This is a genomic window from Lactobacillus sp. ESL0700 (assembly GCF_029392095.1).
Lineage (GTDB): Bacteria > Bacillota > Bacilli > Lactobacillales > Lactobacillaceae > Lactobacillus.
In genome coordinates, this window is sequence record NZ_CP113930.1 from 114,145 (window position 1) to 229,487 (window position 115,343).

Consider the following 115,343-nt stretch of genomic DNA (forward strand, 5'->3'; position numbering starts at 1 on the left):
GCCTGACCATTCCGGCGCTAAGTTAGCTCGGAATTTTGGCCAGATCTTTAATGCGCCAATTGCAATCGTTGACCAGCGCCGTGCTCGTTATGATGCAGATGTTCATAACATGATTGGCGATGTTAAAGACAAAAAGTGTATTGTCGTTGATGATTTGATTGATACTGGTTCACGGATTTCTTCGTCAACTAAATCAGTAATGGCTGCAGGTGCTAAAAAGGTCTATGTTGCGGCTACTCACGCATTATTATCTCAAGATGCGACAGAAGTTTTGAATGAGTTACCTATTGAGCAAATTGTTGTTACTGACACGATTAGACACAAGCATTATCCAGACAGAATGGTGCGGATTTCGGTTGATTTGCTTTTAGCGCGAGGAATAAATTGTGTTTATAATGACCGTTCAATGCACTTAATTAGTGAAAGTAATTTGAAGTAACTAGTATATAATAGCCCTGTGTTTTGAATATGCTAAAATTCTACTCTGGCAAAGGATGAATATAGCTTTAATATGTGACTTTTAGTTAAGTTCAATACCTTTTTGTTTATTTATTCCACATCATTGTTATAATAAAAACAAGATGTATAGGAAAACGGAGAGAGAAAATTATGGCAAGACGAAAGAATTATAAAAGAAGAAGAATCATTTTAAGTAACACATTTCACTTAATCAAAGAAAATGGAATGGATAAAGTTTCTTTTCAAATGATTGCGGAGAGATCTGGAATTTCTAAATCATTGCTGCAATCGTATTATTCACATAAGGCTAAATTGACCGATGATGTCGTTCGCAATCTGCTCGACACCTTGGACAGACAAGTTGAAAAATTTAATAAAACTAAAAACAGTGATATTTGTGCTCGGACTGATGCTTTTATTTATACAATTGCAAAATTGGGGATTTCTGATCGCGGCCTTGACCGGATCATTTCCGAAGCTTTTGAAAGTAATGAAACACTGGACAATTGGAGCAGAATGCTGACAGGCTGGATTACACAGAACCGGCTGTTTGCTGAAGACAAATACAATTTTGATGATGTACAAACAGGTATTGCCTTTGTTGTTACCGGTGTTGGTCGACTATATCGCGACCGTGATTTACATGGTCTGTCAGCTGAGCAGATGGCAGACTATGCAACTAGTGCATTGATGTACACTTTCTTGCATTGTTCAACTAAGCAAATCAAAAAGGCACTCAGTGATGGTCATAAGATTATTGCTTCAATCAATATCAAGAAGGTTCATCATGCAATTGATACTATGTTTGATGAAGGCAAAGAAATTGTGTGTTAGAAGGGAATAATATGACAAATGGCGCGCCAACTGGTTTGCGCAGAGTAAATCAAGAGCAGAACACCCAGTACAAAAAGGTGCTGTCCTTTATTATCTTCCTAATTGTGACGCTGATTATGGTTACTGGAACCTTTTTAAATCCTATGTTTATGAAAGGTCAAATTAGAACTAGTAACAATGATGCCGTTGTGGTTAGGCAAGTTAATCGTCATTTTGATACGCTGGCAGAAATGATTGGCGCTAATCAAGATGGTAGCTCGAATTTGTTAACCAGCAAGCAAACCCAGCCGATTGCTGATCACATTATTGATTACACGCTTGGCATTCACTTGTTTAAGTTTGATAATCTTAAGTTAGCCGAGCAAATTCTGCATGATATTAATTTAAATATCGATCAGGGCTCGTCTAGTGATGCGCAATTGGTACAGGAAAAATTAAAGAAGCAAGGAGATAATGCACCGTACGATGTTGTCGATGCTTTTAGCTTAAATACGATTAAAGTTGGTGCGAATATTGCACTGCTGCTACTCATTGTAAATATTATTATCATTGTGGTAACTCTTATTAGTCTGAAGTCGTTAATTGAAGAAATGATGACGATGATGCCTACTAAGATGCTCATTCATGATGTTACGGCTGCGGGAATGTGGGCTGGCTTTTGGCTGATTTTGTTTGCAGGGCTATTTGCCCTAATTCCAGTAGTATTCAATGTAGCGAACTTTGCAGTTTTAGGTTATTTGCTTGAGATAAGTAGCAGTATCTTTTTAGACTTTGTAATTGCTGGCGTCATTGTTTATATTTTAAGTACTATCCCTTGGGAAATTACTTCACCGAATAATTAATAAAAGATCCTGTTTACTTAAAAGCAGGACCTTTTTACGTGTTTACATTTTTTGTGCTGGATTAGGAGGAATAATGGCAGTTGAGTTTACGTTAGCGAGGCAAGCAGATTTACCCGCAATAGTTGCAATTTATAATCAAAATATAGCTAGTAAAAGTGTAACGGCGGATTTAGAACCTGTTAGTGTCAGTCAGCGGCAAGAATGGTTTAATGAGCATAATGAACGTCGGCCCTTGTGGGTGATTAAGGTTGATGGCCAGCTTGCAGGGTGGCTAAGTTTAGAATCCTTTTATGGTCGAGCAGCTTATCATGCAACAGTTGAAATTAGTATATACATTGATGCTAAGTTTCAACATCAAGGCTTAGGTACCAAGGCGCTCGCATATGCAGCTAAGCAGACTAAGCTCTTGGGCATTAATACTATCTTGGCTTATGTGTTTGGTACTAATAAGGCAAGTCAAGCATTATTTAAGGCTGCTGGTTATCAAGTTTATGGTCACTTGCCTAAGGTTGCAGATATGGCCGGTCGACTAATTGACCTCGATATTTTGGGTAAAAAGTTCAATTAATATTAAATTATTACTGGTAAAATTAATTTAACGATAACAGGTAGCTATTATTTTTGCTATAATCATTGTTGAACAATGTAATAAAAGTTTTAAAGGGCGGTGGCTGTTTAATTCCAAGGAGATGATTGTCTATGGAAACATGGAACAAATTATTGAAAGGGTTAGCAGTTAATGAGCACGTTCGATGTGATTTCTTTGATTTTGCAATCAAATTTAGTGTTGTTGGCACTGTTGTCTTATATCAGCAGCAACCATCATGATAAATGATTGTAATAAAAAAGACCGTCCCACTTATAACTTCAGAGGTTATGGGATAGTCTAAAAAACTATAACTAGCCACCGCTCTTAAAAGCGGAGTTGCTTGTTCAAAGAAGTCCTACGCTAACAGGGCTTCTTTTTGATTACACTTGTATTGTAACAGGTAGCATAATAATATGCAATTGTTATAAAAGTGTTTTGGTAGGTTACTGTTGTCTTATATCAGCAGCAACCATCATGATAAATGATTGTAATAAAAAAGACCGTCCCACTCAATAACTTTGGCTAGTTATGGGATAGTCTAAACCTATAATTTAAGCCACCGCTCTTAAAAGCGGTGCTGTTTAAAGAAGTTCTACTCTAATAGGACTTCTTTTTAATTATATCAATATTTTAACAAACTGGCGAGGTAAGATATTATTCTTGTTTAAACAATTTGAACTTATACTGGCAAATGCCCTGAACTTTAACCTCATATTCATGCCCTGCAATTAATGGCGTTGCCCCCGGCAGATAGCTGATAATTGTTTGAAAATTGCCGTAACCAGCATCTTGATAATTGGTTACGTTAGTTGCCTGATAAGTTTGGGCAGTAGTGTTGTCGGTAATCGTAATGTCTGGTGTGGTTGTAATTGCTTGATCAGAAAAATAGAGTGACCACGCAATTTGCGGATCGTTGACTAGTTCTAAAGGAAAAAGTCCCTTGCTAGGATAAGTTACCAGCTCTTGACTGGCTGAACGAAATACATCACTAGCATTGAGAATCTTTTGAACAGAATAACGATAACCATTGGTGCCATAGGCTGCACCAGTACCCACAGAAGACAGGCGCGTTGATAATAGCCATGCTCGGTGCCCAGTATCTAAGCCGGATAAATTATAGCGGTCAGTTAATAGGTCAGTAATGACATCACCAGCTGATTGGTTACCAGCATTAAAGTTTAGGTTGGCAGTTCTGGAAGTGGACTTAGCAATTTTCCAAGTAGCCCGCGTAATATCCTTTGGTCGCTTTTCGTAAGGCAATCCATGTTGGTTAATCAGCGGATTAGCATTTAATGTGGCTAAGACGGCGGCTGTCTTTTGCGATTTAAGATTAGCAGTCGAGTTATCACTTACCGGGTTTAAGTCAAAAAGGCTGCGATAATAATTAATGTAATTGAGTTGAGTGCTCAAGTAGTTAGGCACCAGCACGCCTTCCTTAAAGTGCCGACAAAATTCGGGCTTAGTTACATAAAGATTACTTAGGCTGAACGGCATCTTATCTAGTGCGGCATACTGCTTTTGAAATTGCTCAACTTTGGCAGTTTCGCTGGGAGTAAAAGTAGCCGCAGCAATTGTTGTGCTGCTAGTAGAAAGGATCAGCAATACAGTAGCAAATATAATTAATGATTTGTGGAATGTTTTCAAGTTTATTTTTTTAATCATGCAATTATTATAGCCCATATTTTATAATTTTTAATTAATTAAAAGTAAAATAATAAAAAAACGATCCTGAAAGGATCGTCTTCAAATATTATGAACAATTAAATATGTTTGATATTGTACTGTATCTTAAATTTTATTTGGATAACTGTTTAAAAAGTCATCTAGATAATGTAGAAACAAATCAACAAATACACTGCAGCTCCGATTATAGTGTTTGCTAAAGCTACAATTGCTTTTAATTTGTTTTGAGAGAATCTTACCGTTGTATGATTAGCCAAATATTCATGTAAAAATGAAATCAGCATTACAAAGATAAAGAAGAAACTTCCTACTAGCTTAGTTTTATTAGAGGTCAAAAAAATTGGGTTTAGGCTTGTAACTAATGCGATTAAAGCAAAGGTCATGGTTATTTGATAATTTGAAATTGTTTTTTTCATAATAATATCCTTCCCTTTCTTATGAAAATCAATTGACTACCTAATCTTCATCATTGTTAACATAAAACAATGGCATTCTCAGCAAATGAAGTAATTTGATTAAACTAATCATTTTATTCTCCTTTCTCAATCAAGTTCTATAGTCAATATATCAAAAAAGCGATTACATAATTATGAACTGACGTATTTGCTATTTTATTTGCTTTCTTTCAAAAATTTCTTTAATTCTTCACTATATTCAGCCATTCCAGATCCAGCAACATTCTTTATTATGAATTTACAGATATTCAAAAATTTTTGATCATTAGAAAAATGATACATAACAAAGTTTTTAAAGAAATCTAGCATATTTTTGTAAAAATATGTTTCTGGTATTGTTATTATTTCTTGACCACTTTGTAGAAAAAATTCAATTTCTTCATAATGATTACTTTTAATACATAAAATTATCATATTTAAAATTATAGCCAAAATGTTCTTTTGAATTATTATGTTTCTTTCATTACGACATTGTTTAATTATTCTTTTTGAAATTATTAAATTACTTTCAAAATCGTATATTCCCATGCAATTGTTATATAGATTTATATTATTTTTATCAAACTTTTCTGCACTAAAAATTTTATCTTTTAGTTCTTGTTGTATATTTTTACTTAAATTATTGAAATTACCATTTAATGAAGCTAAACAAACGTCAATTATCATTAATTTATCTTTTTTATTTTTTAACTCACTTTCAATAATTATGTTTTTAATTTGTTGCAGCTCTGTTTTAGAAGTTTTGTAATATGCTTCATTAATTAATCTGCGTATCTCATGTTCTTCTTGGCCAATCCTATAATCATTTTGAATTAACTTACTAAAGAATGCTAAGACAGACACATAATTTTGTTGCAGCAATTTAATTAGGTCTTCTGCAGAGATCCTGTTTGCACCTTTTTCTACGCGAGCATAAAAGGATGGACTAATTACATTACCTGCCCATTCTTTTTTAGTTTTTGATTGGCTAACACGATATTCTTTTAACAACTCTCCTATTTTCATTGTGTTTTCCTCTACTCAAACTAGCATATATGTCATTTATCATCTTTTATTATGAAATTACTTTATGCTGTTATGCAAGAGGAATGTTAAAGGAGAAACTAGATATGAAGCATAAATTAATTAAACTTATTGCCGCAATTCAACTTACGTTATCATTGTTTGTCTTGCCAATGAATAATGTATCTTCAAGTACGACTAATGATAATCCGACTTCGCAAACTAATAATAACAATCTGCTGAAATACCAAGAGCAAATTTATACCAATGCAATTAAGCATTTTAAGAAAATCTCTGTTCAAAAATTAAATAAACTAGTTGGTAAAAAGAAAATTACTGTTTTCTGGGGTAAGAAAAGTTGTCCATTCTGTCGAGCTTTTGTACCTAAACTGGCTAAAATCGGTCATCAACGGCATATTAAAATTTATTATATTGATACAACAAAGACTGACAGCAATTCCGCTTTAAAAAAGGCGCGTAAAAGGTTCAAAGTAACAGGTGTGCCGACACTAATGAAAATTAAAAATAATAAAAAATTTGTAATTATGGATCGTACACGTACTGATCTTACCCATTTTTTAACTAAAAAGTATTCTAATTAAAATTTTTACAACTGAAGAGAATTTGTTTACAACCTTTTTTCAACGCCATCATGTTACTTTTCTTGTCAGTCTATTGCTAGGAAACCTATTGTCCCTAGTAATTTGCATTATCTTATTAGTTTATGTTATTTGGGCTTCGGGCAATATGATACAAGACTGATAGTTATCATAGTTAGATTGATATATTTGCCATAAGGTAGCAGGTATATCAATTTTTTTGTAGAATTATTTTGATAATAAATATGATTTAAAGAGGTAAAAATGAAGCAGGTTCTTTTCGACAAATATCTAAATAAAAATGTTTTGTTACAAGTTTATTCAAAAAGTAGAAATGCAGAAGACTTTTTGTTGGGATATTTAATATCTGAGACTGCTAATTACTGTGTGTTTGAAGCCATTGATGAGTATGGTGCACTTGACGCCTATGTTTTATATCAAAAATCTGACATCGAAGATGTAGTCACAAAGTCTAAATATATTGATATTTTTAATTCATATATTGCTTTGCAAAAGCAACAGGGCTTGTTTGATCCCTTTAGCTTGCAAGCAAAATATTTAAAAGTGCCACAAGACAACATCAATGACTTACTTAATTATCATTGTAACAATGGCAATGTCGTTAGCTTGAATATCGGGGGGTACGATTTATCAAATACCGGCAAAGTAATTGCTGTTAGTGAGGATTATGTGATACTTGATCAAGCTAGCTATTATCGAGATTGGGATTCAGACAGTAATATTAGTAATCAGGCGCTAGAAATTTCAAGGATAACTACGATAGATATTGTTAGCAAAGATAATTTTTTGTATGAAAATTATTGCAAATTGCGAAAATAAAAAACAGCGAATAATTATTTTCGCTGTCTTTAGAACAAGTTATTTTTTACGGCTATCGCGATAGTTCAAAATTTCTAAAATTAAGTTTGCGATAAGCAGGACGAACGTTATGATTTGATAAATATTCATCTTTGTTTTCTCCTTTGTAAAAGTAATTTGGCTGAATAATATCATTATATCAATTATTGCGTATTAACTTAATCACGTTAAACTAATTTTTTAATTTAATTTGGAATTTTATCTGTTATAATAATTATGTACCGCTTAAAAGACGGTGGCAAAATTATATTAGACTAAAAGAGTCGTCATAACTCGCCAAAAGTATCGGACGGCTTTTTTAGTACACTTATTTAACGTTTTATTTTCAAGTATGAATATGCTAAAATACTTGTATAAAGAAAAAGAACCAAGTTACAGCTTGGTTCTTAAAAGATGTTCCCGCTTAAAAGGCGGTAGCATAGTTATGTTGACTAAAAAGTCGTCACAAACTCGCTAAAGTATCGGACGGCTTTTTTAGTACACTTATTTTTTGTGGTTGTTGTCGATATAAGACAACAATGCCAGAATAAACATACCGAATGTAAACATCAGCATTAACGCTTCGTAAACATTCACTAGCTGCTATACCTTTCAATAATTTGCTCCATGTCTCCATAAGCAATCATCTCCTTGGAATTAAACAGCCACCGCCCTTTAGCTTTATTCATCTTTGAAGTAATTATACAAATATAATTGTTTATTATCAATATATAATTTAATAACAAAATATTGCGGACAGGTTAGATATTGAAATCAAAGGCAAATTAGGAAAAACTAGTTTGCCTTTTTTAATCCATAAAAATATTTCTAAAATTACTCTAATTTAAGTTATTTCTACTAGCTAATGCCGTATAATTAACAGTTGATAACGATAATTAAGAGGTAAAAATAATGACTAAGAAAACACAAGTTGGTTTAATTTTTGGCGGTAATTCATCGGAGTATGAAGTTTCAATCGTATCAGGCCATAACATTTACAAGGCAATTGATAAGGAAAAGTTTGAAGTACATCCAATTTGGATTACTAACGATGGATTTATTGCAAGCGAAGAGGACTCATTTAAGGTCCTTGATGACCCTAAATATACGGTAGCCAATCCACACAAGGTAGCCAATCTGTCTAACTTGAGTGAATTAGCTAACTTACCGGAAATTGATGTTTTCTTCCCGATTGTCCATGGTAATTTGGGCGAAGATGGCAGTTTGCAAGGTTTGTTCCGGATTTTGGATAAGCCGTTTGTTGGTGATGACGTTTTAGCTGCTGCAGTCACAATGGATAAGGAATTTACCAAGATTTTAGCACAACGTGCTGGTGTACCAGTGGCTGATTGGATTGCTATTAAACGGTTTGAATATGACGATGCGGCTAATCCTAAACGTGATTATGCCAAGGTTAGTGCTAAACTTGGCGGCGATTTATTTGTTAAGCCATCTAACCAAGGTTCATCTGTTGGTGTACACCATGTAACTAATGAAGCTGAATTCAATGATGCCTTAGCTGATGCCTTTAAGTATGATGACAAGGTCTTAATTGAAGAAACGATTCATGGTACCGAAGTTGAAACCGCAGTTTTGGGCAATGACCATCCAATTGTGTCTGGTGTTGGTCAGATTATCAACGCTGCCGGGACTTTTTACAGTTACGATAACAAGTATGATGATAATTCAACTTCAAAATTACAAATTCCGGCTGACTTGCCTGAGGAGATTGTTGCCAAAGTGCGTGATAATGCCATCAAGGTTTACCAAGCAACCGAATGTAGTGGTATGGCTCGGGTTGACTCTACCTTACGTGCCAGTGACAACAAGATAATTTTGACTGAAATTAATGCCTTACCGGGCTTTACCAACATTAGTATGTATCCTAAGCTATTTGAAGAAGCTGGTATTCCTTACACCGAGCTGATTACACGTTTGATTGATAAAGGAATTGAACGTTACAACCATAAGAAGACTTTATTGCATAAAATTGGTTAATCACTTAGTGCTAGGGAGAACACAAGATGACAAGTGATAAGCATAACTTTGAAGAACTAACGGCGCCAGCTGCTACGGCGCGTCAGCTGCATATTAGTGTGGCAACTTTACGCAAGTATTCGCTGATTGTTGAGCGGATTACGGGCAAGCCTGATTATTATGCCAGAACTAAGCAAAAAGCGCGGCTTTACAGTAAGCAAGACGTGCAGGACTTGGATGATTTTCATAAATTAGCGCAAAATAATGGCTTGACTCTGCAGGAAGCAGCTAGACAAATTTACTCCGTTAGTGATAAGGATGATGAGGAAATCGATACTACCTCTGCTAAAAAGGAAGTAATGACGACACCGCAAGCAGTCAAACTGCTAAACGCGCTGCAACAGACAATTAGTCAGCAGAACACGGCGATTAAGGATTTACAAGAGCAACTTAATCGGATTGAACAGCAGAATAAGGAATTGTTAGCTAAGCAAGACCAGATGAAGCAGCCAGCTGCTAAAGATGAGCAAGATTTTAGTGCTCTGCCGGATATTTCTGGAATTGTAACAGATGACGACGACATGCAGGAGCCAATTTCGCCGATAGCGCAAGAAGAGAAGCCACTGACAGCCGCGGAAAAACGGGCACAAGTTGAACGTGATGAAGCAAAGTCTAGTCAGCAGCTTCACGAAGAAATTTTGTCTAAAGCTAAGGAAAATGCGCAAAAGCATGCCGATTCTAACAGTCATCGGACATTGCAGGATATGCAGGTAGAACCAGAAAAAGCACACTGGTGGCAACGATTTATTAATATGTAACACAAAAAACGGCTTTTAGTTAAAAGTCGTTTTTTCTTGTTAAATTTAACTAAAATCTACGCCGTAAGTACCAACTTTGCGTTACAGTAGACGAATAGATAGGATGATTAAGTTGAAAAAAATCAAGCGACGCTACTGGATGGCGTTAATTATAGCAATTATTGGGTTAGTCTTAACAGCTTGCACCTATTTTGCAACTACAATTTATAGTAAAGATGATGTGGCGGTGATTACGGATCGCACAATCAAGGATACCTTAGTGCAGAAAAATCGCGACGTGTACAACAATCACGATGAGACCAGAAAACAAATTTTGCACCTCAAGATTTTATCTGGCAAATATCGCGGTCGCACGTTTACAACACCTAATATTTATTATCCGTCACAGATGGTGACACAAAAATACCGCGCGGGACAGCGAGTTTTGGTCAGTATTAGGAGCGGCGATCCCGCAATCAAGAACCCCAAGCGTGATTGGGTCTTGGTCTTGGCACTAACGGTAACAGTTGTCTTGATGGTCATCGTTGCAGGGAAGGAATCACTGGGCTTAGTTGTTTCCATGGCCTTGAGCTGGGTGCTTTTTTACCTTGTGATTATCTGTGATGTGAAGCTAAATGGTTCCTATATTATTCTGCTGTTTGGCTTAGCAGATGTTGTCTTTTCCTTTTTCAGCTTGTTAATCGTTCAAGGACTTAATCGTAAAATGCTGGCAACATGGCTGGCGACTTTACTTGGGGTGTTTGTTTCCTTTGCACTCTGCTATTTAATTATGCACGTGACGGGAGAGTCAGAAATCAAGTACGAAACTGGCGACTACGCAACGCAAGATCCGCGCGGGATTTTCTTAGCGCAAACCTTACTCGGCATCTTGGGTGCGGTCATGGATGAAGCAACGGACATCATTTCTAGTTTGTACGAGTTGGTTCAGACTAAGAAGGATTTAACGGCTAAGCAAATGATAATGAGTGGTCGAACAATGGGCCAGGAAATCATGGGTCCACTAATTAATGTTTTGGTATTGATTTTTATGTCAGAGGCGCTGCCCATGACAATTATCTATTTGCGTGACAATAACAGTCTAAACTCGGCTTTTGGCTTTACCTTGTCGTTAGGGGTAACACAAAGCGTCATTTCCGCAATTGGAATTGTATTAACGGTCGTCTTTGCGACCGGCTGCAGCCTACTGTTTTTAGAAGATAAAAAATGGAAGGCGGGGACTGACAAATGAGTACATTAATGGCACTGATTATCGTGTTGGCAGTCTTAATGACGCTAATTGGTGGTGAAACTGGTATTCGCAGCTTCTTTAGTGTATTAATTAATACACTGCTGCTGATTTTGCTAGCGATTTTTATTTCGTGGGGGATCAGTATTCCTGTCTTGATTTTGATATTTATTCCGTTAAAATTAGTAACAATTATCTATTTAGGCACTCATGATTATCAAGTTGCTAAAAATTCATTTTATTCAGCGTTAATTGTTTGTCTAATTGATAGTTGTCTGATTTTAGGCTTTGAATGGTTGGCGCAAGCTGCAGGACTAGGGCCTGAAGCTGGTGAGGTCCTAGTTGGGCTATCACAAATGCCGGGGTTGAGTTACCCGTTGATTGCAGTTGCAGTGGCAATCTTTTCGACATTAGGTGCGGTCGCGGAAGCCGCGGTGGCAATGAGTTCAGGTCTATTAGAAATCAAAAAGCACAATCCTGATATTAGTCAACACGAGTTATTAACTAGCGGCGGTAAAATCGGCAGAGATGTATTGGGGACGGCAATGAACACCATTTTGTTTGGGATGTTCGGCAGTTTCCTTTCATTATTCTTATGGTATTTCCGCTTGCATTACACGCTGGGTGAAGTGCTAAATGAAAAATTATTCGTCAATGAAGCGTTAATTATTATGTATTCGCTAATTGGTGTCTTATTAACCGTTCCGCTGTCAACTGCCTTTTTGGCACGAGGAATGGCAAAACGTGAGGTGAAAAAATGAAGATAGAAGATAAAACGTTAACTAACTTTAATGGCCGTGAATTTAAAATTCATACTTATACTCTGGGAGATATTGGTGAGTTAGTCACAGCGAAGCGACCACTAGCCGTAGTAATTCCTGGTGGTAGTTTTGACCATTTGTCTAAACGTGAAGGTGAGCCAGTTGCTTTGGCCTTCAATAACCGCGGCTTCAATAGTGTTGTCATGGATTATAACTTGGTCCAAGATGATGGCGATATTTATCCCGACGCTGGGCTAGATGTCTTAGCGACGATTAAATATTATCGCGAGCATGCGGCGGAATATCAGATTGATCCAGAAAAAATAGTCACAATTGGCTTTTCTGCTGGTGGTCACGTTGCCAGCATTGCCAATGACTTTGCGACTTCAAGTAAGTATCAAGCAAAGTACAACTTTGCTTGTCAGGACGTTGTTCCTAACAAAACAATCTTGGGTTATCCGTTGATTGACGTTAATAAAATTGGCTTTGATGTCCCTGATGATGAGGAAAGTATGGTGCCAGAGGATAAATATCTTCAGGATAGTGCGTTGAGTGTTACACGTGAAACGCCAGCAACTTTTATTTTTCATGCGTGGGATGATCCCGTTGTATTAGTCACCAATACCTTGGAATATGCGGCAGCACTGCATGCTCAAGGTGTGCCATGTGAAGTTCATCTTTTCAATCGGGGTGGGCACGGCTTTTCACTGGCACGAGGCGACATGGTAACCAAGGGTCGTGAATGGCAGGAAAATCCGCACGCGGGACATTGGTTTAACTTAGCGCAAGAGTGGCTGACAAGTGAATGGTAATCAAGATCTTGGTAATGGACTTGAGCGTAAAATCCTTAAAGAAGCAGGGCTAAATAAGCCCTAATTTTTACGCAAAGTTGATAATTAATCACTTTGCGTTTTTTGAAAGGAGAAGGCTTTATGAGTGAAAAAACTAAGTTATTTTTAGTTTATCCTGCAATTTTTACACCAGAAGATAACGGTGGTTACTTAATTGAATTTCCTGACATTCAAGGTGCTTTTACTGGAATCAATACGGATAATATTTCTTATGGAATTGAGATGGCTGAGGAAGCTCTAGGATTAACTTTAGCTGACTATATTGAAAGTGGTGATCCGATTAACTCTCCTTCAAAAATAGAGGAGCTTAAAGTCCCTGATGGTTCTTTTGCGACTTTAATTAGGACAAATGTGTCAATGTACTTAAACAATGATAAGTTAGTAAAAAAGACGTTGACTATTCCCCAGTGGGCTGATCGTAAAGCTAAAAAATTAAAATTAAATTTTTCATCATTATTGACTAACGCCATTTTGCAAGAAAAATAATATTCATGTCAATTTAATAGTAATAAGTATAATTACACTAAAGTAGTGAGCAATTAGCCCACTATTTTTTGTTTTAAGCAAAATCGAAAATTGCAATATTAAGTTGAACACATGTATTAATTAATTTGATGGATGCAATCTTGATGTTCAAATAATTCATCTGGTGTGTGATAAGCCAAGATCTTTTGCAATAAGTTAATACACCATTTTTCAATCGTATAAATTTACGTGTCATCTGTATTCCAGCTGAAAGTGAAATCAAAGTAATCATAATATATTTTCTGGAATTATTTAAGCTAAGGACTTGCAATTTTTGCCAGAGGGTATATAATGCAAATATTTATATCGAAAGAAAGGACATGATTTTTTGAAGTTATTAAAGATAAAACTATTGACAGCAATTAATGGCTTACTGACAGTGAGCAGTTTAATCATGTTGTTCTTTGGGTTATGCAATCAAGTTAATGAGTCAAGCAACTTTTTAGCAGACGAGCAAACAATCGCTAATAATGCTAACTTAATCATCTGTATGGCAGTAATCGCCATGATGATTTTCGGGTTTGCCTTCTTCGCAAGTTGGATTAAAACGAGAAAAGTTGAGGCTCATTTATTACGGCACAGGACGCACAGAGCGTAAAATGATTAAGCAAAAAAGCTGCATTTCCAAGTAGGGAAGTGCAGTTTTTTGTTTCGTAAAAATAATCAAATATGAATACTTAGTTATAAAAAAAGCAACCTAGTTAATTGCTAAGTTGCTTTTTATTGAGGGAATTAATAAAAATTCTATTTAATACCAACTGTGAGCTAACCAAAATCTTTTAGCGTTAACCCATGAACCATAGCGACTGTAAACATAGTTGTCGGCAGTTTTATCTTGGTTCTTTTTCGAATAATTGCCGTGTAAGTAGCTGATGTTTAATTGATACTTACCGTAACAAGAACCATTTCTTGCGGAATAGTTACCACCGGACTCTTGCATCGCAATCCAATTTTTAGCTGCTTTTTCAGTTTTGGATAATTTGCGAGCAGCTTGAACAGTTTGCGAAGTGTTGCCAGTTGTTGTTTGGATAACGGCAGTAAAGCTGCATGCCAGCGCTAAAGCCGCGATTAATTTGTAGATAAAAGTTTTTGTTTTTTCCATTATAGTTATTCATTCCCCGTAATTCGTTAGTCTTTTTACTATTAGCTATAGTACACTAGCAATATTTCATTGCTGTTACAGAAATGACACATGGCCCTTACAATCAAGTTTTAATGTTATTTTTGTACATTTTTGGTAGAATTTATAATAATGATTAATTCAGGAGGCAATTATGTCAGTAAAACATTTTTACGAAACTTTTCACCCAGAACATTACGATTTATTCATTGATGTTGACCGTGAAAAAAAGACAATAACTGGTACTTCAACCATTACTGGTGAGGCACTTGAAGATACAATTTTAGTCAACCAAAAGTACATGAAGATTGCGTCAGTTAAAGAAGACGGCAAGGACGTGCCATTTACTGTTGATGACGATAAAGAAGCAATTAAGATTGACTTAGGCAAGACAGGAACTGTTACAGTTGCGATTGCTTATAGTGCACCATTAACTGATACTATGATGGGAATTTATCCGTCATATTACATGCTTGATGGCGTTAAAAAGCAGATTATTGGTACTCAGTTTGAAACAACTGCCGCAAGACAGGCATTCCCATGTGTCGATGAGCCGGAAGCAAAAGCCACATTTAGCTTAGCAATTAAGTATGATGAACATGAAGGCGAAACAACGATTGCCAACATGCCAGAAATCAAAGTTGAAAATGGCGTGCACTACTTTGAAAAGTCAGTGAGAATGTCCAGTTACTTGGTTGCCTTTGCCTTTGGTGAATTGCAATCCAAATTAACGGAAACTAAAGATGGCGTTAAGGTTGGGGTATTTGCTACTAAGGCCCACAAGGCTAAGGAATTAGACTTTGCCTTGGATATTGCTAAACGTGCAATTGAATTTTACGAAGAATTTTACCAAACCAAATATCCGTTGGCACATTCATGGCAGTTGGCTTTGCCTGACTTTTCTGCAGGTGCAATGGAAAACTGGGGCTTAGTTACTTATCGTGAAGCCGCAATTTTACTTGATCCAGACAATGCCACAGTTGAACAAAAGGGTTATGTTGCCAGTGTCATCACGCACGAGTTAGCTCACCAATGGTTCGGAGACCTCGTAACGATGAAATGGTGGGACGATCTATGGTTAAACGAAAGTTTTGCCAACATGATGATGTACTTATCAGTTGATGCAATGGAGCCTAGTTGGGATGTTTGGAACAACATGTACCAGACTGGTGAAGTTCCGTTAGCTTTGAACCGGGATGCAACCGATGGTGTCCAATCAGTTCACGTTAATGTAGAACATCCAGCAGATATTGACTCATTGTTTGATGGGGCAATTGTGTATGCCAAGGGTTCAAGAATGCTGGTTATGGTGCGTAAGTTATTGGGTGACGATGCTTTGCGTAAGGGCCTCAAGTACTACTTTGATAACCATAAATTCGGCAATGCCACAGGTGATGATTTGTGGAACGCCTTGTCAACAGTAACCGATCTTGATATTGGTAAGATTATGCATACTTGGCTTGATCAGCCGGGTTACCCAGTTGTTAGCGCCCGCGTTGCTGATAACGGTCACTTATTGTTGAGCCAAAAGCAATTCTTTGTTGGTGAGGGTAAGGAAGTTGGCCGTACTTGGGCAATTCCACTAAATGCTAACTTTAAGGCTCCACAAATTATGACAGAGCAAGAAGTTGATTTGGGTGACTACAAGGCATTGCGCGCTGAAGCTGGTCATGCTTTACGTTTGAATGTTGGCAACAGTTCACACTTTATCGTTAACTACGATGAAACTCTGATGGCCGACATTATGAATGATTTGAGCAGCCTTAAGCCAGTTGATGAATTACAATTGTTGCAAGACTTAGGGTTATTGGCAGAAGGTAAGCAAATTTCTTACGCTGAAATTGTGCCATTATTACCAAAATTTGCAGGTTCTAAGTCAAATATCGTCATTAACTCGTTGTTTAGCTCTGCTAGACAGTTGCGCAAGTTTGTTACACCAAATTCAGCTGAAGAAAAGAACTTGAAGTCCTTCTTCAATCAATTGTCAGCTAAGCAAGTTGAGCGTTTGGGCTGGGAAGTTAAGGCAGACGATAGTAGTGCTGACTTGCAAATGCGGCCAATTGAACTTTCTGCTGCTTTGTATGCAGATAATGAAAATGCAATTGCCACAGGACATGAGATTTTTGAAGCACATCAAGATGATCTGTCAGCTATTGAAGCATCTGTGCGGCCATACGTTTTGATTAATGAAGTCAAGAATTACAATGAGGCCGGCTTAGTTGCCCGCTTAATTAAGGAATACCAAACAGTAGTTGATCCTTATTACAAGGCTGACTTGCTTTCAGCAGTTACCAGCACCAAGAATGCTGACGAAATCAAGCAAATTGTTACTGACTTTGAAGATGCTGATGTAATCAAGCCACAAGATTTGCGGACATGGTACTACAATATCTTGGGTAACCCATTGGGTGAACAAGCTGCTTGGGACTGGCTTCGTGATGAGTGGTCATGGCTGGAGAAGACAGTTGGCGGCGATATGGAATTTACCACTTACATCACCGTTACCTCGAGAGTATTCCATACACCAGAACGACTTGCCGAGTTTAAAGCCTTCTTTGAGCCTAAGGTTGACCAACCGGGCTTGGGCCGTGAAATCAACATGGACACTAGAGTAATTGCCACTAAGGCAGACTTAGTTGAAGCAGAAAAAGATGCTGTCAATCAGGCAATTAAAGAAGCATAGGTTTTGATTAAAATTAAAGAGCATTACTTTTTTAAGGAGTAATGCTCTTTTTTTGCTCATTGTGAGTATAAGATTTAATTTTTATTAACATTAGCTGTATAATTGTAAGGTACAGCTTAAATTAAAGGGGTTTAATTTTCATTAATGAAGGAAAAAAATATCGATACAGCGTTCTTTGGCCAACCTAAAGGGTTGTCAACGCTTTTTTTCACTGAAATGTGGGAAAGATTTAGTTATTATGGCATGAGAGCAATTTTATTGTTCTACATGTATTATGCAGTAAGCCAGGGCGGTTTGGGCATGAACCAAACCACCGCTGCTTCGGTGATGTCCATTTACGGATCGTTAGTTTACCTGTCCAATATTGTCGGCGGTTGGTTATCCGACCGGGTCTGGGGTCCGCGTAAGACTGTCTTTATTGGCGGCGTTTTAATTATGCTTGGGCACATCGTGTTGTCCTTGCCGATGGGACTAGTTGCACTTTATAGTTCAATTGCCTTGATTGTGGCAGGAACGGGATTATTGAAGCCTAATGTTTCTGACATGGTTGGTGGTCTTTACTCTGAAAGCGACCGTCGCCGTGATGCCGGCTTTAGCATGTTTGTCTTTGGAATTAACTTAGGTTCTGCGATTTCACCAATTTTGGTGCCGTGGGCTGCTAACGGCTTTGGTATGCACCTATTTGGCAATGAGATGAACTTCCATGCCGGCTTTTCATTAGCCGCAATTGGGATGTTCTTTGGCTTAATGCAGTATTATTTTGGCGGGAAAAAATATCTGTCAAACGATAGCTTATTGCCAACTGACCCAATCGATCATGCCAGCTTAGTTAAAATCTTGCAAAAGTCAGCGCTGGCTGTTGTTGCTGTTGTCGCACTATTAGGCATCATGGCAGCTTGCGGTCAATTAAATATTGCCAACATTATCTTATTGATTACAATTGTGGCAATTTTACTACCGATTTATCTGTTTGCAGTGATGCTCCGTAGTAAAAAGGTAACCAAAGTTGAACATTCACGTGTTCTGGCATACATTCCGCTCTTTATTGCCGCCGCAGTATTCTGGGGGATTGAGGAGTCCGGTTCAGTTGTCTTGGCCTTGTTTGCGCAAGAGCGGACAGTTCTTCACATTGGCAGCTGGCATTTTGCGGCTGCTAACTTCCAAACACTTAATCCACTATTTATCATGATTCTGACGCCATTCTTTGTTTGGCTTTGGAGCAAGTGGAAGAAGCAACCGAGTGCTGCTGGTAAATTTTCATGGGGCTTGATTTTTGCTGGTTTATCTTATATTGTAATGGCGTTTCCAGGGATGCTCTATGGTACCGCTGGCCGCGTTAGTCCGTTTTGGCTTGTAGGCTCATGGTTTATCGTTGAAATTGGGGAAATGCTGATTTCACCAATCGGTCTATCAGTTACAACCAAGTTGGCGCCAGCTGCTTACAGCTCACAAATGATGAGTATGTGGTTCTTAGCCGATGCCGCAGGACAGGCAATTAACTCGCAAATAGTTAAGTACTTCTCTGCTGGTACAGAAATTCAATATTTCTTGATTGTTGGTGGTGTAAGTATCCTGTTAGGTTTGTTGATGTTCTTTTTAGTTAAGAAAATCGACAGCTTAATGGCCGGTGTTCACTAGAATTAATCACAAATAAATACCCGTTAGTTCAAATAGCTAACGGGTATTTTTTTAATTATAAACAATCACGGCTTCATGTTTAATCACGTTGTTTGATCGCACTTGGTTTAATATTGACAAAGCCATGTGAGCAGCCACGTAAATATGCCTAATCTTTGCTTTTGTACTTAATATTAAAGGCAACACGATGAATATTGTTTAATTTGTCTTCAATCGCGTGGATTAGGGACAGCTTTTGAGTAATTATTTCTTGCTTAGCATCCAAGAATAATTGCTGCTTAGACGTAGCCTGTTCGGCGTATAAATCCGCCAATTCTTGATGTAAATTAGACAACTCTTGAGCATACGTATTAACATCCTGATAATAACGATTAATAAACACTGAGGTAATGTAATTACGATCAAAGTCATCAAGTTGATAGCTTGCCTTTAACACCGCGGTTTCCAGGCTATCATACTCTTTAGCATAACGATTATAAGTTAGCGGATAGCATGTAACGCAAGTTCTCTTTTCTTGATCATAAATAATGATTACAGCGCCACATGTTATCAGCAAATTATTCTTATCATTATCACTCACGGCAAAATCATCGTAATTTTTCAACAAATCGGTTACCCATGACATTACATAAGCATAATTGCGTGCTGCATCATGAAAATTTTTCACACCAAAACGTTCTTGGGCTCGATCAATAAAATGATCAGTAATCTTCATATCCTTAGTAAAATCTTCAGCAACTGTCTTAATAGCTTGTTCTTGCTTGGCCATTCTTTCTTTGTCTTGATCAAGTAGACGTTGCATTTTTTCAATATTTAAACTTTTAACCATGAATTAATTCAGCCCTTTCTTTTTGGATTTTATTATACCAATTTTACCAATTAAGCAATCCAAATAAATAAAAAGGTTTGCTATAATTATTGATCTTTCAAGGTTTAGTTATAAACAATAACGGCTTCGTGTTTAACAACGTTGTGCCAAACTTGTTTGATCTCACTTGGTTTAATATTGACGCAGCCATGTGAGCCGCCGCGCAAATATGCCTTCTTGCTCCAGTCTGTGCGCCAGCTGGCGTCATGCAAGCCGCAGCCACTTAAAGTAAATGGCATCCAGTACCTAACTTTGGAGGCATACTTAGAGCCATCATCATTGCGGCCGCGCAGTGTTGCCGGCGACTGCTTATACTGAATGTACCAGACGCCCTGCGGTGTTCTGTTGCCTTTGCCACCGTCTTTAGTTCCCGTAACAACGTCATTCAGATGGACGGCTAGCTTACCTTTGCGAACAATCCAGACTTCCTGATTTTTAAGAGAAACAACAATATAATTGTCACCAATACCGGAATTCTTCTTGCCATAACCAAGGCCGTAAGTGCTGTAACCAAGGCCATAAATGTAATTCTGACCAGCAACTGTCTTAGTCTGATTGAGGTAAGCTTGCTCAACTGCTGCTTGGGCCTTTTTAACGTAAACACCCCAGCCGTAGCTTTGGTTTTTGACCGTAATCTTGGTGTGGTTAAGTTTATTCTTACTTGGTACGGCGAACTTGTAGCTCTTGTGAAGAGTGGAAACTTTACTGTCAATTTGGTTAAGTTTGGCCGTTAAATTCTCAACATTAGTAAAGGAATACTTATTATTCTTGAAAGATAACTGGTTAATCATCTTTTTAGCCGGTAATTTGTAATTTTTGCCAGCGACTTGATAAGTAATGGTTGTCTTACTAATTGCCTTGAACTTTTTGGCGGCAGCTGATAACTGCTTGAAGTCATAAGTGCGAGTTTGCTTGTCGGGCATTTCTGTATGTTGCTTCTTGAAGTAATCACTTACTGTGTCCGCGTCAATTGTGCTGATGCTAGGGTCGCGTTCAATAGTTACCTTGCCGTTTTCAAGTAGCACCATGTTCTTGGCACGAGCATTAATCTTCGTGGTTGCCTTATTGACGGTTAAATTGCCAACCTTTACGCCATAAATAGTAACGTTAGGATTAAAGTGGTTGACGGCAAACTCCCGCGCCCGCTTTTGCGAGGCAACATGGTTGTTATATAAAACGACACCAAAAATAACACCCAAAATCAAAATAATGCCGACAATAACTAGGTAGAGATTATTGCGGTGATTGTATCTTTTTAAGTTTTTTCGTGATTGCATAAATTTACCTACTATAAATAAAATACTTGTAAGAAGATTGCTGTTACAGTTTATCATCTATTACAAGCATAGTAAAATTCATCAAAAAAGCGAGTTATCTGCGGTAATAATTCGATGTTTTTTTAATTAATTATAGAATAATTTTTGTTAGTTGGGGAAGATTAACTTATAATACATAACATTAGGCCGTAAATTATGATTAGAGGAGGAAGAAAATGGAAAATGAACCGTTGGTTTTTGAATTAGGAGTTGCCAAGGGTAAGCCTCATTCATACCGCAAAACACCGCGTAAGCCGGTTTGTCCATTTTGTGCTGTTGACCAATTAACCGATATTTACGAAAAGCAGGGAGAAATGATCTGGCTGCATAATAAATTTCCGACTTTACGCGATACGGTCCAGACAGTTTTGATTGAGTCGAGCGACCATAATGGCGATATTGCTAACTATGCCCCAGATGATAACCGCAGGCTCATGCGCTTTGCTCTTGCATGTTTTAAGCAAATGAATGATAGCGGCGAGTATCAATCTGTCTTGTGGTATAAAAATTACGGCCCGCGCTCCGGCGGTTCTCTTGAGCATCCGCACATGCAGCTAGTTGGATTAAAGCATCTGGATGGATACAAGTATATTCATCCAGATAATTTTGCTGGGATTTCTGTATTCAATAATCAAGAAGTTGAGGTCAATATTGCCACACATCCTGTCCAAGGCTATGACGAGTTAAACATTAACTTACTTAGCTCGTCGGGGCTTGACCTGTGGGCAGATTGGATCCAGAGCGGGGTTAAGTACATGCTCAACGTGATGTTTAACGGCCGCTGTACGTCGTACAACTTATTCTTTTATCCGCGTGAAGATGGCGGTATTTGTGCCAAATTGATTTCGCGCTTTGAAGCACCGGCGTATTTTGTTGGCTATAAATTATCTCAAGTTGATGATGAGCAGACGCTGCAGCAGGAGGCTAAGCAATTCCGCCGCTTTTTTGATAATGGTTCAAACACAAATTATGAAAAATAAAATAATCAAAATAGTTGGTTCAAGTATAGTTTTAAAGGAAGCAACGCGGTTAGTTTATGGTCGCAGCCTAAGTAGCTTATTAGTAGAACAGGCATTGCAACTCGTAAAGCCATTTCCTGAAGTAACTGCCGAGAGCTATCAAGTTGCGATGAAGACAGGCAATCTGCCGTACGAAATACCAGCTTATGCTGTCAAAATGGGTTTTAGGCCCTGGCTGAAGCGTGAGGATGTTGTTAGCCTAACTAAAGATGCGCGTGCACATGATAGGGTTATTTTCTACTTGCACGGTGGCGGTTTTTGGCAGCAGCCAACCCTCTTTCATTATCATTTTTTGGCAAAACTTGCCTGTAAATTGCAAGCAGAAATTGTCATGCCAATTTATCCCAAAATTCCGGTGTTTACAGCGCAAGACATTAATCAAATGGTCTTAGATGTATACCGACTGTTGTGTCAAAAGTATCCTAAAGATACGCAAATTATTCTGATGGGTGATTCAGCAGGTGGCGGCTTGGCTTTGGCGATGCTTGAGCAACTGACAAAATTGAAATTGCCGCAACCACAACAAGCATTTTTATTTTCGCCTTGGCTCGATGTCCGTACTGATGATCCCCAGATGAAATTAATTCAGCCTAATGATCATCTTTTGAAAATAGCTGACTTGCAGTTGCGCGGGCGGTTATATGCCAGAAAGCTTAGTAATAGTGTGTTGGCTAGACCACTTTTAGGGGATTTAAGTAATTTGCCCCCGATTGTGGCTTTTACCGGGACACATGATATTTTAAATGTTGATGCGCAAAAACTACAAAAAAGGGCTACGGAAACAAATTCAAATATTGCAGTTATTACATATGCACAAATGGATCATGATTTTATTTTGTTCCCAATACCAGAAGCGCGTCAGGCAACAGCTAAAGTCGTCGATTTGGTTAAAAAACCAATTTGTGTTAATAAATAATTATTTTATAATATGCTTTAAACTGTTTATTAAGGAGAAACATATGCACAGAAAAGAAACTCGTAATTTAGCGATTACCGCCGTATTTGTTGCAATTTTTTTATTACAAACCTTCGTTCCTAATATTGGTTATATCCGGATTTTGCCAACATTACCGGCAATCACAACTGTTCCACTGACGGTGGCCGTTTATTCCTTATTAATGGGACCTAAGGCGGGGACACTCTTTGGCCTTTTCTGGGGATTATTGCGATTATTTCAGGCATACACACAGCCGGGAGATATTGTCAGCTTGATGTTGTTTCAGAATGTCTTTATTTCTCTAGTGCCAAGCATTCTAGCAGGACTATTTCCGGGATTAGTTGGCCGCTTATTTGAACATAAGTCGGGTAAGGCGCGCGAACTAGGATACATTTTAGCTGGGGCAGTCACGTCTTTGACCAACACTGTCGTGGTAATCTTACTGACAAGTATTATTTTTATGGGTAATGGTAAATTGGCAGCAAGCATGGGTCACTTTGCGCCGGGGACACCATTAATTATGATTTTAATTTTGGCATTAGGGATGAATGGCTTAATTGAAGCCATCTTCACCGCAGTTGTCACGCCGATTATTGTTACCCCAATGAAGACAGTCATGAAAAAGTTGCGGTAACAAAGGTGCAATCTTGCAAGATGACGATGATGATTAAATAATTACTAAAAAAGATAAGTCTTTCTAAAGAAATTGAAGGATTTGTCTTTTTTTTGATTATTATTTGACATTTTGTTGGTCGACATACTATTGTATTAGTCAGATAGTACAGACAAATTTTTAAAGAGGATGAATTATGACTGAAATTTTACGGGTAGATCAAGCTACTAAAACCTACGGTAAACGTGGTGAAAAGCAATATCAAGCACTAAAGGGGATTAACTTTGGTGTTGATGCCGGTGAGTTTGTTGCAATCATGGGTGCGTCAGGTTCTGGTAAGACGACGCTGCTGAATATTTTGTCGACCTTGGACAAGCCAACCACGGGTCATGTGTTTATTAACCACGAAGATATCAGCACCTTAAATGCAAATCAGATGGCAGACTTTAGAAGTAAGCAGATTGGGTTTATTTTTCAAGATTTTAACTTATTGGAGAACTTGACTAACCGCGAAAATATTGCATTGCCGTTAACTTTACAAGGGATGTCAGCACGTAAAATCGACCCGCTAGTTGATAAGATTGCTGCAAGATTGGGTATTAAAGAAATTTTAGCCAAATATCCAGCGCAATTATCTGGTGGTCAAAAGCAGAGAGTTGCTTCAGCGCGGGCCTTAGTCCATGAACCAGCAATCTTACTAGCTGATGAACCAACTGGGGCCCTGGATTCAAGTAGCGCGCGTGAATTGCTCGACACGATGGCCGATTTGAACCAAAAAGACGGTGTAACCACGTTGATGGTAACTCACGACCCGTTTTCTGCTAGTTTTGCTAACCGGATTTTATTTATTAAAGACGGTAAAATCGGCGAGCAAATCTTGAAGGGTGAGATGTCACGGCAGGACTTTTATCATATGTTAATTGATCATTTGGGCACCGAAGAATAGGGAGCAAAACATGATTTGGAAATTATCTTTAACGGGGATTAAGAGCCGGTTTAAAGACTATCTTGTTTTGTTTTCGGGATTAGTTGTTGCCAGCATGATCTTTTACATGTTCTTGACTTTAGCAATTAATCCTGCTTTTTTAAAAAATAATGCTGGGATATTAGAAGACAATTTACTTACTTATATTTTTGGCTTTGGCATTGTTCTGCTCTTGATTATTACTGTTGTGTATCTAGTTTATGCAAACATGTTTTTGCTTAGTATGCGTAAGCATGATTACGGCATGTTTCTGACTTTAGGAGCTAAAAGTTCCCGCATTGGTCTGCTCATTTTTTGTGAAACGATTATTACGGGAATGCTAGCAGCCGCACTAGGTATAATACTTGGCTTTGGCTTAACCGCAATAGTTGGGCACTTATTAATTGGCAAGATGGGCTTAGTAATTACACATTTTCAAGTAGTTTTACCAAGTGCAATTTTGTGGACGCTAGTTTTCTTTGTCATTGTTTTCCTTTTAGGAGCATTGCGAAACGTATTTAAGCTGACACATACGAAAGTAATTGACTTGCTGCATGAGGATCAAGAACCGGTAAAGTTTAGTCATCGTCCAGTTTTGCATTTAATTGAGGCAGTTTTAGGGTTACTGCTTCTGGCAATTGGCTACTGGATTATGCAAAAACATGGTGTAGATCCGTTTAATGTAATTCCTATTGCCTTAGTGACGATTGTTGCGGGATCATATTTTGTTTTAAATTCTTTGTTTACGGCAATTATTAGTTCGCTGATTAAGCGGCACAGTTTTTCTTATCATGGCTTGCGCATGTTCACTCTGGGACAGCTTAAGTTTCGCTTGCATGATTATACTAAAATTCTAACGGTAATTTCGCTGCTGTTTGCTTTAGCCCTAGGTGCAATTACTGTCGGGCTGAACTTTAATTCGGAAAAAGAAATGGCTAAGTCGATTGCTTACTACGACGTCACTGTAAGCAGTAAATCTTCAGCTGTTCAGAAAGAGTTAGCCAAGGTATCAATCAAGTCTGAGCAAACTTATCATTATACAGAAACTAAACATGATCTGTATTTTAACCAAGCAGAATTTGAAAATAAGCAAATTAAAACTGTCGAGCCGAAAGAGCAGAGTGATAATATCGCTTGGACTGAAAAGACACTGCCAACAAGTCAGCTTGATCGACCAGGTACTGAGGCCAACAATAAATTTGGTAATTTAGTTCCTAATGGTGTTGAAAAAAAGATCCGTTTGGTGTCGCAAGCTACTTTAGCTAAAGTTAAGGGCCAACAAAAGTTTGTGTCTTTAATTAAGGTCAAAGATTTTGACAAAGATTTTCCGATTTTACTTAAAATTGAGCAGCTGGAAAAGAAAGAAACACCTGCATATAGCATGATTTCTAATAATAGTAAGTCGCATTACTATCAAGGAATACTAGGAATGGTCAGCGGCTTTGAGTTCATGGGCTTTTTCTTAGGCTTAGCGTTCTTAACGATGCTTGCTTCAACCTTGATGTTTAAGGTTTTGAGCAGTGCTGCTAGTGACAAATTGCGATATCAGATGCTCTTTAAGATAGGTGCACGTCGGCGAATTTTAAAGCGGTCGGTTGCTGAAGAAATTGGCACGCTGTTCTTGATACCTGGTGTTCTAGGCGTTATTGATGTTCTGTTTGGATTACAGTTATTTAGAACAATTTTATACCACCCGTATGCCGGAATTTGGCTGCCATTCACTATTTTTATTGTTTTGTATTTCTTCTATTATGTTTTGACAGTTCACCTTTATGAAAAAATCGTGCTGGCAAAAAATTAGGGAGAGGATAAAGGTTTTATGATTTGGAAATTATCTTTAACGGGAATTAAGAGCCGCTTTAAAGACTATCTTGTCTTGTTTTCTGGATTAGTTGTTGCCAGCATGATCTTTTACATGTTCTTGACGATTGCGATTAATCCATCTTTTATGACTCATGATGTAAACGCGCCATACCAGTACCTGAGCTTCATTTTTGGTTTAGGGATTGTGCTATTAGCAATCATCACATTAGTGTATTTAATGTATGCTAATTCGTTCTTGCTTAATATGCGCCAGCATGATTACGGGATGTTCATGATGCTTGGGGCAAGAAGTTCACGTGTGGGTCTGCTGATTTTTTGTGAAACCCTAATTACGGGAACGTTAGCTGCAGTTGTCGGAATTGTGATTGGCTTTGGTCTGACGGCGTTAGTTTCACAACTGCTTATTCATAATTTGGGATTAAGTATTACGCACTTTCAGGTTGTTTTGCCTAATGCCATTTTATGGACGTTAGTTTTCTTCGTTGTCTTGTTCTTTATTGGTGCGCTGCACAATGTACGTAAGCTCACTCGCAGCAAGGTAATCGACCTGTTGCATGAGCAGCAGGAGCCAGCAAGATTGGGTCATCATTCAGTCTGGCATGCAATCGAAGCTGTTTTAGGGCTTGTATTATTAGCTGCCGGCTATTACGTATTGAGTTTGCCACCGACAGCGATTTTTACGACAATGCCCGTAGCACTAGTAACAATTGTTGCTGGGTCATATTGCATCTTTAACGCCCTGCTCACGACCGTTATTAACATGTTGTTAAAGAAAAAGAGCTTCTCCTATCGTGGGTTGCGGCTATTTACCTTAGGTCAATTGAAGTTTCGCCTGCATGATTACACCAAGATTTTAACGGTGATTTCGTTATTGTTTGCTTTAGCTTTAGGAGCAATTACCGTTGGCTTAAACTTCAATACTTTAAAAGATCAGGTGCAAATGAGCACTTATTATGACGGCACAATTGTCAGCGATTCACCGCAGGTTAGGCGTGAAACGGCCAAGCTAGATGTGAAGTCTGAGCAAACTTATCATTATAAGGAAACTGCTAAGTATTTATACTTTAACCAAGCAGAATTTAAGCATCATCCGGTTAAAACGATGCATTTTGAGCAAAAAAACGGTCAGGCAACGTATCATTTACAACAATTGCCGACAAACAAATTGTCGAAGCCGGGAACAGATGCCAATGAGATTTTTGGTGGGATGGTGCCTAATGGTACACCTAAAATTATTCAGTTAGTTTCACCAAAACAGTGGCAGACTTTAGCTGGAAAGCAAAAGTTTGTTCAATTCATTCGGGTAAAAGACTTTGACAAGGATTATCCGATTTTACTCAAGATTGGTGAAGAGCAGGTTAAAGAAAATAAGAGCTTCAGTGATGTTAACAATATTAGCAAGGCCTCAGCCTACAAAATGATGTTAGGCATGGCCAGCGGATTTGAATTCATGGGCTTTTTCTTGGGGATTGCCTTTTTGACAATGCTAGCTTCAACATTAATGTTCAAGGTGTTAAGTGGCGCAGCTAGTGACAAGATTCGTTACAAGATGCTCTTCAAGATTGGGGCACGTGAGCGAGTCTTGCGGCGCTCGATTAGCAGCGAGATAGGAATTCTGTTTCTTGTACCGGGGATTTTGGGCGTGATTGATGTATTATTCGGCCTGAAATTATTTAAGGCATTATTACCTAATCCATATGCCAATATCTGGTTGCCATTCTTGATTTTTATCGTTTTGTACTTCTTGTATTACGAATTAACAGTTAAACTTTACGAGCGGATCGTATTGACAAAAGAATTATAGATAAAAGACTGCGAGTGATTGCAGTCTTTTTTAATTTTTTTATTAGATTGATGGTTGATTGGTATCTAACCTAAATAATTATGGTAATATGGAATGCAAGTTGTATATTTGTTTTTGATTAAATATATAATTTAGTTTTAATTTTGGGAGCGAAGTTTATGCACAAAAGATTGCAAAAAAGCTTTTTTGGGATGTTAATCCTAGGAATAATGCTGACGTGCTTTAGCATTTTTGCGACAAAAGCAGATGCTAAAACCTATGAAATTGGGACGGATGTGACTTATCCGCCATTTGAATTTGCTAATGATAATAACAAATATGTTGGTATTGATATTGACATTATTAATGCCGTGGCTAAAGAAGAGGGCTTCAAAGTTGAAACTAAACAAGTTGGTTTCAATGGGGCAGTACAATCTGTGCAGTCTGGTCAGCTGGACGGAATTATTGCCGGAATGACGATTACTAAGGAGCGGCAAGCTAAGTTTGACTTTGGGACGCCGTACTTTAAGACCGGTGTCGTCATGGCCGTTGGTAAAAACAGTAAGATTAAGGGTTTTGCCGATTTAAAGGGTAAGCGGGTTGCCATTAAGACTGGTACCGCAGCTGCACAATATGCAACTAGCTTGAAGAAGAAGTACGGCTTTAAGACAGTTACCTTTGATGATTCTGATAATATGTATCAGGATGTTTTGACTGGTAATTCAGTTGCCTGTTTTGAAGATCAGCCGGTAATGCAGTATGCCATTAATCAAGGCATGAAGTTGAAGATTGTTACTAAGGCAGCTAATACTGGCTGGTATGGTTTTGCCGTTAAAAAGGGTACACACCAAGAATTAATTAAGATGTTTAATGCTGGTTTTGCCAAGATTAAGGCTAACGGCACTTACAACAAGATTGTTGGCAAGTACCTTGGTAGTAAATTGAATCCAGCACTGAAGGGTAAAACTTTCACGATTGGGACCGATGTAACTTTCCCACCGTTTGAATTTGCTAACGCGAATAATCAGTACATCGGCATTGATATTGACATTTTGAAGAATATTGCGCAAGAGCAGGGCTTCAAGGTTAATATCAAGCCGATGGGCTTTAATGGTTCGCTGCAGGCACTGGAATCCGGTCAGATTGACGGGATGATTGCAGGGATGTCTATTACTCCGGCACGTGAAAAGAAAATTGACTTCTCTGATCCGTACTTTATGTCGGGAGTTGTCATGGCAACGTCTGCTAAGGGCAAGATTACTAAATTATCGCAATTGCGTGGTAAAAAGGTTGCCATTAAGACGGGAACAGCTGGCGCGCAATACGCTAATAGTATTAAGAAAAAATATGGTTTTAAGACCACAACATTTGATGATTCTAACAACATGTATCAAGATGTACTGACTGGTAACTCTGCCGCTTGTTTTGAGGACCAACCAGTAATGCAATATGCGATCAAAAAGGGTACAAAATTACAAATTGTGACTAAGCCGGCTGTTAGAGCACCGTATGCTTTTGCCGTTAAAAAGGGCCAAAATGCCGCTTTATTGGCAGCCTTTAATGCTGGACTAAAAGACTTGAAGGCCAGTGGTACTTACGATGATATTACTGCTAAGTATTTGGGCACTGAGAATAAAAAGGTTGCTGATAATGGTAAGGACACTGAAGACCGCAGCTTTATTGGTCTGCTCAAGCAGAATAAGGATGCATTAGTATCCGGATTTGCGGAAACGATGTGGCTAACAGTTGTTGCTATCATCTTTGCAACAATTTTTGGTGTTTTGGTTGGCCTGCTCGGTGTTGTGCCTAACAAGTTCTGCAACGGTCTTTCTAGCACTTTGATTTATATTTTCCGGGGCATGCCACTACTAGTTTTGGCTTTGTTCATTTACACTGGAATTCCAAGTTTAACTGGACAAAAGATTCCTGCCTTTGTTGCTGGGGTCTTAACGTTGACCTTAAACGAAGGAGCTTATATTGCTGCCTTTGTTAAAGGTGGAATTGAGGCCGTTGATTCCGGTCAAATGGAAGCCGCGCGTTCGCTAGGGTTACCGTTTGGTAAAGCAATGCGGAAAGTTATCTTGCCGCAAGGAATTAAGATAATGGTGCCGTCATTTATCAACCAATTTATTATCACTCTGAAGGATACGTCGATTTTATCCATTATCGGTATTTTGGAATTGACGCAAACAGGTAAAATTATTATCGCACGGAACCTAGAGGGCTTTAAGGTCTGGACAATTATTGCGGTGATCTACCTAATTATTATTACATTGCTGACTTGGTTATCGAATTGGGTACAAAAGAGGACAAATGTATGAGTGCGAAAATAGAAGTAAAGAATTTAGTTAAAAACTTTGGCAGTAACAAGGTTTTAAAAAATATTGACTTAACTGTTGACGATAATGAGGTTGTCGTTATTATCGGGCCGTCTGGTTCGGGTAAGAGTACCCTGTTGCGGACACTTAACAAGCTTGAGGAGCCAACTTCGGGTACGGTCATTGTTGACGGGATTAATATTGCTGATCCGAAAACGGACATGAACAAGGTGCGCGAGAATATCGGCATGGTGTTCCAGCACTTTAACCTGTTTAATAATTTGTCGGTTGGCGCCAATATTATGCTAGCTCCTGTTGAATTAAAAAAGTTAGATAAGGACGCTGCTGATAAGCAGGCTAAAAAGTTGCTCGAAACCGTTGGTTTAGCAGATAAATTTGACGCCACAGTCCAATCGTTGTCTGGTGGTCAGCAGCAACGGGTGGCAATTGCTCGGGCACTGGCAATGAATCCTGACGTAATGCTTTTTGACGAGCCGACGTCGGCACTTGATCCAGAAATGGTTGGCGATGTTTTAGCCGTAATGAAGAAGCTGGCTAAACAGGGGATGACAATGGTTGTTGTTACTCACGAAATGGGCTTTGCCAAGGAAGTTGCTGATCGTGTCGTCTTTGTCGCTGATGGGAAAATTTTGGAGCAAGGTACGCCAGAAGCAATGTTTGACCATCCGCAAAATCCGCGGTTGCAGGACTTCTTAGATAAGGTACTGAACGTTTAATTAATTTAATAAATATAAAAGGCAAATCTCGTATAGAGGTTTGCCTTTTTGTAATGCTTATAATCTAGATAAAAATAGGATACTCAAACGCTCATTAAGAGTGTAAAAAAAAGCATTATCAAGCTCCACCTTGATAATGCTTTTTGAGTTGTGAGTACAATGGATACTCACTATTATAATACTTATAAAGCCAGTATATCATAATTTTCTCAAGGTGAAACTAATTATTACTATTTTTGTGTCTTTAGTTTATTTAATTAAATTAGCCTTGACACCTGCTACTATGTTTCATATAATACTAATTATTAAATATAAATGAATTTTAAGGAGGTATTTTTAATGAAAATCGAAAACTTTATTAAGCAAAACATTAAGATAAATGCCGCTCAAAATTTGTTTGCCTTGTTGTTGCGCGGGAGGACTCAACTTAAGTAATTACTTTCTCAGTAATTTTATAAGTTAAGCCCTAGTTTGCGTCTTAATGAATGGGGCTTAACTAATCAGGATAAACCTCATTCATTAAGTTGAATGAGGTTTTTAAGTTGGTAATTTTAGAAAAAGGAGCGAGAAAAATGAAACGAGTTACTAAACGAATAATGGGCGCCATATCAGCGGGCGCAATTGCCTTAATGATGGCTGGTTGTGGTGCTGCTAAGAATACAAGCAAGGGCACACACCAAGACAATAAAACGGTCAAGATTGGGGTTAACATGGAATTGTCTGGGACAGCAGCTGGTTATGGTAATGCCCAAAAGCAAGGGATTCAGCTGGCAGCCGAGCAGATTAATGGTGCTGGTGGTATTAATGTCAATGGTCATAAGAAAAAGATTAAGCTAATTATTCGTGATAATAAGACAACAATCGCAACGTCGGCCTCGGTAGCGGCACAATTGACCACTAAGGATAAGGTGGCCGCAATTGTGGGGCCGGCTACAACTAATGCTGGGACAGCGGAAATTCCTAATTTGACTAAAGCGAGCGTACCGAGTGTTAGTCCGTCAGCGACCGATCCGGGTTATACGCTGCAGAAGAATGGCAAGGTGCAACCGTTTGTGTTCCGGGCATGTTTTCAGAATAATTTCCAAGGACGCAGTGCCGCTCGCTTTGCAGAAAATAAGTTAAAGGCGCAACGTGTGGCGGTATATGCCGATAACTCAAGTGATTATGGTACAGGACTAGCTAAGGCATTCAAGCAAACTTTCAAAGGCAAGATTGTCGATAGTCAGACTTATTCCGAAGGTGATAAAGACTTTAATGCAGTGTTGACTTCATTTAAAGGAAAGAAAATTGACGCGATTTATGTTCCAGGCTATTACACCGAAGTTGGTTTAATTGTTAAGCAAGCACGGCAAATGGGCATTAAGGTACCAATTATCGGTAGTGATGGTATGGCTGACCCGAAGCTCGCACAAATTGCCGGTGCCAAGAACGCAACTAACGTTTACTACACCACACCATTTTCAGTTCATGTTGCAGCTAAAAACCCAACAGCCGTTAAATTTATGAATGCTTACAAGGCACGTTACCACACAACAGCGCCAACGTTCTCGGCTTTAGCTTATGATTCGGTTTATATGGTTAAGAAGGCAATTGAGGACGAAAAGTCCGATGATTCTGTCAAAATTGCAGCTGGTCTTGCTAAGATCAAAGACTTTGATGGGGTTACCGGTAAAATCACCGTTAACAAGACTCATGATCCAGAGATGCCAATTGCAATTGAACAAATGACCGATGGCAAAGTAAGCAATTCATTTAGTATCGAATAATTTATTATCTTTAGAAAGGGCGATCCAATTTGCAAACAGTCTTACAGCAGATTATCAATGCCTTATCACTCGGGTCGATTTATGCTCTATTAGCGCTCGGCTACAGTATGGTTTACGGTATTATCAAGTTAATCAATTTCGCTCACGGTGACATATACATGCTTGGCGCTTTTGCGGCCTACTATGTAATCAGTCTTTGGCATTTTAATTTTATTACGGCGCTGCTCACGGCAATGATTGTTGGTGCGCTATCTGGTGTTGTGATTGAATACTTTGCTTATCGGCCATTACGCAAGTCGCCGCGGATTGCGGTTTTAATTACGGCAATTGGGGTGTCGTTTTTGTTAGAAAACGGCATGTCCTACTTGGTAGGGTCAAATGCACGTAGCTTTCCCCAAGTGATTGAGCAGGTCAACTACAATTTGGGCGGGGTATTAATTTCAAATATTCAGATATTGATTTTGGTAACAGCCCTGATTTTGATGGTTTTACTGCAATTAATTATTAAGAAAACCAAAATGGGTCGCGCTATGCGGGCAGTCTCGGTTGATCCAGAAGCAGCCGAATTAGTTGGTGTTAATGTTAATCACACGATTTCGTTTACCTTTGCTTTGGGTTCGGCTCTAGCGGGTGCTGCCGGAATTTTAATTGGCATGTATTACAACCAGATTGACCCGTTAATGGGGATGACACCGGGCATTAAGGCCTTTGTTGCCGCTGTTTTAGGTGGTATTGGGTCAGTTCCAGGAGCAAGTCTAGGGGGCTTCTTGATTGGTATTTTGGAAACCTTCTTCCAGTCAATTGGCCTGTCAGCTTACAAAGATGCGGTTGTTTACCTTGTCTTGATTGTAATTTTACTCTTCTTACCAGCTGGTATTTTTGGTAAAAATACTGAAGAAAAGGTTTAGGTGGCAGTATGAAAGCTAATTTAAAATATATCTTATCGTGGCTGGCTGTGATGGTCTTGGGCTTTGCCCTAATTGATGTCCTGATTTTAGGCGGCGTGATTGATACCTTTATTGAAAACATGTTGGTTACAATCGGCATTAACATTATTTTGGCAACAGGTCTGAATCTGATTATAGGCTTTAGTGGGCAATTTTCATTAGGGCATGCCGGCTTTATGGCAATTGGCGCGTATGCCACCGCAATTATTACACAATATTGGAGTACAGAAATGGGCTTCATTATTTCCTTGTTTGTTGGGATAGCTTTAGCTGCGATTATTGCCGCAATTATTGGGACAGCAACGTTTATCAGGCTAAAGGGCGACTACTTGGCAATTGCAACTTTAGGCGCTGCCGAGATCATTCGCAATGTCATTAACAATTTAAAAATCACGGGTGGTTCTAGTGGGATGTTTAATATCCCCCAGCTGTGTTCATGGCCAACAGTATACGTTTTGGTCTGCATCACGACCGTTATTTTACTGAACTTTATTCGCTCACGTGATGGCCGAGCCATTAAGGCAGTGCGTGAGGATGAAATTGCGGCCTCCGCAATGGGAATTAATACAACTAAGTGGAAGCTAGCTGCCTTTGTCTTAGGTGGTGCGACGGCCGCAATTGCTGGCAGTCTGCACGCTTCTTATTTACAAACTATTGCACCAAGTGACTTTGGCATTATGGAATCAATCTCGATTTTAGTAATTGTTGTTTTGGGTGGTGTTGGCAGTATGACAGGCACCTTCTTGGCAGCGACTGTTTTAGGTGTTTTAGACACAGTCTTACAGAATTTTGGTTCGTTAAGAATGGTTATTTATGCGATTGCTCTGATTTTAATTATGATTTTTAAACCGTCGGGGCTGCTGGGCAACTGGGAATTTTCCTTTAAAAACTTGTTTGCTCGGTTTACGAAAAAGAAAGAGGCAAGATCATGATGCACTTATTACAAGTAGACCATGTTGTCCGCAAGTTTGGCGGTTTGACGGCGGTTAACGATGTTTCGCTGCATCTTGATGATCAAGAGTTAGTGGCCTTGATCGGACCAAATGGTGCTGGTAAAACGACACTGTTTAATCTTTTAACGGGGATGATTCCGGTAACTAGTGGAAAAATCGCACTGAATAAAAGCTCGCAGAACTATGATTTAACCAAGGCAAGTGCCACGAAGATTGCAGACTTGGGTTTGTCGCGAACTTTTCAAAATATTCGCCTGTTTAAAGATTTAACGGTAATGGATAACGTCTTAACGGCGATGACCAATAAGTATCATGAAGGCTTTATGACAGCTATTCTGCGACTGCCCAATTTTTATCAAACAGAGCGCGAAATGCGAGTAGCAGCAGAAAAGCTGCTGGCAATCTTTGACTTAACAGAAAATGCTAATACGCTGGCTAAAAATTTGCCGTATGGAACTCAAAGACGGCTGGAAATTGTGCGGGCATTAGCTACTAGACCACAAATTTTATTCTTAGATGAGCCGGCTGCGGGGATGAACCCAGAAGAAACGGCGGATTTAACCCAATTAATTAAGCATATCCAAACAGAATTTAAAATTACGGTTTTGCTAATTGAACATGATATGTCGCTAGTGATGAATTTGGCGCAGCGAATTTATGTTTTGGACCAAGGGCAGATTTTGGCAACTGGGACACCAGAAGAAATTAAGGCTAATCCAAAGGTAATCGAGGCCTACTTGGGAGAAGGTGACGAGTAATGGCAATGCTAGAAGTGAAAAATTTAGTGGTTAATTACGGCGTCATTCAAGCGGTCAAAGGCGTCAGCTTTAAAATTGAAAAGGGTGAAATTGTAACCTTAATTGGTGCCAATGGTGCTGGTAAATCAACCATTGTTAAAACAATTTCTGGTCTGTTAAAACCCAAGGATGGTGAAATTATTTACCAAGGTGCGGCGATTGAACACCAGAAGGCACCACAAATTGTGGCCGCTGGAATTTCACAGGTTGCCGAAGGTCGACATATTTTTGCAGGAATGACAGTCATGGAAAATTTGCAAATGGGTGCTTTTTTAGCCCGTGACAGGTCGCAAACAAAGCAGAGTTACGATGAGGTGTTTGCTCGTTTTCCTATTTTAAAGAAACGAAAAAATCAAGATGCGGCTACCCTTTCCGGTGGTGAGCAGCAAATGCTGGCAATGGGGCGAGCATTGATGGCAAGGCCCAAATTACTCTTGCTAGATGAGCCGTCAATGGGTTTATCACCGCTGTTTATCCAAGAGATTTTTACAATTATTAAGGAATTAAACCAAAGAGGAACGACAATTTTATTGATTGAACAAAATGCCAAGCAGGCACTAGCCATTGCTAATCGCGGATATGTATTGGCAACTGGCAATGTCCAATTATCTGGTACAGGTGCAGAATTATTGGCTAATCCTGATGTTCAACGAGTTTACTTTGGCGGTTAAGTTAGCAGATGAAAATAGGCATTCAACCGTAATGGTGAATGCCTATTTGTATGCAATGTAACACTATATTTTAATATATTTGTTAATTTTAAGCAGGATTATGGTAAAATTATCAAGCCGAATAAACTTGAATTTATTAACTGCAATGATAGTAAATATAATAATGGAGAATTATATGGCTGATAAATATAATAAAAAGAAACTGGCACAGAGTGCGGCCATTGCCAGACTTTATTATGAAGAAGATTTAGGCCAATCCGAGATCGCACACCAGGTTGGGCTTTCAAGGCCGACAGTTTCACGACTATTGAAATTGGCCCGTGAAACAGGCATCGTCGAGATTAAAATTTCTAATCCATTAATTAATAGTAATCGTTTAAGTGAACAATTATCGAAAAAGTTTAATTGTAAAATTTCAGTTGTTCCCAGCAATTTTAATGGTGAACTAACGGCGCTCAAAGGTGTGGGGGTATATACTGCGCAATATTTGCAGCAGCTAATTAAACCACATGATATTGTTTGCTTGGACTGGGGCAGGACAATTCATATGGTAACAAGTAGCTTGGAAAAGCAAGTTGTTCCCGACGTGCAGGTTGTCCAACTCCAGGGCGGCGTAAATATCAATAACGAGGAGACGTATGCAGATGAGAGTGTGTCTGAGTTTGCTGCTGCTCTTGGTGCAACTGCCCACTTCTTGCCGCTGCCGCCGTTTTTTGATAATAAAACTACTAAGGAAATCGTGGAAAAAGATCACTTTATTAATCAGGCATTGCAGTTAGGCCGCGCTGCTAATATTGCCGTTTATAGTGTCGGCGCGGTGCGCAAGGACTTATTGCTGTTTCAGCTAGGGTATTTTAATAAATCACAGAAAAAGCAGCTGCAAGAAAAGGCAGTGGGCGAAGTCATCTCGCACTTTATTGATTCTAATGGCGACATTGTTAGCCGCGAGCTTGATGAACGGACTGTCGGCATAGGATTAAAGGACTTAAAATCAAAGGACCACTCGATTTTAGTTGCCAGTGGAATTTTAAAGACGCCAGTCGTTTACGCCGCGATTAAGGCTGGCTATCCCAACGAACTTATTTTAGACCAGGCAATTGGGCAGGAATTACTTACCTATCAATGATCAGGCGTTAAATAGTGGGTCAATAACTTATTTTTATAGCCCAAAAACGACAGTTCTGTTAAAGAACTGCCGTTTTAATTTATTTGAAAAATAGTTGCTGGATTTTTTGAAATTGCTTTACCTTGATTAATTTTAATAAAACAATGCTGGCAACAATTGAGCCGATAATGGCAGCGCCAATAAAGCGCGGCGTGTAAACAAACCAGTAAAGATTGTTAGTGCTGCCGGTAAACAAGACCATCACCGGATAAGAAAGGAGCGACCCGATGATTCCAGTACCGATGATTTCACCGAGGCAAGCTGCCCAGACTTTGCCGGTTATTTTGTAAAAAATTCCAGCTAATACTGCACCGAAGATGGCACCAGTTAAAGCCAGCGGCGGAATGCCCATGATTAACATTCTGATAATCCCGCACAAAGTGGCCATGATGGTTACATAAACTGGCCCTAGCATCGTGGCACCAATCACGTTGATTACGCTAGACATCGGTGCCATCCCTTCCACGCGAAAGATTGGGGACAATACCACATCCAGCGCAATCATAATTGCCAAAATAGTAAGTTTTTCCGTTTGTTTCCCTTTGTTAGTCATTTTAACTCCCAACTAGCCATACAAAAAATCCCATTCGCACCATAGCGAACGGGATTTAGCTTAATTAGCCTATTCCTTGCGCTGGTATTGTCCAGATCAGGTTCATGGGTTTAATCTCAGCTCAAACGCACCCCATAGACTTTATTAATAAATATTAATCTTGATTATACGCTTTCAACAATATAAAAGAAAGCGGTAAATTATAGTTTCATTTTATTGTATGAAGTAACTTTTCTTTGCTTGTCACTCATGGTCATGATGGTAATTGACGCGTTACGTGGCCCCTCACTAACATCAAAATCACCAAAACGGTCAGCGATACTACGAATGGTAAAGCCGTGCGTTACTAGCAGAATATTTTCGGCCCCATCAAGCTGGCTGATTAAGTCGAAGCCCTGGTCAACGCGGTGCCAATATTCCTTGGCGTTTTCGGCATCGTGAAACGGATCGGCTTCCTTAATCCAATCGGTTGCCGTATCGATTGATTCATTCTTGAATAAGTCATAGTGGTTCTTATAACCGTGAGGCCCGCCAATCATTTGCCAAGCCATGTCACTGTCCATTCCTTCGAAGTAGCCGTAAAAGTGTTCGCGAAACAGCGGCGTTGCAATATGTTGGATTTCATCACGGTTAACATTGTGCTTGATGATAATGTCGCAGGTGTCGCTTGCCCGTTTCAAATCACTGGATAAGGCGATGTCAAACGGCACATTTTTCAGTGCTTCTCCTGCCTTATCAGCACCGGCAATTCCGTCCTCAGTTAAAGGGGTGTCACACCAGCCCTGCATCTTGTTGTACCGGTTAATATAAGTTTGTCCGTGACGGACGATATAAATTCGCTTCATTACTTTTTACTCCTTCAATTTAATTATCTATGATGATAAATTTGCTTAACTTTAGCGACATCTTGCGGCTCAATTGGGTAAATGGAGCCGGCAGGATACATAACGGACTTGCCCTTATTGTGGTTAAGACCAATCGCGTGGCCTAACTCGTGTTCGACAGTGTTGATAATCCGCTGATAAGTATAATCATACATAGGATTTAATAGATAATAAACATTTAATTTTATTTTAGCCTTGTAAAGCTGCTTAGTCTTGGGATTGTAAGTAATACCTGTCAAGCCTGTAGCTTTAGTGTCTGGGTCAAACGATGGCCCAATTGTAATTTGCGCCTGTTTCTTTTTACTAGTTTGGGTAAAAGTGAAACTACCGGTATCGTTCCAAGCACTAATGGCATCTTGAGTAGCCTGCGTTAATTCGGGATTATTGCCTAAGTTAATGTATACTTTGGCAGTCCTTTTTGGCCAATGGCAGTTTTTGCCCGAGTTTTTGGCGGTTTTTCGAGTTGGATGTTTAGCTAACACCACTTGACTTGGCGTGTTAACAGGACTAATAGCCGATACATAAAGGCTGCCTAGGGAAATAACAACCACTAATGCACAAGATAATTTACGTAAAAAATGTAAAAACTTTTCCATGATAAAATCATCCCCAATACAGATGATTATAGAAGTAAATTCATCATTTTTCACCACTTTTTAATAATCTTAGTAAATGAGCCCCAAGAATTATATATTAAGTTCATTTCGTGTTAAAATAGTATGCAAGTTTTGAAGAATAGGTGACTTTATGGTAAAAGCGATGGATGAAAAACAGTTTGAACAGAAGCATCTCGATGTCATCTTGAAGATGATTAAAGAGCGGCGGGCAGAATTAACTGCGGCGATTAAGTCGGCTGAAGGTGAAGCGCGTAACTTAAACTCGCATTTCTTCGATGATGTTCGGTTAGATTATGATGGTTATTCGACCTCAATGGAAACGGCCCTTTCTATTCACCAGCAGCAGCAACTGCTTGATGAACGTGAGAATGCTTGGCAACATTCTGCTAAGCAGCTCAGTACTGTTCAGCGACTGGAAAAAAAGCCTTACTTTGCCCGGGTAGATTTTAAAGAAGGCAATGAAAAGCCGGAAACGATTTATATTGGCTTAGGTTCGTTTGCGGATAAGGATAATCACTTTTTAATTTATGATTGGCGGGCGCCGATTTCTTCCATTTATTATGATGGCAAATTGGGGCAAGTTTCGTATCTGTCACCAGATGGTGAGATTACCGTTGATATGACAAAGAAGCGCCAGTTTATGATTGAAGATGGTCAGATTGTAAACATGTTTGATACCAATGAGTCAATCGGCGATCAGATGCTCTTAGAGGTGCTGGGAGAAAAGTCCAGCACGCAAATGAAGTCAATTGTGACGACAATTCAGCGTGAGCAAAATAAGATCATTAGAAATACTAGTGCTGATTTGTTGTTTGTCCAAGGGGCTGCTGGGTCAGGTAAGACTTCCGCAATTTTACAGCGGATTGCGTATTTGCTCTATCGCTATCGTGGAAATTTGACCAGTAGCGATGTAATTATGTTTAGTCCTAACCAATTATTTAATGACTATATTAAAAATGTCCTTCCAGAAATGGGTGAACAAAATATGGTCCAAATGACTTATTGGCAGTTTGTGGCTCGGCGGTTGCCGGGAATGAACGTGGAAAACCTATTTGATCAATTTGAGGATCAAAATGCGGATACGGCAATCGGTAAGTTTAAGGATTCGACGGCTTTCTTTAAATTGGTAACGCGTTATGCCAAGCACTTGAATAAGCGCGGCGTTGTCTTTAAGGACATCTTTTTCCGGAACAAGAAGCGGCCGTTTTTTGCTAAAGATAAAATAAATGAGATTTACTATTCATACAATTCTAACTATAATTTAAGTAATCGAATTGACGCAACGCGTGAAGAACTGATTAAGACGCTTAACCGCAAGATTAATGCGGAAACTAAAAAGGCCTGGGTGTCAGAAACAATTGAAAGCTTGAGTAAGGAGCAGTTGAATGCTCTTTATGACCGCCCAGACCAAGAATTTGATTCCGAAGAAAAAGAAGAAAAATTCTTGGGCCGCAAGATTGTAATTAAGGCCTTAGGCAAGGTTTACCAGCAAATTCGACACAATAATTTTATCAATATGCGTGCACAATACCTGAGCTTTTTGCGGGCAGTTCCAAAGATGACCGACCTTAATAAGTGGCAGATTAGTGCCACTGATTGGGCGAAGCACGTAGAAGACGTGAAGGCCAGCTTTATGAAGCATTACATTCACATGAATGATGTTTCGGCATATTTATATCTGTATGATTTAATTACCGGCCGCCACGTTAATTATGAGATGCGTTACACCTTTATTGATGAAATTCAGGATTATACGCCATTTCAATTGTGTTATTTGAAGTATAACTTCCCGCGGGCAAAATTCACGATGCTCGGCGATTTGAACCAGGCGATTTTTACTAAAGATGAAAGTCGCAGTCTGTTAAAGCAGATAAGTGGCTTGTTTGACCCAGAAAAGACGGCGGTGGTGCAACTAACCAAGTCATACCGGTCAACTAAGCAGTTAACCGACTTTACCAAGCAGATTTTACGGCAAGGCGAAAAGATTGAATCATTCAACCGTCAGGGACCAAAGCCGGCATTGTGGGGCCGCAAGGATGATACTGAAGCAATTGCGGTTTTAGAGCAAGTTCTGGAAGCTAATACTGCTGGCAAAATGACAACAGCAGTTATCACTAAGGATTTGGCAAGTGCCAAGTTTGTCAGTCAAAAGCTGAAAGAAGATGGCATCAAGGCAACACTGATTGCGACTGCTAACCAGCGGTTGGTTGACGGCACGCTGGTTATCCCGTCATACTTGGCTAAAGGACTGGAATTTGATGCCGTTGTCATGTGGGATGCCTCTAAGGCGAGTTACAATCAGGCAGATGAAATTCAACTGGTCTACACGATTACTTCACGCGCAATGTACAAGCTCGATTTGATTTATACAGGGGAGAAGAGTCCGCTATTAGCGGTTGACCCGCAAACATATGAAGAAAAATAGGAGGCAGATTGCTCGTGGAGAAGGAAAAATTCACTTTTAAAAGAATTGATGACATGTCGGGTCGCGACATGTTTTGTATTGCTCGCTTACGGATTAACACTTTCGTAACCGAACAAGAGATTACGGTGCCGGAATTAGACGATGAAGACTTAACGGCTATCCAAGTTTACTTATTAAATGAGGACAAGACGATGGCACTAGCTGTCTGCCGGATTTTTCTAGAAGATGGCAAGTGGATGTTGGGCCGAGTTGCAGTTGCCAAGGCGGCACGTGGACAAAAGCTAGGCAGTCAAATGATGGCCCAGGTGCATGATTTCCTGAAAAAGCGTGGCGCTGACCACTTGTATTGTCATGCTCAGTGGCAAGCTAAGCCATTTTATGATTATTTGGGTTATCAAGTGGTGGGCGAGCCCTTTACTGAGGCTGGCATTAAGCACGTAATGATGTCTTACGAATTATAATAGAAAAAAACTCACGTGGATTAACGTGAGTTTTTGTGTGCTTATTTTTCTTTAATTGCGTTAACTACCAGATTAATTAGAAGGTCGTTACCTAAGTCGGAAAAGTGCTGCCCATCAGCTTGGTAATAAGAAGCAAGCTGGGGTAAGTTGCGTAAGTTAGCAATTAAATCGATAAACGGGATGCTGTGCTGCAGTGCCTGCTTTTGTGCAATTTCATTGTAGCGAGCTAGGCTAGCTGCAGTGTAAAACTGCATGATGTTCTTGTTATCAGGGTTAGGATAAGAAGGTCCGACTAGTACGCAGCGACTAGCGTCAATTGCCGTAATCATTTTTTCTAAATTATGCTCGTAACGACTGCTTGATATGCCCCAATCTGATGCTGCATCATTAGTGCCAAATTCTAAGACAACTAGGTCGGCATTGTCGTCAATCAGTGGCAGCCGCATTAAGCCATCGGCAGTCGTCGCCCCACTCTGGGAAAAATTGGTTACGTGGAAGCCGCTACCAAGAGCTTTTTGTAAGCCATTAGTAATTAAGTTAGTGTCGTGACCATTGCGGTAGCCGTTGAATAAGGAATCGCCGAATAAAATAATATTTTTCATATAGTTTCTCTTTTCATTTTGATTAAAGCCAAAATATTTTGGTGCTAATATTTATTTACTTTATAATAGAAGAAAACGAATTGAAGGACAATTAAATGAAAAATTATTTGCAGTTTAATCGGGATCAGTGGGCGTCGTTTTCCGCGGGTAACCAGGTCAAAATTAGCCAGGATGAGCTGGCAAAAATCAAATCTTTGGGCGACGTTGTTAATTTAACTGATGTGCGTGAAATCTATGGCAGCTTAACAAAATATTTGTATTTAGTTTACCAAGAAAAGCGCGCTCTGCAGGATCGGCAGTGCGAATTTTTACACCAAAAAGTAACAGCGGCGCCGTTTATTATTGGGATTTCGGGATCAGTAGCCGTTGGTAAATCAACGACGGCACGGCTATTGCAGGTGCTCTTAAGTCGAACTTATCCCGAGTTGCGGGTGCACTTGATGACGACCGACGGCTTTATTTATTCTAATCAGGAACTGAAGCGGCGGAATATTTTTGATCGCAAAGGCTTCCCTGAAAGTTACAACATGAGTCTGTTGACTAACTTTTTGCAGGATGTCCTATCTGGTAAAGATGATATTGTTTATCCGCTCTACTCACAAGAGTTGAGTGATATTGTGCCGGGCCAATACGGCCATGTTAAAAAGCCAGATATTTTGATTATTGAGGGGATTAACACGTTGCAATTGCCGACCAACGGCCAAATTGTAACCAGTGATTTTTTTGATTTTTCAATTTATATCGATGCCGCAGAAGAACTGATTGAAAAGTGGTTCATGCAGCGCTTTGTTAGGGTGCTGGAACTAAATAAAAATAACCCCAATAACTTTTATTATGAAATGGCTAATGGCCCTCGCGAAGCGGCCTTGCAATTAGCTCAAGAAACTTGGCAGATGGTGAATCTGGTTAATTTACGTGAATATATTGCCCCAACTAAGCAGCGTGCAAGTTTGATTTTGCATAAAACTGCTGGACATTTAATCGATCAAATCTACCTTAGACACTTTTAATTTGCTATACTAAGAATATGAAGATTTATTTACAATTAATTGAAAAATTCGCTTTGCCTCCAGCGTGAATGACTTTGAATTTAGGCATTAAATATTTTTGAAATTTAAAGGAGTATAAACATGGTACAAGCAATTAATTTGAAAAAAGGTATGGTTTTTAGTCAAGATGGCAAACTGATTCGCGTATTGAAGGCTAACCACCACAAGCCCGGCAAAGGTAATACAGTTATGCAAATGGACTTGCGTAATGTCGAAAGTGGTGCAGTGGTCCACAAGACAATGCGGCCAACGGAAAAGGTTGACCTAGTTGATATTACGAAGAAAAATGCCCAATATTTGTATAATGAAGGTGATATTTATACCTTTATGGATACTGAAACTTACGAGCAATACGAAGTTTCCAGCGACCAATTGGGTGATGACAAGCTCTACTTAATTCCTAATATTGAAGTTCAGCTAGAATTCGCTAACGGCAGTAAGCTGTTGGGAGTTGAATTACCATCAACAGTTGTTATGAAGGTTACGCAGACTGAGCCGGGAATTAAAGGCGCAACTGTTACTGGCTCGGGTAAACCAGCCACAATGGAAACAGGCTTGGTTGTTCAAGTGCCTGACTTTATCACCGAAGGCGAGGACTTAGTAATTAACACTGATGGTGGAATTTACAAGTCAAGAGCCGAAGGCGGCAAGTAAAATAATATAACTATTAAGCTATGGTCAAGTTGACTGTAGCTTTTTACTTTTTTTGAATTAAATATACAAAAAACGATAACTTTTTGAGTTATCGCTTTTTTCGTTATAAATTTAATAACAAACTTTGCAAGGCGTGTAGCCTAATTTTTTCGCACGACTAAGAGAAATCTTTTTAATATGTCCGCGAGACCTTTTCAAAGTACGGCAATTACGTGAAGAATGATATTTTTTGCCATGCATAGTAGCAATATAAACAGTATAAGTTTTGCGATTGCTTCGTTTAGCTGTACGGTGGCTGGCTGCTTTAACAATCGTTGCACTGTTAGATTGGTTTACTTGAGTAGAATTGCCAGCATTAACTGTGCCGCTACTTAGTGCAAAAATGGTTAAAAAGGTAGTAATTGCTGCTAGTAACTTTTTGTAAAATTTATTCATGTCTCTATTCCTTTTAATTAATAGTTTTAAATAAATATTTAGTTATTTAGCTACAGTTTAGCACTTTTGTAGTATATCTAAAAATTAGTAATTGACAATTGACTTATACGATAGATACTTCTTAGCAATTATTTATAATATTTTTTTATCTATTCGTGACCTTAAAGACTTTTTAAAAAGAAACAAAAAAAGCAGTCAATTAAGGCTGCTCCCGGTACCTTACAAGTGGTCAAACTTGCATGCACACTCTACTTCGTACATGACGAAATATATTACTTATTCTGCTAAAATTATACCATAAATAAAATTTTAGCATGATAATTGTTATTGGTCTTGTTCATACGTTTTATGATTAATTGACAACAAAAAAACTGCAGTTTCAATAACTACAGCTTTTTGCTATTAATTTTGATATTCAATATCTTCTTTAGGATTGACTTTGAACTCCTTGTAATCAGTCTCTTGTAACAAGTCTGGTGTTAAGCGCACGCATCTAATCCGTTGGTTGTTATAAGTTGAATAATAGTAACTTCTGGATTCGGCGCAAATATAAGCACTGTAACAGGTATAGTCAAAGGTTGAATTTGGTGTGACAACGATGCCGCGCGGGATGCTAACAGGTTCCAGCATATGATGAGCAAGGCTAACAGCTGCGAGTTCATCAGCTGGCTGCTCCACATTGTTTTTCATAAAGGCAGTTCTGACAAAGCGAGAAACTGGGGTGTAGTCACCGGGCAAGCCAAAAGTTCCAGAACCTTGGCTGAATGGCTTTAAGGTTTTACCTAAAAAGTTAACGTCGTCATGTTGATGAGGCGTTACAGACAGGTAATTACGTAAATTAGTTTCGTGCCAATGATAATCAGGGCTGTTGGTCATGACACCAATTGAATCCTTGATGATATGAACACCATCTTCTTCAGGCTCAATAATCAGGCTTGCACCAGTTGTGTCTGAAAAGATGAAGTGTAGTGGCGAGACAGCCTTAAGTGTTGGGTTAGCGTCATTAACGATGGTGATTTGCTTTTGGAAAAGCTCGGCAACATCGTCTAAGTTGCTAGCTTGTGACAAAATAACAGAAATTATCTTGTCGGGTGATACTGCCCAGGTTCCAGCTTGAGCCTTTTCATGGTAGCTGGCATAGCCGGGGAAGTAAAGGGTCGCGCCCATGACGCCTTGGTCGTTAACACCATCAAAAGTTACAGGTGCATGATCGTAATCTTGAATTTGTCCTAAACCAAGAAAGGCTCTTTTACTGGTGATTTCTTGATTAGCGCTGTAAGCAACGCTAAAAGTTTTATTAATGGGGGTGTAGATGACTTGTTCAGCCATTTCCATCATAAAGTCCATTGTTCGTGACAAAAAGTGCTTTTTGTCCTTCGTTTCTAATGTAAAACTACTGCAACCAATCATTGATTTTCCTCCGTAAATTAATTGATGTATTTCCAAGATTATATAAGCTTTAGGGGGACAATTCAAGCAGTGGTTGTAAAATAATAGCTTATTGACATTTATTGTTGAATGATTATATTATTAATGTAATCAACTAGTTACATTTTGTAAAGGAGAGGTTACTTTGATCAAAAATAATCTTAAAATGTTACGAGCACAAAAGAATTGGACCCAAGCAGAATTGGCGGATAAAGTTGGTATTTCACGGCAAGCAGTGATTTCGATTGAGCGCTATAAATACATGCCCTCATTAGAATTAGCGTTTAAATTGGCAGGTGCTTTTGAATTATCAATTACTGATGTTTTTTATCAGGAGGAGCAAAAATGAATATTATGCTTAAAGATATTTTATGGGGAGTTTTTTCTTTAATTGGTGTTAGCTTTTTGGTGTATTTTACGTGTATTACTAAGAAGCGCAAAAATGATGAGCGCTGGCAGTTAATTGTGGCTAAGGCTAACAGTTTGACTTTGAATGTGGTATTGGCAGTTTCCATTGCAATGGTCTTTGTTATCTTAAATATTCCGCTTGATGGCCAGCAACTTAGAAGAATACTGGTAGGTTATTGCGTTGCATTGCCCTTTGTAATTTACGTATTGAAATTAGTTTTACTGATAATGTATGACCATCAATTATAAATAAAAATGTACTGATTAATTAATTTTTTCTTGTCTTAATAATTATCATTAAGATATAATCATATAGAACATGTAGTAAAGTCCTAAGGGCGGTGACTGCTTGCTTTCTGAAAGAAGATGATGCCTATGGTATTAATGGATCCATATTCCAATCTCTTAAAGGAAAGGAGTAGTCGGGTATTCTATGAATATCTTTATTGTGATTTATTCTATTGTTGCTTTAATTTTTAGAGTATTAATCAATTTGCTTAATGAGTTAACTCAATTTGTTAATTCATTAACTAATTTAATTACTGCAATCAATAGTTTAATTACAGCTTGGAAAAAATTCCTTGCAAAAAAATAATCCGTCCAGAGCTGAAAACTGACGGATTTATTAAAAAATATCTTAAGTAGTTACCGCTCTTATAGCGAAAACTACATGTTTATATTAAGAGTCGTGTTTACGCGACTCTTTTTATTCGTAATTATTTTAACATGCAATAGTTTAAAGCTCAATACTTTAACTAGAGCTTGACTACTTATTTTCTTTAATTACTTCATTCAACCTAGCGATTTGCTTTTTAGCTTTAAGCATTGATGTATACCAGATAAGTGCATAAACAATGATAAAAGTAATAGTATAAAGGCTCAGCCACAGGAAGTTTAATGGGAACCAGCCTGCTAAAATGGCTAAAGGTGTGAATAGACCAAACATCACAATGAAGTGAATGACCGTTTGCTTAGTGATGCTCCACTTTTCCTGCACGAAGACTAGGGAGGATGCGCCACCTAGAAAGCCCATCAGTGCCCAGAAAATTGCGGAAATTAGTGTGGCAAGAGTAACGGAATGAAAATGGTCGATAAATGGCGTACTTGACGGGATGAAATCGGTGGTTTGGTATGCGAGATTAAATGAGAGAGCCACAAGGAAGCCAATGGCAATTCCTGATAGTATTCCTGAGCAACCATAACGTAAAATCTTTTTAAATAACTTCATTTTAAAAATTCCTTTCTTAATTTTTGCATGTACCTTCTGGAAGTAAAGGTCGTTTCACCATTGGTCAGGTTAACTTGATAGCTTCCAGTTTTAGTTAAGGCTAAACTATCAATGCTTGCGATGCTGACAATTTCGGAGCTAGAGATTTGGATAAAAGTGTCGGGTGGCAATCTTTCGCTCAGTTCATATATTCTGGATTTAATCCGATAAACCTGCTGGCCGACTTCACAGACAACATGCTTATTTTGGGTGTAAAAGCGAGTGATTTCGTAAAGTGAAATCATTTTGATTTTGCCCGCAGCAGTTCCTTGAATTTGCCAGTCGTTGACAAGATGGGCAATTGCATCAGCCATTCTCTCTGATTTTGCGGTTTTTTCAGTTGTATTGATAGCAATCCAAGTTGGTTGAAATTTAGGATTTAGGTTAAATTTTACAAGCATGGCATTACTTCCTTTCTGTTAGTATTTTAAATATATTCGTTTTTGACTAAAATTGCTATCACTTGGAGATAAATGGTTGTTTTGGAAGGTTAAATGGTTAAATCATTTAGAAAATTTTCTTGACATTAACGCAAAATAAGATAAACTTAAGATAATTTAATTGGAGAAAGGAAATAATTATGATTCAATCGATTTCATTAAACATGAATAAGAGTTGGCAAAGCCGGCAGGATTGATCGTAATCGTCTAGAACGGGTACGATCTGGCAAACAGTTTGTATCCGTGCTGACTACTTTTTAACTTGACGAAGTTTGTCTGCATGGTAAAACGTGCAGCAGGCTTTGTGTCCTTAGGGCAGACCAGAGCAAATGCTGGTTTGCCTTTTTTTGTTATCAAAATGCCCCCGCTTAACAAAAAATAAGGAGAGAAAAATGAAGCGAATGCTCGCATTTATAAGTGCTATCTTACTGTTTCTTGGGGTTGACTTAGTTGTAGCTCCCAAGGCAGCTAGTCAAACTAACCAAACTGCACCTAAGACGGAAGTTGTGCATGTCGGTATTTTACAGATGATGACCCACCCAGCACTTGATCAGATTCATCAAGGTGTTGTTGCCGGTCTGAAGGAAGAGGGACTAACTACTGGCAAGAATTTGAAAATTGATTTTCTAAACGCTCAGGGTGACCAAAGTAACTTGAAGACAATGTCCCAGCAGCTAGCCAATAAGGACTCGCTGCTGGTCGGGATTGCCACACCAGCGGCACAGGCGCTAGCAAATAGTGCACCGAAAACGACACCAATCATTTTGGCAGGTATTTCTACCCCAGCAACTAGTGGCTTAGTCAAGAGTGAAGCCCATCCTGGCGGCAACATTACGGGTACCTCGGGCCTCAACCCAGTTACCAAACAGTTTGAATTAATGCACGCGGTTATGCCACATGCAAAGAAAATCGGTATCATCTACACGTCATCCGATCATGGCGGTCAAACTAACGCTCATGCTTTTGCCCGTGTTGTGAAACAAGCAGGCCTCATTCCAAAACTGTATACAATTTCTAACACCAATGATCTCCAGCAAGTAGCCAGCCAGATGGTAAGCCAAGTCGATATGGTTTATGCCCCACAAGATAATGGCGTGGCTTCGGCAATGAAGACACTGGTAAACGTTGCTAACAACGTCAATATTCCGGTCTTTCCGTGTGCGGAAACAATGGTGCCGGATGGCGGGTTAGCCTCTTACGTTATCAGTCAAAAAGAGATGGGCAGAGTTGCCGGCGTAATGGCAGCGAAAGTTTTGCGTGGTAAAAATCCGGCAACGTATCCGGTTGCGACGGTTAAGAGCGGCTATTACATGATTAATAAAAAAGAAATGCGTAAATTACATATTAAAATTCCAGCAGCGATTATGCGCGCTGCTAGTCAACATGGGAAGGTGATCAAATGAATTTAATAACTTCAAGCATTGGGCAAGGACTATTATGGGCTCTCTTAGGTATCGCCTTGTTTTTAACATTTCGGATTCTAAACTTTGCTGATATGACGGTTGAAGGAACATTCCCGTTGGGCGCAGCGATTACGGTAACGGCGATTACTAAGGGTGTTTCGCCACTTGTAGCTACTCTTTTAGGCTTCTTAGGTGGTGCTGCTGGCGGGTTAATCACCGGTTTGCTTTATACTAAAGGTAAAATTCCAATTTTGTTGGCAGGAATCTTGGTAATGACCGGCTGCTTGTCAGTTAACTTGCGAATTATGGGTGGGTCAAACGTCTCTTTGTTAGGACAAAAGACCTTCTTCTCAGCTAAAATCTTCCAATCACTGCCCCGGTATTTTGATAGTGTCCTAATTGGTGGTGGCACGATTATTCTAATCACTATTTTAATTGCCCTGTTTTTAGAAACTGATTTAGGGCAGGCATTTATTGTAACTGGTGATAACCAAATGATGGCGCGGTCTTTGGGCATTAACACCGATAACATGACAATTCTTGGGTTGTCCTTGTCGAACGGTCTAGTCGGTCTAGCTGGTGCCTTAATTGCGCAAAGTAATGGTTATGCGGACGCCAACATGGGAATTGGGATTATCGTAATTGCCTTGGCCTCAATCATTATTGGTGAAGTAGTCTTTGGCTATTTGACCCTTAATCAGCGGTTAATCGCGGTTATCTTAGGTAGTATTATTTATCGGTTTGTCTTATTAATTGTTTTGCAACTAGGCTTTTCAACTAATGACCTGAATTTGATTTCCGCAATTATCTTAGCGGTTTGCTTAATGCTACCGACATTGCGGCACGCGTTGAAATTAGACGGAATTTTACGTAAAGGAGTGAGCCAATATGGAAAATAAACAGGCAGTTCTGACTTTAGACAAGGTGACAACAGTTGTTAATCAACACACTCCGGCGGCTGCGAAAATTTTGCGCGAGCTATCGCTGACAATTAATCAAGGCGATTTTATTACGATTGTGGGTGCCAATGGTGCTGGTAAATCAACTTTGTTTAATACGATTAGCGGGTTGATTACGCCGACAACAGGCAAGATATTGCATCAGGGTCAGGAAATTACCCACCAGTCAGTTGAAAAAAGGACCAGTTTTATCAGTCGCGTTTTCCAAGATCCTAAGATGGGAACCGCACCAAGAATGACCGTTGCCGAAAATATCGTGCTTGCTAAAAAGCGGGGCGAGCGCCGCAGGCTGCACTTGCGCAAGTTAGGAGCGCATAAAGCACAGCTGCAAAAGATCGCGGCCCAGATGGGTAATTCACTAGCTGAAAAATTGGATACACCAACAGAACACCTATCAGGTGGGCAAAGGCAGACATTAAGTTTTTTAATGGCAACCATCAAGCGTCCAGACATTCTGTTATTAGATGAGCACACGGCAGCGCTGGATCCGAAAACCAGTCGCGAGTTGATGGCACAGACCAGCCAAATTGTGACCGAGCAAAAGTTAACCTGCTTAATGATTACGCACAGTATGGAAGATGCTCTTAAATACGGTAATCGTCTGTTAGTGCTGCGAGCTGGCCAAATTGTCGCTGACCTTAACCAAGAACAAAAGTCAAAGCTAACTTTAGAAGAGCTAATGGCAACCTTCGTTGTTGATGAATAATATTGAAGAAAATGTGGTTTTCACTTGATATATTTGTATAATAATACAGAGGTGAAATCATGGAATTAGGTTCGATATCGGGATGGGTAACCGCATTTGCCGAGATTGCAGCTGTGTGTGTAGCGCTGTTCTTGCCTTATTACGAGAATAATCAGGAACGCAATAAACGTTCACGCAACTTACGGTTAATTTTTAAGGCTTTTATCAAAGATGCGCTGGAAGAAGACGATACTAAAAAGCTGGAATCATATTTTAAAATTAGTTATTTGATTAATGACAATGAGGATGATGAGCAGATTTTTTCATTAATCCAGCAGGCAATTATGGTAATTAACGACCACCAAATTACTGCTGAACAAAAAGAAAAAGAAGTTCAAGAAATTGTTGATTGCATTGATTAATAAAACCACGTCTAGTGTTTAGGCGTGGTTTTTTACTTGAAAATGGTTAATTTTAAAAATATTAGTTTATTAGTAGTAAACTAGGGATTAACAACGGAGGTTTAATAATGAAAAAGATTGATGGACACTTGCATTTAGTGCGCTCACTTGCCGGCTTTAATGGGAAAGGCAGCCTAACAGCTCTGGGCAATGGCCGGGCGATTTGGGATAATGATCAAACCGTGATTAAGCTGCTCCCAGATGGGTGGGGCGATGATACCTTTACTGCTGAATCGGCGCTAAAAGTCTTGGCAGCTAACGATGTTGCTAAAGCTGTTTTATTGCAGGGCAGTCTATATGGCTTTCAAAATTATTATTCTTATCAGGCAGTTAAAAAATATCCTGATCACTTTATTGGTGCCTTTTCGGTAGACCCGTTTAGCGAATTTTACATGCAAATTGTTAAGCGGCATGTTGAAAAATTGGGCTTTAGGGCGATGAAGTTTGAAATTAGTCAGGGTGGTGGCATGACTGGGTATCACGTGACCACGCCGTTTCGGTTGGATACCGATCCGCGCATTGGTCGCATTTTTCATTATCTTAGTGATTATCCCGGCTTTGTGGTTACTGTGGATTACGGTGATTATTCACAAGTTAGCTATCAGCCGGAGGCAATTGTCAACTTGGCTAAAATGTACCCTCAACTAGACTTTGTGGTTTGCCACTTGTCTTTTCCAAATGCTGATCATTTAGATCGCCTGCAAAATGCACTAGAGCAGTGGCAGCCTTATCACAATATCTATACTGATATTGCGGCAATTCAAGATATTGAAGGTGAAACTGCTGAACCATTTACGCGCTGTCAAAAAGATGTCACACTTGCTAAACAAATCTTAGGTGCTAAGCGGATTATTTGGGGCAGTGATGCACCGTGGTCAGCCACCTTTAATTCTTATCAAAGTTTGGCAACTTGGTTAGAGCGGACTACGATTTTTACTCCAGATGAACTGGCGGATGTGATGTATAACAATGCGGAGCGAATTTATTTTAAAAAAGCGGCAATCGCGGCTGTTAAGGCGGCTAATGAAGGTTAGTCACTAGAAAGGAAAGTTTAATGAAACAAAAAGTATTGGTAACTGGGAAGGCTCCCGAGCCAGGAATTAAAAAGCTGCAGGCAGAATTTGATGTTACTTATCCACTAGATAAGCCATTTTCACGTGGAGAAGTATTACGAATGCTGCCCGAATATGATGGTTTGCTTCTGATGGGGCTAAAAGGCGATCGCGAGTTAATTGATGCCGGTACTAATCTGAAAATTATTGCTACAAGCGGTGTGGGATTTGACCATATTGATATTGATTACGCCCAAGCTAAGGGGATTGTGGTCGCTAATACTCCGCAAGCAGTACGGATGCCAACAGCGGAAATGACCATTGCATTATTATTGGCAACTGTGCGCAAGTTACATGTGTATGATCAGAATTTACGCTCGGGTAACTGGCTTGATGTTGGTCAGCCCCAGAATATGGGGATGAGCCTGGAAGGTAAGACCTTGGGTATTTACGGCATGGGACGAATTGGCAGTACTGTCGGTCAATTTGCCCAAGTGTTGGGGATGAATGTCATTTATAATAAACGGCACCGCTTAAGTCCCGCTAAGGAGCAGGAACTTAATGTTAAATATGCGGATTTTTCAACGTTGATTAAGAAGGCGGATATCATTACCTTGCATGCTCCATTAACGCCGCAAACTGCCGGAGTTTTTGACAGTAATGTTTTTAACCAAATGAAACCTACGGCCTATATTATTAATACGGCGCGGGGCAAGTTAATTAACCAAGCGGATTTAATTACTGCTTTAAAAAATAAAACAATTGCTGGTGCGGGACTTGATGTGTTTGAAACTGAACCCGAAGTCCCAGAAGCTTTACGGGCATTAGATAATGTAGTGCTATCGCCGCATGCGGGTACTGGAACCTTGCAAGCGCGGACGGCGATTGCTGCAGAAGCAGCGACAAATATCATTGCTCTATTGCGAGATGGCCAAGCTAAAAATATGGTTAATCAGGTTGCGCAATATTTATAAGGAAGAAATAAGACAAAACAGGCTGAAAAGTAGTTGCTTTCCAGCCTGTTTTATTTGGTTAAAGTTGAACCTGAATGACTTGTATCCCAGCTTTAATAAAGCCATCAATAATCTTCTTTGGTGTAAAAGAGTCGGTTATTAGTAAATCAATGTCGGTTGCTTGGCAAATTGTGAAGTTAGAGAATTGCTTAAACTTACTATAATCAGCAACCACAATTAATTTTCGAGCATGTTTAATAATTGCTTCGTTGACTTTGGCTTCCTCAATAAATGGCGTAGAAACGCCACGATTTAAACTAAGCCCAGCACAGCCAATGATTGCCCAATCGGCATAAATTTTTAAAAATGGTTCAATTGCTAAATCACCACTCATAATCATTTTGCGGCTGATATTGCCACCACTTAAAATAATTTTGCTATTGCTGGCACGCATATCTAAATTTCCGGCATAACCATTATTAGTTAAGATATTAACGTCCTTTTTTAATAAATATGGGATGGCTTCAAAGGCGGTTGTACTTGAATTAACAAAGACCCAATTATGTTTTTCAACGTGAGATGAAGCCTCCTTACCAATTCGTTGCTTGATGTAACTTACAGAGTCTGTAAACGGAATTTCTTCAGGCTTAACTAAGGAAATAATCCCTTTTTCTTGTTCGATTTGCCCCTGATTGGCTAAATTACTGCAATCACGGCGAACTGTCATTATTGATACGCCTAGTTTTTTACTAAGGTCATCTAACGAAATGTTTTTTTGATGATTTAGCAAGTCGATAATTTTTTTTCTTCTATTTTTTATTTCTTGGTATGAATTTTTCATTTTAATTCCCTAGTTAATAATAATTCCCAACGTTTTCTATCAAAAAAATATCATAAAATCGTGATAAATTCTAGAATTAAGATACATCACACCGTAAAGTATCATAAAAATATCAAATTATCATAAAATATGATTGAAAGCGATAACACAAAACAATATAATCTGTTATGAAAACAAATAAAGATACTTTTTAGGAGGAAAAAATGTCAAAACCTACAAATATTAATGAAGTTACACCTGCAGTTTTTGCAGAAAACAATTTCCCTGAATGGGGCACATATTTAAATGAACAGATTGCAGATAAACAAGTACCCGAAAAGTCATTCTCAATTTGGTGGCTAGGATGTATGGGAATGTGGCTTAAGACACATGAAGGGACCAACATCGCTATTGATATGTGGAACGGCACAGGTAAGCACACACATGGTGACGGTAAAATGCGTAAAGGTCACCAAATGATGCGGATGACCGGTGGGGAAGCCTTACAGCCAAACATGCGTAACAAGCCATACGTAATTGATCCATTTGCAATTAGAGATTTGGATGCATTGTGCGTTACTCATACTCACCACGATCACTTAGATATTTATACTGCAGCTTGTGTAAATAAGTTCTGTCCAGATGCTAAGTTTATTGGGCCTCAAGGAGTTGCCGATGAATGGAAGTCATGGGGCGTTCCTGAAGAAAAAATCATCGTTGTAAAACCAGGTGACGAAGTCAAAGTAGGCTCTGTAACGATTAAGGCTCTAGAAGCTTTTGATAGAACCGAATTAGTAACTGAAGACGATCCTAATGTTAAATTGGCTGGCACTAAGCCAAAGGAAATGGCAAAGTTGGCCGTAAATTATCTTCTTGAAACTTCAGGCGGTAATTTATATCATTCAGGTGATTCTCATTATTCTAACACTTATGTTAAGCACGGTAATGAAAATAAAATTGATGTTACATTGTGTGCTTATGGTGAAAATCCCCGTGGTATTACTGACAAATTGGATGATTCACAAGTTTTACGAATGGGTGAAGCTTTGAATACTAAAGTAATCATTCCAATGCACTACGATATTTGGTCAAATATTTACAGTGATCCTAAAGATATTTTAGCTTTGTGGAGTAGAAAAAAGTACCGCTTACAATACAAGTTTAAACCATATATTTGGCAAGTTGGCGGCGAATTCAATTATCCACAAGATAAAGATAATTTTGAATACATGTATGATCGTGGCTTCCATGATGCATTTAAGAATGACCCAGACTTACCATTCCCAGAATTATTATAATTATTTTTTTAGATAATTATATGGTAGGAGGGAATTATGCTACGTTATTTTTTAGAAAATCATTTGATTAATATCAGTACAGAGCATCCGCAAAATTGGGAAGATGCAATCAGAGTTTCTGGTGAAATTATGAAGTCAAATAATCTTGTTACTGATAAGTATATTGATCAAGTAATTGCTGATGTTAAAAAGTATGGTCCGTATATTGTAATTGTGCCTGGGGTTGCTATGCCTCACTCACAAGCGGATAGTTCAGGTGTTTTGGGTACTGGTATTGGTCTGACAATTTTTCCAGAAGCAGTTTCCTTCGACAAAGATGATTCTGAAAAGGATGCTCAGTTGTTCTTTATGCTAGCTGCCAAGGATAACAAGCAGCACATGGAGAATATTGCTAACTTGTCCAATATGCTGATGGAAGATGGCTTGATTGAAGACTTACGAAAAGTTAAAAATTTAGAAGATTATCATCAGGTGATGGACAAGTACGAATTAAGCACAAAAGAGAGTAGGTAAGCAAATGCAAAATGTTTTAAATGTTTTACTAGCCATTTGGAGCTACTTTGCCACTAATGTTTTAGGACAACCTGCATTTATGATCGGTTTTATTGTTTTGATCGGTTATATTTTGGAACGTAAAAAGTGGTACGAGGTCTTGTCTGGCTTTTTAAAGGCCACAGTCGGCTACTTTATTTTGTCAGCTGGATCAGGTGGACTGGTTAATACTTTCCGACCAATTTTGGTTGGGCTAAAAGATCGTTTCCATTTAAGTGCGATGATTATTGATCCATATTTTGGACAAAATGCCGTTAATGCAGGGATTATGCAACGCTTTGGTCGCTCTTTTGCAGATACGATGCTGTTACTCTTATTTGCATATATTATCAATATTTTATTGGTGCGCTTTTCTAAATACACTAAATTAAGAGCGGTTTTTACAACTGGTAATGTTCAAGTTCAACAAGCTGCTACGGCTTTTTGGCTAATCCTGTTTTGTTTTCCAACTTTAAATAGATTATCAATTTTAGCAATTATGAGTTTGATCCTAGGTCTTTATTGGGCCGTTGGTTCTAACTTAACTGTTGGGATTACGCAAGAATTAACCGATGGTGCTGGTTTTGCTGTTGCTCACCAACAAATGTTTGGTATTTATTTCTTTGCTAAAATTTCTGAAATGCTTGAAAAGCATTCCATGAAAAAGGGCAAGGAAAATAAAAATAAGCGACTTGAAGACATTGAATTGCCTAGCTTTATGTCAATTTTTAATGACAACATGGTTTCAACTTCTTTGTTAATGCTGGTATTCATTGGTGCGATTTTAATTGTATTAGGTCCAGATTACTTAACTAAGGCTCATTTTATGCAAAAGGGTCAAAGCTTCATCTTTTACATTTTGCAAACAGCACTACAATTCTCAGTTTATCTTGCCATTTTACAGTTAGGTGTTAGAACGTTCGTTAATGAATTGACAGAATCCTTCACGGGTATTTCTGATAGATGGTTGCCTGGTGCCGTTCCTGGTATCGATGTTGCTGCAACCTTAGGTTTTGGCTCACAAAATGCACAAACGATTGGCTTTATGTTTGGTGCATTAGGTCAATTTACAATGATCTTTTTGTTACTGATCTTCCATTCGCCTACTTTGGTAATTGCAGGTTTTATCCCATTATTCTTTGATAATGCAGCAATTGGTTTGTACTCTAACGATCGTGGTGGTTACAAGTGTGCCATGATAATGCCGTTTATTTCTGGCTTAATTCAAGTTGCTGGGTCAGCCTTAATTGCTACTTGGGTTGGTATGGCTCGTTATGGTGGCTACCTTGGTATGTTCGACTGGGCTACTATTTGGCCATTCTTCACTGTAATTATGAAGTACTTAGGTTACTTTGGTGTTGCAATTATCATTATTGCCTTGCTGGCAATTCCGCAATTGCAGTACCGCGCAGACCCAGAAGGTTACTTCTTAATTACTGAGGATTACTCAGCTTGGGAAAAGCTAAATCATAAGGAAGAATAATATTTGTTTTAGGTTAAAGGAACGAGAATTATGAAAATTTTAACTGCATGTGCTAACGGTTCAGGTACTAGCTTAATGTTGATGAGAACCGTTAAAAAGACAATGGAAAAAATGGGTTATCAGATTACGCAAGCTGACCATACTTCAATTTCAGAAGCTAAAGGAATTGCCCGTAATTATGACGTTGTTTTTACTTCAATTCCGTTTATTAAAATGTTTGACGAAGTAAAAAAACGTGGTGGCGAGGTAATCGGCATTAAGAATGTTATCTCAGCTAAAGAAGTTGAAGATAAGATTAACGAATCCGATATTCCAACAAAATTCAAGAAAAATTAAAGGAGATAATAATGACGATACCTAAATTACAAGTTGCCTTAGACAGTGATAATACTGCTCAAGCAATTAGCGTTTTACGCAAAGTTGAAGATTTAATTGATGTTGTTGAAGCTGGGACTATTTTGGTCTACCGCGATGGTTTAAGTGCCGTAAGAAATTTACGTGCGATGGCTCCCGATAAAATTGTTTTGGCAGATGTGAAGTGTGCTGATGCCGGAACAAAATGTGGTAAGTCTTGCAAGGATGCCGGTGCTGATTGGATGACCTGTATTAATGCGGCAACAGTTCCAACGATGAGCAATGCTCAAAAAGAAATTGAAGTTCAGGTTGAGCTTTATGAAGGCTGGGATGATAAAGACAGAATGCAACAATGGCTTGACAATGGGATTCATCAAGTTGTTTATCACCAAAGCCGTGATGCCAAGTTTGCTGGTCAAAAATGGTCTGAAAAAGATGTTGAAAACGTTAAGAATTTGATCAAGATGGGCTTCAAGGTATCTGTTACTGGTGGTGTTCATCCAGAAATTCTGAAGTTATTTAAGGGTGTACCTGTTTATACCTTTATTGCTGGTCGGGCAATTAGAGAAGCCGACGATCCTCGTGCTGTTGCACAACAGTTCAAGGACGAAATTAATAAAATTTGGGGTTAATTAATGATTGGGAAAACTATTGGGTTTAAATTCATGGCTTTCCCTTTTATTTTAAATTAGAAAGGAAGGATAACATGACAGTAAATTCGTTAGGCATTTATGAAAAAGCCTTGCCGCAGAATTTATCTTGGGAAGAAACCTTTAATTTAGTTCATCAATTAGGCTTTAATTTCTTGGAGTTTTCAATTGATGAAAGTGACAAACGATTAGCGCGTTTGGATTGGACACATGATGAACGCAAAAAGTTTCGTGACCTGATGTGGTCGACTAACACAAGGATTAACAACTTAATGTTGTCAGGACATCGCCGCTTTCCGTTAGGGTCTGCTGACCCCGATGTACGTAAGAAATCATTAGAAATGATGTCAAAGGCGGTTGATTTATGTGTTGACTTAGGCATTCATAATATTCAGATGGCTGGCTATGATGTCTATTATGAAAAAAAGACAGATCTATCTCGTGAGTATTACGTGGAAAATCTGATTAAATGTGTCCATATGGCAGCTAAGAAAAATATTATGTTATCGATCGAAACAATGGATGATCCATTTATTAATAATTTGTCTAAGATTGCTCAATATCACCAACTAACTCAAAGTCCGTGGCTGCAAGCTTATCCAGACTTAGGCAATTTAAGTGCATGGCCTGAAAATGATGTGCCCGCTGAAATTGAAAACTATATTGATACGATCTGTGCAATTCATCTAAAAGATAGTAAAAAAGTAACGCCAGATTTTAAAGGTCAATTTAAAAATGTACCTTTTGGCACAGGGTGTGTTGATTTTGTGGGCTTATTGCGAGAATTAGTTCGTCTTAATTATAATGGTAGTTTTACGATTGAAATGTGGTCAGGCGATAACGGCGATGAGAATGCACTGGAAGAAGTTGAGGCTGCGAAGACTTTCTTTGATAAAATTTTTGCTCAAGTTGGAATTACACAGGAAGCAGTTGAATAATGGGGAGGTTATCATGCTTGAAAAGTTAAAAGAAGAAGTATATGAGGCCAACATGTCGCTGCCTAGATTGGATTTGGTAACTTTTACTTGGGGAAATGTATCTGGCATTGATCGTGATGCGGGATTATATGTTATCAAGCCGTCAGGTGTACCATATGAGGAACTTAAGCCGGAAGATTTAGTAGTTGTTAATTTAAAGGGTGAGGTAGTTGAAGGCGATAAAAATCCTTCTTCAGATACGCCAACTCATACGTATTTATATAATCATTTTCCTAATATTGGTGGCATTGTTCATACACATTCACCTTGGGCGGTATCTTTTGCGGCAGCTAAAATGGATATTCCGGCGTTAAACACTACCCATGCCGATACATTTTATACCGATGTTCCGGCAGCTGATGCGTTAACTAAGGAAGAGATTGAAGAAGATTATGAGGGCAATACTGGTAAGACAATTGTTAGAACTTTTAAGGAGCGACATTTAGATTATGAAGCAACTCCAGCAGCTTTAGTGAGTCAACACGGACCGTTTGCATGGGGAGAAACTCCTGAAAAGGCAGTTTATAATGCTAAAGTTTTAGAAGTTGTTGCAGAAGAAGATTTTCATACCTTAGAATTGACCCATCAAAGTTCTGAATTGCCGCAATACTTACTTGATAAGCATTATTATCGTAAGCATGGTCCCAACGCTTACTATGGACAAAAATAGTAAAAAAAGTTAAAGTTAAGTTATTTTAAAGTGTGTTATTTAGATTTAATATAATTGTTTTTTAGAAAGGTAATATAAAGATGGATTTCCAAGCTTTGGCCCAAAACATTTTGACTAATGTTGGCGGCAAAGAAAATGTGGCTAGTTTGGAGCGTTGCTTTACCAGATTACGCTTTGTTTTAAAAGATAGCAGTAAGGCAAATAGCGACGAAATTAGTCACTTAGAAGGTGTCATTCAAGTATTGAATGCCAACGGTCAATTTCAGGTTGTGCTCGGTAACAACGTCGGTAAAACGTACGATGCAATTGAGCCAATGATTGGTGAGACGACTTCAGCTTCGGTTGATGACGCGCCAAAAGAGAAGGTCGGGATAGGAACTAAAATTCTCAACGTAATTGCCGCGATTTTTACCCCAACTGTACCAGCAATTGCTGCATCGGGAATGATTAAAGGTTTCTTGGCAATTGCAGTGATTGTTGCGACCAATGTTTATCATACTGACATTACTAAGTTCAACACGTACATTATTTTAAGCGCGGCATCAGATGCTTTGTTCTACTTTATGCCAATTATTTTAGCTCGGTCATCGGCTAAGGTATTTAAGACCAATGAATATATTGCGATGGTCATTGCGGCCACGCTTTGTTATCCATCAATTGTTAACTTGATGACGGGTAAGGCGCCGGTTACCTTGTTTGGTTTACAAATTACTAAGGCTAGCTACACGTCGTCGGTTATTCCGATTATTATTGCCGTCTTTATCTTGGCTTATTTGGAACGCTTTATTGATCGGATTATGCCAGAAGTCTTGAAGATTATCATGGTGCCAACACTTTGTTTGCTGATTATGGTGCCGGCAACCTTAATGCTGTTTGGTCCAATCGGCATTTATCTTGGTAACTTTATCAACTGGCTTTACTACTATATTATGCACTTCAGCCCGATCTTATTAGGGGCATTTATTGGTGGTATTTGGTGTGTCTTGGTTGTCTTTGGTGCGCATCGTGCCATTATTCCGATTGGGATTAATGACGTTGCTAAGACCGGCCACCAAAACTTGCTAGCCTTTGCGGGTGCAGCCAACTTTTCTCAAGCTGGTGCAGCCCTAGGTGTTTTCTTGAAAACCAAAAATAAGAATCTAAAGACTGTTTCTGCTTCGGCAACGGTGACGGCGCTGTTTGGTATTACTGAGCCAGCAATCTATGGTGCTAACTTGCGGTTGAAACGGCCGATGGTTTATGCAGTTATCAGTGGTGCTCTAGGTGGCGCGTTAATGGGCTGGGGCGGTTCCTTTGGTAATGCCTTTGCTAACCAAGGAATTTTGACCATTCCAGTTTATGCCAGCAGCGGTTTGAAGGGCTTTGTTTGTTATCTGTTAGGATGTGCAATTGCCTTCTTTGGCGCTTGCATCTTAACGGTTGTCTTGGGCTTTAAGGATTTACCAGAAAAATTGTCGGGTCAAAATAGTGAAGAATTAGCTACGATTCCAGTTGCAGCAGCTGAAGATGAGGAAATTGCATCACCACTAGCCGGAAAAGTAATTGCTTTAGCACAAGTTAAAGATGAAGTCTTTTCATCAGGTGCAATGGGCAAGGGTGTTGCCGTTGTGCCAACAGAAGGTGAAGTTGTCGCTCCTGCTGATTGTGAAGTACAAGTTTTATACCCAACAATGCACGCAATTGGCTTGCTGCTGGATAATGGGATTCAATTATTAATTCATATTGGTCAAGATACTGTTGAACTAAAAGGTAAGTACTTTACTAGTCATACAGAAGTTGGTGCGCATTTAAGAAAGGGCGATCCGATTGTCACTTTTGATTGTGCTAAAATCAAGCAGGCTGGTTATGATTTAACAACACCAGTAATTATTACTAATGCGGATCCTGATGCGCAAATTACAATGACAGATGAAAATGAAGTTGCGCAAGGCAGTATCTTAATGGAATTTAAGGGTAAGGTAACAAATGAAGAAGTTTAAAGATGATTTTTGGTGGGGAGCATCGTCTTCCGCGTTTCAAATTGAGGGTGCCTGGAATGAAGACGGCAAGGGTGAGTCCGTTGCCGACTACAATTCGTTTAAACACTCAGATGAGCAAGCCGATACCAAGGTAGCCAGCGACTTTTACCATCATTATCAAGAGGATATTAAGCTAATGAAGCAGATGGGAATGCAGGCTTACCGCTTCTCCATTGCATGGACTAGAATTATTCCCGATGGCGATGGTCAGGTCAACCAAGCTGGAATTGATTTTTATAATCGTGTGATCGATGAGTGTGTGGCTAATCAGATTATCCCCTTTGTGACCCTATACCATTTTGACTTGCCACTGGCGTTAGCTCAGAAGTACAATGGCTGGGCTAGTCGCGATTGCGTTAGTGCCTTTCGGCGTTATGCTCAGATTTGCTTTAAGGCATTTGGCGACCGAGTTAAAAACTGGCAGGTAATTAATGAGCAAAACTTGATGGTGCGAGTTAATGAACGGATGAATATGGATAATGTCCCGCAAGATGAGGCTGAGAAGGTTCGCGCGCAGATGGATTATCACATGTTCTTAGCTTGTGCGTATGCAATGAATGATTGTCACGAGATGGTTACTGGTGGTAAGATTGGCCCAGCAATTTCATCGACAATGACTTATCCAGTCAGTGATCGGCCGCTTGATGTCTGGGCAGCGAAAATGAACGATAATTTTAAGACTAATTATGCCTTGGAAATGTATTGCTTTGGTCAATATCCGGGTTACTACCGTCATTTTTTGCAAGAGCAGGGCATTTATCCGCAAACTGCAGCTGGCGACGACAAGGTTCTAGCAAGTGCGCGGCCTGACTTTATTGCGGTTAACTATTATCGGACTTTAGCGGCAGAATATTTACCGGCCGATCAAGAACATCCAGTTGGTCAGCGTGTGAGTGATATTGACTTTGACCTTTATGGCTATTTTAAAATCAAAAAGAATGAGCATTTGAAGGCAACTGAATATGGTGCCCAAATTGATCCACTTGGCTTGCGACTCGTTTTGAATGAATATTATCAAAAGTACCGCCTGCCAATGATTATTACCGAAAATGGCTTAGGCACAGCTGACGAATTGACCGCTGATGGCAAAGTCCACGATCAATATCGGATTGATTATTTACAGGCCCATATTGCAGCATGTTATGATGCAATTCAAGATGGCGTTGAGCTGTTTGGCTATTGTCCGTGGTCAGTAATGGACATTTTGAGTTCACATCAAGGCTTTAAAAAGCGCTACGGCTTTATTTATGTCAATCGCACCGATTTTGACTTAAAGGACATGCGCAGAATACCTAAAGATAGTTTTTATTGGTATCAAAATGTAATTAAGAATAACGGTTTAGAAGAGTAAATAAAAATTCCACATTTGCGAGTCACAAATGTGGAATTTTTCAGTTATTCAGTTATTTAGAATTTAGTTTCAAGAATGTCATCTTCTGGGCGGTGTTCTTGAATACGTAAGACTTGCCACGGGAAGACTTCAACTGGTTCTGCTACTTCGATTTCTAGTTTGTTATCTTCATAAGCGAACTTTAAATCAACGCGTTTTTCAATCCATTCAACCCGGTTGGGTTCATGAGTTAAACCAGTAACGGTAATTTTAGCAGGAAGCGGCTTTTTAACGAAAACATATTTCTGGTAATGCATGTGGCGGTTTTGCAGGACAAAACTCTCGCCGTCAGCAGCAAGATTGCAAGGCTCGCTTTCATTAAAAGCATGGCCAAACATGTGCATCCAGTCGTTGATTGGCGCTAACAGTTGTTGACTCTCGTCGGTTAGCTCGCCGTTTTCATCGACCGCTAAATCAATAATCGTCGCTTTACCAGCTTTACGTTGTGTCACCATTTCGTTAATTACGTTATCTGGGGTATAGCTTTGTCCGGACTGCTCGTTAATTAAAGCGATGGTGTACTTAGTGCAGGCAGCTTGAAAGGCAGTCTGGTCACCATTAGTTGAGACAGCGCGGGCGCCAATATCCCGAGCAGTTTTAACAAGTAAGTCAGCATTGGCTTTTTTAGTGTCAGATAGTTTAAAATTTAAGACAATTGCAAAATCAGGATTCATCAAATCTCTCCTTAGATATAATAATATTAAGTTTAACTCTAAAAGGAGGAAAATACGAAAAATGAAAATTATTATTTCCCCAGCAATGAAGATGAAAGTTGACCGTGAAGCCTTTAAGGTAAGGTCAACGCCGCAGTTCTTACCGCAGGCTGAGCAATTAGCAGATTATTTAAAAGGTTGTGACTTATCGCAGTTAAAGGCTATTTGGCAAGCAAGCGAGCGAACAGCTAAGGAAGGTCAGAGCCAGCTTGCCCAACTTGATTTAACGCAGACCAGCAATTTAACGCCGGCGGTTATTTCTTATTCCGGCATTCAGTACCAATACATGGCCGCAGACTTGTTTACTGCACCAGCGCTTGATTACTTACAGGACAAGGTGCGGATTTTGTCTGGCCTATATGGTGTCTTACGTCCGTTTGACGGCGTCTGGCCATATCGCTTGGAGATGAAGAACAAGGTTACCGGCTTTAAAGAACCAAATTTATATCGCTTCTGGGGTTCAACAATTGCGGATAATTTATTTAATGACGAATCGGTTCTGATTAACTTGGCGTCCAAGGAATATTCCAAGAATATCAGTCCGTATTTATCGGCCAAGCGGCGCATGATTAATATTGATTTTCAAGAATACAAGAACGGCCAATGGAAGACTGTTGGCGTGCATGCCAAGATGGCGCGGGGAGAAATGACGCGCTTTATTGCGGAAAATCAGCTGGCTAAGCCCGAAGAATTGCAGAATTTTAATGATTTTGGCTTTCAATTTATGCCCGAAGAAAGCACCGCCGATACCTATGTCTTTCGCACCGAATTTGACTTTAAGAGACGATAAAAATGTGTCAACTGTTCCAACTAATAGTAAAATATACCTATTGAAAAAGTGAGGTTTAAGTATGGAAATTGTTTTTGTTCGTCACGGTCAAACTGATTTAAATAAAACGGGTTGTATTCAGGGGTCGCGTTTTGATCATGACCTAAATGAGACTGGTCGCGCTTATGCCGAAAAGGCTGCCGCTAATTTTGACCCGTCAAGTTTTGATGTTGTGTTTTCTAGTCCAATGAAACGCGCACTGGAAACGGCGCGGATTTTTACTAAAGGACAAAAAGAAATTAAAATTGATAACCGGTTGATTGAGTTTAACTTTGGCGAGTGGGACGGTCAGCTATTAACAGAGTTGGGCCAAAAATATCCCGATGCGATTGATCCTTGGGGCAAGGCCAATGCCAACTACATTAAGTACGCTCCACATGGCGAGAGCAACGAGGAGTTAAATGAGCGTTGCGGACAATTTTTAGATGATATTACCCAAAATTATGCTGGTAAAAAAGTTTTGGTAGTTTGTCATGGTACATTAATTCGGATGATGTTTGCCCATTACTTTACTAATGGTGATTTTAACTATTTTGACACGATGAAGAATTGTGCTTTAGCAAAAATTTCGTACCGCGATCACACGCCGCGAATTAACTATTATAACCAAGTGTTAGCGTTTTAATAAATGATGAAAGATTCCTCGTGAATCTTTTTTTGTTGGCATAATATTTGACTATACAAGTTAGCTAATGATATTATTTTACAAAAGTGACACGGTGTCACCCCTGTATAGAAAAGGGTGGTAGCAGAATGGTCAAGGCAACTTTTATTAACTTGCCGCAGGTAAAGAGGGACCTCATCACGCAGGCTCTACTGAACGAGTTTAGTCATTATCCGCTCCAAAAGGCGCAGGTGGCAAGAATTGTTAAAGAAGCGCAAATTGCGCGTGGGGCCTTTTATAAGTATTTTACGGATTTGCTTGATGCTTATAGTTATCTATATGGCGTGGCAATGCGAGAAATTCACGCCGATATTAAGGTTACACCTGAGTTTGAACCGCAGATTTTTTATCTAAATGTGGTCAACTTTGTCGAAAAAACGCACGCTAGTAAGTATGCACTTTTAATTAAAATGCATGTCCTGTATAACGAGAGCTTGCTAGCTAAGCCCGGCCAAAGTGCCAGTCAAGCAGATTTAAGTCCGCAAAACTGGAGCGCGATGGTCTTGAGCCACGCGTCAATCCGGGCTGTACTCACGAATCCAAGCCAAAAAGACGAGATTTTACTTCGCTTTAAGGCGAGTTTAGAACTATTACAAAAGAGGTCAAATTAATGTTTTTAGCAATTAAAGAAATTAAACGGGAAAAATTGCGTTACGGCCTAATTGTGTTGATGATTTTTTTAATTAGTTATCTGATTTTTATTTTATCGTCATTATCAATTGGTTTAGCCAGTGAAAATACGCAGGCATTGAAGTCATGGGACGCACAAGCAGTGGTCTTGAATAAAAATGCCAATGTCAGTATGAACCAGTCGGTCTTGACCAAGTCCGACTTGAAAAAGGCTACGATTGGTAAGGACGAGGCACTGGTTGGGCAAACAGCGGTGGTTGTGAAAAATAAAAAGCGGCCACAGATTTCCGCACAATTTATTGGCCTTAAAAAGTCACAGTTTATCTATGATGCCCAAGAGATAATTGCCGGTCGCAAAGCTAAAACCAAAAAGGAAGTAGTTGCTGACCAAGCCTTTAAGATTAAGGGCTACAAGCTTGGTGACAAGTTAGAACTAAACGGCTCTAAACAAAAATATACGATAGTAGGTTTTGCTAAGAATGCCAAAATTAATATCGCGCCGATTGTTTATGGCTCGCTTAGTGCTTGGAAATTACTTCGCCAGGGGATGCCTGACATGCAGGCATCGGCAATTATTTCACGTAATGCCAATTACAAGTATCATTATGACCAAAGCAAGACTTATCCGATTAAAACATTTATTAATAAATTGCCGGGTTACACTGCTCAAAACATGACTTTTGAATTAATGATCGGCTTTCTATTCGTAATTTCTCTAATTATTATTGCTGTCTTTATGTATATTTTAACGATGCAAAAGATGCACAACTTCGCGGTTATGCGTGCCCAAGGGATTCCTAGTGGCACCTTAGTTAGAGCAACCGTTAGTCAAGCAATTATTCTAGTTGTTGTTGGGGTAATAATTGGCTTGTTAGCAATGATCTTGACTGCTAAAGCCTTGCCAGCCGCCGTACCGATGAGTTTTACTCCGGTAATTATGCTGAGTGGTGCTGGTGGCATGCTATTAACGGGAATTATCGGCAGCTTAATTCCAATTAGATCAATTTTGAAAGTAGATCCAGCAAAGGCAATAGGTGAATAAGATGGCAGTCATTGAATTAAAGAACGTCCAAAAAGTTTATGGTAAGGGTGCTGCCGAAGTTAAGGCACTTAAAAATATTAATTTTACGGCTAATAAAGGTGAAGTTGTCCTCATTATGGGGCCATCTGGTGCTGGTAAAAGTACCTTCTTAACCATCGCTGGTTCATTGCAGAAGCCAACATCTGGTCAAGTTTTAATCGATGGCAAGGATATTGCGAATTTGACAACTAAGCAGAGTAACCACTTACGACTTAATCAAATTGGCTTTGTCTTGCAAGCCTATAACCTAGTGCCATTTTTAACAGTTAAGGAACAATTTGAATTAGTTGACCGAGTAAAAAAGCAGGGCAACATTGATCACGCAACCTTGACCAAATTATTAGGTCAGTTAGGAATTACTGCTTTGGTTAATAAGTACCCCGGTGAATTATCCGGTGGTCAGCAGCAGCGCGCTGCAATCGCGCGGGCTCTGTATGCCAATCCAGAAATCTTGCTGGCAGATGAACCAACGGCATCCTTAGATAGTAAGAATGTTGATGAGGTTGGTCAATTATTTAAAAATTTGGCGAAGAATTATGCTAAAGCTGTTCTATTAGTAACTCATGATCCGCGTTTGGAACAATATGCCGATCATATTTACGAAATGATGGATGGCGAAATGACGCAAACAAAATAAAAAATAGCTACTATTTTAATATTTAGCGGAAGTACACAATGCTTTAATTAATAAAGGATTGTGTATTTTTTCGCCCAAAAAAGCATGAAGATATTTAATAAATTGCTTATTAATAATTTTGTCTTTTATTTATCTTTTAGAAAGCGATTTCTCCTTGACAAAGGACTTTCAAATTTACTATTCTAGGTGTTAGATAATTACTTTGTTATTTTTAATGTGATAAAAAAACGAGCTGGCTTTAAACGGTATTTTAAGGCTAACGTTGAAAATGTTGCTGCTATTGAGAGAAATTGAATACTTAATAGTTATAAAATAACAAGCAATTTGTAATTGAATATGTATCAAAGTGTTATGTAATTATGCATTTATTTAGTTAAGTATTAATAATTATATTTAAGTAGATAGGCAGCTAATTTGTAATGAGGTAAGAAATGAACGAAGTACCAACAGATAAATCAATTGTGTTAGCAACAGATTATCAAAATCAAAGCATCAATATTAAGTTTTCGGATGATCTAACAGATGATCGCGAGCGCGGTTATATTTTATCGGCAGCTTTCTTTTCCTTTTGTGCTTCTCAAGGGTTAAGCAAGTCCGAAGTTAGTGAGATGGTTTCATCATCTTACGATCAATTTTTGGAAAGTAATAACAATAATAATTAGTCGGCAACTGATTAGCACTGCTAATTAATTGACCAGCAGATCGCAAGCATTCGAATGTACAATTACGAAAGTTAGTTAAGGGAAAACCGAATGGCGAGAAGAAAAGAAATAGGTAGAGAAAAAATTTTAAACGTTGCTTATAAAATGGTGATGAGAGATGGCGTTGAATGTCTGACTGCACGTAATATTGCCAAAGAAGGACATTTTTCGACGCAACCCCTATATCTTGAATTTAGCAGTATGGATGAGCTTCGGGATGAAGTTTTAGATAAAATTGCGGAGAATTTAAAAGGTAATGTTTTGCAAAAAGAATATACAGGTAAACCCCTAATTGATATGGATTTATCTTATATTGATTATGCAAAAGAACACGAAAATCTGTTTCGAGCAATGTTTGTGGATGGTAAGTTAGGCAGCAAGCGTATTTCTAATACGTTAATTGATTTTGGTATCCAAAAGTTTAACGAGGAATATGAAGATACTGATTATAGTGAAGAAAAAATCATGAATATTGTTGTGGCAAATTGGATCACTACAATCGGCATTGCTTCACTAATTATTAATGAAATTGCGACTTTTTCGGAAACGCAGATTATTAACGTGTTGACGGCGCAAATTAATGATGCGATTTTAAATGATTGGCTCAGTAAGAACAAGAAGATACCGCTGTTTGATGTGAAAGACTATAAAAAGCAAAAAAACGCGATCGATGAAAACACGATCGATGAGTAAGATTATTAGGTGCAAAATTAGAGTGTTTATTTAATTTATGTAAAAACATGAAAGCAGAGTTATGTTCAAAAAATTGTATATAGGTTATAATAATCTGTAGAAATTAGTTTTTTGAAAGGTGGGTTTTTATGAAAATCCTTGCATTATCTGGCTCAAATGCCAATAATTCGTTTAATGAAGCTTTGCTTAAGTTTATCTCTAAGCACTTCGCCGACAGATATGATTTTAAACTGGCAACAGTTAAGGGGTTACCAATGTTTAAAGAGGGTGAAGATGCACCCGAATCAGTTACTGCTTTAAGTAAAGAAATTGAAGCTGCTGATTTAGTATTGATTGGTTCACCTGAACAACAACACTCAGTAACAAGTGCCTTGAGTAGTGCTCTTGAATGGTTATCAAGCACTTCTCACCCATTTAAGAACAAGCCAGTTGTTATGGTATCAACTTCACCAATGCCACAAGGTGCTTCACGTTCACAAAGTCGTTTAAGAAGCTTGTTAATGGCTCCTGGCTTTGGTGCAGATGTTTTTGCTGGTGATGAATTCATGATGGGCAACGGTCCTAGTCAATTTGATGATAACGGTGACCTGACTGATGAAGGTACTGTTAAATTCTTAGGTCAATTCTTTGACGAAGTTGACGAATGGTACGCACAAGTTACTAAGTAAGGAGGACCAAGAATGAAAATTTTATCAATCGTTGGTACAAACGCAGATTTTTCATATAACCGCTTTTTAGCACAATTTATCGCTAAGCGTTACGCTGACAAGGCTGATATCGAAGTAAAAGAAATCGATAAGTTAACACCTTTCTGCAGAACGCAAATGGCTGATGACACAATTAAAGCTTGGATTGAAGACATTAAAGCTGCTGATGGTATTGTAATTACCACGCCAGAATATGACCACACTATTCCTGCACCATTAAAGAGTGCTTTAGAATGGTTAGGTTCACATGCTGGTCCTAACGTTATGAAGAACAAGCCAGTTGCTATTGCTGGTGCTTCATACGGTAGTCAAGGTTCAGGTCGTGCTCAAGAAGATATGCGTGAAATTTTACTTTCACCAGATATGAGTGCTAATGTTTTGCCAGGTAACGAAGTTTTAATCGGCGGTGCCGCAGGTAAATTTAATAAAGAAACTGGCGAATTAACTGATGAAGCTACTATTAAATCATTAGATGGTATGATGGATAACTTCTTCAATTTTGTTAAGCAAGCAACTAAATAAAGTTTTGCTAGAATGCTTGGCATAGAGTAAAATAACCGGATAGGAGTACTATCCGGTTATTTTTATGCTAGAAAGTGTATTTACATGTCTGATCCTGTAGTTTTACCAGTGTCATCTGTTCGCAATCCCCGAGATTTAGGCGGTTATCGCGGCTTTGAAAATCGTAAAATAAAAAAGCACCGTTTGCTTAGAACTGGCAATATTAGTAAAGTTACGGTACAAGACCAACAGTTTTTGCTTGATTATGGCCTGAAAAAAATCATTGATTTGCGTTCACCAGCAGAGTGCGAAATTAATCCTGATAAAACACTCGCTGGCGTTGAACATTATCAATTGCCATTAGGAGTTGAAGATAATACTTCTGGTGGTGGTAGCCATATCGAAGAAAACAAGGCCAAGTATCGCCTGGATCAGTATGCAGGATTAAAAATGATGTGTGCGCGTTATCGTAAGCACATTTTAAATAAGAGTAGCCAAGATAGTTTTCATCAAATTTTGCAATTGATTGCTAGCCAAGACCAAGGCGCAATTTTGTATCATTGTTCAGAAGGCAAGGACAGAACTGGCTTAGTGACGCTGCTGATTTTGCATGTTTTAGGGGTCGACCCTGAAACAATTCGGCAAGATTATTTATATTCAAATTACATGTTAAATGAATATCGCGCTGTCCGCGATCGTCGGTTTAAACGCAATGGCGAAAACGACAAGTTTCGCGCTAATATGCGTGTTTTGGGCTCAGTCAGCGATGCGTTCTTGGATACTAGCCTGATTACAATTAATGAAGAATATGGCGGTTTGGACGCTTACCTTGAACAAGCAGTAGGAATTACAGCGCAAGTTCAAGATGATATTAGAAATAAATATTTGGAAAAGTAGGTATAGCAATGATTGATGATTTAGCATTAGAACAAGCAGTTGGTCAACATCACGCCTTAGGGACGTCAATTACGTTACAGATTTTTGGCACGCAAGATCAAGACGTCATTAATAAGTCCTTTGACTTAATCGATCATTATGAAGACTTATTGACGGTTAACCGTGATCAATCTGAGGTAATGAGTGTTAACCATGCTGCTGGAAAGCACCCAGTGCAAGTATCCAGTGGCACTTACAGCTTGATTAAGTTAGCTGTAAAAGAAAGCCGAGCCAACTTTGGCTTTAACGCATTGATTGGGCCAGTGGTTAAGCTGTGGGCAATTGGGTTTAAGGGTGCGCACGTGCCAACTGACGCCCAAATTAAAGAAAAAATGAAATTAATCGACCCGTTCAATGTCGAACTTGACGATAATAATCAATCTGTCTTTTTGACTAAAGAAGGAATGGAACTTGACCTTGGCGGGATTGCCAAGGGCTGGATTGCTGACAGAATTCGGGACTTCTGGCATGCTTATGGCGTTAATGCCGGGATTATTAACCTTGGCGGCAACATTCTGCTGGTTGGTGATTCGCCTAAAAGAGTTAGCGGGCAGTGGTCAGTAGGTGTTCAAGACCCCAAAGAAAAGCGTGGTAAAAATATTACTTCGGTAATGGTACCTAAATGTTCAGCAGTTACTAGTGGCACGTATGAGCGCTACTTAGTTGTTGATGGGCATAAGTATCACCACTTAATTGACCCGCGGACTGGTTATCCAGTAGAAACTGATTTGGCTGGGGTGACTACCTTTACCAAGGATTCAGTTGAAGCCGAAATTGAATGTAAACGACTATTTTTTGCTGGACATCCAATTGAGGGTTGGCATGATGATCCCGATCGTGTTGGGGCAATTTTTGTTTATAATGACGAACATGTCGAGTATGACAATTTTAATAATTAATTTAAACAGCTATCACACAATTTTTACCAATTGTGTAATAGCTGTTTTTGTATAGCTCTAAGAGTAATTGGATTTTAGAAATTATTCTGGTTCTTTATGTTTCTTGTACATAAATTAACAATATACTTTTAAAAAGTAAGCATTAAACTTGCCAAAAATAGTTATTAGTCAGTAAACTTGTAAATGCTGCATGCAGAAATTTTATTTAATCGAATTTTACAAGTAAGAAAGGGAAACTTATGAAGAAGAGTGTAATTTTAACAGCCGCAATGACATTAATAGCTAGTCTCGGTGTATCAACCGGTGTAGTTAAAGCTGCTGACAATCCAACTAAAGATAGTAATACTAAAGTTGCTGTTCAAGCAGGCACACTGACACTAGGTAACGTATCAGACTTTAGCTTTAGTTCTTCAGTTGAAGCAATTGCTAATGGCGACACAACTGCTAGTTTGACTGCAGATGGTTCTATTGAAACTGCTGATAATCGCGGTCTAGGTACTGATACTAACTGGACTTTATCTGCTGCACCAACACAGTTAACAGATGCCAAGGGTCATGCTTTAAAGGCTTCCAGCTTAACAATTAATGGTGTAACGACATCTGTTATTGATGGTACTAATAGTGTTGAAGTTGCTAGCGGCAATAAGGAAGGTACAATTACTACCCCATTAACTGCTGCCAATACTTCAATTGCGCTTCAAAAAGATGACCAAGTTTTTGCTGGTGATTACACTGGTACGATTACTTGGACATTAAGTGGTACACCTAAAGATACAACTAATTCTGCTGAATAATCATGAATTTTACTAGTGAACGTAAGCGACTTGGCTTTATCTTTATTGCAGCAGCCCTGTTTTTGTTTAGTCTAATTGGAGGTAGACAAACAGTAAACGCCGCGGAAAGCTTTTCCGTTAAGGTTGCCGGCAGTAATTCTTCCTACATTGAACGCCAAGTCAAGCCGAAACAAAATCTTCGTGTTAAACTCGTTTTTGTTAATAATAGTGCCAAAGTGCAGACAGTTAATGTGTCACCTAATCAAGCTATTACTGGTGATAATGGCTTAGTGCAGTATAATCTGGCTAATCCGGGCAAGCGATATTTTGGCCAAAACAATTTTGGGCAAATGACAAGCGGGCCACGCCGCATTAAGCTGGCTGCGCATGCTCAAGTCAGTAAAACCTATGTTATTAAAGTTCCGCGTAAAGCTTTCAAGGGTGTTTTAGCTGGTGGCTTTTATGTTTCGCAAATTACTAAGCCGCAAAAAGATAAAAAAGCTGCAGGACAAAAGGCAGTGATGGGATACCGCAATGTTTATTCTTATGCGATTCCGGTGATTTTGCGTGAAAGTAAGCAAGTGGTGCATACTAAGTTAGCGATGCCTAAGGTCATGACAAAAGTGGATCGGAGTAATCCCTTTATTATTGTCCGGCTAGCAAACGAGACACCGACGATGTTTGGTCAGCTGGATGTCACAACTAAGGTTGTGGATCCACGGACTAAGAAGTCAGTGTTCGTGCAAACTAAGAAAAATCTGGCACTGGCGCCATTAAGCTATTTTGACAATCATGTTTTACTTGATAAAAAGTTGTCTAGTGGCACTTATAACCTGCTGGTAACAGCACAGTCAGGAGCTCGGCACTGGCAATTTAAGCAAAAAGTTGAGATTGATGCTAAATTAGCGCAGGCTGCTAGTCAAAAAGATCATTCGCCAAAAGACCATAAAATTTGGTTGTGGCTAGCGATTGGTGTAGCAGTAATTGTGATGCTCCTCATGCTCAGTGGCATGTATTATTTAGGCAAACGTCACAGTAAAAATTAAATAAAACAAAAGGACAAAGCGTAAAAACGTCTTGTCCTTTTTATGTTGTTAAAAATTTTAAGCAGTTGTCCGGCTAATACTGAAGATGCTGTTAAACACGCCGTTAGATAATCCTGGTGTGTTGTAAATGATAAACCGCAAAAATGATGAATCAAGCGTCTGCTGGATGAACCACGGATTTTGCAGCGCGTTAAGCATTGACAAAATAATATAGACGAAAAAGTAACTGGCCACAAAGGATACGATAGCGCCCAATACCCCATCTAAAATACTACCAAAGTTAGTGGCGTGGGGATTTTTACTTGGTACCCAACCCTTGAAAATTTTGACCACTATTTTACCGACAAATAGTAAAATAAAGAAGGCAATAAAGCGAAACAAAATTAAATTTGTGCTCGGCGCTAAAGTTGTTTGTATATTTTGTCCGGTAATCTGGCCATAAAGCCAGTTCCCCAGCGGATTTTGAAATAAAATTGCAACGATAAAAACAATCGCGGCAAAAATCAAATTAATAATTAATTTGGTAAAGCCTGTTTGGTAACCCTTGTAGGTTTTTAGAGCCAAATAGGCTAAAACAATTAAAGTAACAATCATGTTTATCTCCTTTGCCGTATATTATAGCTTATTTTTGCACATTTAGACTTTGACGATTGCCTAAAAATACTTCATAATTAAAGAGATGTAATGGCTTTACAATAAGCTGTTTTTGGCGTTAAATTTATAGAGTGTGAAACAAGGTTTCACGGGTGAAAAATGAATCCTGAACAATTTGTCCAAGAATTATCAAAACATAATTTTGAATTAAGTGAAAAGCAAATCAAACAATTTAAACTTTATTTTACTAACTTGGTGACGGCGAATGAGCACGTTAATCTGACGCGGATTACTGCAGAAGAAGATATCTACTTAAAGCACTTTTTCGATAGCATTACGCCGCTGTTTGTCTTTAGCTCAGTCTTTAAGCCGGGTGCTACCTTATGTGATGTTGGTGCCGGAGCCGGTTTTCCGTCAATTCCGTTAAAGATTTTAATGCCGGAATTACAGGTAACGATTGTTGATTCGCTAGGTAAAAGGCTAACCTTTTTGCAAGATTTAGTTAGCAAGCTGGACCTAGAGGGTGTAACCTTAGTCCATGGTCGCGCTGAAGATGTCGGTCAAAATAAATTGTATCGCGAGCAGTTTGACATTGTTACGGCGCGCGCAGTTGCTAATATGGCGGTATTAAGTGAATATTGCCTGCCGCTGGTTAAAGCAAACGGTTATTTCGTGGCTTTGAAAGGACCCAAGGCTGAAAGTGAACTGAAAGACAGTCAAAAGGCAGTTAAAGTCTTAGGCGGTAAGGTAATTGCTGATGAGGAATTAACTTTGCCCGAAAGCGATGAAGAACGCACACTTATTCTTGTTCAAAAAGTGCAGGCCACACCTAAGAAATATCCTCGGCAAGCGGGCACACCGCACCGAAAACCAATTCATTAATAGGGGGACTCTATATGTCAATCTTTTCTTCTTTACGACATCATGATGAAATTCCTAAAGATAAACAAATTAAAGATATTGAATTAACTAAAATTAAAGCAAATTCTTACCAACCGCGCCGCGAATTCTCAGATAAGTCAATTCGGGAATTGGCATCAACTCTTGATAAAGATGGCCTTCTGCAGCCGATTATCGTGCGCGAACAAGGCGATAATTATGAGATTATTGCCGGCGAACGGCGGTACCGTGCTGCCAAGCATCTTGCATGGGAGACAATTCCAGCAATTGTGAACAACATGGATGATAGCCAAGCCGCTTCTTTTGCCTTGATTGAAAACTTGCAGCGTGAGGATTTGAACCCGATTGATGAGGCTCAAGCTTACGATAATTTAATGAAATTAAACAATTTGACGCAAACAAGCTTGGCTAAAAATATCGGCAAGTCACAATCGTATGTTGCTAATAAATTACGGTTGTTAAAATTAACGCCTAAGGTGCAAAGCTATTTAGCTAGTGGTCAAATATCACCGCGCCATGGCCGGTGTCTTGTCGGTCTTAGTGAGAAGGATCAGGGCCGAGTTTTAGATGAGATTTTAGCCAATAACCTAAACGTTAACGATACTGAGAAGATTGTCAAAGACGTCGACGGCTATTTTATTAATAAAGAAAAGCGGGCTAAGGATCAAGAGAAGGCTGAACAGACCAAGCGAGCTGTTAGCCGCATTCCTAAGGATTTGCAAGTGCAGATTAATACGATTAAGCGCGCTGTTAAGCTAGCTAAGGAATCGGGCATTAAGGTCAAAGTTAAGGAAAATAACGATCCTAATGATTATATGATTACAATTGAGTTGAAGAGAAAATAGGAAGGCGGAGCAAAAATGGTAAAAGTAATTTCGGTTGCTAACCAAAAGGGTGGTGTTGGTAAAACAACGACGACAATTAACTTGTCGGCAGCTCTGGCTGAACGTGGCTATCATGTCTTAATTATTGATATTGACCCCCAGGGGAACTTGACTTCCGGAATGGGAATTGAGAAGTCGGAAATCAATGATGATATTTATAGCGTACTGATTAATGACGTACCGTTAAAAGACACTATTTTCCATACTTCAAATCGGAATCTTGATTTAGTGCCAGCAACAATTAACTTGTCTGGGGCAGAAACAGAACTAATTAGCATGATGGCGCGGGAAACTCGGCTGAAGTCGGCGATTGATGTTGTCAGCAGTGACTATGATTTCATTTTTATTGATTGTCCGCCGTCTCTTGGACAGCTGTCAATCAATGCCTTTACGGCATCGGACTCGATTTTGATTCCGGTTCAAAGTGAGTATTACGCAATGGAAGGTTTAAGCCAGCTGCTAAATACAATTCGCTTAGTGCAAAAGCACTTTAACAAGGATTTAGGTGTTGAAGGCGTTCTGTTGACGATGCTGGATGCGCGGACTAACTTGGGCGCTGAGGTAGTCAAGGAAGTTCAATCATACTTTGCTAAAAAGGTATACAAGACGATTATTCCGCGAATTACTAAATTAGCAGAAGCACCAAGTTATGGTCAATCGATTGCAGAATATGCTCCTAATTCCCGTGGTGCAAAGGTTTATGATGATTTGGCAAAAGAGGTGCTAAAGAATAATGGCAAGAGACTCAAGAAATAAAGAACCAAAGAAAAAGGGCGGCCTTGGTCGTGGTATTGAAGCCTTATTTGAGGATGAGCCCCAGGTTGAAGAAACCGAAGAAGAAATTCTCGACCTTGACCTAAGTGATATTCGGCCTAACCCATACCAGCCGCGGAAGAACTTTGATGACAAAGCATTAAAGGAATTAGCTGATTCAATTAAAGAAAATGGTGTCTTTCAACCAATTATTGTGCGCAAGTCAGTTAACGGCTACGAGATTATTGCGGGTGAGCGGCGCTTTCGGGCATCAAAATTAGCTAAAAAGACGACTATTCCAGCAATTGTACGTGACTTTGACGAAGGTCAAATGATGGAAGTTGCCGTTTTGGAAAACTTGCAGCGTGAGGATTTATCTCCACTTGAGGAAGCTCAGGCTTACGAAATGCTGCAAAAGAACTTGGGCTTAACGCAAGAAGAAGTTTCCAAACGGATGGGCAAGTCGCGGCCATATATTGCTAATTATTTGCGCTTGTTGACTTTGCCAACAAAGACCAAGCACTTGCTGCAACACGGACAATTATCAATGGGTCAAGCCAGAACTTTGTTGGGACTCAAGAACAAAGATAAGATTGACGAAGTTGCAAAGCAAGTTGTTAAGGAAGGCATGCCAGTGCGTAAAGTTGAGGCATTGGTAGCGCAATTGAATGCTAAAAAGCAAACTAAGAAAACACCACATAAGTCTGCTTTTATTCGGGCTAGTGAACACCAATTGGCCGATAAGTTAGGCTCAACGGTTAATATTTCAGAAAGCAAGAAGGGTAAGGGTCATTTATCAATCGGCTTTAGCTCGGTTGACGAATTGAACCGGATTCTTGATATTTTGGGTGTTGATCTTGATGAATAAAGATATTGCTTATAATTTGGCTGATACCGTTCAAATGAAAAAGCCTCATGCTTGCAAAGTTAACGATTGGGAAGTTTTGCGGCTGGGTGCGGATATCAGACTCAAGTGCATGGGCTGCGGACATGTGGTGTTGATGCCGCGCGGCAAGTTTACTCATAATTTGAAAAAGATTTTGACTAAAGCAAATGATCCGGTCAATCATAAAAAGGAATTTTATGTTCCTAAAGATGAAATTATCAGACCGGGTTCTAAACAAGAATAAGTAAGATTTTAAATAGAAAAAGAGGATAAAGATGTCATTAACTGCTGGGATTGTTGGCTTGCCGAATGTTGGTAAGTCCACGTTATTTAATGCAATTACTAAAGCTGGAGCCGAGATGGCCAACTATCCGTTTGCGACGATTGAGCCAAATGTGGGGATGGTTGAAGTGCCTGATAAGCGGCTTGCGCGGATTCAGGAACTCATTCCGGCTAAGAAAATTGTCCATACTACTTTTGAATTTACTGATATTGCCGGACTAGTTAAGGGTGCGTCAAAGGGTGAAGGCTTAGGTAATAAGTTCCTTGAGAACATTCGTCAAACCGATGCCATCATTCACGTTGTGCGGGCTTTTGAAGATGAAAACATTACTTCCGTTACCGGTAAAGTTGATCCAGAAGAAGACATCAACACTATTAATTTGGAATTGGCAATTGCCGACCTTGATGCCGTTAACCGCCGAATTAATAAGGTTAAGAAGATTGCCCAGCAAAATGACAAGGAAGCCAAGGCTGAATATGCAGTTTTGCAAAAAATTAAGCCAGTTTTGGAAGAAGGCAAAGCAGTTCGGTCAATTGAATTTACTGATGATGAACAAAAATTGGTCAAGGGCTTCTTCCTATTGACAGATAAGCCAGTGATTTATGTAGCTAACATTGCCGAAGAATCAATGGCTGATCCGGAAAGTGATGAATTCTATCAAATTGTTAAAAAGCATGCCGAGAGTGAAAATGCGGAATGCTTAGGTATTTCAGCTGCTACTGAAGAAGAAATTGCCGGCCTTGATGATGACGAAAAAGCCGAATTTTTGGAAGCAGAAGGTGTCACTGAATCCGGGCTTGACCGTTTAATCAGAGCTGCTTACCACATCTTGGGCTTGCGGACATTCTTTACAGCTGGTGGCCCAGAAACTAGAGCTTGGACATTCCACGAAGGGATGAAGGCGCCACAAGTTGCTGGTGTTATCCACTCAGACTTTGAACGTGGCTTTATTCGGGCCGAAGTTGTTTCATATACCGACTTAGATCAATTTGAAACCATGCAAAAGGTTAAGGAAGCTGGTAAATTACGTCTTGAAGGTAAGGACTATGAAGTTCAAGACGGCGACATTATTGAATTTAGATTTAACGTTTAGGACAAAATAATGGCAGAAGAGAAAAAAGAAGAACAAGCAAAAATCGATACTAATAAGCAGGAAAAGCTAAAAGACAAGATTGAAAGTCAGAATAAGGATGACCAAGTTAAGCAACTTGAGCCGGCAGAATTGCGCAAGGAATTGAGCAATAAGAACTCTGACTATGTTTTCCGTTTGCAAAAAGAATTGGAATTGCAAGGTAAACTCAGTCAAGCTGAAGCAGCCAGCAAGGTCGATGAGATATTGCCGCAATTGGTTGTGGCACAACATCACGGTCAACCCGCTAGCACCTACTACAATATGGCACCTAAATTAAAGGCTGCCGATATGTTAAAGCCAAAAGTACGCACGCCAGCAGATATTCCATTCTGGCAATATGCTGTTGATAGTGCCTTGTTGTACATCGCAATTTTCGTTGGGTTGTTTGGCGTAATTGCCTTGTTCCAAACTAACCAAAAGGCAAGTGCGCAAAGCTCACAAATGGGAATTTTGACTCTCTTAGTTGTTGGGGCAATGATGGGCGTCTTTATGACTAAGTATAATGAATGGGTTATTCCTGCTCAGACAGGGAATAAAAAGATTCCGTGGACTAAGTTAATCTTGGGCATGGTTGCCATGTTAGCAATTTTATTTGTGCTCATTTGGGTATTGTCAATCCCGGCTTTGCGGATTATTAATCCAGTCTTATCAGGATTTGCAAACATTATTGTAGCAGCAGTTGCTTATGGTTTACGTTGGCTCTTTAGACGGCATTACCAGATTATTGGTTCAGTCTTTACACCAACTGCAAAAAGCAAATAGTGTGCTTTTTGTCGATAAAAGTATTATACTAAACTATCAAATGCTAAAAAGGATAAACAGGCTCAAGTTGTCTGTTTATCCTTTTTTGAAGCTTTTTGCAGGTATGAAAATATAATTGTTTAACATAAAAGAAAGAGGTATTTAATGATTAACACACTGCGTAAATCAATTCGGCAGTATAAGAAGCAGTCTTTACTGTCGCCTTTATTTGTCACGGGTGAAGTTATCATTGAAATGTTAATCCCGTATCTGGTCGGTATTTTAATCGACAACGGAATTATGAAGGGGGACATGGCCTACATTAGTAAATGGGGCACGATTCTTCTGGTTTTGACGATTGTTTCACTGGTTTTAGGGGCTAGTGCTAGTTACGTGTCAGCTCACGCCGCTGCCGGCTTTGCCGCTAATTTGCGCAAGGACATGTTTTATCATGTTCAAGATTATTCATTTGAAAATATTGATAAGTTTTCAAGTGCTAGTCTGGTAACGCGGATGACGACGGACGTTAACAACATTCAGATGGCCTACCAAATGATCATCAGAATTGCGGTTAGAGCACCGATGATGCTGATTGTGTCAGTCATTATGTCAGTTATTATCAGCCCGCGTTTGTCGTTAATCTTTGTTGTGTTGGCACCGATTTTCATTCTGCTATTGGCAGTTGTGATTAAGAGTGCTTACCCATACTTCCCACGGATCTTTAGAGGTTATGACCGGATGAACCAAGTAGTTCGGGAAAACATTCGCGGTATTCGAGAAGTAAAGACTTACGTCCAAGAAAAACCACAAACGGCTGAATTTAAGAAGTCATCTGGTTTTATTTACAAATTATTCTCAACAGCACAAAAGATTATGTCATTGAACTCATTAATTGTAATGGCTGTTTTGAATATCTCTAACCTAGCTATCTGCTGGTTTGGTGCTAAAGAAATTGTCGGTGGCAGTTTGCAAACCGGTCAATTAATTTCTATGTTTTCATACTCCAACTCTGTTTTAAACAGTCTGAACATTTTGGCAATGATCTTTACTCAATTAGTTATTTCTGGTGCTAGTGGTCGAAGAATTGCTGATGTAATTAATGAAAAGCCATCAATTGAAAATCCCCACAAGCCATTGACTAACTTTAATAATGGTGAAGTGATTTTTGATCATGTGAACTTTAAGTATGACAATGATGATAAGGCCTTGGCTTTAAACGACATTAACTTACACATTAAGCCGGGTGAGACAATCGGGATGATTGGTAAGACGGGATCATCGAAGTCAACATTGGTATCAATGATCCCGCGGCTTTACGATACTGATTCTGGTGCCGTGCGAGTATCAGGACACAACGTTAAGTCATACGATTTGAAGACTTTGCGCGACAACGTTGCCATGGTTTTACAAAATAATGTCTTGTTCTCCGGGACCATCAAGGACAACTTGAAGTGGGGTAATGAGAACGCCACTGATGAAGAAGTTATCGCGGCAGCTAAGGTAGCTCATGCAGATGATTTCATCCAAGAAATGCCTGACAAGTACGACACAATGGTTGAACAAGGCGGTACGAACGTATCTGGTGGGCAAAAGCAAAGAATTACTATTGCCAGAGCCTTGTTGAAGAAGCCTAAGATCTTAATCTTAGATGATTCTACTTCAGCCGTTGATACCCAGACTGAACGTGAAATTCGGGAAGCCTTGGCTAAGAATATGCCGGAAACAACCAAGATTATCATTTCGCAACGGATTGTTTCTATTAAGGATGCAGACCGAATTGTTGTGATGAATGAAGGTAAAATTCAAGATATTGGAACTCACGATGAACTGATGAAGAACAATGAACTTTATAGTTCAATCGCTAAGTTCCAAGAAGAGCAAAAGAAGTAGGTGAGTAATTTGGATAACGCAATAGAAAATAAAAATGCAAGTAAGGGCGGTAAGCGTTCCACTACTTTGTGGCGGTTACTTAAATTAGTCGCAACTACTAGTCCATGGATGCTCATCACATCAATGATTGCGATTGTCTTAGCGGCTGGTGCCAATGTTTTAGGGTCACTATTTATTGAGCGACTAATTAATGATTACATCATGCCATTGTTGAAGCAGTCACAACCGAACTTCATGCCGCTGCTGCATGCAATTGAGGTTATGTTTGGCATTTATGCAATTGGGTTTATTTCTAACTACCTGTTTGCTGTTTTGATGGCCGTTTTGGCACAAAAGACGCAGTACAGAGTTAGAAACGAAATGTTTAGTCACATGGAGCAATTGCCAATTTCATACTTTGATGAAAATGACTACGGCGACATCATGAGTCGGTATACTAACGATATCGACACGCTGATGCAGATGATTTCGCAGTCAATTCCCCAGTTTATGAACTCAACATTGAACTTAGTCTTTGTTTTGGCCGCAATGTTCAGCTTGAGTTGGCAATTAACCATCTTCACGTTGGTTATCTTTGCTTTGTCAATTGGGATTGTTAAGTTTTTGACGACGCGCTCAGCTCACTTCTTCAAGCTTCAGCAAAAGGAATTGGGTCAAGTCAACGGTTATAACGAAGAAATGCTAAGCGGCTTGAAGGTTATTAAGGTCTTCAGTCATGAACCAGAAGTTGAAGCAGATTTTGACAAATACAATGAAAATTTGCGGGATGCTTCTGGTAAGGCTAACACTTACGCCACAGTTTTGTTCCCAATCATGGGTAACGTCGGGAACCTGCTATATGTTATTATTGCAGTTCTTGGTGGTGCTGTTGCCATTAACAAGATTGCGCCATTATCACTTGGTGTGATTGGTGCCTTCCTGCAATTATCAAAGCAATTTGCAATGCCAATTGCGCAGATTTCGCAACAGTTGAACTCAATTGTTATGGCTTTAGCTGGTGCTGAACGGATTTTCCAATTAGAAGACCAACCAGTTGAAATTGATAATGGTGACGTTACGATTTCTAAGGATGAAGACGTTAAGGGCAGCTGGTACTGGAATGTACCGCAAAAAGACGGTTCAGTTAAGAAGATTAGAGTTAAGGGCCACATTGTTTTTGACAATGTTAACTTTAGCTATTCACCAGATAAGCAGATTTTGTACAATATTTCAATTGATGCTAAGCCGGGAATGAAGGTTGCCTTGGTTGGTGAAACTGGTGCTGGTAAGACCACGATTTCCAACATGATTAACCGGTTCTACGAAATTGCGTCGGGAACAATTACTTACGACGGAATTCCGATTACGCGGATTAAGAAGGACGACTTGCGGCAGTCACTGTCAATCGTTCTGCAGGATACGCACATGTTTACGGGAACCATTATGGATAACATTCGTTTTGGTAACCCAGAAGCTAGTGATGATGAAGTTTACCAAGCAGCTCGCTTATCACACGCTGACGAGTTTATTCATCATTTGGATGATGGTTATAAGACAATTATTGACGGTAACGGCGGGGATTTGTCTCAAGGACAGATGCAACTGCTCAGTATTGCGCGAGCAATGATTGCTGACGAACCTGTAATGATTTTGGATGAAGCTACATCAAGTATTGATACGCAAACCGAAAAACTAGTTCAAGCGGGGATGGATAACCTTCTTGCTGGCCGGACAAGTTTCGTTATTGCCCACAGATTATCCACAATTGTTAACTCGGACTTAATCCTTGTGCTTGACCACGGTCATATTATTGAGGCCGGCAACCACGACAAGCTCATTAAGGAAAAGGGCTACTATTACGAGTTATACACTGGTAAAAAAGAAATTGAATAGTTTTGCTAAAGAGTTGAGAGTTTCTCAGCTCTTTTTTTAATAAAAAGATAAAATTATGCCCGATCAGTAGGTTTTGGCCTTGAAAATGATTAAAATATTAAGCATAGGCCTTAGTGCCAGATGATTAATAGAACTTAAATAAAGGGGAGGATACGCCCTATGAAAATTTTGGTTGTTGATGATGATAAAGAAATCGTTGAGTTATTGAGCATTTATCTTAAAAATGAGGGTTACACACCAGTTGCGGCATATAGCGGTAAGGAAGCAATTACTCGCTTAACGACTACGCCGGATATTGCGTTAATGATTTTGGACGTCATGATGCCGAATATGAGTGGAATTGATGTGATTAAAGAAGTACGCAAGGATTCCGACATTCCAATTATTATTGTTTCAGCTAAGACTGGTGATATGGACAAGATTCAGGGACTGATTACGGGTGCCGACGACTATGTGTCAAAGCCATTTAATCCGCTGGAAGTGATGGCTCGAGTGCGTTCATTATTGCGCCGCAGTCAAAAGCAGGTTAAGGATGAAAAGCCCGATGTCTTAGAGGTTGGACCGCTGGTGATTAACCGTGATTCACACGAAGTTAAGACAATTGATGGCAAGGATATTCAGTTAACTGCATTAGAGTTTGGTATTTTATATTTGCTAGCAAGCCATCCTAACCGGGTATTTTCAGCCGATGAGATTTTTGAACGTGTTTGGCAGCAAGAGTCGATTGTTTCTGCTAAAACAGTCATGGTTCACGTGTCGCACTTACGCGATAAAATCCAAAAGGCAACAGGCGGCGAGGATGTCATTCAGACCGTTTGGGGAGTTGGCTACAAGGTCGAGGCGTAATTAAATGAAAAAAGAACGCGTCAAGTTAACAGCTGCAGAAAAGAGCGAACTGTTTGCTGAAGGCGTCATTACGGTGGTATTGCTGCTGCTGCTTAATTTATCAATCATTATTTTGGTCAATTTGACGATTTTGCGCGATAAGAATTTAGTTAATGGCATTTACTTTCTTAAAAAGACCATCACGGTTTTTGGCGGCCGGCATATGTGGTCGTGGCAGCATACCTTTTTGCTGTTAATGGGTGCCGGCGATTTAATTGTGCTGTATTGGCGCTTAATTCGGCGCTACCACCAGATGCAACTACGTCACGTAATTTCGGAATTGCATTATATTGCTCAAGGCCACTTTGATCATTGCATATCTTTTAAGGTCAAGACCGACTTGCAGAAGGTAATTGACTCGATTAATTCCCTAGTTGACAGTACGGTGACCGCAATTAATGAGGAAAAGGCAATTGAGCAGTCCAAAGATGAGCTGATTAGCAATGTTTCGCACGATATTCGGACACCATTAACGTCAATTATTGGTTATTTAGGGTTGTTAAAAACGGGAGTGTCAGACCCAAAAGACCAGCAAAAGTACTTGGATATTGCCTACACGAAGGCCGAGCAGATGAAGTCTTTGGCGCATGACTTACTTGAATACACAACGCTTAAATCAACCACGACCAAATTAAATCTGTCGCCGCTGCACATTTTTTCAATGTTAGAGCAAGTAGAAGCAGGATTTGAATTTGAAGCTGAGGAGAAAAACATCGAGTTTCAAATTGAGGTGCGCCCAAAGGACTTGACAATTCAGGCAGACCCGGAAAAATTGGTGCGCGTTTATAACAATCTGATTACTAACGCGCTTAAGTATGGCACTGGCGCAAGTCAGATTAACTTAATTGCTAATTTAGTAAATGACGATGAGGTTGAATTGCGGGTAGAAAACAACGGTGCCAAGATTCCGCAAGCGTCACTGAAGAAAATTTTTGAGCGGTTCTACCGTGTGGAAACCTCACGCAATACGCAGACTGGCGGCACAGGCTTGGGATTATCGATTACTAAGAGCATTGTCGATTTGCATCATGGTAAAATCCGCTGCGAATCCGATGATAATTGGACGCGCTTTATTATTCAATTGCCGTTAGATTTAAAGAATGATAAAACAACTGGCTAGCTGTGTTATAATTTTGACTGAGATAAAAAAACAGAGGGGCACAGAATGAGTATTTCCTTAAATACCTGTATTTTAATTTTGAAAGAACACCACTTGCTAAAATCAAGTGCTGTTCAAGATACTGTCGCGACTAAGATGGAATATGTATCATACGATTCACGTGACATTAAGACTAACACCTTGTTTTTCTGCAAGGGTGCTGGCTTTCGGCCAACTTACTTATCAATGGCTAAGGATAATGGCGCTAATTGTTATGTTGCCGAGCAACCTTATCCAGAGGGCAAGGGGATGCACGCGTTAATTGTGCGTGATGTTTCTAAGGCGATGGCACTGCTGTCGGCAGCGTTTTTCCGCTTTCCTCAAGATGACCTATTTGTTGTGGCCATTACGGGAACAAAGGGTAAAACGACAACGGCATACTTTCTAAAAGGGATGTTGGATCAAGTCAACGGTGGTAAGACGGCACTGATTTCATCAGTTAATGATGTTGTTGGGACTAAACCCGAAGACAGCTTCAAGTCTAGTCTGACAACGCCGGAGTCGCTGGACTTATTCCGTGATATGCGGCGCGCGGTTGATAATGGGATGACGCATTTGGTAATGGAAGTTTCCAGTCAAGCTTATAAAAAGAACCGCGTCTTTGGTTTAACTTATGATTTGGGCTTTTTCTTAAATATTTCGCCGGATCATATTGGACCAAATGAACACCCTAACTTTGCGGATTACCTGCACTGTAAATTGCAGTTGATGGTTAATGCACGTAAGTGTATCATCAATGCTCAAAGTGATCACTTTGATGAAATTTATGCTGCCGCAACAACGACGACAGATCCGGACAGTATTTATCTATTTGCGGATGAGAAATTCACTAATCCTAATTTGAAGGCACCGATTGACTTCCGCTTTTCTTCAGAAGAAAGTGATATGGCAGAAACCCGCTTCCAAGTTTTGTGTGCATCAGATAAGGCTAAGGAACTAGCAATTGCTGGGGATTATAAGTTGAAGATGCTGGGCGACTTTAACGAGTCAAACGGGACTGCCGCAATTATCGGTGCTGGGTTAGCTGGGTTAGATTATGCCGATGCTGCTAAGGGAATTAGTAACGTTACTGTGCCGGGCAGAATGCAGACGGAAGTAACTAAGGATCACGGAATTATTGTGGTTGATTATGCTCATAATAAAGCATCAATGATGGCATTAATGAGCTTTATGCAGCGCGAATTCAATAATCCTAAAATTATTGTGGTCGTTGGTGCTCCTGGGGACAAGGGTGTATCGCGCAGACCTGGTTTTAGCCAAAGCTTAAATGCATACGCAGACAAAGCCTTTTTAACGTCAGATGATCCGGGGTTTGAAGATCCGAAAGATATTGCGGAAGAAATTGATGCTGGTATCGATCATGCCAAAGTTGACGTAACGATTGAACTTGATCGCACGAAGGCTATTCATGATGCGATCAGTATGGCTCATTCTGGCGATGTTGTGTTAATTTGCGGTAAGGGTGCCGATGGTTTTCAAAAGGTGCGCGGTATTGATACCCCGTATCCATCAGATATTGTTGTTGCCCAGCAAGTCATTGACGAATTGGAAGGTCAAAGCGAGCACTTTAATAAGTAAAAGAGCAGAAAAATGAAGCATTTTTTTAGTATTATTGGCGGCATGGGAACGATCGCCACTGAAAGCTACGTTCGGTTATTGAATCATCGAGTAAAAATTGCGAAGGATCAAGATTATCTGAATTATATTTTGGTTAACGATGCGCAAATTCCAGACAGAACAGCGTATATCAAGGATCATACTAAGCCTAATTGCTTGGTAGATTTGCGTGAAGATGTTTTGGGACAAGCAAAATTGGGACCTGACTTTTTCGTTATGCCGTGTAATACCGCGCATTATTTTTACGATGATCTTGCTAAATTGACGGATATTCCGTTTTTGCATATGATGCGCATTGCCGTGCACCAATTTGTTGAAAAGTATCCGAATGAACTAAAGATTGGCCTGATTGCAACCGAAGGCTCAATTTATGACCATCTTTATGCGGATGAAATTAAGGCAGTTGGGCGCGAGGTTGAACTTGGCGGCCCAGAAATTCAGCCGCTAGTAACCAAACTAATCTATGCTAATATCAAGGAAAAAGGCGTGGTCGATCACGATTTATACCATCATATTTTGCAATTAATGCATGATAAATATGGCTGTAACGTGATTTTGCTTGGCTGTACGGAATTGTCCTTGGCTCAGGAAAAGGCGCCGGACCATCCATACAACGTGATTGATCCCCAATCAATTATTGCCGATGTGGCAATTGAATTGTCACTGAAAATACGTGCAGGGATGGATCCTAAAGAAGCTACTAAAAAGTACCTGTATTAAAGTTAAAAAGAAGAATCTGAAAACGTCAGGTTCTTCTTTTTTTACGAAAAATTGTAATCGATTTCACATAATTGATTGACAATTATGCAATTATGGTTTAGTGTATTATTTAAGTAGTACAATACTGAATGACATTTGCAAAAGAGGTAGAACGATGCTTTATCTGTTATACATATTGGTTGGTTTATTAATTATTTTGGCCGTTAACTTGGCGGTAACTGCTTGCTTGACCCTCAGGGACATCTATCAACATCGTGACCAGGAACAATTAGCCTTTGGTAAGGCATTTAAAAAATACTTTATTAAAAATAATAATTTGCCAGTAAGTTTGACTGATTGGAAAATATTATTAAGCTAAATTACTAGAGCCAAGGTCATTAAGCCTATCTTTAATTGGTGCAACTAGTCTTTTATAACTTTAACTATTGACATTTAGTAGCCCCTAGCTTATTCTTAAAGTAATTGAATACGGTTTCTTCGGGGCAGGGTGTAATTCCTGACCGACGGTGACAGTCTAAGTAGGTTGAAGTCCGTGACCCGCGTATACCGCGGTGGAGCTAGTGTGAGTCTAGCACCGACAGTTAAAGTCTGGATGGGAGAAGAACAAATACGACTAATATTTGACTCGCGTCGTTTTAAGAGAACTTCGCTGAAATCATATTTGGTTAATAATGAATGGACCTCGTTGAAATAATCAACGGGGTCTTTTTTTGTGTATTTAGGAAGTGAAGATAGTGCAAGACAAGGATTACATGCAGATGGCCGTTCATGAAGCTTTAAAAGCACAGGGTGCGACCTGGACTAATCCGCTTGTTGGTGCGGTTTTGGTTAAAGATGGGCAAGTACTAGCAACAGGCTACCACCACCAATATGGTAAAGAACATGCCGAGATTAACACGTTGTCACATTTAGCTAAGCCAAGTCTAGCGCAAGGTGCGACTTTGTACGTCACGCTAGAGCCTTGCAGCCATTACGGCAAGCAACCGCCGTGTGCTAAGCGGGTAGTGGAAGTTGGCATTAAGCGCGTGGTAGTTGGCCAAGTAGATCCGCATCAAATTGTCGGCGGCAAGGGGATGCAATATTTAAATGAGCATGGCCTTGAAACCGAAGTAATCGGCGGTGTAGAGCAGTTATATGAGCGCTATAACTTTTTCTATCAAAAACAGCGCCCGTTTGTCACGCTCAAGTATGCGATGTCACTTGACGGCAAAATTAATGAACCTAAGCAGAAGCGGACATTTTTAACAGGGGACAAAGCTCAAATTGATGTCCAAAAACTGCGGTGCCGTAATCAAGCGATTTTAATTGGTGCTAACACATTACGCATTGACAATCCGCAATTAACGGTAAGGATCAAGAATTTGCCGATTCCGCCAATTAGGATTGTAGTCACGCGGGATGCCAATCGACTTGATTTTACTAAGCAATTGTTTCAATTACCGGGACAGATTTGGCTGCTTAGTGAACAGCCATTAACTAAAAAAATAGGCGAAAATGTTGAATGTATGACAGCTGAAAAATGGACACCAGAAAAAATTGTGGCGTTACTTGCGCAGCGTGAAATCCAGTCACTACTGGTTGAAGGTGGCAGTCAGATTCAAGCTGAATTTATTGCCGCTGACCTAGCAGATGAAATTATTGCTTATGTTGCTCCGCAAGTTTTGGGTGGTACCGGGTTACCAGCAGCAGTTGGCCCAGCTTTAAGTGACAAATTGCAATATCAACTTCTTAATGTCCAACAATTGGGTCAAGATGTGCGTATTTGCGCAAGGAGAGAGGATAAATGTTTACAGGAATAATTCAAGGCACGGGTAAAATTACGCGCTTAGATATTACAGAAAAACATGCCAAGTTAGGCATTACTTCAGCTAAAATGGCACAAAAAAATCTGCCACTTGGTGCAAGTATTGCGGTCAACGGCATTTGTCTGACGGTTACTGCTTGGGATAATGATGAGTTTACGGTCGATGTAATGCCAGAAACAATGAAGCGAACAAACTTAGGCAACCTTACTAATGGCAGTTTAGTCAATTTGGAACCATCGGTTAGTGTCGACAGCACACTTGACGGTCATATTGTTGCTGGTCATATTGATACAACGGCGGAACTAATTAAGCGTACGGAAACGGAAAATTCAATCGAGCTGCGCTTCCAAGTGCCCCATAAGTATGATCCGTATATTGTTGAAAAAGGCTCAATCGCAATTGATGGTATTAGTTTGACAGTCACAATGGCAGAAAACGACGTCTTTGGCGTTAGTCTAATTCCGTTTACTATTGCCAATACCACGTTAGCTAATTGCCAAGTTGGCGATCACGTTAATATCGAAGTTGATATGATTGGTCGTTACGCAGTTAAGCAGATTCAGGCATGGAAAAAAGAATTTTAGGAGGATAAAAATGAAGGACGAACTAAACGAAAAAATGGCCAAAATTCTTGATCATATGAGAAACGGCGGCTTGGTTATTGTGGCAGATTCACCACAGCGTGAATCTGAGGGTGACATGATCGGTTTGGCAGAAAAGGTAACCCCGCAAATGGTTAACACCATGATTTCTAAAGCTCGCGGTTTGTTATGTGTACCGATGAGTAAGGCGTACGCTGACCGCTTGCAATTAAGTCCACTTGAAACGGGCTCAAATGATACTTTCGGCACAGCCTTTACTCTTAGTGTTGACTCAACCGAGACGACAACGGGAATTTCCGCGTTTGATCGGGCTAAAACAATTAAAAAATTGGCAGACCCTAATAGTCAGTGGGATGACTTTTATCATCCTGGCCATGTTTTTCCGTTGGTTGCCAAAGAAGGTGGCGTTTTAGAGCGGACTGGTCATACTGAAGCCGCACTTGACTTAGCTCGTTTAGCTGGAGTGGCTCCAGTTGGATTTATCTGTGAATGCATTAAAAAAGACGGTACGATGGCTCGCCGCAAGGACTTAAAGGCATTGGCAGAAGGCTTAGGCATTCCTTACCTAACAATTGAGGAATTAATTGAGTACCGTAAACGGCAAGAAAATAAAGATTTGGCAATTGAATCCATCACTAAAGTTGATTTTCCAACTAAATATGGTCATTTCCAACTTGAAGGCTTTAGAGACAGTAAGCACCCAGACAAGCAGCCAACATTGTTAATTAGTAAAGGTGACATTAAACCGGGTGAGCCACTCTTATTGCGGCTGCACAGTGAATGTTTGACTGGGGATGTTTTTGGCTCTAAGCGCTGTGATTGCGGTGCTCAACTGGCAGAAGCTTTGACCAAAATTGAAGAAAATGGTTCGGGTGCCGTGCTGTATCTGCGTCAAGAAGGCCGCGGAATTGGTCTGGAAAACAAGTTGCGCGCATATAAATTGCAGGATGAAGGTATGAATACTGTAGAAGCCAACCAGCAATTAGGTTTGCCGGTTGATGCGCGTCGCTATAATGTTGCCGGCGAAATTTTACGCCAAAAAGGCATCACAGAAGTTAAGTTAATGACCAACAATCCAGATAAGGTTGACCAGTTAGAAAACTTTGGCGTGCAGGTAGTGGAACGGATTCCAATGGAAGTTGGACTCACTGAGGAAAACAGACAATACTTGAGCACTAAAAAGCACGAAATGAACCATATTTTAAATGAGGTAGACTAAAATGAAAGAACTGACAGGAAAATTAGTGGCACAGCAAGATAAAAGAATTGGAATTGTGGTTGCCAAATTTAATGGCGTTGTGACCGATCGCTTACTTAGCGGCGCTTTAGAACAATTGAAGATGTCTGGTGTACCTAGTGACAACATTGTTGTTGTTCATGTGCCAGGGGCATATGAAATTTCGCGGACTGTTAACTGTTTGGCTAAAAGTGGTAAGGTTGATGGCATTATCGCTTTGGGCGCAGTTATTCGCGGTGAAACCGACCACTACACTTATGTTTGTGAAGGTACAGCGTCACAATTAGCAGCAGCCACTGCTAATGGTCCAGTACCAGTAATGTTCGGCGTCTTGATGACCGACACTGTTGCTCAAGCAACTGATCGTGCTGGTGGAAAATCTGGCAATAAGGGAGCTGAATGTGCAACGGATATCTTAGAGGTTCTAAGCTTGGAAGAGCAAATTAATAATTTATAATATCGCCATTTTTTCTTACATAAATACATGCTTAAAAAGCCATGACTGTGAAGAAGTCATGGCTTTTTTGTGATATTAAATAATTTTATCAACAAAATCTGTTTTTAGAATTTGCGTTGCATATTTAATTTCATCTGTGAGCCTTGGTTGCGACTTAATTGTGGAAATAGAAAAATTAACGTTAATTTCATTTCTAGGCAGACGGACATAGTTGATATTGGATAGCTTTTGCTCGTTGACAGCTTCGATACTGGTTGTCATGTTTCCTAATCCTAGTTCAGCTAATTTAAGTGCTGTTGTAGAGTCACGAACGTGGATCGTGGGATAAAATTCTAGGCCAATATTGCTAAAGTAGTTGTTGATAATTGCCTGGTAGCCGCGCTCGCCATCAGTCACGATAAATTTTTCGTGATTGATTTTATTTAAATCCTGAGCTGTCAGCTTGATTTCACGTTTACCAGCTTCATACAAATGTGAGTACCGGCCTAGAACCAAAACTTGTGCAGAAGTGTATAAGCTTTCATTTTTAACATTTGGTAAGAGAATCGTATTGCCGACAAAAAGATCTAATTGCCCATCCTGAAAGGCTTTTTCGGCATCTGCCGTGCTTAATTCGAAAGTTTTGGTTTGCAGGTTAGGAAATTTTGCAAATAATTGCGGCAATACGACTAAGTTGAATTTTTCACCTAATGGCGGCGTAATTCCCATTTGTAAGGTGGGAAAAGAATTCTTTTCATACTGCTTCATTTTTACTTTTAATTGATGTTGCAGCTGCAAGTTTTTCCGTAAATATTTAATTAATAGATGTGCTGCTGGCGTTAATTTGATTGGTTTAGTGTCGCGTTTAACTAAAATAACATTGTATTTTTGCTCATACTTTTTAATGACACGGCTAAGATAGGGCTGACTCAAGTATAATTTTTGCGCGGCTTCCGAAATTGAATTGCTGTTTTCTAATGTTTCCAGAAAAATTAATAAGCGATTGTTCATTAATATTTACCTATGCCTATTTTGTAATATTGATTTTAATAATTAAGTATTTCACATATTACCAATTATAGTATTTAATGAAAGCGTGAACAAGAAATTACTGATAGGAGGTTTACTTATGGTTAATAATCAAAAATTTCAATGGGATGCAGTTTATGATGTTGCCGTTCTAGGATTCGGTGGTGCTGGTGCTACTGCAGCAAGGTTTGCGGCAGATAATGGCGCAAAAGTTTTATTAGTAGACAGTGCTCCAGAAGGACATGAAGGTGGTAATACAAGGTATTCAGGTCAAATGGTCGGTGCCGGGACTGACTTTGAAGGCTTGAAAAATTATCACGAACATCTTGCGGCACCATTAAAGCCTGACAAAAAAGTTTTCAATGCTTTAATTGAAGGCATGGCTAACATGGGCGATTACTTTAGAAAATATTTAGACGTTGAACCTGTTAGCATGAAAAAGCTGCTGGCTAATACGCCGTCAACTGCTTATGTGACAGAATATCCAGAATTACTTGATGCTGATTCTTATGATGCCTATTTAGTACATAGTGGTGTTGATGATGCAGCGCTGTGGAAGATTTTACGGCAAAAAGTTTTAGACCGATCCGATAAAATTGACGTTTGGTATGCTTCACCTGCCAAGCATTTGATTCAAGATGGTGCTACTAAAACGGTGATTGGTGTGCAAATTGAGCGTGACCACGTTTTGCGCAATATTAAAGTGAACAATGGGGTTGTTTTAGCTGTTGGTGGTTTTGAAAATAATAAAGATATGATTCAAGGCTTCTTGCAATCCTCTTACTTGTCACCAATTGGTACTTTGTACAACAAGGGTGACGGCATTAAGATGCTCGAAGAAGTAAACGCACAATTATGGAATATGCGTTCATTTGAGTCACTGGGGCAATTCCACGGGTTGTCATTAAGACAAGAAGAAGGTGCGCGTTCAACGTACGCTCTGAATGTCTTTTGGCAAGAAAGCTCCACTGGTAGTGTAATTGTTGTTGGTGATGACGGTACGCGTTACTTTAACGAAGCAGAGATGAACCGTCATGGTCATATTTATAATCATGGTGATTGGGTTGTGCCGTTGAACCAAAACCATCCGTACATGATTTTTGACCAACAAAAATACGATGAACTCAAGAATGAACCAGACGATGGCTTGAAAGTTCCAGGTTTCTTGGAAAAAGCGATTAAGGCATCATCGATAACTGAATTAGCGCAAAAGATTGGTAAAAAACCAGAGACACTTACTAATACCATTGCAGAGTTTAATTTTATGGCTGAGCAAGGAAAGGATTACGCCTTTCATCGCGAACCTGAAACTTTACGCAAATTTAGTGAGAATGGCCCATATTATGCCATTGCTTTAAGACAAAATATGCTAAATACACAAGGTGGGGGACGGCGTGATGATCATGCCCAAGTACTTGATCCTGATAACCAACCTATTCCGCACTTGTATGAAGCAGGTGAATTGGGCGCACCATTTGTTAATAAATATACTACTGGTGGTAATGTAGCTGACTGTCTGATCTCTGGTAAGATTGCTGGTGAAAATGCGGCAGCTGTTAAGCAAGAATTGCCAGTTTCAGGTGGGATTAACTTAAATGATGTAAGTATTAATCCTAACTTTGATGCAACTAGTGATGAAGATCATCAAAAGTATTCAACTAGTAAAAACCAATACCTTGGCTACAGTAATCAAGGAATGGGCGATGGCGTAGTTGTTCGGACCACGCTTAGCGATGATGGTAAGATTGCCGATATTGAAGTATTGAAGCAAACTGAGAGCGATGATTATGGACTGAAGGCAGTTCAAGAACTTCCTAAGAAAATGATTGCAGCTAACACTTATGACGTTGATGCGGTATCTGGTGCTTCACAAACAAGTAAGGCGATTAAAGAAGCCGTTAAGGATTCACTTGAAAAAGCTAAATAATAATTTAAAATAGCGATAAAAAACGTATGGCATAAGACCATACGTTTTTTTGGTTGATTTATTTTTCTTTAGGTGCAGCAACAGAAGCTCTTACTTTTAATTTAGGATGATGAACAATGGAATTAAGTTTTTTACCTTGAATCAATTTCAAAATACCTTGGCCAGCCTCTTTACCAACAGAGGTTCGCTCGTAATTCATAGTTGTCAAGCTGGGAGTTAAGTATGCGGCTGAGTCAAAATCATCAAAGCCAACTAGTGAAATATCTTCTGGGACTTTCAACTGCATTTTTTTGAGCATATCTAAGACTAATAATGCCAAGCTGTCGTTGTAGCAAGCGATTGCCGTCGGTCTTTGACCATCTTTTAGGTAAAAGGCTATTTTTTTACTGATTGTTTGAAAAGGATCATGAGAATTATACATGATAATACTGCTGTTAGAGAGATTCGAGCTGGTCTCCTGGTAAGCTTTCATGAAGCCGTTCATTCGGTGTACACCTTGAAGATCATCTACCTGAAATATTCCTAGTATTCGCTGATGTCCCATACTAAGTAGGTATTTGATGAGTTCTGTTTCTGCTGCTTCATCATCATTTGTGATTGATGGAAAATTTAACTTAGGGTATTCAGCATTAATGAACAAGAGTGGAATTTTACTCTTAGCGACTCGTTTATAGATGTCGAGATTAGGACTAGGCTTAGCACTTTCGCTTGGTTCAACAATTAGCCCTGCTACTTGTGAATCAAGCATTTTAATTAAGCTTTCACGTTCTTTTTTGGGGTGATTATGCGTGTTAGCGATGAGAAGGGAGTATTCTTTTGTACTGATTTCAGTATCAATCTGTGAGATTATCTTGGGGAAAATATAGTCTGCGATATGAGTACAGATCAATCCAATTGTCTTACTTTCGGGATTAACCTGCCATTTTTTATTCCAATCTTGGATAAACATGCCGCTACCCTGAACCTTGTAGATCAAATGCTCATCTTGCAATTCAGATAATGCTTTACGAACAGCATAACGTGATTTACCAAACTGTTTAATTAAATCATTTTCTGTGGGTAACTTTTGGTTAACCTTATAATCACCAAAAGTTATTTCATTTTTAAGAGTCTCTTTAATTGCAAGATAATCACTCTTCATCTGAGGTTCCTCCATGAATTTATTTGATTATTATTTATCGTGTTTTTTAAAAAAAGAAACATAGAAAGCATGTATGCAGATAATATCAATCATTATATCACAGATACCAACTGATAAAGTGTGTGTAAATGACCCAGAAAAAAATAAATAAAAAATCGGTGATGCAATTTTTGTTGAATTTAAGCCACTTTTTTGTCTTTTTTTATGCCAAAAATCATTCGAATGAATTTTTATAAAGGTTGAATATCAAAATAAATGTTCTATAATGAAAATGCTTACAAGAAATGGATAGAATATTAATAAGGGGGATTTTTCAAGTGGTACAAGAAAAAAAGAAAATACCAAGTAGTTTTATTTACTTCTTTGGATCATTTGGCGGTATTTTGTTTGGCTATGATATTGGCGTTATGACAGGTGCTTTGCCATTCTTACAAAATGATTGGAACTTAACTAATGCATCAATTGTTGGCTGGATTACTTCCGCTGTGATGTTTGGTGCTATTTTTGGTGGTGCTGCCGCCGGACAACTTTCCGATAAATTTGGTAGAAGAAAAATGATTCTAGTTTCAGCAATCATCTTTGCGTTGTTTTCAATTTTATCGATGGTTGCACCACATAATGGTTCCATGTATTTAATTATTATTCGAATATTACTAGGACTTGCTGTAGGGGCAGCTTCAGCCTTAGTACCAGCATACATGTCAGAGATGGCACCTGCTAATGCTCGTGGTAGTTTATCTGGATTAAATCAGACGATGATTACTTCAGGAATGCTGCTTTCTTATATTATGGACTTTATCTTGAAAGGTGTACCAACTCCGTGGAATTGGCGACTGATGTTAGGGCTAGCAGCTGTACCAGCAATTATTCTATTTTTGGGTGTTGTCAAATTACCAGAATCACCACGGTTTTTAATTAAGAATGGTAAAGAAGACGAAGCTCGTGAAGTACTTTCATATATCAGAAAAAGTGACAAGGAAATTGATGACGAAATCCTTGAGATAAAGTCAGCTTCTGCAAAAGAAAATTCAGCATCAGAAAAGACCACGTGGGGATCACTATTTAGCAGCAAATATCGCTATCTGGTTATCGCTGGTGTTGGTGTAGCAGCCTTTCAACAATTTCAGGGTGCGAATGCTATCTTTTATTACATTCCTTTAATCGTGCAAAAGGCTACTGGCAGTGCAGCTAGTTCAGCACTAATGTGGCCAATTATTCAAGGTGTTATTTTGGTTACGGGATCGCTTGTTTACATTGCGATTGCAGAAAAGTTTAAGCGTCGTTCATTATTAATGCTTGGCGGAACAATTATGGGTCTTTCATTTTTATTACCATCCGTAATTAATAGTATTGCGCCGCATACTAATCCAATGATGATTGTTGTGTTCTTATGTATCTATGTTGCATTTTATTCATTCACTTGGGCACCATTAACCTGGGTACTGGTAGGAGAAATTTTCCCACTTGCAATTAGAGGACGTGCTTCTGGATTAGCATCTTCATTAAACTGGATTGGTTCTTGGGCTGTTGGTCTACTATTTCCAATGATGACTGCTTCAATGTCACAAGAAATGGTCTTTGGAATTTTTGGTGTTATTTGTATTTTAGGTGTCTTATTTGTTCGCTTCTTTGTTCCTGAAACTAAGGGTCATACTTTAGAGGAAATTGAAGAAGAAGGAATGAATCATGGCTTAAAAGAAGCAAAGTAGTTGGGAGATGAAAATATGAATATCACGGATACCGCTGAATTAATTCGGTCAGGTAAGACTGCTTTGGGAATTGAATTTGGTTCAACGCAAATTAAGGCAGTATTAATTGATAGTAAGTTTAATCCGCTTGCGACAGGTACTTTTCAATGGGAAAACAGTTTGAAGAACGGAATTTGGACATATTCAAAGGAAGAAATTTGGACTGGCTTGAGATTAAGCTATCAGCAGTTAGCAGCAAACGTTAGCAGTAAATATCATGTCAAAATTGAAAAAATTGGGGCAATTGGTGTTAGTGCAATGATGCATGGTTATCTAGCATTTGATAAAAATGATCAATTGTTAGTACCTTTTAGAACTTGGCGCAACACGATTACTGGTGATGCGGCTGGCGAATTGACAAAGTTGTTTAATTTCAATATTCCACTTCGCTGGAGTATCGCACACTTATATCACGCAATTCTACATAATGAAGAGCATGTTAAGGATATTGCATATATGACAACCTTAGCAGGATATGTTCATTGGCAATTATCTGGTGAAAAAAACATCGGCATTGGTGATGCGTCAGGGATGTTCCCAGTTGACCAGACAGGGGACTTTAATTCTAAGATGCTGGAACAATTTAGTAACTTGCCACAAGTTAAGAAATACCCGTGGAAAATTAGAGATATTTTACCTAAGGTCTTAACTGCGGGACAAGTAGCTGGTCATTTAACCGAGCAGGGTGCTAAGTTGCTTGATCCAACTGGAACGCTGCAAAGTGGCAGTGTAATGGCACCACCTGAAGGTGACGCTGGTACCGGTATGATTAGTACTAATAGCGTTCGGCTTAGAACTGGTAATATTTCTGTTGGTACTTCTGAATTTTCAATGGTAGTTTTGGATAAACCTCTCAAAAAAGTTCACCGCGATATTGACATTGTGGCAACTCCAGATGGCTTACCAGTAGCAATGGTTCACGTTAATAATTGTTCTTCTGATATTAATGCTTGGGCAGAAATTTTTAAGGAATTTGCTGGGCGATTAGGTAAGAATTTATCTGCGGATGAACTGTACAGTACTTTGTTCTTAGATGCGACTAAGTCAGATCCAGATGCTGGCGGCATGGTCAATTATAGTTACTTCTCTGGTGAGCCAGTAACTAATACCGATGAAGGTAGGCCAATGCTGGTTAGAACTCCTAACAGTAAATTTACGTTAGCAAACTTTATGCTGGCACAACTTTATTCGGCTTATGCGCCGCTTAAGATTGGGATGGATGTTTTGACAAATGAAGAAAATGTCAAAACAGATGTCATGATTGCACAAGGTGGCTTATTTAAAACTCCGGTAGTTGGGCAGCAGGTGTTGTCAAATATCTTGAATTTGCCAATTTCTGTCATGCTTAATGCCAGTGTTGGTGGCCCTTGGGGTATGGCAGTGCTTGCGCAATACGCTGCACAACATGAGTCGATAGCATTAGCAGATTATCTAGACAGTCAAGTTTTTGTTGATTCAGAAATGATGAGTTTAAGTCCAGAGCCTGAAGGTGTCAAGGGTGCCCAAAAGTACATTGATCGCTATGAATTAGCGCTGCAACTTGAAAACCAGGCAGAAATATTAAAGGACGAGGAAGAATAGAATGTTAGAGCAACTGAAAAAAGAAGTTTATGAAGCTAACATGCAACTGCCTAAGCTAGATTTGGTTACCTTTACTTGGGGTAATGTGTCCGGAATTGACCGCGACAGTGGGTTATTTGTTATCAAACCTTCCGGTGTGGAATACGAGCAAATGAAACCCGACGATATGGTAGTGGTTAACCTTAAAGGCGAGGTAGTTGAAGGCTCGATGAACCCATCAAGTGATACGCCAACGCATACTGTTTTGTACAATGCCTTTCCTAAGATTGGCGGCATTGTCCATACACATTCGCCTTGGGCCGTGTCTTTTGCGGCAGCCAAAATGGATATTCCTGCAATGAATACAACACATGCCGATACTTTTTATAATGCAATTCCAGCAGCTGATGCTTTAACTAAGGCTGAAATTGAGGAAGATTATGAAGGTTATACAGGTCAAGCAATTGTGAGGACGTTCAAAGAGCGTGGTTTAGATTATGAGGCAACTCCAGGAGCATTGGTTAGCCAACATGGTCCATTCTGCTGGGGCGAAACGCCAAAAAAGGCGGTATATAACGCTAAGGTGCTAGAAGTTGTAGCTGAGGAAGACTATCACACTTTGCAACTAACTCGAGCTAATAGCGAATTACCACAATATTTGCTGGATAAGCATTATTATCGCAAGCATGGTAAGAATGCCTATTATGGTCAAAACAACGCACAATCGCAGACACATGCAAAGAGAACTGGGAAGTGATGTCAAGCTGAGTAACGATGGATTAAAAATTGTAGTAGTTTAAAAGCGTGTTTTTATTTCAAAGGAGAAATTATTATGTTATCTATTCCAAAATATGAATTCTGGTTTGCTGCTGGGAGTCAACACCTTTACGGTGAAGAAGCTTTAAATCAAGTTGCAGAAGATTCTAAAAAAATTGTTGCTAGTCTAAATGAAAATGGCAATTTACCATATAAAATTGTGTTTAAAGAAGTTTTGACAACTGCTGATGAAATTACTAAGTTTATGAAAGAAGCTAATTACGATGACAATGTTGCCGGTGTAATTACCTGGATGCATACTTTCTCACCAGCTAAGAATTGGATTCGTGGTTCACAATTATTGCAAAAGCCACTGCTGCACTTTGCTACACAATACTTAAATTACATCCCTTACGAAACAATGGACTTTGACTACATGAACTTGAATCAAAGTGCTCACGGTGACCGGGAATATGGCTATATTAACGCTCGCTTGAATATGCATAATAAGGTTGTTTATGGTCACTGGCAAGATCCAGAAGTTGTAAAGCAAATTGCTGACTGGGAAGATGTTGCCGTTGCTTATGACGAATCATTTAAGACTAAGATTTGTCGTTTTGGTGATACGATGCGGAATGTTGCCGTTACAGAAGGTGACAAGGTTCAAGCACAAATTCAATTAGGTTGGACAGTTGATTACTATCCTGTTGGTGACTTAATTGATGAAATGGATAAAGTTAAAGAATCTGAAATTGATGACGAATATGCTGACCTGAAGTCGCGCTACATTATGGTTCAGGGTGATATGGATGCAAAAGCTTATGAAGATACTGTTCGCTATCAATTAAGACAATATATTGCTCTAAAACGTTTCCTTGAACGTGGTGGTTATACCGCATTTACGTCAAACTTTGAAGACTTGCACGGAATGAAACAATTGGAAGGTTTGTCAGCTCAATTGATGATGCGTGATGGCTATGGCTTTGCTGGTGAAGGTGACTGGAAGACTGCCGGATTGTTGCGGATCTTCAAGATTATGACACACAACAAGAGAACTGCATTTATGGAAGACTATACTCTTGATTTGCGTAAGGGTCATGAAGCTATTTTAGGTTCACACATGCTTGAAGTTGACCCATCAATTGCTTCTGAAAAGCCACGGGTTGAAGTTCACCCATTAGACATTGGTGGTAAGGATGATCCTGCACGTTTGGTATTCTCCGGTGGTGAAGGCGACGCTGTTGATGTAACTTTGGCTGACTTCCGTGATAACTTCAAGATTGTTACTTATCCAGTAATTGGTCATAAAGCTGAGGAGACACCACACTTACCTGTTGCTAAGCAAATGTGGACACCAAAACCTGGCCTTAAAGAAGGTGCCACTAAGTGGATTCATGCTGGTGGTGGTCACCATACTGTAATGTCATTTGCAGCTACTGAGGAACAAGTTCGCGACTTAGCTACAATGTATGGCGTTAACTTATGTGATATTGAATAAAACTAATATTATAAATAAAATAAAAACTTCAGTAGACATTTAAATCTACTGAAGTTTTTATTTTATTTGATGGGAACCAATTCAATGGTTTTCATTATTTCTTTAACATTATTTTTTTGAACAAAGCCTGTTTTTGTCTCCATAGCGTTTGCTGTTCCTGAAGCAATTGCCCAACGGATAGCAGATTCGAAATCAAGCTGTTTGTCTAATGCATATAATAATCCACCGACAACTGAGTCACCAGATCCTTCAGTGTTTACTACCTTTACTGGATTAAACTTAACTTGAAAGAAATGCTCATGATGTTTAACTAATGCACCTTTGTCACCTAATGAAACAATAATATTTTGAATTTTATTTAGATTGCTTTGAGTGATTTCCTCTTTTAAAGCGTAACAATCATAAGTTACTGTAGTTGAAAGAAGATCTGCAATTTCTTGTTCATTAGGTTTAATAAAGTCAGGCAACAAGTTGCTTTTTAATACTTCTGTTAAAGCTTTACCGGAAGTGTCCAAAATGATTTTTATCTTTGGGTCTAATGTTCTAATTAGACTAATAATTCGTGTATAAAAATTAGTAATTTGAGTAGGAGGTAAACTGCCATTTAAAGAAATTGCTGAAATTTTGTTATTGCCTATTAATGATTTTAATTTATTGAGTAAATGTGTAAAGTTTAATGAAGATAAATAGTCTCCATGTTCATTAATTTCTGTTTTTTTATTATTTTGTTGAATTATTGTGTAGCAATTGCGGGTGTTACCAGTAATCTTAATAAAATCAGCAGTATATTGATCTTCACGTGCTTGATCTTCAATATATTGACCGTTGTAACCTGCTAAAAAACCTGTTGCTGCAGTTTTTGCACCAAGATTAGATGCAACACGAGCAGCATTAATTCCTTTACCACCAACCATCTTTTTTATTAAATTGACTCGATTAAGTGAGCCTACTTTTAACTCTTTGAGTTGGTATAGACGGTCAACGGATGGGTTGACTGTAATTGTAATATCCATTATCTATTCCTATTCTAAATTATTAGTAAATCATTTTAATATATTTTGAATATTTCTTAACTTTTTCATTTTCAATTTCTGGATCTGTTACCAAACAATCAAATTTATCTAGTTTTTGAAAAGTTATAATATCTGAATGATCTAATTTAGTATGATCCGCTACAACAAATGATTTTTCAGAATGAGCAATGGCAATATTTTGAATGTTGCCTTCAGGTATTGTGCTTGTTGTAACACGATTTTCACTGATTCCATTGGTAGAACATAATGCATAATCTAAATTAAGACCATTAAAAATATTTTCAGCTTTTTCTCCCAAGAATTCTTCGGTATTTCTGTGTAATTCACCACCGGTAAGTAATAAACGGCAGTCACTTTTATTTATTTCATTAAAAGCTGGTAGACTGTTAGTTACAAAAGTCAAATTCTTCGGTATTAATAGAGGTACTGCCATTAATAAAGTAGTCCCCGCACCTAAAAAAATTGTTGAGTTATTAGTAATTTCATTTGCTAATAATTTGGCAATTTCTTTTTTTTCAACAATATTTTTCTTTAATTTTTCGTTTGTTGTTGATTCTGTCTGATTATTGCTTTGAGCACCACCATAAATCCTGGTTATTTTTCCCTGTTCTTCTAAGCGCTTAAGATCACGTCTGATAGTCATTGGTGAAACTTGTAAATTTTTTGCAATATCAACAGTTGTCATAAACCCTGTTTTACTTAGAATATTGTTAATCTCTGTTAATCTTTTTTCTTGTAAACTCACAAAATCACTTCTTCATACTAGAATTATATTACACACATAGTATAGCAAACATTCTTGAACAATAAAAGTAATTCTGTGTTTATCTTTGTTAAATTTAGGTTGACAATGTTCAACTTAGGTATTATATTGAAAACGTATACAGAATAAGAAAGGAGGTTTAAGTATTGTTTTACGAAAATTTAATTGATTTAAATGTTTCTGTGTCTAGTGAAGAGCAGTTATTTGATTTAGTGGGGTTAAGAGCCATCAATTTGGAGTATGCAAACTTAGGTTATATTACGAGTCTTGAGAAGAGGGAGCTCTCTTATCCGACTGGATTAAAGTTCCCGAAAATATCCTTAGCATTGCCACATGTGGATCCACAATATGTCAAACGACCATTTATATATATTGCGAGAACTACTCAACCATTAAAATTAAGACAAATGGGTGATAATGCTGAAATTACAGCTAGTGATTTTTTATTTTTGGGTCTAAAGAATGGCAAAAAGCAACCTGAATTGCTATCTCAAATAATTTCAGCTTTTCAAGATGAAAACTTTGTTGGGCAATTTAAAGGAATAAGTACTACTGAAAAGATGCTTCAGTTAGTTGAAAGAAAGTTTGAGGGATTATCAAAATGAAAACTATTTTAGTTTGTTGTGGAACGGGCGTTGCTACTAGTCCTCAAGTCGCTAATAAAATTAATGATTTTTTAGCAGACCAAGGATTAGATCAAATTGCTAAAGCTACGCCAGAGCCTGTTGCAGAAGCCAAAGGATCTGTTGAAAATGATGCTAATGTCATTATTTATGTTGGCATTGCTCCAGCTGATGGGGAACTTCAAGAAGCACTTGATCAAAACAACGTTGTTGGTATGGTAGGTTTACCATGGCTAACCGGTATGGGACAAGATGAAGCTAATCAAAAAGTAGCTGATATTGTTAAACAGGCAAAATAACAAATCGTATAGGAGATGATTTGAATGGACTGGAACGCGATAGTTCAAGGAATTTTAAGCGTTGGAGCTCAAGTATTAATTCCAATTTTAATTATGATTTTGGGACTAATATTTGGAATGAAGCCTTCTAAGGCTGTAACCTCTGGACTTTATCTAGGAACTGGATTTATTGGTATGTCAATGGCAATAAATCAATTGACTCAAACTGTTAGTCCTGCTGCTAAAGCTTTAGCTAAATATACTGGAATTAATTTACCTGCAGTAGATTTTGGCTGGACTGGTGCAGCTTCAATTACATGGAGTTGGACATTAGCTTTTCTTTTCTTTGCAGTGGAAATTGTTGTGAATATAATTATGCTTCTGGCAAAACTGACAGACACGATGAATGCAGATATGTGGAATGTTTGGGGAGTTGCTTTAACCGGCTACATGGTTTACCAAATTTCTGGTAGTTTAATTTGGGGCTTTATCTGTGGTGCAATTCAAGTAGTGATTTGTTTGAAGCTTGGTGACATGTGGAGTAAAGAAATAGCTAATATGTTAGGCTATGAAGGTGTTACTGTAACACACATTGAGGCTTTTACTGCTATCATTATGTCGCCTATTAATAAATTGATGGATTACATTCCGATTTTTAATCGTGAATGGGATGCTACAGCTTTAAAGAGAAAAATTGGTGTTTTTAGTGAACCAGTTGTAATGGGCTCAATAATTGGACTTTTGCTAGCTTTGGCTGGTCGCTATAGTTTGGGTGATGCTCTGAATTTAGCGGTTACTGTTGGAGCTGTAATGGCGATCTTTCCAGTTATGGCTAAATTCTTTATGGATGCACTAACACCATTTGGATCTACTATGAGTGACTTCATGAAGAAACACGTTAAAGGTAGAACATTCTCAATTGGATTAGACTGGCCAATTCTGGGTCAAAGTACTGAATTATGGGTAACAATGGTACTAATGATTCCAGTTTCGATTATCTACGCTGCAGTTTTGCCGGGTAATACTATTCTACCAATTGCTGGTGTAATTAATTATTGTATTGGTGTTGGTGGCTTACTGCTTACCGGTGGTAATCTATTAAGAATGTTGGTTTTGGGTGTGATTTATGAACCAGTCTTCTTATATGGAGCATCATATTTTGCAAATATCTTTACTAAATTAGCAAAATCGAGTACTACTATTAAAGTTCCAGCTGGTTCTCAAGTTTCGTGGAGTTCAATTGAAGCTCCTGAATTGAGATGGGCAATGGCTTGGGCTGGTCGCGGTAATATATGGGCAATCATTGCTTTAGTAGTATTGATGGCTTTGTTCTGGTTACTGTATCGCTCATTTAAGAAAAATCCAATTCCTGCCTTAAAGTATAAGAAAGCAGCTAAAGCCGAATAGGTATAGATTAATGAAAAACATTTCAAATAAAAAGTTTTTTTGGACATGTTTATCTTTTCTAGCTTTCGGATTATTCAGTCTAGCTCTTATAACTAAGACCTATTGGCTAAATATCTTCGTTATTATTTTAGGATTACTAATTAATAAGAAGGGAAGTGATACCCTTTTTATTAAAAAGCGTTGGTCTACTAAAAATAATATAAGGAGGAAAAATAATTTATGAAATATCCTGCAGGAAGAATTCCTTTTGAATATGAACGTGAAGATTTAGCAAAAGTAGTTCGAGAAGTAATGGAACGTCGTGATACTAATATTGTCGGTGGAAATATTAGTATTAAAGTTCAAGACGAAGCTGGTAAAGATTACTATGTAATGACACCAACAATGATGTCAGAAGCATATATGGGCTATTTAAATGCTGATCAAATTTTAGTAATTGAACCACATACTCGTAAAGTTATTTCTGGAAATGGTAAGGTAACTCGTGAAATTAATATGCACGAAGCAATTTATGATACTAATCCAGATATTAAATGTGTCTTTCATTCTCATGCTGATCAATGTATGTTTTGGGGTACAAGTGGTTTGAATATGCCTAATGTTACAGAAGCTACGCAAAAGTTGAAAGAAATAAGAACACTAGATTGGCATCCAATGTGTACAGAAGAATTGGCGCAGTATGTTGCGGGAGAAATTAAAAAACTAGGTTCAAAAGCTTTACGAAATGGTTTTATCCTAAACTCACATGGTACTTTGTTTACATCGGGTGGAAAGGATATGGATCCGCTAACTGCGTTACATAAGTCTTTAGCTGACGTAGATATTACTGAATATAATGCTAAGGTTGCATATAAGCAAACTGTATTTCAAAAAATCGGTGTCCTAGACGGATATTATTCCGAAGGTACAAAAATTGGTACTTGGGAAGATGTTAAAGCTGGTAAAGCACTTTATAACAAAAAAACAGCCCAAAATAAAAAGGGCGACTAAAAAGTGCCCTTCTTACAAAGTTTGACCACTTTGACCATATAACATTTTTTCTATAGATGCAACTATTATCAAGATTATTTGTGCAAAACCTGATCAATTTGATCAGGTTTTTTTGAAATAAAAGTATGGATTGAGGAATTTTATGAGTATAGCAGAAAAACGAGTTTATGATGAATTAGCAAAACAAGCTTCTGAGCATGCTATTCCTACTCTTCAATTAGCAGAGAATTTAAAATTATCTAGATCTGTAGTTAGTCACTATCTTAATAAGTTATTAAAAGAACATAAAGTAAGGAAAATTGCGGGTAGACCTGTAAAATGGGAAATAACAGAGCATCTATCTCCTGATTTTTCTCAGGTTTTTACTGATTTTATAGGATATAAGGGCTCAATGAAACATATCATTGATCAGGTTAAAGCAGCAGTAGTATATCCTCCAAATGGATTAAATATTTTAATTACAGGTCATTCAGGTGTTGGCAAAAGTTATTTGGCAAATAAAATTTATCGTTATTCTATAAGCAAACAAATTAAAAAAGTTGGTGCACCATATATTACTTTTAATTGTGCTAATTATGCTGATAATCCAGAATTAATTTCTAGTACTTTGTTTGGATATGTGAAAGGCGCTTTTACAGGGGCAAATGAAGAAACTGAAGGGCTTTTAAAACAAGCCAATGGTGGATTCTTATTTTTAGATGAAGTTCATCGTTTAAGTAGTGAAAATCAAGAAAAATTGTTTAGTTTTATTGATACAGGTAAATTTTATAAAGTAGGTGATAATATTCATGCTGAAAAAACTAATGTTCGATTGATAATGGCAACTACGGAAAATCCAGATAAGGTCTTATTGACAACATTTTTAAGGCGAATACCAGTAAAAATAAAATTACCTGATTATATAGATCGACCAATTGATGAGCGATTAGAATTATTGAAGTTACTTGTTTATAAAGAAGCAAGAAAAATAAATAAAAGTATCTGTGTCGATCAGCATGTCGTTTCTACATTATTACAAATAAAGCATGCAGGAAATATTGGATATATTAAGAATATTATTCAACTTGCTTGTGCATCGGCATATAATCGTGATTTAAATTTGCCCACAATTAATGTAACTGTTTCTAATCTATCTTTGAATAATTTGCCTAAATATTATAATTGGGGAACTATTTTAGTTGATCCAAATGAAAAAATAAAATTTATTTCACAATATGATTTTTCGATAGAATTAGATGATTTAAAAATATCAATTCATCGGTTAGCAGAAAATTATTCATTAAAAAAGTTACGAGCTTGTCAAACAAAACTTCAAAATTTAAATAGTATAAATAATAAAATTGAATTTGAGACGGGGCTTCATATACAACATCAACGTATTTTTTCAGAAATTATTCAAAAGAGGTATGGATTAAATATGGCAACATCAATTGAGCCACTGATATTCATATTATATAAAAACCACTTTAAGATTACGAAAATAGATAGAGAAAGTTTAACTAAAATTTTTTCAAAGAAGTTATCACGTTCATTTCATATAGCAGATATTTTTTATCAACAATTACCAATATTGGATAAAATAAGCAAAAATTCTTTAGTGATAATTTTTACTATCTTAATAAGTCAATTTGTTGATGAAAATATCAAATTGCGCGCTTTAATGGTTGCACATGGAGAAAATACTGCTACTAGTATTCAGACCGTCGTTAATTCCTTATGTGAAAATTATATTTTTGATGCGATTGATATGCCTATTGATGCTGATGTTTCTTCTATTATTAAAGAGGCAAATAAATTAATAGACAGTTTCAACACAACTAATGGTTTTGTGTTAATGATAGATATGGGCTCATTAGAACAGCTTTATTCTAAAATCAATTCACATCTAGATGGTGATTTGTTAGTAATCAATAATTTAACTACCCTGACAGCACTTGATGTTGCGATTAAAATTAAACAGAATACACCATTTAAAAAGATTGCTGAAAAAGCAGACCAAGATTATGCAATTGAAGCAAAATATTATGAGGGCTTTTCTCAATTACCTAATATTTTGGTTTCATGCGTTTCGGGGCTAGGAATTGCTGAAAAAGTAAGTGAAATAATTAGACCATTTATGCCAGCCAATATTAAGATAATTGCAATTAGTTATGATTCGTTGAAAGAAAAAATCATGAGAAAGGAATGGTCATATTTTGATCGTACGCTTTTTGTGTTGACAACAATTGATATTACTAAAGATGTGAAGTTTAAACATATGAATTTATATAATTTGCTGGATGCAAGTGGTGAAGAAAAATTACGTGATTGGTTGACTCCATATTTGTCGTCAGAACAAATAATAAATTTTAATAATCAAATTGTTCGTTTCTTTTCTAAAGAGGGAATCGCTGAGAGATTAAGCTTTTTAAATCCTGATGTAGTTATTGGTGAAGTAGAAACAATTATTAATAAATATGAATTGCTTTATAAAGTGAAATTTGATGGTAAATTCAAGCTTAATTTATATATGCATATCGCATTGATGATTGAACGGCTAATGCTTCATAATTCATCAGTTAGTGTGGAAAAATCTGTGTCTAAAAAAGAAGCAAAATTTTTCAAAATAACTCATAGTGTTTTTCAACCAATTGAAATAAAATACAACATTAGAATTACGGCTTCAGAAATGAATATTTTATATGAGTTGTTTAGTCAATTTATTTAAGATAAAACTCAATACTAAGTTTTACGGAAAGAATCAGTAAAATTTAGTATTTTTTGTATGTTAACAATAGTGTTTAATCAATTATTTAAATTAAACACTTTGTTCAACAATTAAATAGCTATAAAAGCTATAAAAACGATGATTTAGTTGGCATATGTTTTGCTAAAAGAAAGTTAGAGGGAGGAAAAAGATGAAAAAAATTCTATTGGCATCACATGGTAAATTAGCTAGTGGTATTAGAAGTTCTATTAAAATTTTAACTGGTAGGGAAAAGAACCTTAGAGTTATTGATGCTTATGTTGATGATTCAGACTTTACAGGTCAAATTATTGATTTTATAGCTAGTATAGATGCAAATGATCAGGGATTTATTTTTACTGATATTTATGGGGGAAGTGTTAATCAAAAAGTTGTGTCAGAAGTTATAAATTCAGGTAAGAAAAATATTTATGTAATTACGGGAATGAACTTACCGATTGTTTTATCAATATTATTAGCGACAGGTAATATTTCAATGCATAACTTACAAGAAATGATTAATGATAGTCAACTAAAAATAGTAGAGGTTAAAGTAAATAAAAATAAAGAAGATGACTTTTTTTAATTAGAAAAAATCATGATTAAGACAATTTTATTTGATTGGGATGGAACACTTTTAAATAGTAATGATTTGATTAATGAATCGAATATGTATGCACTTAATAAATACGGTGATCACACTTTTACTGTAGATGAAGTTAAACCCTTTAATGGAAGACACTTAATAGATGTATATCGTGAATTATATCCAGGGTTAGAAGATGAAATATTATATACCTACAATACATATAGTGATTTACGACATGATCAAAGTGTTCGATTATTTCCAGATGTTAAAGAAGTTTTACAGAAATTAAAAAAATTAGGATGTCATTTGGGAGTAGTTTCGATGAAACGTAAGTATATGGTTAATCATGGGCTGAATTTATTTAATTTAACTTCTGTATTTGATGTTGTAATTGGTGGTGATGAATGCAAAAAGAGAAAACCTGATGCCGAACCAATATTAATTGCAATGCGAAAAATAAACGCCAATCCTAAAGAAACTTTGATGATTGGTGACAATTGGCAGGATATTGAATCTGCTAATAATGCTCATACGCGCAGCGTGTTTGTTACTTGGTCGCAAAAAAATTATGAACAGATTCGCCCGTATCAACCAACTTATTGTATTGACAGAATGCCGGATTTATTACAAATAGTAAAGGAGGAAAAGTAATAATGATAGTACAGGTTAGAGTAGATGATAGATTGATTCATGGACAAGTAGCACTTGTATGGAGTAGAGAATTGAATGCTTCTGCAATTTTAGTTGCCAATGATGGTGCAGCTGAAAATGATGTTGCTCAAATGACAATGAAAATGGCAATGCCTAGTGATAAAAAATTATTGATTCGTGGTATTAAAGATTCTATTAGTGTTTTAAATGATCCACGAGGAAAAAATATGAGAATTTTTGTGGTGACTAATTGTGTTAAAGATGCTTATGAAATTGCAAGAAATGTTGATCAAGTGGAGCAAGTCAATGTAGCAAATGCGGGAAGATTTGATCAAACTGATAAATCAAAGATTATTAGATTTAATTCGGCAATAGCACTTAATCCTGATGAAATTATTAAGCTAAAGGAATTAGATAATTTATCTGATGTTGAGACATTTTCGCAAGGATTACCTACTTCTGAAAAGCTAACAATTCCCCAGCTGATTAATGGTAAAGCTTAATTTTTCAAAGAAGAGAGGAGAAAATAATGTTAAAAGCAGCATTAATTGCTATGTTAGTTATGCTTCTTTGTTATGCAGGAAGCTATTTAACAGGCAATAGTTATATTGATCGTCCAATTGTGATAGGCGCTGTAGCAGGACTATTTTTGGGAAATTTAAAACTTGGTTTAACAATTGGGGCTACCCTAGAAGCCGTATTTATGGGAGCGCTAAATGTTGGTGGTGTAATTTCATCTGAGCCGGCTATTGCAACAGTATTAGCTGTAACTTTTGCGGTAACAACGAATATTAGTCAAAAGGCAGCAGTTACGTTAACTATACCAATAGGTGTTTTAGCAGCTTTTGTTTTATTAGCATTGAAAAATGGTGTCATGATTATTTTTGCACCTATTTTGGATAAATTAGCAGCAACTAATAACCAAAAAGGCTTAATCTTCATTCATTTTTTATCCTGGTTTATTTATTATGGGATTTATGCAGTAATGACTTTTATAGGCGTTTATGCTGGCTCTTCTGCAATAAGCTCACTAGTCAAATTTATTCCTCAAAATTTAATGGCAGGATTAAATACTGCAGGTGGATTATTACCGGCTGTTGGATTCGCAACGCTAATGAAAATATTGTGGGATAATAAACTAGCAGTATTTTATTTGCTAGGATTTGTATTAACTATTTATTTGAATTTACCAGCAGTGGCAATTGCATGTATTGGTATTGCCATAGTGGTTGTAATGGCATTTCGTGACAAAGATATTTTGGATTTAAAGAAGAAAAAATCTGCTATGACAACAAAAGTAAACAGTAGTTTAGACCAAAAACAACAAGAAGAGGAGGACTTTTTCGCATGAAAATAACAGAAAATTTATCAAAAGAAGAAAAGAAAATGTTAAATTCGATGTCGCTACGTTCGTTTGCGATGCATGCTGATCGAATGGGACCCTCAAAATTCCATGCCAGTGGGTTTACATTTTGTATGTTACCGGCAATTAACAAATTCTATAAGACAACAAAAGATAAGGAAGCAGCTTTAACAAGGCATGTACAATGGTATAATTGTACTCCTCATGCGGAAAACTTAATTTTAGGTATTGTTGCATCAATGGAAAAAGAAAAGAGTCTTCGAGGCGATGACTTTGATGATCAATCGATCACTGCCGTAAAAACTTCACTGATGGGACCATTATCTGGAATTGGAGATACTTTTTTTCAAGGAATTCTTAGAGTTATTGCAGCAAGCATTGGGATAGGTCTTTCAATGCAGGGCTCGATTATGGGACCAATTTTATTTCTACTTATTTATAATATACCAGCTGTTTTCTTGTCATTTTATTTAACGTATGTAGGTTATAGCCTAGGCTCAACATTTATTCAGCGTGTATATGAGAGTGGTGGCATGCAAATTCTGACTAAGGCTGCAAGTACCTTGGGATTACTTATGATGGGCTGTATGACCGCAATGAACGTTAAGTTTAAAACTACAATTGCATTAAGTATTGGTAAAGGAAAGCCAATTGCTCTACAAGGATACTTAGATCAATTATTTAAAGGCTTAGTTCCACTTTTGATTACAGTTGGATGTTTTTATCTTTTACGTAAAAGAGTTAATATTAACTGGGTTATGTTGGGAATATTTATATTGTCAATCGTTTTAGGATTAATTGGTGTAGTATAATGAACAAAAATACTATTAATAATTTTGGCTAGAAGGAGAAAAGTCGATGGCACGATTGCAAAAAATGGTTTTAAAACCAAAAGAGCAGCTTGTCACGCGGCTTTTTTTGTCACCCAAATTAAAGCAAAATTTGGCAGTTCTGTCATACAGTACATATGACCTAGTTAATGTAATGAAGGACTTAGCAGAAAGTGATCCGTTTGTATCACTAAAGCAGCCGCAGAATAGTGAACATAGTTTAGAATGGCTGCGAACGCCAAAAGGAGAAAATTTAGTTGATCATTTATTAATGCAGGTTGAGCTAAATAATTGGCGCAGCAAGGAAAAGCAAGCAGTTAAATTATTAATTTACAATTTAGACCAGGATGGATATTTGCGAGTTGACCTGCCTGATCTTGCTACGCAAACGGAATTTCTTGTTGCGGAATTAATTCACGCCCGCGATTTACTACAAGAGCTTGATCCATGTGGTATTGGTGCAAGTGACTTAGCGGAATGCTTGTTATTGCAGGCAAAAAGGCAGTCTGATTTTAATCCGATTGCCATAGAATTGTTGACCAATAAGCAATTGACACTATTAGCAGATAAACAAAATTGGCCAAATAGTAGTTATTCGCAGGAGCAACTGCAGCAGGCATTAAGCAGTATTCAAACGCTAAATCCGCTGCCGGCGAGTCAGTTTATTAATGATACCAACACGCAATATCTAATTCCCGACC

General features: G+C 38.5%; 118 protein-coding genes, 2 pseudogenes and 2 riboswitches (2 of these 122 only partly in view). Of the genes and pseudogenes, 99 read left to right on the forward strand and 21 right to left on the reverse strand.

What is annotated here, in order from left to right; all coding sequences use genetic code 11:
* The 5 genes from OZX63_RS00580 to OZX63_RS00600 all read left to right on the forward strand — a co-directional run.
* Window positions 1-439, forward strand: partial view of a ribose-phosphate diphosphokinase gene (locus OZX63_RS00580; protein WP_277133087.1) — the 3' end only. The gene continues 542 nt to the left of window position 1, outside the view; the window shows 439 of its 981 coding nt (coding positions 543-981); the start codon falls outside the window, past its left edge; its stop codon occupies window positions 437-439.
* A 170-nt stretch (window positions 440-609) separates the two neighbouring features.
* On the forward strand, window positions 610-1,293 hold the full coding sequence (locus tag OZX63_RS00585) for a TetR/AcrR family transcriptional regulator (RefSeq protein ID WP_277143704.1): 684 nt from the start codon (window positions 610-612) through the stop codon (window positions 1,291-1,293).
* Window positions 1,294-1,304: 11 nt separating this feature from the next.
* Complete coding sequence (locus tag OZX63_RS00590; RefSeq protein ID WP_277143706.1) at window positions 1,305-2,135, forward strand: hypothetical protein; 831 nt, start codon at window positions 1,305-1,307, stop codon at window positions 2,133-2,135.
* 73 nt (window positions 2,136-2,208) lie between these two features.
* Complete coding sequence (locus OZX63_RS00595) at window positions 2,209-2,703, forward strand: GNAT family N-acetyltransferase (protein ID WP_277143709.1); 495 nt, start codon at window positions 2,209-2,211, stop codon at window positions 2,701-2,703.
* Between the two features lie 131 nt (window positions 2,704-2,834).
* Window positions 2,835-2,963: a hypothetical protein gene (locus OZX63_RS00600; RefSeq protein ID WP_277143711.1), complete on the forward strand. Its 129-nt coding sequence runs from the start codon at window positions 2,835-2,837 to the stop codon at window positions 2,961-2,963.
* A gap of 415 nt (window positions 2,964-3,378) precedes the next feature.
* Here the strand turns inward: OZX63_RS00600 and OZX63_RS00605 are convergent, their stop codons facing one another.
* From OZX63_RS00605 to OZX63_RS00615, 3 genes are all read right to left on the reverse strand, one after another.
* The gene (locus OZX63_RS00605) at window positions 3,379-4,368 is read right to left on the reverse strand and encodes a CAP domain-containing protein (protein ID WP_277163671.1); all 990 of its coding nucleotides are present in this window, start codon (window positions 4,366-4,368) and stop codon (window positions 3,379-3,381) included.
* A gap of 179 nt (window positions 4,369-4,547) precedes the next feature.
* Window positions 4,548-4,823, reverse strand: coding sequence for a hypothetical protein (locus OZX63_RS00610; protein WP_277143715.1), 276 nt, complete (start codon window positions 4,821-4,823; stop codon window positions 4,548-4,550).
* Between the two features lie 195 nt (window positions 4,824-5,018).
* Window positions 5,019-5,867 carry an Rgg/GadR/MutR family transcriptional regulator gene (locus OZX63_RS00615; RefSeq protein ID WP_277143717.1) on the reverse strand — a complete coding sequence of 283 codons (849 nt, stop codon included), beginning with the start codon at window positions 5,865-5,867 and terminating at the stop codon, window positions 5,019-5,021.
* Between the two features lie 104 nt (window positions 5,868-5,971).
* Here OZX63_RS00615 and traF point away from each other — a divergent pair, with 104 nt between their 5' ends.
* The 9 genes from traF (at window position 5,972) to OZX63_RS00660 (ending at window position 14,076) form a co-directional block, all read left to right on the forward strand.
* Window positions 5,972-6,466 (forward strand): conjugal transfer protein TraF, encoded by a 495-nt coding sequence (traF, locus tag OZX63_RS00620; RefSeq protein ID WP_277143719.1) that lies wholly within the window; start codon window positions 5,972-5,974, stop codon window positions 6,464-6,466.
* 261 nt (window positions 6,467-6,727) lie between these two features.
* Window positions 6,728-7,303, forward strand: coding sequence for a hypothetical protein (locus tag OZX63_RS00625; RefSeq protein WP_277143721.1), 576 nt, complete (start codon window positions 6,728-6,730; stop codon window positions 7,301-7,303).
* Between the two features lie 930 nt (window positions 7,304-8,233).
* On the forward strand, window positions 8,234-9,319 hold the full coding sequence (locus tag OZX63_RS00630; RefSeq protein ID WP_277143723.1) for a D-alanine--D-alanine ligase family protein: 1,086 nt from the start codon (window positions 8,234-8,236) through the stop codon (window positions 9,317-9,319).
* 26 nt (window positions 9,320-9,345) lie between these two features.
* Window positions 9,346-10,116, forward strand: coding sequence for a transcriptional regulator (locus OZX63_RS00635; RefSeq protein ID WP_277143725.1), 771 nt, complete (start codon window positions 9,346-9,348; stop codon window positions 10,114-10,116).
* A 112-nt stretch (window positions 10,117-10,228) separates the two neighbouring features.
* A complete protein-coding gene (locus OZX63_RS00640) occupies window positions 10,229-11,344 on the forward strand; it encodes a YibE/F family protein (RefSeq protein ID WP_277143727.1) in 1,116 nt (371 codons plus the stop codon).
* Window positions 11,341-12,102, forward strand: a complete 762-nt coding sequence (locus OZX63_RS00645; RefSeq protein ID WP_277143729.1) for a YibE/F family protein — start codon at window positions 11,341-11,343, stop codon at window positions 12,100-12,102. Before OZX63_RS00640 ends, OZX63_RS00645 begins: the two co-directional genes overlap by 4 nt.
* Window positions 12,099-12,914, forward strand: coding sequence for an alpha/beta hydrolase (locus OZX63_RS00650; RefSeq protein WP_277143731.1), 816 nt, complete (start codon window positions 12,099-12,101; stop codon window positions 12,912-12,914). The genes OZX63_RS00645 and OZX63_RS00650 overlap by 4 nt, the downstream gene beginning before the upstream one ends.
* A 120-nt stretch (window positions 12,915-13,034) precedes the next feature.
* Window positions 13,035-13,439 (forward strand): type II toxin-antitoxin system HicB family antitoxin, encoded by a 405-nt coding sequence (locus tag OZX63_RS00655; protein WP_277143733.1) that lies wholly within the window; start codon window positions 13,035-13,037, stop codon window positions 13,437-13,439.
* A 367-nt stretch (window positions 13,440-13,806) separates the two neighbouring features.
* A complete protein-coding gene (locus OZX63_RS00660; RefSeq protein ID WP_277133115.1) occupies window positions 13,807-14,076 on the forward strand; it encodes a hypothetical protein in 270 nt (89 codons plus the stop codon).
* A 150-nt stretch (window positions 14,077-14,226) separates the two neighbouring features.
* Here OZX63_RS00660 and OZX63_RS00665 read toward each other — a convergent pair whose 3' ends face one another.
* Complete coding sequence (locus OZX63_RS00665) at window positions 14,227-14,583, reverse strand: aggregation promoting factor surface protein (protein ID WP_277133378.1); 357 nt, start codon at window positions 14,581-14,583, stop codon at window positions 14,227-14,229.
* Window positions 14,584-14,752: 169 nt separating this feature from the next.
* Between OZX63_RS00665 and OZX63_RS00670 the strand changes: the two genes are divergently transcribed.
* Window positions 14,753-17,281 carry a M1 family metallopeptidase gene (locus tag OZX63_RS00670; protein ID WP_277143735.1) on the forward strand — a complete coding sequence of 843 codons (2,529 nt, stop codon included), beginning with the start codon at window positions 14,753-14,755 and terminating at the stop codon, window positions 17,279-17,281.
* 144 nt (window positions 17,282-17,425) lie between these two features.
* Window positions 17,426-18,919: a peptide MFS transporter gene (locus OZX63_RS00675; protein WP_277143737.1), complete on the forward strand. Its 1,494-nt coding sequence runs from the start codon at window positions 17,426-17,428 to the stop codon at window positions 18,917-18,919.
* Window positions 18,920-19,067: 148 nt separating this feature from the next.
* On the opposite strand, the gene OZX63_RS00680 is transcribed toward OZX63_RS00675, so the two are convergent.
* Window positions 19,068-19,748 carry a hypothetical protein gene (locus OZX63_RS00680; RefSeq protein ID WP_277143739.1) on the reverse strand — a complete coding sequence of 227 codons (681 nt, stop codon included), beginning with the start codon at window positions 19,746-19,748 and terminating at the stop codon, window positions 19,068-19,070.
* A gap of 104 nt (window positions 19,749-19,852) precedes the next feature.
* The gene (locus OZX63_RS00685) at window positions 19,853-21,064 is read right to left on the reverse strand and encodes a L,D-transpeptidase family protein (protein WP_277143741.1); all 1,212 of its coding nucleotides are present in this window, start codon (window positions 21,062-21,064) and stop codon (window positions 19,853-19,855) included.
* Between the two features lie 215 nt (window positions 21,065-21,279).
* On the opposite strand from OZX63_RS00685, the gene OZX63_RS00690 reads away from it, so the two are divergent.
* The 15 genes and pseudogenes from OZX63_RS00690 (at window position 21,280) to OZX63_RS00760 (ending at window position 37,558) form a co-directional block, all read left to right on the forward strand.
* Entirely contained in the window at window positions 21,280-22,083 is an 804-nt protein-coding gene (locus tag OZX63_RS00690; protein WP_277143743.1) for a DUF4931 domain-containing protein, read from the forward strand.
* Window positions 22,073-23,038, forward strand: coding sequence for an alpha/beta hydrolase (locus OZX63_RS00695; RefSeq protein WP_277143746.1), 966 nt, complete (start codon window positions 22,073-22,075; stop codon window positions 23,036-23,038). Before OZX63_RS00690 ends, OZX63_RS00695 begins: the two co-directional genes overlap by 11 nt.
* Before the next feature lie 43 nt (window positions 23,039-23,081).
* Window positions 23,082-23,693, forward strand: a complete 612-nt coding sequence (locus OZX63_RS00700; protein ID WP_277143748.1) for an ECF transporter S component — start codon at window positions 23,082-23,084, stop codon at window positions 23,691-23,693.
* A gap of 175 nt (window positions 23,694-23,868) precedes the next feature.
* Window positions 23,869-24,618 (forward strand): ABC transporter ATP-binding protein, encoded by a 750-nt coding sequence (locus OZX63_RS00705; protein ID WP_277143749.1) that lies wholly within the window; start codon window positions 23,869-23,871, stop codon window positions 24,616-24,618.
* Window positions 24,619-24,628: 10 nt separating this feature from the next.
* Complete coding sequence (locus OZX63_RS00710; RefSeq protein ID WP_277143751.1) at window positions 24,629-26,437, forward strand: FtsX-like permease family protein; 1,809 nt, start codon at window positions 24,629-24,631, stop codon at window positions 26,435-26,437.
* Window positions 26,438-26,455: 18 nt separating this feature from the next.
* Window positions 26,456-28,264 carry an ABC transporter permease gene (locus tag OZX63_RS00715; protein WP_277143754.1) on the forward strand — a complete coding sequence of 603 codons (1,809 nt, stop codon included), beginning with the start codon at window positions 26,456-26,458 and terminating at the stop codon, window positions 28,262-28,264.
* Window positions 28,265-28,473: 209 nt separating this feature from the next.
* Window positions 28,474-29,118, forward strand: a pseudogene (locus OZX63_RS00720) (transporter substrate-binding domain-containing protein); the annotation flags it as partial.
* Between the two features lie 87 nt (window positions 29,119-29,205).
* Window positions 29,206-30,564, forward strand: a pseudogene (locus OZX63_RS00725) (ABC transporter substrate-binding protein/permease); the annotation flags it as partial.
* On the forward strand, window positions 30,561-31,298 hold the full coding sequence (locus OZX63_RS00730; protein ID WP_277133165.1) for an amino acid ABC transporter ATP-binding protein: 738 nt from the start codon (window positions 30,561-30,563) through the stop codon (window positions 31,296-31,298). The pseudogene OZX63_RS00725 and the gene OZX63_RS00730, both read left to right, overlap by 4 nt.
* Window positions 31,299-31,930: 632 nt before the next feature.
* Window positions 31,931-33,064: an ABC transporter substrate-binding protein gene (locus OZX63_RS00735; RefSeq protein WP_277145069.1), complete on the forward strand. Its 1,134-nt coding sequence runs from the start codon at window positions 31,931-31,933 to the stop codon at window positions 33,062-33,064.
* Window positions 33,065-33,093: 29 nt separating this feature from the next.
* Window positions 33,094-33,972 (forward strand): branched-chain amino acid ABC transporter permease, encoded by an 879-nt coding sequence (locus OZX63_RS00740; protein ID WP_277143756.1) that lies wholly within the window; start codon window positions 33,094-33,096, stop codon window positions 33,970-33,972.
* Between the two features lie 8 nt (window positions 33,973-33,980).
* The gene (locus tag OZX63_RS00745) at window positions 33,981-34,943 is read left to right on the forward strand and encodes a branched-chain amino acid ABC transporter permease (protein ID WP_277143758.1); all 963 of its coding nucleotides are present in this window, start codon (window positions 33,981-33,983) and stop codon (window positions 34,941-34,943) included.
* Window positions 34,943-35,722, forward strand: coding sequence for an ABC transporter ATP-binding protein (locus tag OZX63_RS00750; protein WP_277145070.1), 780 nt, complete (start codon window positions 34,943-34,945; stop codon window positions 35,720-35,722). The genes OZX63_RS00745 and OZX63_RS00750 overlap by 1 nt, the downstream gene beginning before the upstream one ends.
* 5 nt (window positions 35,723-35,727) lie before the next feature.
* The gene (locus OZX63_RS00755) at window positions 35,728-36,432 is read left to right on the forward strand and encodes an ABC transporter ATP-binding protein (protein WP_277145073.1); all 705 of its coding nucleotides are present in this window, start codon (window positions 35,728-35,730) and stop codon (window positions 36,430-36,432) included.
* Between the two features lie 175 nt (window positions 36,433-36,607).
* The gene (locus OZX63_RS00760) at window positions 36,608-37,558 is read left to right on the forward strand and encodes a sugar-binding domain-containing protein (RefSeq protein WP_277143760.1); all 951 of its coding nucleotides are present in this window, start codon (window positions 36,608-36,610) and stop codon (window positions 37,556-37,558) included.
* Between the two features lie 79 nt (window positions 37,559-37,637).
* On the opposite strand, the gene thiW is transcribed toward OZX63_RS00760, so the two are convergent.
* The 3 genes from thiW to OZX63_RS00775 form a co-directional block, all read right to left on the reverse strand.
* A complete protein-coding gene (gene thiW, locus OZX63_RS00765) occupies window positions 37,638-38,150 on the reverse strand; it encodes an energy coupling factor transporter S component ThiW (RefSeq protein ID WP_277143762.1) in 513 nt (170 codons plus the stop codon).
* Between the two features lie 55 nt (window positions 38,151-38,205).
* Window positions 38,206-38,295: riboswitch (TPP riboswitch) on the reverse strand.
* Between the two features lie 55 nt (window positions 38,296-38,350).
* Complete coding sequence (locus OZX63_RS00770; RefSeq protein ID WP_277133174.1) at window positions 38,351-38,995, reverse strand: histidine phosphatase family protein; 645 nt, start codon at window positions 38,993-38,995, stop codon at window positions 38,351-38,353.
* A 23-nt stretch (window positions 38,996-39,018) separates the two neighbouring features.
* A complete protein-coding gene (locus tag OZX63_RS00775) occupies window positions 39,019-39,630 on the reverse strand; it encodes a matrixin family metalloprotease (RefSeq protein ID WP_277143763.1) in 612 nt (203 codons plus the stop codon).
* Window positions 39,631-39,781: 151 nt separating this feature from the next.
* Between OZX63_RS00775 and helD the strand changes: the two genes are divergently transcribed.
* Both helD and OZX63_RS00785 read left to right on the forward strand, forming a co-directional pair.
* The gene (gene helD, locus OZX63_RS00780; protein ID WP_277143765.1) at window positions 39,782-42,076 is read left to right on the forward strand and encodes an RNA polymerase recycling motor HelD; all 2,295 of its coding nucleotides are present in this window, start codon (window positions 39,782-39,784) and stop codon (window positions 42,074-42,076) included.
* A 14-nt stretch (window positions 42,077-42,090) separates the two neighbouring features.
* Complete coding sequence (locus OZX63_RS00785) at window positions 42,091-42,537, forward strand: GNAT family N-acetyltransferase (protein WP_277143767.1); 447 nt, start codon at window positions 42,091-42,093, stop codon at window positions 42,535-42,537.
* A 41-nt stretch (window positions 42,538-42,578) separates the two neighbouring features.
* Here OZX63_RS00785 and OZX63_RS00790 read toward each other — a convergent pair whose 3' ends face one another.
* Window positions 42,579-43,139 (reverse strand): SGNH/GDSL hydrolase family protein, encoded by a 561-nt coding sequence (locus OZX63_RS00790; protein ID WP_277143769.1) that lies wholly within the window; start codon window positions 43,137-43,139, stop codon window positions 42,579-42,581.
* Window positions 43,140-43,234: 95 nt separating this feature from the next.
* Here OZX63_RS00790 and coaA point away from each other — a divergent pair, with 95 nt between their 5' ends.
* Both coaA and efp read left to right on the forward strand, forming a co-directional pair.
* Window positions 43,235-44,149: a type I pantothenate kinase gene (gene coaA, locus OZX63_RS00795; RefSeq protein WP_277143771.1), complete on the forward strand. Its 915-nt coding sequence runs from the start codon at window positions 43,235-43,237 to the stop codon at window positions 44,147-44,149.
* A 120-nt stretch (window positions 44,150-44,269) separates the two neighbouring features.
* Window positions 44,270-44,842, forward strand: coding sequence for an elongation factor P (gene efp / locus OZX63_RS00800; protein WP_277143773.1), 573 nt, complete (start codon window positions 44,270-44,272; stop codon window positions 44,840-44,842).
* A 111-nt stretch (window positions 44,843-44,953) separates the two neighbouring features.
* Here the strand turns inward: efp and OZX63_RS00805 are convergent, their stop codons facing one another.
* Both OZX63_RS00805 and OZX63_RS00810 read right to left on the reverse strand, forming a co-directional pair.
* A complete protein-coding gene (locus OZX63_RS00805) occupies window positions 44,954-45,277 on the reverse strand; it encodes a hypothetical protein (protein ID WP_277143775.1) in 324 nt (107 codons plus the stop codon).
* Window positions 45,278-45,679: 402 nt separating this feature from the next.
* A complete protein-coding gene (locus OZX63_RS00810; protein ID WP_277143777.1) occupies window positions 45,680-46,687 on the reverse strand; it encodes a choloylglycine hydrolase family protein in 1,008 nt (335 codons plus the stop codon).
* 163 nt (window positions 46,688-46,850) lie between these two features.
* On the opposite strand from OZX63_RS00810, the gene OZX63_RS00815 reads away from it, so the two are divergent.
* Window positions 46,851-47,054, forward strand: a complete 204-nt coding sequence (locus OZX63_RS00815; RefSeq protein WP_277143779.1) for a helix-turn-helix transcriptional regulator — start codon at window positions 46,851-46,853, stop codon at window positions 47,052-47,054.
* Entirely contained in the window at window positions 47,051-47,362 is a 312-nt protein-coding gene (locus OZX63_RS00820) for a DUF2178 domain-containing protein (RefSeq protein ID WP_277143781.1), read from the forward strand. The genes OZX63_RS00815 and OZX63_RS00820 overlap by 4 nt, the downstream gene beginning before the upstream one ends.
* Before the next feature lie 517 nt (window positions 47,363-47,879).
* Here OZX63_RS00820 and OZX63_RS00825 read toward each other — a convergent pair.
* Both OZX63_RS00825 and OZX63_RS00830 read right to left on the reverse strand, forming a co-directional pair.
* Complete coding sequence (locus tag OZX63_RS00825; protein WP_277143783.1) at window positions 47,880-48,341, reverse strand: DUF3021 domain-containing protein; 462 nt, start codon at window positions 48,339-48,341, stop codon at window positions 47,880-47,882.
* On the reverse strand, window positions 48,338-48,781 hold the full coding sequence (locus OZX63_RS00830; protein ID WP_277143785.1) for a LytTR family DNA-binding domain-containing protein: 444 nt from the start codon (window positions 48,779-48,781) through the stop codon (window positions 48,338-48,340). Before OZX63_RS00830 ends, OZX63_RS00825 begins: the two co-directional genes overlap by 4 nt.
* Window positions 48,782-49,212: 431 nt before the next feature.
* Between OZX63_RS00830 and trpX the strand changes: the two genes are divergently transcribed.
* The 6 genes from trpX (at window position 49,213) to OZX63_RS00860 (ending at window position 54,354) form a co-directional block, all read left to right on the forward strand.
* Complete coding sequence (trpX, locus tag OZX63_RS00835; RefSeq protein ID WP_277143787.1) at window positions 49,213-50,223, forward strand: tryptophan ABC transporter substrate-binding protein; 1,011 nt, start codon at window positions 49,213-49,215, stop codon at window positions 50,221-50,223.
* The gene (locus OZX63_RS00840) at window positions 50,220-51,122 is read left to right on the forward strand and encodes an ABC transporter permease (RefSeq protein ID WP_277143789.1); all 903 of its coding nucleotides are present in this window, start codon (window positions 50,220-50,222) and stop codon (window positions 51,120-51,122) included. The genes trpX and OZX63_RS00840 overlap by 4 nt, the downstream gene beginning before the upstream one ends.
* Window positions 51,112-51,888 carry an ATP-binding cassette domain-containing protein gene (locus OZX63_RS00845; protein ID WP_277143790.1) on the forward strand — a complete coding sequence of 259 codons (777 nt, stop codon included), beginning with the start codon at window positions 51,112-51,114 and terminating at the stop codon, window positions 51,886-51,888. The genes OZX63_RS00840 and OZX63_RS00845 overlap by 11 nt, the downstream gene beginning before the upstream one ends.
* A 59-nt stretch (window positions 51,889-51,947) precedes the next feature.
* Window positions 51,948-52,289 carry a hypothetical protein gene (locus OZX63_RS00850; RefSeq protein WP_277143792.1) on the forward strand — a complete coding sequence of 114 codons (342 nt, stop codon included), beginning with the start codon at window positions 51,948-51,950 and terminating at the stop codon, window positions 52,287-52,289.
* 107 nt (window positions 52,290-52,396) lie between these two features.
* Complete coding sequence (locus OZX63_RS00855) at window positions 52,397-53,362, forward strand: amidohydrolase family protein (RefSeq protein WP_277143794.1); 966 nt, start codon at window positions 52,397-52,399, stop codon at window positions 53,360-53,362.
* A gap of 20 nt (window positions 53,363-53,382) precedes the next feature.
* The gene (locus OZX63_RS00860) at window positions 53,383-54,354 is read left to right on the forward strand and encodes an NAD(P)-dependent oxidoreductase (protein ID WP_277143796.1); all 972 of its coding nucleotides are present in this window, start codon (window positions 53,383-53,385) and stop codon (window positions 54,352-54,354) included.
* 58 nt (window positions 54,355-54,412) lie between these two features.
* On the opposite strand, the gene OZX63_RS00865 is transcribed toward OZX63_RS00860, so the two are convergent.
* Window positions 54,413-55,174 (reverse strand): DeoR/GlpR family DNA-binding transcription regulator, encoded by a 762-nt coding sequence (locus tag OZX63_RS00865; RefSeq protein WP_277143798.1) that lies wholly within the window; start codon window positions 55,172-55,174, stop codon window positions 54,413-54,415.
* A gap of 203 nt (window positions 55,175-55,377) precedes the next feature.
* Here OZX63_RS00865 and ulaG point away from each other — a divergent pair, with 203 nt between their 5' ends.
* From ulaG to OZX63_RS00910, 9 genes are all read left to right on the forward strand, one after another.
* A complete protein-coding gene (gene ulaG, locus OZX63_RS00870) occupies window positions 55,378-56,451 on the forward strand; it encodes an L-ascorbate 6-phosphate lactonase (RefSeq protein ID WP_277143800.1) in 1,074 nt (357 codons plus the stop codon).
* Window positions 56,452-56,487: 36 nt separating this feature from the next.
* Entirely contained in the window at window positions 56,488-56,964 is a 477-nt protein-coding gene (locus tag OZX63_RS00875) for a PTS sugar transporter subunit IIA (protein ID WP_277143803.1), read from the forward strand.
* Window positions 56,965-56,968: 4 nt separating this feature from the next.
* Window positions 56,969-58,465 carry a PTS ascorbate transporter subunit IIC gene (locus tag OZX63_RS00880; protein ID WP_277143805.1) on the forward strand — a complete coding sequence of 499 codons (1,497 nt, stop codon included), beginning with the start codon at window positions 56,969-56,971 and terminating at the stop codon, window positions 58,463-58,465.
* Between the two features lie 30 nt (window positions 58,466-58,495).
* Window positions 58,496-58,801, forward strand: a complete 306-nt coding sequence (locus OZX63_RS00885) for a PTS sugar transporter subunit IIB (RefSeq protein ID WP_277133218.1) — start codon at window positions 58,496-58,498, stop codon at window positions 58,799-58,801.
* Between the two features lie 11 nt (window positions 58,802-58,812).
* Window positions 58,813-59,451, forward strand: a complete 639-nt coding sequence (locus OZX63_RS00890; protein WP_277143807.1) for a 3-keto-L-gulonate-6-phosphate decarboxylase UlaD — start codon at window positions 58,813-58,815, stop codon at window positions 59,449-59,451.
* A 74-nt stretch (window positions 59,452-59,525) separates the two neighbouring features.
* On the forward strand, window positions 59,526-60,407 hold the full coding sequence (locus tag OZX63_RS00895; RefSeq protein ID WP_277143809.1) for an L-ribulose-5-phosphate 3-epimerase: 882 nt from the start codon (window positions 59,526-59,528) through the stop codon (window positions 60,405-60,407).
* Between the two features lie 13 nt (window positions 60,408-60,420).
* On the forward strand, window positions 60,421-61,116 hold the full coding sequence (locus OZX63_RS00900) for an L-ribulose-5-phosphate 4-epimerase (RefSeq protein ID WP_277143811.1): 696 nt from the start codon (window positions 60,421-60,423) through the stop codon (window positions 61,114-61,116).
* An 80-nt stretch (window positions 61,117-61,196) separates the two neighbouring features.
* Window positions 61,197-63,095 (forward strand): beta-glucoside-specific PTS transporter subunit IIABC, encoded by a 1,899-nt coding sequence (locus OZX63_RS00905; RefSeq protein ID WP_277143813.1) that lies wholly within the window; start codon window positions 61,197-61,199, stop codon window positions 63,093-63,095.
* Window positions 63,082-64,485: a glycoside hydrolase family 1 protein gene (locus OZX63_RS00910; protein WP_277143815.1), complete on the forward strand. Its 1,404-nt coding sequence runs from the start codon at window positions 63,082-63,084 to the stop codon at window positions 64,483-64,485. The genes OZX63_RS00905 and OZX63_RS00910 overlap by 14 nt, the downstream gene beginning before the upstream one ends.
* A gap of 56 nt (window positions 64,486-64,541) precedes the next feature.
* Here the strand turns inward: OZX63_RS00910 and OZX63_RS00915 are convergent, their stop codons facing one another.
* Window positions 64,542-65,198, reverse strand: a complete 657-nt coding sequence (locus OZX63_RS00915) for a hypothetical protein (protein ID WP_277143817.1) — start codon at window positions 65,196-65,198, stop codon at window positions 64,542-64,544.
* 61 nt (window positions 65,199-65,259) lie between these two features.
* Between OZX63_RS00915 and yaaA the strand changes: the two genes are divergently transcribed.
* From yaaA to OZX63_RS00980, 13 genes are all read left to right on the forward strand, one after another.
* Window positions 65,260-66,027 (forward strand): peroxide stress protein YaaA, encoded by a 768-nt coding sequence (gene yaaA / locus OZX63_RS00920; protein ID WP_277143818.1) that lies wholly within the window; start codon window positions 65,260-65,262, stop codon window positions 66,025-66,027.
* A gap of 61 nt (window positions 66,028-66,088) precedes the next feature.
* Complete coding sequence (locus OZX63_RS00925) at window positions 66,089-66,691, forward strand: histidine phosphatase family protein (protein ID WP_277143820.1); 603 nt, start codon at window positions 66,089-66,091, stop codon at window positions 66,689-66,691.
* A 128-nt stretch (window positions 66,692-66,819) separates the two neighbouring features.
* Window positions 66,820-67,341 (forward strand): TetR/AcrR family transcriptional regulator, encoded by a 522-nt coding sequence (locus tag OZX63_RS00930; RefSeq protein WP_277143822.1) that lies wholly within the window; start codon window positions 66,820-66,822, stop codon window positions 67,339-67,341.
* Entirely contained in the window at window positions 67,341-68,402 is a 1,062-nt protein-coding gene (locus OZX63_RS00935; RefSeq protein WP_277143824.1) for an ABC transporter permease, read from the forward strand. The genes OZX63_RS00930 and OZX63_RS00935 overlap by 1 nt, the downstream gene beginning before the upstream one ends.
* Before the next feature lies 1 nt (window position 68,403).
* The gene (locus tag OZX63_RS00940; protein WP_277143826.1) at window positions 68,404-69,078 is read left to right on the forward strand and encodes an ABC transporter ATP-binding protein; all 675 of its coding nucleotides are present in this window, start codon (window positions 68,404-68,406) and stop codon (window positions 69,076-69,078) included.
* Between the two features lie 431 nt (window positions 69,079-69,509).
* A complete protein-coding gene (locus tag OZX63_RS00945) occupies window positions 69,510-69,740 on the forward strand; it encodes a hypothetical protein (protein WP_277133239.1) in 231 nt (76 codons plus the stop codon).
* A 90-nt stretch (window positions 69,741-69,830) separates the two neighbouring features.
* Window positions 69,831-70,472 (forward strand): TetR/AcrR family transcriptional regulator, encoded by a 642-nt coding sequence (locus OZX63_RS00950; RefSeq protein ID WP_277143828.1) that lies wholly within the window; start codon window positions 69,831-69,833, stop codon window positions 70,470-70,472.
* Window positions 70,473-70,600: 128 nt separating this feature from the next.
* Window positions 70,601-71,140: an NAD(P)H-dependent oxidoreductase gene (locus tag OZX63_RS00955; protein ID WP_277143830.1), complete on the forward strand. Its 540-nt coding sequence runs from the start codon at window positions 70,601-70,603 to the stop codon at window positions 71,138-71,140.
* A 12-nt stretch (window positions 71,141-71,152) separates the two neighbouring features.
* Window positions 71,153-71,701, forward strand: coding sequence for an NADPH-dependent FMN reductase (locus OZX63_RS00960; RefSeq protein WP_277143832.1), 549 nt, complete (start codon window positions 71,153-71,155; stop codon window positions 71,699-71,701).
* Between the two features lie 84 nt (window positions 71,702-71,785).
* Window positions 71,786-72,577: a tyrosine-protein phosphatase gene (locus OZX63_RS00965; protein ID WP_277143834.1), complete on the forward strand. Its 792-nt coding sequence runs from the start codon at window positions 71,786-71,788 to the stop codon at window positions 72,575-72,577.
* A gap of 8 nt (window positions 72,578-72,585) precedes the next feature.
* Window positions 72,586-73,515, forward strand: coding sequence for an FAD:protein FMN transferase (locus tag OZX63_RS00970; RefSeq protein ID WP_277143835.1), 930 nt, complete (start codon window positions 72,586-72,588; stop codon window positions 73,513-73,515).
* A 239-nt stretch (window positions 73,516-73,754) separates the two neighbouring features.
* Window positions 73,755-74,309, forward strand: a complete 555-nt coding sequence (locus tag OZX63_RS00975; protein ID WP_277143837.1) for a WxL domain-containing protein — start codon at window positions 73,755-73,757, stop codon at window positions 74,307-74,309.
* A gap of 2 nt (window positions 74,310-74,311) precedes the next feature.
* A complete protein-coding gene (locus OZX63_RS00980) occupies window positions 74,312-75,334 on the forward strand; it encodes a DUF3324 domain-containing protein (RefSeq protein WP_277143839.1) in 1,023 nt (340 codons plus the stop codon).
* Between the two features lie 57 nt (window positions 75,335-75,391).
* On the opposite strand, the gene OZX63_RS00985 is transcribed toward OZX63_RS00980, so the two are convergent.
* Complete coding sequence (locus OZX63_RS00985; RefSeq protein ID WP_277143841.1) at window positions 75,392-75,928, reverse strand: CvpA family protein; 537 nt, start codon at window positions 75,926-75,928, stop codon at window positions 75,392-75,394.
* Window positions 75,929-76,087: 159 nt separating this feature from the next.
* Here OZX63_RS00985 and rsmG point away from each other — a divergent pair, with 159 nt between their 5' ends.
* The 18 genes from rsmG (at window position 76,088) to ribH (ending at window position 93,751) form a co-directional block, all read left to right on the forward strand.
* Window positions 76,088-76,810: a 16S rRNA (guanine(527)-N(7))-methyltransferase RsmG gene (gene rsmG, locus OZX63_RS00990; protein WP_277143843.1), complete on the forward strand. Its 723-nt coding sequence runs from the start codon at window positions 76,088-76,090 to the stop codon at window positions 76,808-76,810.
* A gap of 14 nt (window positions 76,811-76,824) precedes the next feature.
* On the forward strand, window positions 76,825-77,673 hold the full coding sequence (noc, locus tag OZX63_RS00995; protein WP_277143844.1) for a nucleoid occlusion protein: 849 nt from the start codon (window positions 76,825-76,827) through the stop codon (window positions 77,671-77,673).
* A 15-nt stretch (window positions 77,674-77,688) separates the two neighbouring features.
* Window positions 77,689-78,468 (forward strand): AAA family ATPase, encoded by a 780-nt coding sequence (locus OZX63_RS01000; RefSeq protein ID WP_277143845.1) that lies wholly within the window; start codon window positions 77,689-77,691, stop codon window positions 78,466-78,468.
* A complete protein-coding gene (locus tag OZX63_RS01005; RefSeq protein ID WP_277143847.1) occupies window positions 78,446-79,333 on the forward strand; it encodes a ParB/RepB/Spo0J family partition protein in 888 nt (295 codons plus the stop codon). Before OZX63_RS01000 ends, OZX63_RS01005 begins: the two co-directional genes overlap by 23 nt.
* Complete coding sequence (locus OZX63_RS01010; RefSeq protein ID WP_277143849.1) at window positions 79,326-79,595, forward strand: DUF951 domain-containing protein; 270 nt, start codon at window positions 79,326-79,328, stop codon at window positions 79,593-79,595. The genes OZX63_RS01005 and OZX63_RS01010 overlap by 8 nt, the downstream gene beginning before the upstream one ends.
* A gap of 31 nt (window positions 79,596-79,626) precedes the next feature.
* Window positions 79,627-80,727, forward strand: coding sequence for a redox-regulated ATPase YchF (ychF, locus tag OZX63_RS01015; RefSeq protein ID WP_277143850.1), 1,101 nt, complete (start codon window positions 79,627-79,629; stop codon window positions 80,725-80,727).
* A gap of 9 nt (window positions 80,728-80,736) precedes the next feature.
* On the forward strand, window positions 80,737-81,528 hold the full coding sequence (locus OZX63_RS01020; protein ID WP_277143852.1) for a DUF1129 family protein: 792 nt from the start codon (window positions 80,737-80,739) through the stop codon (window positions 81,526-81,528).
* A 144-nt stretch (window positions 81,529-81,672) separates the two neighbouring features.
* Window positions 81,673-83,397, forward strand: coding sequence for an ABC transporter ATP-binding protein (locus tag OZX63_RS01025; protein WP_277143854.1), 1,725 nt, complete (start codon window positions 81,673-81,675; stop codon window positions 83,395-83,397).
* Window positions 83,398-83,406: 9 nt separating this feature from the next.
* Window positions 83,407-85,269: an ABC transporter ATP-binding protein gene (locus OZX63_RS01030; RefSeq protein WP_277145075.1), complete on the forward strand. Its 1,863-nt coding sequence runs from the start codon at window positions 83,407-83,409 to the stop codon at window positions 85,267-85,269.
* A gap of 159 nt (window positions 85,270-85,428) precedes the next feature.
* The gene (locus OZX63_RS01035; protein ID WP_277133269.1) at window positions 85,429-86,115 is read left to right on the forward strand and encodes a response regulator transcription factor; all 687 of its coding nucleotides are present in this window, start codon (window positions 85,429-85,431) and stop codon (window positions 86,113-86,115) included.
* Between the two features lie 4 nt (window positions 86,116-86,119).
* Window positions 86,120-87,274 carry a HAMP domain-containing sensor histidine kinase gene (locus tag OZX63_RS01040; protein ID WP_277143856.1) on the forward strand — a complete coding sequence of 385 codons (1,155 nt, stop codon included), beginning with the start codon at window positions 86,120-86,122 and terminating at the stop codon, window positions 87,272-87,274.
* 45 nt (window positions 87,275-87,319) lie between these two features.
* Entirely contained in the window at window positions 87,320-88,891 is a 1,572-nt protein-coding gene (locus OZX63_RS01045) for a UDP-N-acetylmuramoyl-L-alanyl-D-glutamate--2,6-diaminopimelate ligase (RefSeq protein ID WP_277143857.1), read from the forward strand.
* A gap of 12 nt (window positions 88,892-88,903) precedes the next feature.
* Window positions 88,904-89,650 carry an amino acid racemase gene (locus OZX63_RS01050; RefSeq protein WP_277143859.1) on the forward strand — a complete coding sequence of 249 codons (747 nt, stop codon included), beginning with the start codon at window positions 88,904-88,906 and terminating at the stop codon, window positions 89,648-89,650.
* Window positions 89,651-89,804: 154 nt separating this feature from the next.
* Window positions 89,805-90,008, forward strand: coding sequence for a hypothetical protein (locus tag OZX63_RS01055; protein WP_277143861.1), 204 nt, complete (start codon window positions 89,805-89,807; stop codon window positions 90,006-90,008).
* A 111-nt stretch (window positions 90,009-90,119) separates the two neighbouring features.
* Window positions 90,120-90,258: riboswitch (FMN riboswitch) on the forward strand.
* 126 nt (window positions 90,259-90,384) lie between these two features.
* Window positions 90,385-91,449, forward strand: a complete 1,065-nt coding sequence (ribD, locus tag OZX63_RS01060) for a bifunctional diaminohydroxyphosphoribosylaminopyrimidine deaminase/5-amino-6-(5-phosphoribosylamino)uracil reductase RibD (RefSeq protein WP_277143863.1) — start codon at window positions 90,385-90,387, stop codon at window positions 91,447-91,449.
* Window positions 91,434-92,039: a riboflavin synthase gene (gene ribE / locus OZX63_RS01065; RefSeq protein WP_277143864.1), complete on the forward strand. Its 606-nt coding sequence runs from the start codon at window positions 91,434-91,436 to the stop codon at window positions 92,037-92,039. Before ribD ends, ribE begins: the two co-directional genes overlap by 16 nt.
* 10 nt (window positions 92,040-92,049) lie before the next feature.
* Window positions 92,050-93,276, forward strand: coding sequence for a GTP cyclohydrolase II (gene ribA / locus OZX63_RS01070; protein WP_277143866.1), 1,227 nt, complete (start codon window positions 92,050-92,052; stop codon window positions 93,274-93,276).
* 1 nt (window position 93,277) lies between these two features.
* The gene (gene ribH, locus OZX63_RS01075) at window positions 93,278-93,751 is read left to right on the forward strand and encodes a 6,7-dimethyl-8-ribityllumazine synthase (protein ID WP_277143868.1); all 474 of its coding nucleotides are present in this window, start codon (window positions 93,278-93,280) and stop codon (window positions 93,749-93,751) included.
* A 75-nt stretch (window positions 93,752-93,826) separates the two neighbouring features.
* Here ribH and OZX63_RS01080 read toward each other — a convergent pair whose 3' ends face one another.
* The gene (locus OZX63_RS01080) at window positions 93,827-94,741 is read right to left on the reverse strand and encodes a LysR family transcriptional regulator (RefSeq protein WP_277143869.1); all 915 of its coding nucleotides are present in this window, start codon (window positions 94,739-94,741) and stop codon (window positions 93,827-93,829) included.
* A 118-nt stretch (window positions 94,742-94,859) separates the two neighbouring features.
* Here OZX63_RS01080 and OZX63_RS01085 point away from each other — a divergent pair, with 118 nt between their 5' ends.
* Complete coding sequence (locus OZX63_RS01085; protein WP_277143871.1) at window positions 94,860-96,686, forward strand: FAD-binding protein; 1,827 nt, start codon at window positions 94,860-94,862, stop codon at window positions 96,684-96,686.
* 58 nt (window positions 96,687-96,744) lie between these two features.
* Here the strand turns inward: OZX63_RS01085 and OZX63_RS01090 are convergent, their stop codons facing one another.
* A complete protein-coding gene (locus OZX63_RS01090) occupies window positions 96,745-97,827 on the reverse strand; it encodes a GntR family transcriptional regulator (RefSeq protein WP_277143873.1) in 1,083 nt (360 codons plus the stop codon).
* 317 nt (window positions 97,828-98,144) lie between these two features.
* On the opposite strand from OZX63_RS01090, the gene OZX63_RS01095 reads away from it, so the two are divergent.
* The 4 genes from OZX63_RS01095 to araA all read left to right on the forward strand — a co-directional run bounded on the left by OZX63_RS01095 (window position 98,145) and on the right by araA (window position 103,389).
* Entirely contained in the window at window positions 98,145-99,536 is a 1,392-nt protein-coding gene (locus OZX63_RS01095; protein WP_277143875.1) for a sugar porter family MFS transporter, read from the forward strand.
* 15 nt (window positions 99,537-99,551) lie between these two features.
* Complete coding sequence (locus tag OZX63_RS01100) at window positions 99,552-101,156, forward strand: FGGY-family carbohydrate kinase (protein WP_277143877.1); 1,605 nt, start codon at window positions 99,552-99,554, stop codon at window positions 101,154-101,156.
* A gap of 1 nt (window position 101,157) precedes the next feature.
* Entirely contained in the window at window positions 101,158-101,892 is a 735-nt protein-coding gene (locus tag OZX63_RS01105) for an L-ribulose-5-phosphate 4-epimerase (protein ID WP_277133311.1), read from the forward strand.
* 75 nt (window positions 101,893-101,967) lie between these two features.
* Entirely contained in the window at window positions 101,968-103,389 is a 1,422-nt protein-coding gene (gene araA, locus OZX63_RS01110) for an L-arabinose isomerase (RefSeq protein WP_277143879.1), read from the forward strand.
* A 62-nt stretch (window positions 103,390-103,451) separates the two neighbouring features.
* Here araA and OZX63_RS01115 read toward each other — a convergent pair whose 3' ends face one another.
* Together OZX63_RS01115 and OZX63_RS01120 are read right to left on the reverse strand one after the other, a co-directional pair.
* Window positions 103,452-104,402, reverse strand: a complete 951-nt coding sequence (locus OZX63_RS01115) for a 1-phosphofructokinase family hexose kinase (RefSeq protein ID WP_277143881.1) — start codon at window positions 104,400-104,402, stop codon at window positions 103,452-103,454.
* 22 nt (window positions 104,403-104,424) lie between these two features.
* Entirely contained in the window at window positions 104,425-105,168 is a 744-nt protein-coding gene (locus tag OZX63_RS01120; RefSeq protein WP_277141155.1) for a DeoR/GlpR family DNA-binding transcription regulator, read from the reverse strand.
* A gap of 164 nt (window positions 105,169-105,332) precedes the next feature.
* On the opposite strand from OZX63_RS01120, the gene OZX63_RS01125 reads away from it, so the two are divergent.
* The 11 genes from OZX63_RS01125 to rpoN all read left to right on the forward strand — a co-directional run.
* Window positions 105,333-105,791, forward strand: a complete 459-nt coding sequence (locus OZX63_RS01125) for a PTS sugar transporter subunit IIA (protein ID WP_277143883.1) — start codon at window positions 105,333-105,335, stop codon at window positions 105,789-105,791.
* Window positions 105,788-106,108, forward strand: a complete 321-nt coding sequence (locus OZX63_RS01130; RefSeq protein ID WP_277133320.1) for a PTS galactitol transporter subunit IIB — start codon at window positions 105,788-105,790, stop codon at window positions 106,106-106,108. Before OZX63_RS01125 ends, OZX63_RS01130 begins: the two co-directional genes overlap by 4 nt.
* Before the next feature lie 24 nt (window positions 106,109-106,132).
* On the forward strand, window positions 106,133-107,494 hold the full coding sequence (locus tag OZX63_RS01135; protein ID WP_277143885.1) for a PTS transporter subunit IIC: 1,362 nt from the start codon (window positions 106,133-106,135) through the stop codon (window positions 107,492-107,494).
* Between the two features lie 219 nt (window positions 107,495-107,713).
* Window positions 107,714-108,484, forward strand: a complete 771-nt coding sequence (locus OZX63_RS01140; RefSeq protein WP_277143887.1) for a class II aldolase/adducin family protein — start codon at window positions 107,714-107,716, stop codon at window positions 108,482-108,484.
* 142 nt (window positions 108,485-108,626) lie between these two features.
* Window positions 108,627-111,191 carry a sigma 54-interacting transcriptional regulator gene (locus OZX63_RS01145; protein WP_277143889.1) on the forward strand — a complete coding sequence of 855 codons (2,565 nt, stop codon included), beginning with the start codon at window positions 108,627-108,629 and terminating at the stop codon, window positions 111,189-111,191.
* 190 nt (window positions 111,192-111,381) lie between these two features.
* Window positions 111,382-111,795: a PTS mannose transporter subunit IIA gene (locus OZX63_RS01150; protein ID WP_277143891.1), complete on the forward strand. Its 414-nt coding sequence runs from the start codon at window positions 111,382-111,384 to the stop codon at window positions 111,793-111,795.
* 12 nt (window positions 111,796-111,807) lie between these two features.
* Entirely contained in the window at window positions 111,808-112,449 is a 642-nt protein-coding gene (locus OZX63_RS01155; RefSeq protein ID WP_277143893.1) for an HAD-IA family hydrolase, read from the forward strand.
* A 2-nt stretch (window positions 112,450-112,451) separates the two neighbouring features.
* Window positions 112,452-112,952, forward strand: coding sequence for a PTS sugar transporter subunit IIB (locus OZX63_RS01160; RefSeq protein WP_277143895.1), 501 nt, complete (start codon window positions 112,452-112,454; stop codon window positions 112,950-112,952).
* 26 nt (window positions 112,953-112,978) lie between these two features.
* The gene (locus OZX63_RS01165; protein WP_277143896.1) at window positions 112,979-113,800 is read left to right on the forward strand and encodes a PTS sugar transporter subunit IIC; all 822 of its coding nucleotides are present in this window, start codon (window positions 112,979-112,981) and stop codon (window positions 113,798-113,800) included.
* On the forward strand, window positions 113,797-114,624 hold the full coding sequence (locus OZX63_RS01170) for a PTS system mannose/fructose/sorbose family transporter subunit IID (RefSeq protein WP_277143898.1): 828 nt from the start codon (window positions 113,797-113,799) through the stop codon (window positions 114,622-114,624). Before OZX63_RS01165 ends, OZX63_RS01170 begins: the two co-directional genes overlap by 4 nt.
* 46 nt (window positions 114,625-114,670) lie before the next feature.
* Window positions 114,671-115,343, forward strand: the 5' portion of a protein-coding gene (rpoN, locus tag OZX63_RS01175; protein ID WP_277143900.1) for an RNA polymerase factor sigma-54. Its footprint extends 590 nt past the window's final position; only the first 673 of its 1,263 coding nucleotides appear in the window; the start codon lies at window positions 114,671-114,673; the stop codon falls past the right edge of the window.

What these genes read in the sequence shown, in the direction of transcription:
- OZX63_RS00880 (WP_277143805.1), top strand. Translation starts at nt 56,969, where the DNA reads ATGCAAAATGTTTTAAATGTTTTACTAGCCATTTGGAGCTACTTTGCC.
- noc (WP_277143844.1), top strand. Translation starts at nt 76,825, where the DNA reads ATGTCAATCTTTTCTTCTTTACGACATCATGATGAAATTCCTAAAGAT.
- rsmG (WP_277143843.1), top strand. Translation starts at nt 76,088, where the DNA reads ATGAATCCTGAACAATTTGTCCAAGAATTATCAAAACATAATTTTGAA.
- OZX63_RS00705 (WP_277143749.1), top strand. Translation starts at nt 23,869, where the DNA reads ATGACTGAAATTTTACGGGTAGATCAAGCTACTAAAACCTACGGTAAA.
- OZX63_RS00915 (WP_277143817.1), bottom strand. Translation starts at nt 65,198, where the DNA reads ATGAATCCTGATTTTGCAATTGTCTTAAATTTTAAACTATCTGACACT.
- OZX63_RS00590 (WP_277143706.1), top strand. Translation starts at nt 1,305, where the DNA reads ATGACAAATGGCGCGCCAACTGGTTTGCGCAGAGTAAATCAAGAGCAG.
- OZX63_RS00820 (WP_277143781.1), top strand. Translation starts at nt 47,051, where the DNA reads ATGAATATTATGCTTAAAGATATTTTATGGGGAGTTTTTTCTTTAATT.
- OZX63_RS00655 (WP_277143733.1), top strand. Translation starts at nt 13,035, where the DNA reads ATGAGTGAAAAAACTAAGTTATTTTTAGTTTATCCTGCAATTTTTACA.
- OZX63_RS00645 (WP_277143729.1), top strand. Translation starts at nt 11,341, where the DNA reads ATGAGTACATTAATGGCACTGATTATCGTGTTGGCAGTCTTAATGACG.
- OZX63_RS00750 (WP_277145070.1), top strand. Translation starts at nt 34,943, where the DNA reads ATGCACTTATTACAAGTAGACCATGTTGTCCGCAAGTTTGGCGGTTTG.
- OZX63_RS00850 (WP_277143792.1), top strand. Translation starts at nt 51,948, where the DNA reads ATGGAATTAGGTTCGATATCGGGATGGGTAACCGCATTTGCCGAGATT.
- OZX63_RS00975 (WP_277143837.1), top strand. Translation starts at nt 73,755, where the DNA reads ATGAAGAAGAGTGTAATTTTAACAGCCGCAATGACATTAATAGCTAGT.
- OZX63_RS00775 (WP_277143763.1), bottom strand. Translation starts at nt 39,630, where the DNA reads ATGGAAAAGTTTTTACATTTTTTACGTAAATTATCTTGTGCATTAGTG.
- OZX63_RS00885 (WP_277133218.1), top strand. Translation starts at nt 58,496, where the DNA reads ATGAAAATTTTAACTGCATGTGCTAACGGTTCAGGTACTAGCTTAATG.
- OZX63_RS00930 (WP_277143822.1), top strand. Translation starts at nt 66,820, where the DNA reads ATGGTCAAGGCAACTTTTATTAACTTGCCGCAGGTAAAGAGGGACCTC.
- OZX63_RS01050 (WP_277143859.1), top strand. Translation starts at nt 88,904, where the DNA reads ATGAAGCATTTTTTTAGTATTATTGGCGGCATGGGAACGATCGCCACT.
- OZX63_RS00700 (WP_277143748.1), top strand. Translation starts at nt 23,082, where the DNA reads ATGCACAGAAAAGAAACTCGTAATTTAGCGATTACCGCCGTATTTGTT.
- ribA (WP_277143866.1), top strand. Translation starts at nt 92,050, where the DNA reads ATGAAGGACGAACTAAACGAAAAAATGGCCAAAATTCTTGATCATATG.
- OZX63_RS01160 (WP_277143895.1), top strand. Translation starts at nt 112,452, where the DNA reads ATGATAGTACAGGTTAGAGTAGATGATAGATTGATTCATGGACAAGTA.
- OZX63_RS01035 (WP_277133269.1), top strand. Translation starts at nt 85,429, where the DNA reads ATGAAAATTTTGGTTGTTGATGATGATAAAGAAATCGTTGAGTTATTG.
- OZX63_RS00965 (WP_277143834.1), top strand. Translation starts at nt 71,786, where the DNA reads ATGTCTGATCCTGTAGTTTTACCAGTGTCATCTGTTCGCAATCCCCGA.
- OZX63_RS00595 (WP_277143709.1), top strand. Translation starts at nt 2,209, where the DNA reads ATGGCAGTTGAGTTTACGTTAGCGAGGCAAGCAGATTTACCCGCAATA.
- OZX63_RS00615 (WP_277143717.1), bottom strand. Translation starts at nt 5,867, where the DNA reads ATGAAAATAGGAGAGTTGTTAAAAGAATATCGTGTTAGCCAATCAAAA.
- thiW (WP_277143762.1), bottom strand. Translation starts at nt 38,150, where the DNA reads ATGACTAACAAAGGGAAACAAACGGAAAAACTTACTATTTTGGCAATT.
- OZX63_RS00790 (WP_277143769.1), bottom strand. Translation starts at nt 43,139, where the DNA reads ATGAAAAATATTATTTTATTCGGCGATTCCTTATTCAACGGCTACCGC.
- OZX63_RS00715 (WP_277143754.1), top strand. Translation starts at nt 26,456, where the DNA reads ATGATTTGGAAATTATCTTTAACGGGAATTAAGAGCCGCTTTAAAGAC.
- OZX63_RS00730 (WP_277133165.1), top strand. Translation starts at nt 30,561, where the DNA reads ATGAGTGCGAAAATAGAAGTAAAGAATTTAGTTAAAAACTTTGGCAGT.
- OZX63_RS00875 (WP_277143803.1), top strand. Translation starts at nt 56,488, where the DNA reads ATGCTACGTTATTTTTTAGAAAATCATTTGATTAATATCAGTACAGAG.
- OZX63_RS01055 (WP_277143861.1), top strand. Translation starts at nt 89,805, where the DNA reads ATGCTTTATCTGTTATACATATTGGTTGGTTTATTAATTATTTTGGCC.
- coaA (WP_277143771.1), top strand. Translation starts at nt 43,235, where the DNA reads ATGAAAAATTATTTGCAGTTTAATCGGGATCAGTGGGCGTCGTTTTCC.
- OZX63_RS00735 (WP_277145069.1), top strand. Translation starts at nt 31,931, where the DNA reads ATGGCTGGTTGTGGTGCTGCTAAGAATACAAGCAAGGGCACACACCAA.
- OZX63_RS00610 (WP_277143715.1), bottom strand. Translation starts at nt 4,823, where the DNA reads ATGAAAAAAACAATTTCAAATTATCAAATAACCATGACCTTTGCTTTA.
- traF (WP_277143719.1), top strand. Translation starts at nt 5,972, where the DNA reads ATGAAGCATAAATTAATTAAACTTATTGCCGCAATTCAACTTACGTTA.
- trpX (WP_277143787.1), top strand. Translation starts at nt 49,213, where the DNA reads ATGAAGCGAATGCTCGCATTTATAAGTGCTATCTTACTGTTTCTTGGG.
- OZX63_RS01045 (WP_277143857.1), top strand. Translation starts at nt 87,320, where the DNA reads ATGAGTATTTCCTTAAATACCTGTATTTTAATTTTGAAAGAACACCAC.
- OZX63_RS00955 (WP_277143830.1), top strand. Translation starts at nt 70,601, where the DNA reads ATGAAAATCCTTGCATTATCTGGCTCAAATGCCAATAATTCGTTTAAT.
- OZX63_RS00695 (WP_277143746.1), top strand. Translation starts at nt 22,073, where the DNA reads ATGAAAAATAAAATAATCAAAATAGTTGGTTCAAGTATAGTTTTAAAG.
- OZX63_RS00745 (WP_277143758.1), top strand. Translation starts at nt 33,981, where the DNA reads ATGAAAGCTAATTTAAAATATATCTTATCGTGGCTGGCTGTGATGGTC.
- OZX63_RS01020 (WP_277143852.1), top strand. Translation starts at nt 80,737, where the DNA reads ATGGCAGAAGAGAAAAAAGAAGAACAAGCAAAAATCGATACTAATAAG.
- OZX63_RS00585 (WP_277143704.1), top strand. Translation starts at nt 610, where the DNA reads ATGGCAAGACGAAAGAATTATAAAAGAAGAAGAATCATTTTAAGTAAC.
- OZX63_RS00770 (WP_277133174.1), bottom strand. Translation starts at nt 38,995, where the DNA reads ATGAAGCGAATTTATATCGTCCGTCACGGACAAACTTATATTAACCGG.
- OZX63_RS00925 (WP_277143820.1), top strand. Translation starts at nt 66,089, where the DNA reads ATGGAAATTGTTTTTGTTCGTCACGGTCAAACTGATTTAAATAAAACG.
- OZX63_RS00760 (WP_277143760.1), top strand. Translation starts at nt 36,608, where the DNA reads ATGGCTGATAAATATAATAAAAAGAAACTGGCACAGAGTGCGGCCATT.
- OZX63_RS00945 (WP_277133239.1), top strand. Translation starts at nt 69,510, where the DNA reads ATGAACGAAGTACCAACAGATAAATCAATTGTGTTAGCAACAGATTAT.
- OZX63_RS00755 (WP_277145073.1), top strand. Translation starts at nt 35,728, where the DNA reads ATGCTAGAAGTGAAAAATTTAGTGGTTAATTACGGCGTCATTCAAGCG.
- OZX63_RS00905 (WP_277143813.1), top strand. Translation starts at nt 61,197, where the DNA reads ATGGATTTCCAAGCTTTGGCCCAAAACATTTTGACTAATGTTGGCGGC.
- OZX63_RS00810 (WP_277143777.1), bottom strand. Translation starts at nt 46,687, where the DNA reads ATGATTGGTTGCAGTAGTTTTACATTAGAAACGAAGGACAAAAAGCAC.
- OZX63_RS00950 (WP_277143828.1), top strand. Translation starts at nt 69,831, where the DNA reads ATGGCGAGAAGAAAAGAAATAGGTAGAGAAAAAATTTTAAACGTTGCT.
- OZX63_RS00710 (WP_277143751.1), top strand. Translation starts at nt 24,629, where the DNA reads ATGATTTGGAAATTATCTTTAACGGGGATTAAGAGCCGGTTTAAAGAC.
- OZX63_RS01115 (WP_277143881.1), bottom strand. Translation starts at nt 104,402, where the DNA reads ATGGATATTACAATTACAGTCAACCCATCCGTTGACCGTCTATACCAA.
- OZX63_RS00830 (WP_277143785.1), bottom strand. Translation starts at nt 48,781, where the DNA reads ATGCTTGTAAAATTTAACCTAAATCCTAAATTTCAACCAACTTGGATT.
- ribH (WP_277143868.1), top strand. Translation starts at nt 93,278, where the DNA reads ATGAAAGAACTGACAGGAAAATTAGTGGCACAGCAAGATAAAAGAATT.
- OZX63_RS00825 (WP_277143783.1), bottom strand. Translation starts at nt 48,341, where the DNA reads ATGAAGTTATTTAAAAAGATTTTACGTTATGGTTGCTCAGGAATACTA.
- ychF (WP_277143850.1), top strand. Translation starts at nt 79,627, where the DNA reads ATGTCATTAACTGCTGGGATTGTTGGCTTGCCGAATGTTGGTAAGTCC.
- OZX63_RS00845 (WP_277143790.1), top strand. Translation starts at nt 51,112, where the DNA reads ATGGAAAATAAACAGGCAGTTCTGACTTTAGACAAGGTGACAACAGTT.
- OZX63_RS00985 (WP_277143841.1), bottom strand. Translation starts at nt 75,928, where the DNA reads ATGATTGTTACTTTAATTGTTTTAGCCTATTTGGCTCTAAAAACCTAC.
- OZX63_RS00960 (WP_277143832.1), top strand. Translation starts at nt 71,153, where the DNA reads ATGAAAATTTTATCAATCGTTGGTACAAACGCAGATTTTTCATATAAC.
- OZX63_RS01005 (WP_277143847.1), top strand. Translation starts at nt 78,446, where the DNA reads ATGGCAAGAGACTCAAGAAATAAAGAACCAAAGAAAAAGGGCGGCCTT.
- OZX63_RS01080 (WP_277143869.1), bottom strand. Translation starts at nt 94,741, where the DNA reads ATGAACAATCGCTTATTAATTTTTCTGGAAACATTAGAAAACAGCAAT.
- OZX63_RS00910 (WP_277143815.1), top strand. Translation starts at nt 63,082, where the DNA reads ATGAAGAAGTTTAAAGATGATTTTTGGTGGGGAGCATCGTCTTCCGCG.
- OZX63_RS00805 (WP_277143775.1), bottom strand. Translation starts at nt 45,277, where the DNA reads ATGAATAAATTTTACAAAAAGTTACTAGCAGCAATTACTACCTTTTTA.
- OZX63_RS00690 (WP_277143743.1), top strand. Translation starts at nt 21,280, where the DNA reads ATGGAAAATGAACCGTTGGTTTTTGAATTAGGAGTTGCCAAGGGTAAG.
- OZX63_RS00635 (WP_277143725.1), top strand. Translation starts at nt 9,346, where the DNA reads ATGACAAGTGATAAGCATAACTTTGAAGAACTAACGGCGCCAGCTGCT.
- OZX63_RS00900 (WP_277143811.1), top strand. Translation starts at nt 60,421, where the DNA reads ATGCTTGAAAAGTTAAAAGAAGAAGTATATGAGGCCAACATGTCGCTG.
- OZX63_RS01090 (WP_277143873.1), bottom strand. Translation starts at nt 97,827, where the DNA reads ATGAAGAGTGATTATCTTGCAATTAAAGAGACTCTTAAAAATGAAATA.
- OZX63_RS00855 (WP_277143794.1), top strand. Translation starts at nt 52,397, where the DNA reads ATGAAAAAGATTGATGGACACTTGCATTTAGTGCGCTCACTTGCCGGC.
- OZX63_RS00980 (WP_277143839.1), top strand. Translation starts at nt 74,312, where the DNA reads ATGAATTTTACTAGTGAACGTAAGCGACTTGGCTTTATCTTTATTGCA.
- OZX63_RS00840 (WP_277143789.1), top strand. Translation starts at nt 50,220, where the DNA reads ATGAATTTAATAACTTCAAGCATTGGGCAAGGACTATTATGGGCTCTC.
- OZX63_RS00685 (WP_277143741.1), bottom strand. Translation starts at nt 21,064, where the DNA reads ATGCAATCACGAAAAAACTTAAAAAGATACAATCACCGCAATAATCTC.
- OZX63_RS00970 (WP_277143835.1), top strand. Translation starts at nt 72,586, where the DNA reads ATGATTGATGATTTAGCATTAGAACAAGCAGTTGGTCAACATCACGCC.
- araA (WP_277143879.1), top strand. Translation starts at nt 101,968, where the DNA reads ATGTTATCTATTCCAAAATATGAATTCTGGTTTGCTGCTGGGAGTCAA.
- OZX63_RS00600 (WP_277143711.1), top strand. Translation starts at nt 2,835, where the DNA reads ATGGAAACATGGAACAAATTATTGAAAGGGTTAGCAGTTAATGAGCAC.
- OZX63_RS01025 (WP_277143854.1), top strand. Translation starts at nt 81,673, where the DNA reads ATGATTAACACACTGCGTAAATCAATTCGGCAGTATAAGAAGCAGTCT.
- OZX63_RS01130 (WP_277133320.1), top strand. Translation starts at nt 105,788, where the DNA reads ATGAAAACTATTTTAGTTTGTTGTGGAACGGGCGTTGCTACTAGTCCT.
- OZX63_RS00935 (WP_277143824.1), top strand. Translation starts at nt 67,341, where the DNA reads ATGTTTTTAGCAATTAAAGAAATTAAACGGGAAAAATTGCGTTACGGC.
- OZX63_RS01170 (WP_277143898.1), top strand. Translation starts at nt 113,797, where the DNA reads ATGAAAATAACAGAAAATTTATCAAAAGAAGAAAAGAAAATGTTAAAT.
- OZX63_RS01105 (WP_277133311.1), top strand. Translation starts at nt 101,158, where the DNA reads ATGTTAGAGCAACTGAAAAAAGAAGTTTATGAAGCTAACATGCAACTG.
- OZX63_RS00895 (WP_277143809.1), top strand. Translation starts at nt 59,526, where the DNA reads ATGACAGTAAATTCGTTAGGCATTTATGAAAAAGCCTTGCCGCAGAAT.
- OZX63_RS00625 (WP_277143721.1), top strand. Translation starts at nt 6,728, where the DNA reads ATGAAGCAGGTTCTTTTCGACAAATATCTAAATAAAAATGTTTTGTTA.
- OZX63_RS01155 (WP_277143893.1), top strand. Translation starts at nt 111,808, where the DNA reads ATGATTAAGACAATTTTATTTGATTGGGATGGAACACTTTTAAATAGT.
- OZX63_RS01135 (WP_277143885.1), top strand. Translation starts at nt 106,133, where the DNA reads ATGGACTGGAACGCGATAGTTCAAGGAATTTTAAGCGTTGGAGCTCAA.
- OZX63_RS00890 (WP_277143807.1), top strand. Translation starts at nt 58,813, where the DNA reads ATGACGATACCTAAATTACAAGTTGCCTTAGACAGTGATAATACTGCT.
- OZX63_RS01140 (WP_277143887.1), top strand. Translation starts at nt 107,714, where the DNA reads ATGAAATATCCTGCAGGAAGAATTCCTTTTGAATATGAACGTGAAGAT.
- OZX63_RS00670 (WP_277143735.1), top strand. Translation starts at nt 14,753, where the DNA reads ATGTCAGTAAAACATTTTTACGAAACTTTTCACCCAGAACATTACGAT.
- OZX63_RS01150 (WP_277143891.1), top strand. Translation starts at nt 111,382, where the DNA reads ATGAAAAAAATTCTATTGGCATCACATGGTAAATTAGCTAGTGGTATT.
- OZX63_RS00675 (WP_277143737.1), top strand. Translation starts at nt 17,426, where the DNA reads ATGAAGGAAAAAAATATCGATACAGCGTTCTTTGGCCAACCTAAAGGG.
- yaaA (WP_277143818.1), top strand. Translation starts at nt 65,260, where the DNA reads ATGAAAATTATTATTTCCCCAGCAATGAAGATGAAAGTTGACCGTGAA.
- OZX63_RS01085 (WP_277143871.1), top strand. Translation starts at nt 94,860, where the DNA reads ATGGTTAATAATCAAAAATTTCAATGGGATGCAGTTTATGATGTTGCC.
- OZX63_RS01000 (WP_277143845.1), top strand. Translation starts at nt 77,689, where the DNA reads ATGGTAAAAGTAATTTCGGTTGCTAACCAAAAGGGTGGTGTTGGTAAA.
- OZX63_RS00630 (WP_277143723.1), top strand. Translation starts at nt 8,234, where the DNA reads ATGACTAAGAAAACACAAGTTGGTTTAATTTTTGGCGGTAATTCATCG.
- OZX63_RS01100 (WP_277143877.1), top strand. Translation starts at nt 99,552, where the DNA reads ATGAATATCACGGATACCGCTGAATTAATTCGGTCAGGTAAGACTGCT.
- OZX63_RS00650 (WP_277143731.1), top strand. Translation starts at nt 12,099, where the DNA reads ATGAAGATAGAAGATAAAACGTTAACTAACTTTAATGGCCGTGAATTT.
- ribE (WP_277143864.1), top strand. Translation starts at nt 91,434, where the DNA reads ATGTTTACAGGAATAATTCAAGGCACGGGTAAAATTACGCGCTTAGAT.
- OZX63_RS00940 (WP_277143826.1), top strand. Translation starts at nt 68,404, where the DNA reads ATGGCAGTCATTGAATTAAAGAACGTCCAAAAAGTTTATGGTAAGGGT.
- OZX63_RS00865 (WP_277143798.1), bottom strand. Translation starts at nt 55,174, where the DNA reads ATGAAAAATTCATACCAAGAAATAAAAAATAGAAGAAAAAAAATTATC.
- helD (WP_277143765.1), top strand. Translation starts at nt 39,782, where the DNA reads ATGGTAAAAGCGATGGATGAAAAACAGTTTGAACAGAAGCATCTCGAT.
- OZX63_RS00860 (WP_277143796.1), top strand. Translation starts at nt 53,383, where the DNA reads ATGAAACAAAAAGTATTGGTAACTGGGAAGGCTCCCGAGCCAGGAATT.
- OZX63_RS01010 (WP_277143849.1), top strand. Translation starts at nt 79,326, where the DNA reads ATGAATAAAGATATTGCTTATAATTTGGCTGATACCGTTCAAATGAAA.
- OZX63_RS01165 (WP_277143896.1), top strand. Translation starts at nt 112,979, where the DNA reads ATGTTAAAAGCAGCATTAATTGCTATGTTAGTTATGCTTCTTTGTTAT.
- OZX63_RS01040 (WP_277143856.1), top strand. Translation starts at nt 86,120, where the DNA reads ATGAAAAAAGAACGCGTCAAGTTAACAGCTGCAGAAAAGAGCGAACTG.
- OZX63_RS00680 (WP_277143739.1), bottom strand. Translation starts at nt 19,748, where the DNA reads ATGGTTAAAAGTTTAAATATTGAAAAAATGCAACGTCTACTTGATCAA.
- ulaG (WP_277143800.1), top strand. Translation starts at nt 55,378, where the DNA reads ATGTCAAAACCTACAAATATTAATGAAGTTACACCTGCAGTTTTTGCA.
- OZX63_RS01145 (WP_277143889.1), top strand. Translation starts at nt 108,627, where the DNA reads ATGAGTATAGCAGAAAAACGAGTTTATGATGAATTAGCAAAACAAGCT.
- efp (WP_277143773.1), top strand. Translation starts at nt 44,270, where the DNA reads ATGGTACAAGCAATTAATTTGAAAAAAGGTATGGTTTTTAGTCAAGAT.